The sequence below is a fragment of the Halomonas sp. BN3-1 genome, from assembly GCF_003056325.1.
Lineage (GTDB): Bacteria > Pseudomonadota > Gammaproteobacteria > Pseudomonadales > Halomonadaceae > Halomonas > Halomonas litopenaei.
This window is the reverse complement of sequence record NZ_PYVV01000015.1, coordinates 1-115,343: the sequence shown is the minus strand read 5'-3', so window position 1 is coordinate 115,343 and position 115,343 is coordinate 1. Positions and strand designations below refer to the sequence as shown.

At 63.7% G+C, this 115,343-nt stretch carries 98 protein-coding genes, 1 tRNA gene and 1 pseudogene; 67 read left to right on the top strand and 33 right to left on the bottom strand.

Annotation, left to right across the window (positions count from 1 at the left end):
* Positions 1-453: 453 nt before the first annotated feature.
* Positions 454-1,335: a toll/interleukin-1 receptor domain-containing protein gene (locus tag C9F12_RS18770; RefSeq protein ID WP_162816523.1), complete on the bottom strand. Its 882-nt coding sequence runs from the start codon at positions 1,333-1,335 to the stop codon at positions 454-456.
* Between the two features lie 962 nt (positions 1,336-2,297).
* A tRNA-Arg gene (locus C9F12_RS18765) sits at positions 2,298-2,374 on the bottom strand.
* Positions 2,375-2,555: 181 nt separating this feature from the next.
* Here C9F12_RS18765 and C9F12_RS18760 point away from each other — a divergent pair.
* Complete coding sequence (locus C9F12_RS18760; protein WP_108449832.1) at positions 2,556-3,506, top strand: methyltransferase domain-containing protein; 951 nt, start codon at positions 2,556-2,558, stop codon at positions 3,504-3,506.
* Positions 3,503-4,495, top strand: a complete 993-nt coding sequence (locus C9F12_RS18755) for a methyltransferase (RefSeq protein ID WP_108449831.1) — start codon at positions 3,503-3,505, stop codon at positions 4,493-4,495. Before C9F12_RS18760 ends, C9F12_RS18755 begins: the two co-directional genes overlap by 4 nt.
* A 28-nt stretch (positions 4,496-4,523) precedes the next feature.
* On the opposite strand, the gene greB is transcribed toward C9F12_RS18755, so the two are convergent.
* Complete coding sequence (gene greB, locus C9F12_RS18750) at positions 4,524-5,069, bottom strand: transcription elongation factor GreB (protein ID WP_108449830.1); 546 nt, start codon at positions 5,067-5,069, stop codon at positions 4,524-4,526.
* A 479-nt stretch (positions 5,070-5,548) separates the two neighbouring features.
* Between greB and C9F12_RS22650 the strand changes: the two genes are divergently transcribed.
* Positions 5,549-7,462, top strand: coding sequence for an ATP-binding domain-containing protein (locus C9F12_RS22650; protein ID WP_162816522.1), 1,914 nt, complete (start codon positions 5,549-5,551; stop codon positions 7,460-7,462).
* A gap of 75 nt (positions 7,463-7,537) precedes the next feature.
* Here the strand turns inward: C9F12_RS22650 and C9F12_RS22970 are convergent.
* Positions 7,538-7,675 (bottom strand): annotated as a pseudogene (locus tag C9F12_RS22970) (transcription elongation factor GreB); the annotation flags it as partial.
* A gap of 345 nt (positions 7,676-8,020) precedes the next feature.
* Here C9F12_RS22970 and C9F12_RS18740 point away from each other — a divergent pair.
* The 7 genes from C9F12_RS18740 (at position 8,021) to C9F12_RS18710 (ending at position 13,876) form a co-directional block, all read left to right on the top strand.
* Positions 8,021-8,719 carry a hypothetical protein gene (locus C9F12_RS18740; RefSeq protein WP_240184294.1) on the top strand — a complete coding sequence of 233 codons (699 nt, stop codon included), beginning with the start codon at positions 8,021-8,023 and terminating at the stop codon, positions 8,717-8,719.
* 157 nt (positions 8,720-8,876) lie between these two features.
* On the top strand, positions 8,877-9,503 hold the full coding sequence (locus tag C9F12_RS18735; protein ID WP_108449829.1) for an NUDIX domain-containing protein: 627 nt from the start codon (positions 8,877-8,879) through the stop codon (positions 9,501-9,503).
* 1 nt (position 9,504) lies between these two features.
* The gene (locus C9F12_RS18730; protein WP_045994525.1) at positions 9,505-9,954 is read left to right on the top strand and encodes a DUF1249 domain-containing protein; all 450 of its coding nucleotides are present in this window, start codon (positions 9,505-9,507) and stop codon (positions 9,952-9,954) included.
* 35 nt (positions 9,955-9,989) lie between these two features.
* On the top strand, positions 9,990-10,727 hold the full coding sequence (locus C9F12_RS18725) for a metallophosphoesterase (RefSeq protein WP_108449828.1): 738 nt from the start codon (positions 9,990-9,992) through the stop codon (positions 10,725-10,727).
* Between the two features lie 112 nt (positions 10,728-10,839).
* Positions 10,840-11,796 (top strand): sulfate adenylyltransferase subunit CysD, encoded by a 957-nt coding sequence (gene cysD / locus C9F12_RS18720; protein WP_045994523.1) that lies wholly within the window; start codon positions 10,840-10,842, stop codon positions 11,794-11,796.
* 126 nt (positions 11,797-11,922) lie between these two features.
* A complete protein-coding gene (cysN, locus tag C9F12_RS18715; protein WP_108449827.1) occupies positions 11,923-13,350 on the top strand; it encodes a sulfate adenylyltransferase subunit CysN in 1,428 nt (475 codons plus the stop codon).
* 274 nt (positions 13,351-13,624) lie between these two features.
* A complete protein-coding gene (locus C9F12_RS18710) occupies positions 13,625-13,876 on the top strand; it encodes a Rho-binding antiterminator (protein WP_240184293.1) in 252 nt (83 codons plus the stop codon).
* A gap of 127 nt (positions 13,877-14,003) precedes the next feature.
* Here the strand turns inward: C9F12_RS18710 and cmoB are convergent, their stop codons facing one another.
* Positions 14,004-15,008, bottom strand: a complete 1,005-nt coding sequence (gene cmoB / locus C9F12_RS18705; protein ID WP_108449826.1) for a tRNA 5-methoxyuridine(34)/uridine 5-oxyacetic acid(34) synthase CmoB — start codon at positions 15,006-15,008, stop codon at positions 14,004-14,006.
* The gene (gene cmoA, locus C9F12_RS18700) at positions 15,005-15,742 is read right to left on the bottom strand and encodes a carboxy-S-adenosyl-L-methionine synthase CmoA (protein WP_108449825.1); all 738 of its coding nucleotides are present in this window, start codon (positions 15,740-15,742) and stop codon (positions 15,005-15,007) included. The genes cmoB and cmoA overlap by 4 nt, the downstream gene beginning before the upstream one ends.
* A gap of 127 nt (positions 15,743-15,869) precedes the next feature.
* Between cmoA and pgi the strand changes: the two genes are divergently transcribed.
* The 9 genes from pgi (at position 15,870) to arcC (ending at position 29,134) form a co-directional block, all read left to right on the top strand.
* Positions 15,870-17,537, top strand: coding sequence for a glucose-6-phosphate isomerase (gene pgi / locus C9F12_RS18695; protein ID WP_045994518.1), 1,668 nt, complete (start codon positions 15,870-15,872; stop codon positions 17,535-17,537).
* 97 nt (positions 17,538-17,634) lie between these two features.
* Positions 17,635-18,273 carry a YqiA/YcfP family alpha/beta fold hydrolase gene (locus tag C9F12_RS18690; protein WP_108131440.1) on the top strand — a complete coding sequence of 213 codons (639 nt, stop codon included), beginning with the start codon at positions 17,635-17,637 and terminating at the stop codon, positions 18,271-18,273.
* 55 nt (positions 18,274-18,328) lie between these two features.
* Entirely contained in the window at positions 18,329-20,209 is a 1,881-nt protein-coding gene (gene parE / locus C9F12_RS18685) for a DNA topoisomerase IV subunit B (protein WP_045994516.1), read from the top strand.
* 88 nt (positions 20,210-20,297) lie between these two features.
* Entirely contained in the window at positions 20,298-22,553 is a 2,256-nt protein-coding gene (parC, locus tag C9F12_RS18680; RefSeq protein ID WP_108449824.1) for a DNA topoisomerase IV subunit A, read from the top strand.
* 56 nt (positions 22,554-22,609) lie between these two features.
* On the top strand, positions 22,610-23,833 hold the full coding sequence (gene serB / locus C9F12_RS18675) for a phosphoserine phosphatase SerB (protein ID WP_108449823.1): 1,224 nt from the start codon (positions 22,610-22,612) through the stop codon (positions 23,831-23,833).
* A gap of 411 nt (positions 23,834-24,244) precedes the next feature.
* Positions 24,245-25,672 carry an arginine-ornithine antiporter gene (gene arcD, locus C9F12_RS18670; RefSeq protein ID WP_108449822.1) on the top strand — a complete coding sequence of 476 codons (1,428 nt, stop codon included), beginning with the start codon at positions 24,245-24,247 and terminating at the stop codon, positions 25,670-25,672.
* A gap of 95 nt (positions 25,673-25,767) precedes the next feature.
* Complete coding sequence (arcA, locus tag C9F12_RS18665) at positions 25,768-27,024, top strand: arginine deiminase (RefSeq protein WP_045994512.1); 1,257 nt, start codon at positions 25,768-25,770, stop codon at positions 27,022-27,024.
* 74 nt (positions 27,025-27,098) lie between these two features.
* On the top strand, positions 27,099-28,109 hold the full coding sequence (locus C9F12_RS18660; RefSeq protein WP_108449821.1) for an ornithine carbamoyltransferase: 1,011 nt from the start codon (positions 27,099-27,101) through the stop codon (positions 28,107-28,109).
* 77 nt (positions 28,110-28,186) lie between these two features.
* Positions 28,187-29,134 carry a carbamate kinase gene (gene arcC / locus C9F12_RS18655; protein ID WP_108449820.1) on the top strand — a complete coding sequence of 316 codons (948 nt, stop codon included), beginning with the start codon at positions 28,187-28,189 and terminating at the stop codon, positions 29,132-29,134.
* A gap of 212 nt (positions 29,135-29,346) precedes the next feature.
* Here arcC and C9F12_RS18650 read toward each other — a convergent pair whose 3' ends face one another.
* Complete coding sequence (locus tag C9F12_RS18650; RefSeq protein ID WP_108449819.1) at positions 29,347-30,678, bottom strand: glycerophosphodiester phosphodiesterase family protein; 1,332 nt, start codon at positions 30,676-30,678, stop codon at positions 29,347-29,349.
* 607 nt (positions 30,679-31,285) lie between these two features.
* Between C9F12_RS18650 and leuA the strand changes: the two genes are divergently transcribed.
* The gene (gene leuA / locus C9F12_RS18645; protein ID WP_108131447.1) at positions 31,286-32,992 is read left to right on the top strand and encodes a 2-isopropylmalate synthase; all 1,707 of its coding nucleotides are present in this window, start codon (positions 31,286-31,288) and stop codon (positions 32,990-32,992) included.
* A gap of 315 nt (positions 32,993-33,307) precedes the next feature.
* Here leuA and C9F12_RS18640 read toward each other — a convergent pair whose 3' ends face one another.
* Complete coding sequence (locus tag C9F12_RS18640) at positions 33,308-33,760, bottom strand: antitoxin Xre/MbcA/ParS toxin-binding domain-containing protein (protein WP_108449818.1); 453 nt, start codon at positions 33,758-33,760, stop codon at positions 33,308-33,310.
* Positions 33,761-33,877: 117 nt separating this feature from the next.
* A complete protein-coding gene (gene epmB / locus C9F12_RS18635) occupies positions 33,878-34,915 on the bottom strand; it encodes an EF-P beta-lysylation protein EpmB (protein ID WP_108449817.1) in 1,038 nt (345 codons plus the stop codon).
* Positions 34,916-35,020: 105 nt separating this feature from the next.
* On the opposite strand from epmB, the gene efp reads away from it, so the two are divergent.
* Both efp and epmA read left to right on the top strand, forming a co-directional pair.
* The gene (efp, locus tag C9F12_RS18630) at positions 35,021-35,587 is read left to right on the top strand and encodes an elongation factor P (protein WP_045994506.1); all 567 of its coding nucleotides are present in this window, start codon (positions 35,021-35,023) and stop codon (positions 35,585-35,587) included.
* Between the two features lie 94 nt (positions 35,588-35,681).
* A complete protein-coding gene (gene epmA, locus C9F12_RS18625; RefSeq protein WP_108449816.1) occupies positions 35,682-36,656 on the top strand; it encodes an EF-P lysine aminoacylase EpmA in 975 nt (324 codons plus the stop codon).
* A 136-nt stretch (positions 36,657-36,792) separates the two neighbouring features.
* Here epmA and asd read toward each other — a convergent pair whose 3' ends face one another.
* The 3 genes from asd to rsgA form a co-directional block, all read right to left on the bottom strand.
* Complete coding sequence (asd, locus tag C9F12_RS18620) at positions 36,793-37,692, bottom strand: archaetidylserine decarboxylase (RefSeq protein ID WP_108449815.1); 900 nt, start codon at positions 37,690-37,692, stop codon at positions 36,793-36,795.
* 241 nt (positions 37,693-37,933) lie between these two features.
* Positions 37,934-38,764: a rhodanese-like domain-containing protein gene (locus C9F12_RS18615; protein ID WP_045993089.1), complete on the bottom strand. Its 831-nt coding sequence runs from the start codon at positions 38,762-38,764 to the stop codon at positions 37,934-37,936.
* A gap of 90 nt (positions 38,765-38,854) precedes the next feature.
* A complete protein-coding gene (gene rsgA / locus C9F12_RS18610; protein WP_045993090.1) occupies positions 38,855-39,886 on the bottom strand; it encodes a small ribosomal subunit biogenesis GTPase RsgA in 1,032 nt (343 codons plus the stop codon).
* 92 nt (positions 39,887-39,978) lie between these two features.
* Between rsgA and orn the strand changes: the two genes are divergently transcribed.
* Positions 39,979-40,590 (top strand): oligoribonuclease, encoded by a 612-nt coding sequence (orn, locus tag C9F12_RS18605; protein WP_108131452.1) that lies wholly within the window; start codon positions 39,979-39,981, stop codon positions 40,588-40,590.
* Positions 40,591-40,655: 65 nt separating this feature from the next.
* Here the strand turns inward: orn and queG are convergent, their stop codons facing one another.
* Positions 40,656-41,756, bottom strand: a complete 1,101-nt coding sequence (gene queG / locus C9F12_RS18600; protein ID WP_045993091.1) for a tRNA epoxyqueuosine(34) reductase QueG — start codon at positions 41,754-41,756, stop codon at positions 40,656-40,658.
* Between the two features lie 130 nt (positions 41,757-41,886).
* Here queG and C9F12_RS18595 point away from each other — a divergent pair, with 130 nt between their 5' ends.
* From C9F12_RS18595 to C9F12_RS18545, 11 genes are all read left to right on the top strand, one after another.
* The gene (locus tag C9F12_RS18595) at positions 41,887-43,437 is read left to right on the top strand and encodes an NAD(P)H-hydrate dehydratase (RefSeq protein WP_108449814.1); all 1,551 of its coding nucleotides are present in this window, start codon (positions 41,887-41,889) and stop codon (positions 43,435-43,437) included.
* Positions 43,418-43,924 carry a tRNA (adenosine(37)-N6)-threonylcarbamoyltransferase complex ATPase subunit type 1 TsaE gene (tsaE, locus tag C9F12_RS18590; RefSeq protein ID WP_108449813.1) on the top strand — a complete coding sequence of 169 codons (507 nt, stop codon included), beginning with the start codon at positions 43,418-43,420 and terminating at the stop codon, positions 43,922-43,924. The genes C9F12_RS18595 and tsaE overlap by 20 nt, the downstream gene beginning before the upstream one ends.
* A gap of 20 nt (positions 43,925-43,944) precedes the next feature.
* Positions 43,945-45,381, top strand: a complete 1,437-nt coding sequence (locus C9F12_RS18585; protein ID WP_108131638.1) for an N-acetylmuramoyl-L-alanine amidase — start codon at positions 43,945-43,947, stop codon at positions 45,379-45,381.
* On the top strand, positions 45,378-47,480 hold the full coding sequence (gene mutL, locus C9F12_RS18580) for a DNA mismatch repair endonuclease MutL (RefSeq protein ID WP_108449812.1): 2,103 nt from the start codon (positions 45,378-45,380) through the stop codon (positions 47,478-47,480). The genes C9F12_RS18585 and mutL overlap by 4 nt, the downstream gene beginning before the upstream one ends.
* Complete coding sequence (gene miaA / locus C9F12_RS18575) at positions 47,480-48,457, top strand: tRNA (adenosine(37)-N6)-dimethylallyltransferase MiaA (protein WP_108449860.1); 978 nt, start codon at positions 47,480-47,482, stop codon at positions 48,455-48,457. Before mutL ends, miaA begins: the two co-directional genes overlap by 1 nt.
* A 132-nt stretch (positions 48,458-48,589) precedes the next feature.
* Positions 48,590-48,835 (top strand): RNA chaperone Hfq, encoded by a 246-nt coding sequence (gene hfq, locus C9F12_RS18570; RefSeq protein WP_045993095.1) that lies wholly within the window; start codon positions 48,590-48,592, stop codon positions 48,833-48,835.
* An 18-nt stretch (positions 48,836-48,853) separates the two neighbouring features.
* A complete protein-coding gene (gene hflX / locus C9F12_RS18565; protein ID WP_045993096.1) occupies positions 48,854-50,170 on the top strand; it encodes a ribosome rescue GTPase HflX in 1,317 nt (438 codons plus the stop codon).
* Between the two features lie 253 nt (positions 50,171-50,423).
* On the top strand, positions 50,424-51,668 hold the full coding sequence (hflK, locus tag C9F12_RS18560; RefSeq protein WP_108131457.1) for an FtsH protease activity modulator HflK: 1,245 nt from the start codon (positions 50,424-50,426) through the stop codon (positions 51,666-51,668).
* Complete coding sequence (gene hflC / locus C9F12_RS18555) at positions 51,669-52,571, top strand: protease modulator HflC (protein WP_045993098.1); 903 nt, start codon at positions 51,669-51,671, stop codon at positions 52,569-52,571.
* A gap of 273 nt (positions 52,572-52,844) precedes the next feature.
* Complete coding sequence (locus tag C9F12_RS18550; protein ID WP_045993099.1) at positions 52,845-54,026, top strand: ATP phosphoribosyltransferase regulatory subunit; 1,182 nt, start codon at positions 52,845-52,847, stop codon at positions 54,024-54,026.
* A gap of 110 nt (positions 54,027-54,136) precedes the next feature.
* Positions 54,137-55,432 carry an adenylosuccinate synthase gene (locus C9F12_RS18545; RefSeq protein ID WP_045993100.1) on the top strand — a complete coding sequence of 432 codons (1,296 nt, stop codon included), beginning with the start codon at positions 54,137-54,139 and terminating at the stop codon, positions 55,430-55,432.
* A 108-nt stretch (positions 55,433-55,540) separates the two neighbouring features.
* On the opposite strand, the gene C9F12_RS18540 is transcribed toward C9F12_RS18545, so the two are convergent.
* From C9F12_RS18540 to C9F12_RS18505, 7 genes are all read right to left on the bottom strand, one after another.
* Positions 55,541-55,975 (bottom strand): hypothetical protein, encoded by a 435-nt coding sequence (locus tag C9F12_RS18540; RefSeq protein ID WP_108449811.1) that lies wholly within the window; start codon positions 55,973-55,975, stop codon positions 55,541-55,543.
* Positions 55,976-56,882: 907 nt separating this feature from the next.
* Complete coding sequence (locus tag C9F12_RS18530) at positions 56,883-57,830, bottom strand: tetratricopeptide repeat protein (protein ID WP_162816521.1); 948 nt, start codon at positions 57,828-57,830, stop codon at positions 56,883-56,885.
* 392 nt (positions 57,831-58,222) lie between these two features.
* Positions 58,223-59,056, bottom strand: coding sequence for a tetratricopeptide repeat protein (locus C9F12_RS18525; RefSeq protein WP_162816520.1), 834 nt, complete (start codon positions 59,054-59,056; stop codon positions 58,223-58,225).
* 139 nt (positions 59,057-59,195) lie between these two features.
* Positions 59,196-62,795, bottom strand: coding sequence for a T6SS effector BTH_I2691 family protein (locus C9F12_RS18520; RefSeq protein WP_108449807.1), 3,600 nt, complete (start codon positions 62,793-62,795; stop codon positions 59,196-59,198).
* Entirely contained in the window at positions 62,764-63,693 is a 930-nt protein-coding gene (locus C9F12_RS18515; RefSeq protein ID WP_108449806.1) for a DUF4123 domain-containing protein, read from the bottom strand. The genes C9F12_RS18520 and C9F12_RS18515 overlap by 32 nt, the downstream gene beginning before the upstream one ends.
* Positions 63,693-66,299 carry a type VI secretion system Vgr family protein gene (gene tssI, locus C9F12_RS18510; protein ID WP_108449805.1) on the bottom strand — a complete coding sequence of 869 codons (2,607 nt, stop codon included), beginning with the start codon at positions 66,297-66,299 and terminating at the stop codon, positions 63,693-63,695. The genes C9F12_RS18515 and tssI overlap by 1 nt, the downstream gene beginning before the upstream one ends.
* Positions 66,300-66,758: 459 nt before the next feature.
* Complete coding sequence (locus C9F12_RS18505; protein WP_108449804.1) at positions 66,759-67,481, bottom strand: GntR family transcriptional regulator; 723 nt, start codon at positions 67,479-67,481, stop codon at positions 66,759-66,761.
* Between the two features lie 192 nt (positions 67,482-67,673).
* On the opposite strand from C9F12_RS18505, the gene C9F12_RS18500 reads away from it, so the two are divergent.
* The 7 genes from C9F12_RS18500 to C9F12_RS18470 all read left to right on the top strand — a co-directional run bounded on the left by C9F12_RS18500 (position 67,674) and on the right by C9F12_RS18470 (position 74,375).
* Complete coding sequence (locus tag C9F12_RS18500; protein ID WP_045993107.1) at positions 67,674-67,958, top strand: UxaA family hydrolase; 285 nt, start codon at positions 67,674-67,676, stop codon at positions 67,956-67,958.
* Between the two features lie 2 nt (positions 67,959-67,960).
* Complete coding sequence (locus C9F12_RS18495; RefSeq protein ID WP_108449803.1) at positions 67,961-69,130, top strand: UxaA family hydrolase; 1,170 nt, start codon at positions 67,961-67,963, stop codon at positions 69,128-69,130.
* Positions 69,131-69,301: 171 nt separating this feature from the next.
* Entirely contained in the window at positions 69,302-70,267 is a 966-nt protein-coding gene (locus C9F12_RS18490; protein WP_045993109.1) for a tripartite tricarboxylate transporter substrate binding protein, read from the top strand.
* A 10-nt stretch (positions 70,268-70,277) separates the two neighbouring features.
* The gene (locus C9F12_RS18485; RefSeq protein ID WP_045993110.1) at positions 70,278-71,801 is read left to right on the top strand and encodes a tripartite tricarboxylate transporter permease; all 1,524 of its coding nucleotides are present in this window, start codon (positions 70,278-70,280) and stop codon (positions 71,799-71,801) included.
* Positions 71,798-72,406 (top strand): tripartite tricarboxylate transporter TctB family protein, encoded by a 609-nt coding sequence (locus C9F12_RS18480; protein ID WP_108449802.1) that lies wholly within the window; start codon positions 71,798-71,800, stop codon positions 72,404-72,406. Before C9F12_RS18485 ends, C9F12_RS18480 begins: the two co-directional genes overlap by 4 nt.
* A 35-nt stretch (positions 72,407-72,441) precedes the next feature.
* Entirely contained in the window at positions 72,442-73,377 is a 936-nt protein-coding gene (locus C9F12_RS18475; RefSeq protein ID WP_108449801.1) for a hydroxyacid dehydrogenase, read from the top strand.
* The gene (locus C9F12_RS18470; protein WP_108449800.1) at positions 73,374-74,375 is read left to right on the top strand and encodes an Ldh family oxidoreductase; all 1,002 of its coding nucleotides are present in this window, start codon (positions 73,374-73,376) and stop codon (positions 74,373-74,375) included. Before C9F12_RS18475 ends, C9F12_RS18470 begins: the two co-directional genes overlap by 4 nt.
* A 108-nt stretch (positions 74,376-74,483) precedes the next feature.
* On the opposite strand, the gene C9F12_RS18465 is transcribed toward C9F12_RS18470, so the two are convergent.
* The gene (locus C9F12_RS18465) at positions 74,484-75,512 is read right to left on the bottom strand and encodes a LacI family DNA-binding transcriptional regulator (RefSeq protein ID WP_108449799.1); all 1,029 of its coding nucleotides are present in this window, start codon (positions 75,510-75,512) and stop codon (positions 74,484-74,486) included.
* A 293-nt stretch (positions 75,513-75,805) separates the two neighbouring features.
* Here C9F12_RS18465 and C9F12_RS18460 point away from each other — a divergent pair, with 293 nt between their 5' ends.
* The 12 genes from C9F12_RS18460 to C9F12_RS18405 all read left to right on the top strand — a co-directional run bounded on the left by C9F12_RS18460 (position 75,806) and on the right by C9F12_RS18405 (position 88,460).
* On the top strand, positions 75,806-76,051 hold the full coding sequence (locus C9F12_RS18460) for a hypothetical protein (protein ID WP_108449798.1): 246 nt from the start codon (positions 75,806-75,808) through the stop codon (positions 76,049-76,051).
* A 2-nt stretch (positions 76,052-76,053) separates the two neighbouring features.
* Entirely contained in the window at positions 76,054-77,220 is a 1,167-nt protein-coding gene (locus tag C9F12_RS18455; protein WP_108449797.1) for a TRAP transporter substrate-binding protein, read from the top strand.
* The gene (locus C9F12_RS18450; RefSeq protein WP_083970439.1) at positions 77,192-77,755 is read left to right on the top strand and encodes a TRAP transporter small permease; all 564 of its coding nucleotides are present in this window, start codon (positions 77,192-77,194) and stop codon (positions 77,753-77,755) included. Before C9F12_RS18455 ends, C9F12_RS18450 begins: the two co-directional genes overlap by 29 nt.
* A gap of 20 nt (positions 77,756-77,775) precedes the next feature.
* Complete coding sequence (locus C9F12_RS18445) at positions 77,776-79,077, top strand: TRAP transporter large permease (RefSeq protein WP_231498473.1); 1,302 nt, start codon at positions 77,776-77,778, stop codon at positions 79,075-79,077.
* A 553-nt stretch (positions 79,078-79,630) separates the two neighbouring features.
* Complete coding sequence (gene hisD, locus C9F12_RS18440; protein ID WP_108131471.1) at positions 79,631-80,944, top strand: histidinol dehydrogenase; 1,314 nt, start codon at positions 79,631-79,633, stop codon at positions 80,942-80,944.
* Positions 80,941-81,708, top strand: coding sequence for an SDR family oxidoreductase (locus C9F12_RS18435; RefSeq protein ID WP_108449796.1), 768 nt, complete (start codon positions 80,941-80,943; stop codon positions 81,706-81,708). Before hisD ends, C9F12_RS18435 begins: the two co-directional genes overlap by 4 nt.
* 15 nt (positions 81,709-81,723) lie before the next feature.
* Positions 81,724-82,710 (top strand): alcohol dehydrogenase catalytic domain-containing protein, encoded by a 987-nt coding sequence (locus C9F12_RS18430; protein ID WP_108449795.1) that lies wholly within the window; start codon positions 81,724-81,726, stop codon positions 82,708-82,710.
* 507 nt (positions 82,711-83,217) lie between these two features.
* Positions 83,218-84,789: a Re/Si-specific NAD(P)(+) transhydrogenase subunit alpha gene (locus C9F12_RS18425; RefSeq protein WP_108449794.1), complete on the top strand. Its 1,572-nt coding sequence runs from the start codon at positions 83,218-83,220 to the stop codon at positions 84,787-84,789.
* Positions 84,790-84,805: 16 nt separating this feature from the next.
* On the top strand, positions 84,806-86,248 hold the full coding sequence (locus C9F12_RS18420) for an NAD(P)(+) transhydrogenase (Re/Si-specific) subunit beta (protein ID WP_045991814.1): 1,443 nt from the start codon (positions 84,806-84,808) through the stop codon (positions 86,246-86,248).
* Between the two features lie 245 nt (positions 86,249-86,493).
* Positions 86,494-87,564 (top strand): NAD(P)H-dependent glycerol-3-phosphate dehydrogenase, encoded by a 1,071-nt coding sequence (locus C9F12_RS18415; RefSeq protein WP_045991813.1) that lies wholly within the window; start codon positions 86,494-86,496, stop codon positions 87,562-87,564.
* Entirely contained in the window at positions 87,554-88,042 is a 489-nt protein-coding gene (gene sixA / locus C9F12_RS18410) for a phosphohistidine phosphatase SixA (protein WP_108449793.1), read from the top strand. The genes C9F12_RS18415 and sixA overlap by 11 nt, the downstream gene beginning before the upstream one ends.
* Positions 88,043-88,145: 103 nt before the next feature.
* Entirely contained in the window at positions 88,146-88,460 is a 315-nt protein-coding gene (locus C9F12_RS18405) for an antibiotic biosynthesis monooxygenase (protein ID WP_108449792.1), read from the top strand.
* Between the two features lies 1 nt (position 88,461).
* Here C9F12_RS18405 and C9F12_RS18400 read toward each other — a convergent pair whose 3' ends face one another.
* On the bottom strand, positions 88,462-89,424 hold the full coding sequence (locus C9F12_RS18400; protein WP_108449791.1) for an AEC family transporter: 963 nt from the start codon (positions 89,422-89,424) through the stop codon (positions 88,462-88,464).
* Positions 89,425-89,658: 234 nt separating this feature from the next.
* Here C9F12_RS18400 and kdgD point away from each other — a divergent pair, with 234 nt between their 5' ends.
* The 4 genes from kdgD (at position 89,659) to C9F12_RS18380 (ending at position 93,894) form a co-directional block, all read left to right on the top strand.
* On the top strand, positions 89,659-90,576 hold the full coding sequence (kdgD, locus tag C9F12_RS18395) for a 5-dehydro-4-deoxyglucarate dehydratase (protein ID WP_108449790.1): 918 nt from the start codon (positions 89,659-89,661) through the stop codon (positions 90,574-90,576).
* 436 nt (positions 90,577-91,012) lie between these two features.
* Positions 91,013-91,819, top strand: coding sequence for an alpha/beta hydrolase (locus tag C9F12_RS18390; protein WP_108449789.1), 807 nt, complete (start codon positions 91,013-91,015; stop codon positions 91,817-91,819).
* Positions 91,816-92,688 (top strand): alpha/beta hydrolase, encoded by an 873-nt coding sequence (locus C9F12_RS18385; RefSeq protein WP_108449788.1) that lies wholly within the window; start codon positions 91,816-91,818, stop codon positions 92,686-92,688. The genes C9F12_RS18390 and C9F12_RS18385 overlap by 4 nt, the downstream gene beginning before the upstream one ends.
* 177 nt (positions 92,689-92,865) lie before the next feature.
* A complete protein-coding gene (locus C9F12_RS18380) occupies positions 92,866-93,894 on the top strand; it encodes a patatin-like phospholipase family protein (protein ID WP_045991798.1) in 1,029 nt (342 codons plus the stop codon).
* A 370-nt stretch (positions 93,895-94,264) separates the two neighbouring features.
* Here C9F12_RS18380 and C9F12_RS18375 read toward each other — a convergent pair whose 3' ends face one another.
* A complete protein-coding gene (locus C9F12_RS18375) occupies positions 94,265-94,852 on the bottom strand; it encodes a Smr/MutS family protein (protein WP_045991797.1) in 588 nt (195 codons plus the stop codon).
* 264 nt (positions 94,853-95,116) lie between these two features.
* Between C9F12_RS18375 and prmB the strand changes: the two genes are divergently transcribed.
* The 5 genes from prmB (at position 95,117) to phaC (ending at position 100,598) form a co-directional block, all read left to right on the top strand.
* Positions 95,117-96,088, top strand: coding sequence for a 50S ribosomal protein L3 N(5)-glutamine methyltransferase (prmB, locus tag C9F12_RS18370; RefSeq protein ID WP_231498478.1), 972 nt, complete (start codon positions 95,117-95,119; stop codon positions 96,086-96,088).
* Positions 96,089-96,098: 10 nt separating this feature from the next.
* Positions 96,099-97,184 carry a chorismate synthase gene (aroC, locus tag C9F12_RS18365; RefSeq protein ID WP_108131481.1) on the top strand — a complete coding sequence of 362 codons (1,086 nt, stop codon included), beginning with the start codon at positions 96,099-96,101 and terminating at the stop codon, positions 97,182-97,184.
* A gap of 131 nt (positions 97,185-97,315) precedes the next feature.
* On the top strand, positions 97,316-97,696 hold the full coding sequence (locus tag C9F12_RS18360; RefSeq protein ID WP_045991794.1) for a hypothetical protein: 381 nt from the start codon (positions 97,316-97,318) through the stop codon (positions 97,694-97,696).
* A gap of 284 nt (positions 97,697-97,980) precedes the next feature.
* Complete coding sequence (locus tag C9F12_RS18355) at positions 97,981-98,523, top strand: phasin family protein (RefSeq protein WP_045991793.1); 543 nt, start codon at positions 97,981-97,983, stop codon at positions 98,521-98,523.
* Between the two features lie 236 nt (positions 98,524-98,759).
* Positions 98,760-100,598, top strand: a complete 1,839-nt coding sequence (phaC, locus tag C9F12_RS18350) for a class I poly(R)-hydroxyalkanoic acid synthase (protein WP_045991792.1) — start codon at positions 98,760-98,762, stop codon at positions 100,596-100,598.
* 227 nt (positions 100,599-100,825) lie between these two features.
* Here phaC and lnt read toward each other — a convergent pair whose 3' ends face one another.
* The 5 genes from lnt to miaB form a co-directional block, all read right to left on the bottom strand.
* The gene (lnt, locus tag C9F12_RS18345; RefSeq protein ID WP_108449787.1) at positions 100,826-102,316 is read right to left on the bottom strand and encodes an apolipoprotein N-acyltransferase; all 1,491 of its coding nucleotides are present in this window, start codon (positions 102,314-102,316) and stop codon (positions 100,826-100,828) included.
* Positions 102,317-102,376: 60 nt separating this feature from the next.
* Positions 102,377-103,243: a transporter associated domain-containing protein gene (locus tag C9F12_RS18340; protein ID WP_045991790.1), complete on the bottom strand. Its 867-nt coding sequence runs from the start codon at positions 103,241-103,243 to the stop codon at positions 102,377-102,379.
* A complete protein-coding gene (ybeY, locus tag C9F12_RS18335) occupies positions 103,240-103,746 on the bottom strand; it encodes an rRNA maturation RNase YbeY (protein ID WP_108449786.1) in 507 nt (168 codons plus the stop codon). The genes C9F12_RS18340 and ybeY overlap by 4 nt, the downstream gene beginning before the upstream one ends.
* Positions 103,743-104,834, bottom strand: coding sequence for a PhoH family protein (locus C9F12_RS18330; RefSeq protein WP_045991788.1), 1,092 nt, complete (start codon positions 104,832-104,834; stop codon positions 103,743-103,745). Before C9F12_RS18330 ends, ybeY begins: the two co-directional genes overlap by 4 nt.
* A gap of 141 nt (positions 104,835-104,975) precedes the next feature.
* Positions 104,976-106,319: a tRNA (N6-isopentenyl adenosine(37)-C2)-methylthiotransferase MiaB gene (miaB, locus tag C9F12_RS18325; RefSeq protein WP_045991787.1), complete on the bottom strand. Its 1,344-nt coding sequence runs from the start codon at positions 106,317-106,319 to the stop codon at positions 104,976-104,978.
* A 468-nt stretch (positions 106,320-106,787) separates the two neighbouring features.
* Between miaB and C9F12_RS18320 the strand changes: the two genes are divergently transcribed.
* Positions 106,788-107,414 carry a TIGR04211 family SH3 domain-containing protein gene (locus C9F12_RS18320; RefSeq protein ID WP_108131485.1) on the top strand — a complete coding sequence of 209 codons (627 nt, stop codon included), beginning with the start codon at positions 106,788-106,790 and terminating at the stop codon, positions 107,412-107,414.
* A 20-nt stretch (positions 107,415-107,434) separates the two neighbouring features.
* On the top strand, positions 107,435-108,070 hold the full coding sequence (locus C9F12_RS18315; protein ID WP_108449785.1) for a thiopurine S-methyltransferase: 636 nt from the start codon (positions 107,435-107,437) through the stop codon (positions 108,068-108,070).
* 88 nt (positions 108,071-108,158) lie between these two features.
* Here C9F12_RS18315 and C9F12_RS18310 read toward each other — a convergent pair whose 3' ends face one another.
* From C9F12_RS18310 to cysP, 5 genes are all read right to left on the bottom strand, one after another.
* On the bottom strand, positions 108,159-108,746 hold the full coding sequence (locus tag C9F12_RS18310; protein WP_045991784.1) for a YajG family lipoprotein: 588 nt from the start codon (positions 108,744-108,746) through the stop codon (positions 108,159-108,161).
* Positions 108,747-108,988: 242 nt separating this feature from the next.
* Positions 108,989-110,131, bottom strand: coding sequence for a TOBE-like domain-containing protein (locus C9F12_RS18305; protein ID WP_108449784.1), 1,143 nt, complete (start codon positions 110,129-110,131; stop codon positions 108,989-108,991).
* Complete coding sequence (cysW, locus tag C9F12_RS18300) at positions 110,128-110,955, bottom strand: sulfate ABC transporter permease subunit CysW (protein WP_108449783.1); 828 nt, start codon at positions 110,953-110,955, stop codon at positions 110,128-110,130. The genes C9F12_RS18305 and cysW overlap by 4 nt, the downstream gene beginning before the upstream one ends.
* Positions 110,955-111,818 (bottom strand): sulfate ABC transporter permease subunit CysT, encoded by an 864-nt coding sequence (cysT, locus tag C9F12_RS18295; RefSeq protein WP_108131489.1) that lies wholly within the window; start codon positions 111,816-111,818, stop codon positions 110,955-110,957. Before cysT ends, cysW begins: the two co-directional genes overlap by 1 nt.
* Before the next feature lie 24 nt (positions 111,819-111,842).
* Positions 111,843-112,865 carry a thiosulfate ABC transporter substrate-binding protein CysP gene (cysP, locus tag C9F12_RS18290; protein ID WP_108449782.1) on the bottom strand — a complete coding sequence of 341 codons (1,023 nt, stop codon included), beginning with the start codon at positions 112,863-112,865 and terminating at the stop codon, positions 111,843-111,845.
* A 268-nt stretch (positions 112,866-113,133) separates the two neighbouring features.
* Here cysP and rpe point away from each other — a divergent pair, with 268 nt between their 5' ends.
* The 3 genes from rpe to C9F12_RS18275 are packed head-to-tail and all read left to right on the top strand — an operon-like array spanning position 113,134 to position 115,109.
* Complete coding sequence (rpe, locus tag C9F12_RS18285; protein ID WP_083970258.1) at positions 113,134-113,823, top strand: ribulose-phosphate 3-epimerase; 690 nt, start codon at positions 113,134-113,136, stop codon at positions 113,821-113,823.
* Between the two features lie 38 nt (positions 113,824-113,861).
* Positions 113,862-114,251, top strand: coding sequence for a GIY-YIG nuclease family protein (locus C9F12_RS18280; protein ID WP_311767520.1), 390 nt, complete (start codon positions 113,862-113,864; stop codon positions 114,249-114,251).
* The gene (locus tag C9F12_RS18275; RefSeq protein ID WP_045991780.1) at positions 114,252-115,109 is read left to right on the top strand and encodes a mechanosensitive ion channel domain-containing protein; all 858 of its coding nucleotides are present in this window, start codon (positions 114,252-114,254) and stop codon (positions 115,107-115,109) included.
* The last annotated feature ends 234 nt before the right edge of the window (positions 115,110-115,343 follow it).

The window sequence follows — 115,343 nt, the reverse complement described above, 5'->3', positions numbered from 1 at the left end:
CCTGAACAACTGCCCGGAGTCTGCGCTCGCTAGCGCTTTCCAGAACCTCCTCTAAAACTTCATGAGGAATAAAAATCTCATGGAATTTCCCAGATTCTAGTGCGACAGGACATCCGTCCTCGACTTCGTAGAGATTTTGTGGCACCAGTCCACTGCTCTCGGTATGCGGCGATACTTAAGTCTATGCGCAGGCTTTCTCCAAACGGACTCCCTTCGAAGCGGATATAGAAGTTGAATGTTAGCCAAGTGAACCGTGTGCGGGGAAGGATTTTTGACTGACACGAAGATACCGTGATCGAAATCGTCGCCTTCCCCCGTAACTTCAAATATGAGGTCTACTTTATACCGAGGGATAGCTCGGCGGTCTCAAATCCCAAGTAGCCTCCTATCTAACTGAAATATAACGCCCGCATTATAGGTGCGAGCTTGCGAGCATCCTAATTGATGAGATTTTTAGGTTTCGTCTTCCCATATCTGTATGACATGCTCAGGTAAGAAAACTACTGAGTCTTCAACTTTAAGATGTTCTTGCTCGTCGGAACAGGCTGGTACGTTATTTAGCTCTCCCGTGTAATAAGGCCCTGCTTTCCCAGTTACAATTACCCACATCCTTTCCGCAGAAACATCACCAAACTCTTCATCTTCAGGAACAGAGATTTCAAAAGGAAGCTTTACAACATCGCCTTTTACCAATGACCGACGATCTTGCTCTGGTGGCATGTAGAATGTTTCAGGAGTGCGTTGATGCTGTGCTAGGCCGCTTAATAATTGATAACCATCCAAGTCTAAAGTTGCTAACCTCAACTCCTCAAAATCATTTGTGTCACCTAAGGAAATTGAAACAAAGGCGGGCTTTGCACCAAGATTAGGTGCTTGGTGCAACGGCTCTTTGTAAACTGTCCGGAGTAGTGTTTCTAAATTACCATCAAAGTTTTCGTCATCACGCATATCAATTGCGTAAATACCAAAAAAATGGGGAGGGATTGAACAATTGTCACCAGGCTCGAACTCACCATTTTTTATAATTGGTATGAACTTGCCTCGTTCTATTCCCGCTGCTATTTGCCCACTAATTATTTGTTGTTCATATCCTACCCCACCACTTCGACTTGTGGATTTTTGGCAGTAGTTAGGAGTAAAAATAATAATAACGTAGTCACTACTAGTTGCTTCTTCTTCCATGAATTGCGTAAGACTCTGCCCCGGTGCGACATGCCATTGATCCAAGCGCGCATCAACACCATTTACTATTAATCGCTCCGATAACTCTCTAACCCAAGATTTATGTTCTTCTGAGTCCCAAGAATAAGAAATAAATACCTTCGGATTACTCAAAATTTCTCCTAGAAACTTAACAGGTATTAGACAGCGCGCTCGTTTATTGGATTGAACGATCACGCCCGTTCAATACTCTTATGCCGACACGCTAACCCATTGATTTTTATGTGAACTTTCGTCGACGAGGCTATGTTATACCAATAAACGCGCTTGCTGCCTTTGTCTGCATCACCGCTTTGGGTCGTAAGCCTCCTCCGGACCAGTCAGGCTTTTCTAAGAGCATACTGTTGCGAACTTGGCATAGATTCACCTATCGCGCCACTGACGCTACTCCAACGCGTAGCATCCTCAGTATAAATTCGCATGATCCTTGGTGACCCTCTACCACCGGCAGAGCCCAGTATTGGTGCGTGTTGGCAGCCAGCGCATGAGTGCATTAAAACCGACAGGTTTAGCGCGCAGGCGGGGCGGGGTGTCGACAGGGCGCTCTGGGCAGCGTATTAGGTAGGGCTCAAAACGGATCAACCCCGCCGTATGGCGGGGTTGATGGGTAGGGCGCTTGCCAGAGTTGCCTCCCGCTCCTTCAGGCGTCTCGCTGTCGCCCTGCAGTTCTGGATAGCCTCTCGCGGTATTTAACCGCTTAGCGCGGGGATCTCTACTCAATACTTGTCACTGGTATGAGGTTGCGGTAGTAGCTTCAGGAAGAGAGCACCGATAGCGGCCAACTGTCTCTGCTCAATGTCATGTTTGACCTGTTGAGTTTCCTGCCGGACGAGGTCGCTGAAAGCTCCTCTACGGGCCGTTTGCCGTTGTCGATCTGGTGGCCGGTGTCGATCTTGTGCCAACACCGAGCCGGGCCATAAACAAGGCTTGGGTCATCTTTGAGCAGTAGGATCGATGAGGTGAAAAAAGTACGGTCGAGCCTGGGCAGGAAAGGCTTGCAGCAACATCCAGGAGCAATAATCGGGGAAAAAAGCGCCGGAATGTCAGGGGAGGGGGCATGGATCGCAGAGCTGACATGGCGCCCTCTGCAGGATTCGAACCTGCGACCTGCCGCTTAGGAGGCGGCTGCTCTATCCTGCTGAGCTAAGAGGGCGTTGGGGCGGCATTATAAGCGGCTGACTCGCCAAGATAAACCCGCAGTTGGCAGGGAAGGTGGCTGGGACGGTGGCAGGGAAGGTGGCTGGGCAGGTGATCCGGGCGGGTGTCAGCGCTGGCCTGGCTCGGTAGAATGCGCGCCACGGCTCTTTGTTATCCACACCTGTCTGGCGTTTTCGATGTCTCAACACCCCACGAGTGACGCTGGCGTCACTCCCGCTGCTGGTCCTGTCGCTGCTTCTGATGCTGCCGCTTCTGTTGCTGGTCATGCGTCCGGCGGCGCGCCGCTGTCTGTTCATGGTGATCGCCACTTCGATGGACTGGCGGACAAGTTCTCGGCGTCACTCTACGGGCACCTGCGCGGCGAGCTGCGCCTGTCGTTGCTGGACCGTCTGCTGCCGGAGATGCTCGATCTCGAAGGCCAGCCGGTGCTGGACGTGGGGGCGGGGCTCGGTCAGCAGGCCCAGTGGTTCCTCGAGCGTGGGCATGCGGTGACGCTGGCCGAGCCCGCCGGCGAAATGCTCGACCGGGCCCGGGAGGCGATCGACGCCCAGGGTGTCGAGGCGTCCCGGGTCCGCTATCTGACGTCGCCGCTGCAGGACCTGGCGGGCGACGCTCCTGGGCCCTGGCCGCTGGTGGTGTGCCACGCGGTGCTCGAATGGCTGGGCGACCCCAGGGCGGCCATCGGTCGCCTGGCCGCGCTGATGGCGCCGGGGGCTCAACTGTCGCTGATGGTGTTCAACCGCGACGCATTGCGGCTGTCCAACGTGGTCAAGGGCAATCTGGACAAGGCGCTGGAGGATCGGCTCGAGGGCAAGGGACAGCGCCAGCGGCTGACACCGATCTCGCCGCTGACCCATGATCAGGTGATGGCCTGGACCGAAGAAGCCGGGCTTCGTTGCGAGGGCGTGGCGGGGATCCGGGTGTTCCACGATTACCTGCGCCACCCGCCCCAGAACGACAAGGAACTCGACAAGCTGGTGGCGCTGGAGCACGCCTACTGCCGCCTGGACCCCCACTGGCGGCTGGGCCGCTATCTGCTCTATACCTTCCGCCGTCCGGCCGACCCCGAGGGGCGTCCATCGCCGCGCGACGGCGGCGCTGACACCCGTGAGGAGACCCCGACATGAGTGCCGAAACCCCGGTTTGCCAACTGCTCGAGCGTCAGGACGCCGACTATCGCGGCTGGTGGTGGGTGGCGCCGCCTCGGGATGGCTGGCTCGAGCAGGGCGAAGGGACCCTGATCAGCGCCGATGTGTCGGTGCGCGCCGCCTGGCAGGCCCAGGGGCGCCCGGCGCTGTCGCCGTTCTCGCCCGAGGCGTCGCCGCCGCCGGGGGTGGTGCTGTTCTGGCCCAAGTCCCACGCCCTGGGGGAGTGGTGGCTGTTGTGGCTGTGTCAGGTATTGCCCGAAGGCACGCCGATGCAGCTGGTGGGCGAGCACCAGGGTGGCATCAAGCGGGTACTCAAGGTGCTGGCGGCCCTGGGCATGGGCTGTCGCAAGCTCGACAGCGCCCGGCGCTGCTCGCTGTTCGCGACCCGCTCGGCGCCCCAGCCCCTCGACCCGGAAGCGGTGTGGACGCGTTTCGAGGCCGCCGGCCTGACGCTGGCAAGTCATCCCGGCGTCTTCGGACACGGAAAGTTCGACGAGGGCACGGGGCTGCTGATCGAGCAGCTAGAGACTGCCTTGCCCCGGGGCCAGGTGCTCGACATGGGCTGCGGTGACGGCATTCTGGCGGCCTGGATGGCACAGCAGGGGCGTGATGTCACCGCGGTGGATGTCAGCGCCTTTGCGGTGGAAGCGACCCGGCGCTCGCTGGCGGCCAATGGGCTCAACGGCGAGGCACTGGAAAGCGACGTCTACTCGGCGCTGGCGGGTCGTCGCTTCGACGCCATCGTTTCGAATCCGCCGTTTCACCAGGAGCGCTCCATCGACTACGGCCCGGCGGCCCGTTTGATCCAGGAGGCGCCCCAGCACCTGACGCCGGGCGGGCAATTGATCCTGGTGGCCAACGCCTTCCTGCCCTACGCAGATCCCCTGGAGAAGGCCTTCGGCGGCTTCGAGATCCTGGCCGACAATGGCCGTTTTCGGGTCTACCGTGCCCGCCTCGACAGGGGCTAGGTGCCAGCCGGGCTAGGCGTCTGCCGGGCTAGGTCTTCTGACCCGGCGTGCGGTAGTGGATCTCGGTGATCAGCCAGGTGGTCTCCCCGCCGGGGGCGGCCACCGTCACTTCGTCGTCCAGCGACTTGCCCAGCAGCGCCTTGGCCAGTGGCGCGTCGACGCTGATCCAGCGCTTGCTGGTGTCGGTCTCGTCGTGGCCGACAATACGCACTGACATCTCTTCACCGTCTTCGTCCTCAAGGGTGACGAAGGCGCCGAAGAACACCCGATCGGTGTCCGCCGGCAGGCGGTCCACCACCTGCAACTCATCCAGGCGTTTGGTCAGGTAGCGAATGCGACCGATGACCCGGTTGAGTTCCTTCTTGTTGTAGGTGTAGTCGGCGTTCTCGCTGCGGTCGCCAAGGGCCGCCGCCTCGCCGACCTTGGCCGATAGCTGCGGTCGCTTGACCCGGCTCAGGTGATCGAGAATGCCCCTCAGGCGCTCGGCACCTTCCAGGGTGATCAGGTTGCTCTTGGGTTCCTGACGGGGATCCTTCGCCGGGTCACGCCAGCGAGTCATGTTGCGGCCTTTCATGGCGATCCTCGGTGCGTCGTTGAATCAGACAAGGTCCACGAGGGTGCCGCGACTTGGGTCAGGTCGCAAGCGCTTTGGGTGGTGGGGGAAAGGTCAGGGCAGCGATGCAGTAGGCAGTCGACGAAGAATGCGACTGGCGAATAAATCAAACGTTCGTTACATTTCGGAGAAGATGTCAGATGACACTGCCGCTTCGGCATCACATCGCTACGCTTCATGGCGGGCCTATCATCCTGAAGCGGTGTCCAGATTTCGGACTAGGCGCTAAGCTCTGATCAGATCGACCTGGAGATCCTGATCTTGCTCATTAAATGCTGGTCTCTATGCACTTATTCTAGTCTCAAAGTCTCGTCCCAAGCGAGTCGGATCGACCCCAGTAATGGGGGCGCTTCACTTAACCACACCCAAGGTGCTTGCTATCGTTCGGGTTGCCTGAAAGCTTGGCTCGAGCCTTTGTCTAGCCAATAGAGTGACACAAAATGAAACTAGCAGAAGAGCAGCTAAAAATTATTGAGATGGCGACGGAGATAGTTCCAGAAGAGCAGTTCTCACTGGATGGGGGACGATTAATTAATGCTCCTGGTGTTGCTGGAGCAGGTAAATCGGCTATTATCGTCGAACTGGCACGTCGTGATGCCATTCGTCGAATTTTGTTCCTGTCCCAATCTAGAAACATTTGCGATCGGGCTCGCGCCACACTGCCGGAAAATGTCATGGCCATGACGGTCCAGGAGGCTGCCCACCGGTTTCTTTTCTACCTTTATGAGAGGAAGCTCAGAGCTCGGCCAGTACAAGCTAGTCTTACAGACGAACAGATGCTTTCTGCAGCGGGTGTTGGTACAACACGGCAAGAGATTCGTCGCGCACGTCAGGTTCTCTACCATTTTTATCGTAGCACGAATGGTTACCCGGAGACCGGTAACTTACCGAAGGGAACGCGTGGTAGTGAGCAGTGGGTTCACAATCCATCAGAAAGTGGTCGCGTGCTTAAGGTAGCCAGAGATATCTGGTTTTCGCAATGCGGTAGAGATCCGAGTAGTGCCCCTTTAACCTATGCGGCCGAGGTGAAACTCTGGACGCAGTCTGGTACTGAACAAGTGCGCCTTGATGGTCCCAGCAGGATGAAGACGGTCTCGCCCTTGCATAAGGCAGATTTGGTCATCCTTGAGGAGGCGCAGGATGCCGATGAAGCCCAACTTGGGATGTTGGCGCGTCAGAATATTTCGGTAGTTATGTTCGGTGATGGTTTTCAATCTCTACGAAACGGTAATCGCCTGATCCAAGCACAACGCCATCCTCTTCAGGAGAGGGCTGCGACAGTTCACATGCCGCGCTCTTATCGTTATGGTCCCTCGATAGCCGGAGTGTTAAATGCTTTGACTCATCGTGCTGGGAGTGGAAATCGAGATCGTGTGATTGGGTGCGGACAATCCAACATCTATCCTTTGAGTCAGCGCCTATTGTGGGAAAACACTGGTAAGCACTACGCTTTCATCGCCGTGTCCGTTGCAACGCTTTTCGATGAGGCTCTTGCCGCTGAACGTCGTGGCCGAACGATCGCTTGGGTAGACGGGCTGGAATCCTACCCTGTAGCCCTACTACGGGATCTGGTGATCCTAGCATCACCGCGACTTTCGCTAGCTAGTGACAGGTCGTGCAAGCAACAGGTTGCGTCACCAGTACTTCTAGGGGTCAACGATCTTGATCAAGCTCGTGAGCATTTCAAGCAGCGGTGGGACAGTCTTGGCACGGAGCTGTGTGAGTGGGTCCAGCGGCAGGCTTTCTCAGAACCTCATCTGCTTGACGTAATTGAAGGCTGGCGAGAAAGCGACGAGCGTCGCCAAAGGGCCTTGCTGTCAGCTGGCGAGTTGATTCCAGAGCGAGATATTACCCTTAGCACAGTGACTCGAGCCAAGGGACATGAGTGGCCTCGTGTCGCAGTAGCGGAGGACTGCTTTCCAAGCCCTCTGATCACTGGCAAGTGGATACTAGATAAGAGTCATCGTGTTATGGCTAATCATGCCTACACGGCTCTCTCGCGAGCTAGTCACGCTCTTGCCATTCCAGAGTCATTCCTTGGCTATCTCAGCGCTCATCAGGTGGTGTTGCCAGAGAACAGCTTTGCCGATGGGGAAGAAATTGTGAGGGATGAGAAGGTCCATCCGTACTTTGGAGTGCAACGCTTGGCTCTTCTTGAAATGAAACCATCGCTACGGCGTCAACGTGTAGTTCCGAAGAAACCAAGGCCGCCGTCATTGAGATCTTCTGGCCAGAATCAAGTGCGGGATCAAATAGAGGAGCAGGCTGCTGCGTTGGGTCAGTTTAGCGTAGATGAATTACGAACAATGTTAAGGCCGAGGAGGGGAAAGGGGAAGGCGATCAAGAAAAGCTGACGTCTTCCTGCCCGTAATCCAGTGTAGACTATTCCGCATGAGCATACTTGTTACTGCTGGTTGGCGTTCCCGCTGCGGTCGCTTGACCCGGCTCAGGTGGTCGAGAATACCCCTCAGGCGCTCGGCACCTTCCAGGGTGATCAGGTTGCTCTTGGGTTCCTGACGGGGATCCTTCGCCGGGTCACGCCAGCGAGTCATGTTGCGGCCTTTCATGGCGATCCTCGGTGCGTCGTTGAATCAGACAAGGTCCACGAGGGTGCCGCGACTTGGGTCAGGTCGCAAGCGCTTTGGGTGGTGGGGGAAAGGTCAGGGGAGCGAGGCAGTGAGCGGTCGATGAAGAATGCGACTGGCGAATAAATCAAACGTTCGTTACATTTCGGGGAGGGCGCCAGAACGCGTGTGGCTTTCCGTATCAGGTTACAACGCTGCGGGTCAGTGCTCGGCATCGCTCGGCCTGATCGCTCAGCCCGATCGCTCAGCCTGACTGCGCACTACGGCCGCCCATCATGACCACCCAGCATCAGGGTGCATCACAATAACAGTATCCGGAGCCGCCAAATGTCACGAACCCTGTTTTCCGCCTCGCCTGATGTTCCATCTACCGCGTTGCGTCGACGCCCGCGTCGGCTCTTAGCCACGACGGCGCTGACGCTTGTCACCCTGTCCGCCTGCCTCGCCAGCGGCGTGGCGCTGGCCTGGCAGGGTGAGCTCGACCAGCTCAGGAACCGCTGGGAAAGCGTCACCACCTCAAGCGCCTTGTCGGCCCAGGAGGCCCCGTTGACGGCATTGGCCGCCGAGGCCCACGAGCTGAGCTCGGCCAACCCCAACGTCAGCGAGCTGCTGGTGTGGGAGGGCATCATCGAGGCGTCCCTGGCCAAGGCCAAGGGCGGGCTCGGCGCGCTGGACAACGCCAAGGCCGCGCGGCGGGCGCTGGAGCGGGCCATCGCACTGGACGCCAATGGCCTCGATGGCTCGGCCTACGTGACCCTGGGGGCGCTGTATGACCGTGCGCCGGGCTGGCCGGTGGCCTTCGGTGATGACGACAAGGCCGAGGAAATGTTCAAGCGCGCGCTGACGATTCGCCCCGGCGGTATCGACGTCAACTACTACTACGCCGCCTACCTGGCCGACGAAGGACGCGATGCCGAGGCCCGCCAGCACGCCGAGAAGGCCATCGCCGGTGCGGTTCGCGCCGGACGCGAAGCCTCTGATGAGGCGCTCAAGGCCGAGGCGCGCGCCCTGCTCAACGAGCTCTGATCAGGCGCTCAACGAGCTCTGATCAGGCGCTCGACGAGCTCTGACCCGCGCCGATTTCCCTATCGTTTCCCGCCTTGACAGGAGGCCCCACCTGGACTCGCCTTGTGGGGCCCCTGACCGATCCGGATAATGGGCCGATCTGTCTGCGGAGGTCCCCATGCCGGAAACGAGCAACATCGATGCCCCCTTTACCGCCCAGGACGTCGAACTGGTGTCACGCGATTGCCTGCACCAGGGCTTCTTTCGTCTGGACAAGCTGACCTTCCGTCATCGCAAGTTCGAAGGTGGCTGGAGCGAGGCGGTGGTGCGCGAGGTGCATAGCCGGCACGACGCCGTGGGCGTCATGCTCTATGACCCCGAGCGCGACAGCGTGGTGCTGGTGGAGCAGATCCGTGCCGGCGCAATGGAAGACGCCCACACCCCGTGGAAGCTCGAGTGCGTGGCCGGACTGGTCGATAAGGACGAGTCTGCCGAGGAAGTGGCCCGTCGCGAGGCCCTCGAGGAGGCCGGTTGCGAGGTCGGGGACCTCATCTTGCTGCATAGCTACTATCCTAGTCCGGGTGCCTGCGACGAACGTGTGACGCTTTTCTGCGGTTTCGTCGATACCAGCGGACTGGGTGGGGTGCATGGCCTGGACGAAGAGCACGAGGATATCCGCGTCCATGTGTTGCCATTTCATCGTGCCTGGGAACTTCTCAATCAAGGGAGACTCGATAACGCCATGTGCCTGATCGGCTTTTACTGGCTGGCCGCCGAACGGGCGTCGTTGAGAGCAAGGAGGTAGCGTGACCCAACGCAGCGCCTACGTCACCGATCTGCGCACCCTGCAGAGCGAGTGCACGGCCAACTACATCCGCCTGACGCGCCTGCTGGGCGAGCTGGAAGAGGGCGAAAGTCGCGAGGTCGAACTGCTCAACGGCGAGCGTCGACTCGGTGCCCTGCGCCTGCATGTCGAAGAGCTGGCGCCCTATACCAGCATCATTCGCGTCAGCCAGGAGGGTATCCTCGACGGCGTCATCGACAGCCCGCGCATGCGCGTGCATCTGTATCACGACGTGCGCATGGCCGAGGTCACCGACTTTCAGCGCCGGCGCCACTTCGATGGCCGCTACCGCTATCCCAACGCGCATATGCACCAGCCCGACGAGAAGCTGCAGATCAATCGCTTCCTGGGCGAATGGCTCGATCACGGGCTGGCCCACGGCCACTCGCTGGATCTGCCGCAGTTGCCCTGAGCCGGTTCGCCGTTGCCGCCCGTCGAGAGATCTCCATGCGCCTGATCCAGATTAGCGATTGCCACCTGTACGCCGACCCGATGGCGCGCTCGCGCCGAGGCCTGCCCGCCCATCAGCTGGAGGCGGTGGTCAAGGCGGTGGACGCCGACCGCCCGGACCTGGTGCTGGTCACTGGTGACATCAGCCAGGACGAGTCCGAGGCCGCCTACCGGCTCGCCACCGAGCGATTGAGCCAGCTCGACTGTCCCTGGTTCTGGATTCCCGGCAACCACGATGACGTGGCGTTGATGGGGTCTGAGCGGGACATCCTGCCCGAGGTCGAGGCCGGCCACTGGCGGCTTCTGCAGCTCGACACCCAGCTTGTTGGCGAGGCCACCGGGCAGCTCGGAGAAGAGGCTCTGGCCGCACTTGGAGCGCGTCTGGCCGAGGACGACCGGCCGACCCTGATCGCCATGCACCATCCGCCGCTGGCGGTGGGCAGCGCCTGGATCGACGCCCTGGGCCTGGTAGATGCCGACGGCTTCTGGGAGGTGCTGGACGGCTATCCCCAGGTGAAGATGGTGCTGTGCGGTCATGTGCATCAGGCCTTCCATGGCGTGATGTCCCTGGCCCATGGACGGGTCGACGTCTACGCCTGTCCCTCTACCTCTGATCAGTTCCTGCCCGGCAGCGAGGACTTCGCCGTGGACGAGGCGTCGCGCCCCGGCTACCGGGTGGTGGAGTTGAAACGAGAGGGAGAGTGGCAGACTTGGGTGGAGCGCGTCGATATCTAGGAGCCTTACGCTTGGTTCTAAAAAGATAGTTATTAATTCTTTTACGTTATTACTCGCCCCGCAGTATCCTCGCTGACATCTCCACTTTTCCCGTCATGCGAGGTGTCCGGCCATGACCAGCCTTTCCGCACCAGCCCGTGAGCGCGCCGCCCAGGCGTCGCTCACGCCGAAGCGACTGACCCACCTCAAGCAGCTCGAGGCGGAGTCCATCCATATCATCCGTGAAGTGGCCGCCGAGTTCTCGAACCCGGTGATGCTCTACTCCATCGGCAAGGACTCCTCGGTGATGCTTCACCTGGCGCGCAAGGCCTTCCATCCTGGCCCGCCGCCGTTCCCGCTGATGCACGTGGACACCACCTGGAAGTTCCGCGAGATGATCGCCTTCCGCGACCGCATGGCCAAGGAAGCGGGCATGGAGCTGATCGTCCACACCAACGAGGAAGGGCGTGCCGCCGGCATCAACCCCTTCGACCACGGCTCCAGCGGCTACACCGACGTGATGAAGACCCAGGCCCTCAAGCAGGCGCTGGACCAGTACGGCTTCGACGCCGCCTTCGGTGGCGCCCGCCGCGACGAAGAGGCCAGCCGTGCCAAGGAGCGGGTGTTCTCCTTCCGCGACCGCCACCACCGCTGGGACCCCAAGAACCAGCGTCCGGAACTGTGGAATCTGTACAACGCCCGCATCAACAAGGGCGAGTCGATCCGTGCCTTCCCGCTGTCCAACTGGACCGAGCTGGATATCTGGCAGTACATCTACCTCGAGAACATCGACATCGTGCCGCTTTACTTCTCCGCCCCGCGCCCGGTGGTGGAACGCGACGGCATGCAGATCATGGTCGATGACGAGCGCCTGCCCCTGGCCGAGGGCGAAGAGCCCGAGCAGAAGTGGGTGCGCTTCCGCACCCTGGGCTGCTACCCGCTGACCGGTGCGGTGGAGTCGAAGGCCCAGACCCTGCCGGAGATCATCCAGGAGATGCTGCTGACCCGTACTAGCGAGCGCTCCGGCCGTGCCATCGATCATGACCAGGCCGGTTCCATGGAGAAGAAGAAGCGCGAAGGCTACTTCTGACGCCGGCACCGACCGCACGCAGCCACGCGCCTTGCTCCGGCCGACAGTGATCGGGAGCGAGGACGCAGATGACAGATCAAGGGCCCGGCGTCCAGTACGACGTCGGGTCACCATCAGGGGTACAGCATGTCTCACCAGTCCAGTCTGATTGCTGACAACATCGAGCAGTATCTGCACGAGCACGAAAACAAGGACCTGTTGCGGTTCATCACCTGCGGCAGCGTCGATGACGGCAAGTCGACCCTGATCGGTCGCCTGCTGCACGATTCCAAGATGATCTTCGACGACCAGCTGGCGGCTATTACCCAGGCCTCCAAGACCAAGGGCACCACCGGCGAAGAGGTGGATCTGGCGCTGCTGGTCGACGGTCTGCAGTCGGAGCGCGAGCAGGGCATCACCATCGATGTGGCCTATCGCTTCTTCTCCACCGACAAGCGCAAGTTCATCATCGCCGACACCCCGGGGCACGAGCAGTACACCCGCAACATGGCCACCGGTGCCTCCACCGCCGGCCTCGCGGTGATCCTGATCGACGCCCGTTACGGTGTGCAGACCCAGACCCGTCGTCACAGCTTTATCGCCGACCTGCTGGGCATCCAGCATCTGGTCATCGCGGTCAACAAGATGGACCTGGTCGACTACTCCCAGGCGCGATTCGACGAGATCGTCGCCGACTACCGCGCCTTCGCCGAGCAGCTCGACGCCAGCGACATTCACTTCGTGCCGCTGTCGGCGCTCAAGGGCGACAACGTGGTCGATCGCGGCGAGAGCCTCGACTGGTACCAGGGCCCGGCGCTGCTGGAGCTTCTGGAGACCGTGGAGGTCAGCCGCGACCAGAACCTGAGCGATCTGCGCTTTCCGGTGCAGTACGTCAATCGCCCCAATCTCGACTTCCGCGGCTACGCCGGCACCCTGGAGGCAGGCATCCTGCGCCCCGGCCAGGCGGTCAAGGCGTTGCCATCCAACAAGCTCAGCCGGGTCGAGCGTATCGTCACCTTCGAAGGCGATCTTGACGACGCCTACCCGGGCCAGGCCATCACCGTGACCCTGGAAGACGAGATCGATATCTCGCGTGGCGACTGGCTGGTGGCGGCGGACGCCGATATCACCCTGTCCAATGCCTTCGACGCCGACATCGTGTGGATGCACGACGACGCCCTCGAGCCTGGGCGTCAGTACGATATCCGCATGGCCGGTCGCGCCGTGGCGGGACACGTCGACGCCATCCACTATCAGGTCGACGTCAACAGCCTGGAGCGTCATGGCGCCGAGCGACTCGAGCTCAACGCCATCGCCCGCTGCCGGGTAGCGCTGACCGCTGAGGTGCCCATCGATGACTACGCGCGGGTGCCTGGCACCGGCAGCTTTATCGTCATCGACCGGCTGAGCAACGTCACCGTGGGCGCCGGCATGATTCGCGGTGCGGCCAGTGTCGAAGGCGGCGCTGCCGAGCAGGTCGACTGGGCCGGCTTCGAGCTGGAACTCAACGCCCTGGTGCGCAAGTACTTCCCCCACTGGGAGGCCAAGGACGTGCGCGAGCTGCTCAAGCGCTGACGTCCGCGACCGGCTTCACCATCGTTGGTTCGCTACAACAGCGGCCCCTGCGCTACGGCGCAGGGGCCGCTGTCAGATGAGCACCGAAAGAGAACAGTAATAGCGGCGTCTCAGTGGCCTGGTTGAATCAGAATACTAGTGCTTTCCGATGGATTTAACTCCAACTGCGCAGCTAGATGGTGGCGGGCTGGTGCCTGGGCTAGACCAAAGGCAGGATGCGTCGCGTGTGACGTCATGACGACGTCTTCCATTCCCCCACGGAAGCAGGGAGGGCATGAACATGGTGGCCTGCCATCTCTATGACAATATCGAAATCGCCTGCCTGTACCATTTTCCGGTCAAGCTGTCGCTGCGAGACGGTGACGAGAAGCACGGCGAGGCACTGGATACCGCCTTCAACGAGGATCGCGAGGAGTGTCTGTCGCTGAAGACAGAGCGCGGCGAGCGCATGATAGTGCTCGACGACATTACCCGCATGGAAGTGCTGGTCGACAACCCCCATTTCATGGTGCTGGACTTCGTCTGACGCGAATCCGCCACTGACATAGCCCCTGACACCGCCCCTGACACAGCCCCTGACGACGACGCCCCGCTGACTGGATCAGCGGGGCGTCGCGTCTTATGCGGGCAGGGGGGGCAGGGGGGGCACGGGATCAGGCTGGGCGCGTCGCGATCACTACGGCCCGACGTGGGGCCGGGTGTCCCTCGCGGGTCAGGTGGGGGCGCTCAGGGTCCAGGAAGTCACCCAGCGACTGAAAGGTCATCCAGTCGGTGGAGCGCTGCTCCTCCAGGCTGGTGGCGGCTTCATCCACCACCCGAACGTCGCAAAAGCCGACCTTCTCGAGCCAGCCCACCAGGGCGCGCGACGATGGCAGGAAGTAGACATTGGGCATCGCCGCGTAGCGATCGCCCGGCACCAGCACTCGGGTCTCGTCGCCTTCCACCACCAGCGTCTCGAGCACCAGTTCGCCGCCCCGACGCAGGGCGTCGCGTAGCTGCATCAGGTGGTCGAGGGGGGAAGGGCGGTGGTAGAGCACGCCCATGGAGAACACGCTGTCGAAGAAGCCCAGGCCCTGGGGCACATCGTCGATGCCCACCGGCAGGAAGTGGGTGCGCCCGCCGTCGGCATCGCCGACGAAGTGCTTGACCGCCTGGAACTGCCAGTAGAAGCGCGGTGAGGGATCGATCACCAGCACGAAGTCGGCACCGGCGCCGGCCATGCGCCAGGCGTGATAGCCGTTGCCGCCACCCACGTCGAGCACCCGTCGACCGCGCAGCGGCGACAGGTGCGGCGCCAGCCGCTGCCACTTCCAGTCCGAACGCCACTCGGTATCGATCGCGATGCCTGCCAGCCGGTACGGGCCCTTGCGCCACGGCATCAGCGCGCGCAGCAGGTTCTCGCTCTGGCGACGACGACTGTCATCAAGCTCCAGCTCGACCGTGACCTCGTCGCGATCGAGCTGGACCTGGCGCTTGTCGGGCAGCGCCGGCAGCTTGGCCACCGCCTTCTCCCACGCCGGCAGGTCACCGTGACGCTGGCGGTCGAGGCCACGGGCGAACTGCTCGGGCAGGCGGGCAAGCCAGTCGCCCATGCCGGCGTGGCGGAAGGATTGCTCGAGAAAGGCGCGGTACACATCGCGCTGATGCTCGGGAATCATTTGAAGGCCACCATGGAGGCGAAATTCAGATACTGAAACCAGGTCAGCGAGCGCGCAAAGCCTACCCGCGCCAGGCGCTGGTGGTGCTGCTCCAGGGTGTCGGGTACTAGCACGTTCTCCAGCGCGTTGCGCTTCTGGCTGATCTCCAGGTCGCTGTAGCCATTGGCGCGCTTGAAGTCGTGATAGCGCTCCACCAGCCAGGCATTGTCCTGTTCGTCACAGGCCTTGATCTTCTCCGACAGGATCAACACACCGCCGGGCTCCAACGCCTGGTAGAGCTTCTCGAGTACGCCGTCGCGGTCTTCCGGGGCCAGAAACTGCAGCGTGAAGTTGAGCACGATCATGCCGCTGGGACGGTAGTCGAGCTGGCGGATGTCGCCTTCGATCACCTCGATGGCGTGGTCGGGGCACTCGTGCTCGAGGGTCTGGCGGGCGCGCTCGACCATGGCCGGGGACAGGTCGACCCCGGTCAGGCTGAAGGCGTCCCTGGGTAGCTGGCCGGCCAGCGCCAGGCCCACGGCGCCAAGCGAACAGCCAAGGTCATAGACGTGGGCGCCGTGGCGCAGATGGCGCTCGGCGATCACCCCCAGCATGCCGAGGATCTGGCCGTAGCCGGGGACCGATCGGCGAATCATGTCGGGGAAGCAGGCGACGACCCGCTCGTCGAACGAAAAGCGCGCCACCTTGTCCAGGGGTGTGGAAAAGATGGCGTCACGGTAAGATGCGTCACTCATGGATTGCCAGTGTTGTCGGGCTCGGGGGGAGTGATTGTACGCGCCCCGCGGTCAGGCTGCACGATGAGGCTTGCCGTCGCCGTTCGGCCCAGCTTTGCCCACCAGACAGGGCCCAAGGAGAGGAATCATGCCATCGATCGATCAAACGCCGGCCTGGCAGGCGTTGAAGCAGAAGGCACAGGAAGTCGGCAAGCGCCACCTGTGCGACATGTTTCGCGAGGATGCCGGGCGATTTGCCACCTTCAGCCACGAGGCTGCGGGGCTGAAACTCGACCTGTCCAAGCAGCGCTGGGACCAGCAGACCCTCGAGGATCTGCTGGCGCTGGCCGACGAGGCCGGCGTGCCCGACGCCATCCGTCGCCTGCTGGCCGGTGAGCGGGTCAACGTCAGTGAGGACCGTCCTGCGCTGCATACCGCGCTGCGTCTGCCGCAGGATGCGTCTCTGGTGGTCGAAGGCGAGGATCTGGTGCCGGCGGTGCACGCCACCCTGGACAAGATGGCGACCATGGTCGAGCGCTTCCATTCCGGCCAGTGGCGCGGCGCCACCGGCAAGCCGATCCGCGACGTGGTCAATCTGGGGGTCGGGGGCTCCGACCTGGGGCCGCTGATGGTGACCCACGCCCTGGCCGACTATCGCCCGGCGGATACCCATCCGGTCGAGGTCCACTTCGCCTCGACCATGGACGGCTCCCAGCTGGTCGACTACCTGATGCGCTTCGACCCCGAGACCACGTTGTTTGTGCTGTCGTCGAAGTCCTTCACCACCATCGATACCCTGTCCAACGCCAACACCGCGCGGGACTGGCTGCTGTCCCGGCTGGTCGAGGCGCGCCAGGAGGGCGTGGATCGCGAGCTGGTGCTGCGCCAGCACTTCATCGGTGTCTCGGCAAGCCCGGACAAGATGGCCGAGTGGGGCATCGCCTGCGACCACCAGCTCGAGTTCTGGGAGTGGGTCGGCGGGCGCTACTCGCTGTGGGGTGGCATCGGCCTGCCCATCGCTCTGGTCATCGGCATGGACGGCTTCCGCGACTTCCTGGCCGGCGCCCACGCCATGGACGTGCACTTCCAGAAGGCGCCGCTCGAGGACAATCTGCCGGTGCTGCTGGCGCTGGCCGGTATCTGGAACAACAACTTCCTGGATATCCGTGCCCACTCGATTCTGCCCTACGACGGACGCCTGGAATACTTCGCCGCCTACCTCGAACAGCTCGAGATGGAGTCCAACGGCAAGTCGGTGACCAACGACGGCGATATCGTCGATTACTCCACCTGTCCGGTGCTGTGGGGCCAGCTCGGGCCCAACGCCCAGCACGCCTTCTACCAGTTGCTGCACCAGGGCACCCAGGCGGTGGAGTGCGACTTTATCGCGCCGCTGGCCCGCTACGATGACGTCGAGGATCCGGCCACCCGCGAGCACCTGATGGGCCAGCACCGGCTGACGCTGGCCAACTGCTTCGCCCAGTCCCGCGTACTGATGCTCGGCGACGACGCCATCGCCGATGACGGTCCCAGGCCCGAGCACAAGCGCTATCGTGGCAACCAGCCCTCGACCACCCTGCTGCTGGAGCGGTTGACCCCGCAGACTCTGGGCGCGTTGATCGCCCTCTACGAGCACAAGGTGTTCGTCCAGGCCACCATCTGGGGCATCAATCCCTTCGACCAGTGGGGCGTTGAACTGGGCAAGAAGATCGCCAACGAGACCCGTGACATCATCGAGGGGCGCCAGGGCCTGGAGGCGATGGATGACTCCACCCGCGGGCTGATCGAGGCCACCTGGCAAGCCGCGCGGGACTGATGGCCGTTGGCATGAGTGATGGCAATAGCGATAGCGACAGCGCCCCTGCGGGCGCAGGGGAGGGTTGAAAACTGGCCATTTATACAGGTTTTCCGTTATGCTGAGCCCATCAACAGCGTCGAGTGCTGCCGCAGCGAGCGGCGTGCTCTACCTGCATGGATTCAATAGTGCCGGCGCCTCGCCCAAGGCGCGGCTGATCAAGGCCGCCTGTGCGGAGCTGGGGCTTCCCTGCGAGACCCCGGACCTGTCCTCGCAGGCGGCCGACGCCCTGCGGCTCGCCGAATCGCTGTTACCCCGGCTGGGGCCCAGCCCGATGCTGATGGGCAGCTCCATGGGCGGCTTTCTGGCCACGGTGCTGGCAGAGCGCCATGAGCTGCCGGCGGTACTGGTCAATCCGGCGGTGCGACCGGCCAGGCTAGTCGACACCATGCTCGGCGAGAGCTTCGTCAACGCCTACACCGGTGAGCGCTTCGTGGTCGAGCAGGGCCACCGCGACCAGATCGCCGAGATGACGCCGGAGGTGGTGACACCTGGGCGCTATCTGCTGCTGCTGGTGACCGAGGACGAGACGCTGGACAGCGCCGACGCCTTCGCCGCCTACCGCGGGGCCAAGGCGATCCTGCATCCCGGCGGCGAGCACGGCTTCAATGCCCTGGCCGACTACCTGCCGGCGGTGTTCGCCCACGGTGGTCACGCCCTGGCGCCCGGGCGAGTGGCGCCGGTACCGGCCGAGTGAGCCGTTCAGTCGACGGCGCAAAGACGATCCCAGTCATCCTGATGATGGACCACGCATGACCCAATACAGTGCCAGTTCGATCGAGGTGCTTTCCGGGCTGGAGCCCGTTCGCAAGCGCCCCGGCATGTACACCGACACCTCCCGTCCGAATCACCTGGTCCAGGAGGTCATCGACAACAGCGTCGACGAGGCGCTCGCCGAACACGCCAACGAGATCCGCGTGGTACTGCGGGACGACGGCGGCATCGAGGTGACGGACAACGGTCGTGGCATGCCCATCGACGTTCACCCGGAGCACGGGGTGTCAGGGATCGAGCTGATCATGACCCGGCTGCACGCCGGCGGTAAGTTCTCCTCGTCGAGCTACCGCTTCTCCGGCGGCCTGCACGGGGTCGGGGTGTCGGTGGTCAACGCCCTGTCGCGACGCCTCGAGGTCGAGGTCCTGCGCGACGGCGAGCGCCACGCCATGGCCTTCGAGCACGGCGACAAGGTCGAGGACCTGCACGTCATCGGCACCGCCGCCAAGCGTGCCAAGGGCACCCTGGTGCGCTTCTGGCCGGATACCAGCTACTTCGACAGCCCCAACCTGGCGGTGGGACGGCTCAAGCACCTGCTGCGGGCCAAGGCGGTACTCTGCCCCGGGCTCAAGGTGGAGCTGGTGGAAGCCGACGGCACCGCCACCACCTGGCAGTTCGCGGACGGTCTGCGCGACTATCTGGCCCAGACCACCGACGGCTACGAGGTGCTGCCGAGCTCGCCCTTCGTCGGACACTTCGCCGACGACGAGCAGGGGGTGGACTGGGCGATTCAGTGGTTGCCCGAAGGCGGCGACTCGCTGATGGAAAGCTACGTCAACCTGATCCCCACCGCCCAGGGCGGCACCCACGTCAACGGCCTGCGCTCGGGGCTGCTCGAGGCACTCAAGGAATTCTGCGAGTACCGCAGCCTGCTGCCGCGCGGGGTCAAGCTGACCGCCGAGGACCTGTGGGAGCGGGTCGCCTACGTGCTGTCGGTGAAGATGCTCGATCCGCAGTTCGCCGGCCAGACCAAGGAGCGGCTGTCGTCACGCACCGTGGCGGGCTTCGTCTCCGGCGTCGTCAAGGACGCCTTCTCGCTGTGGCTCAACCACCACGTCGACCAGGCCGAGGCCCTGGCCGAGCTGGTGATCAGCGCCGCCCAGCGGCGCCAGAAGAGCTCGAAGAAGGTGGCGCGCAAGAAGGTCACCTCCGGCCCGGCGCTGCCCGGCAAGCTGGCCGACTGCAGTGGCCAGGACCCGGCCTTGAGCGAGCTGTTTCTGGTCGAGGGTGACAGCGCCGGAGGCAGCGCCAAGCAGGCGCGCAACCGCGAGACCCAGGCGATCCTGCCGCTGCGCGGCAAGATCCTCAACACCTGGGAGGTCGATTCCCACGATATCTACGGCTCCCAGGAGGTCCACGACATCGCCGTGGCCATCGGCGCCGACCCGGCCAGTGCCGACCTGTCCAAGCTGCGCTATCACAAGATCTGTATCCTCGCCGATGCCGACTCCGACGGGCTGCACATCGCCACCCTCCTGTGTGCGCTGTTCGTGCGCCACTTTCCGTCGCTGGTCGACGCCGGCCACGTCTTCGTCGCCATGCCGCCGCTTTACCGCATCGACCTTGGCAAGGAGGTCTACTACGCCTTGGACGAGAGCGAGAAGGCGGCCATCCTGCGCAAGCTGGAAGGCAAGCGCGGCACCCCCAACGTGCAGCGCTTCAAGGGCCTTGGCGAGATGAGCCCGCTGCAGCTGCGCGAGACCACCATGGCGGTGGAGACCCGGCGGCTGGTGCAGCTGACCCGGGAGGAGGGCGACGGCACCATGGAGATGATGGACATGCTGCTGGCCAAGAAGCGCGCCTCGGACCGCAAGAGCTGGCTCGAGGACTACGGCAACCTGGCGGATATCGAAGTGTGACGGGCCGCCATCGCGGTGACTTGCACGCAGTGACGCTCCCGGATTTCACGTCGTCGGTTCAGGCGACCAGGATTGAGAACGAGGGATCATGACTCTGGACATTGAGGTGGCGGAGGGCGACGTCGAGCGACTGTCCCTGCGCGAATACACCGAGAAGGCCTACCTCGACTATTCGATGTACGTCATTCTCGACCGGGCCCTGCCCCATATCGGCGACGGCATGAAGCCGGTGCAGCGGCGCATCATCTACGCCATGCGCGAGCTGGCGTTGAACGCCAACGCCAAGTACAAGAAGTCGGCGCGTACCGTCGGCGACGTGCTCGGCAAGTTTCACCCCCACGGCGACAGCGCCTGCTACGAGGCCATGGTGCTGATGGCCCAGTCGTTCAGCTATCGCTATCCGCTGGTGGACGGCCAGGGCAACTGGGGTAGCCCGGACGATCCCAAGTCCTTCGCCGCCATGCGCTACACCGAAGCGCGGCTGTCGAAGTTCGCCGAGGTACTGCTCAGCGAACTCGGCCAGGGCACCGTGGACTGGGCGCCCAACTTCGATGGCACCATGAACGAGCCGGTGGTGCTGCCGGCACGTCTGCCCCACGTGCTGCTCAATGGCGGCACCGGCATCGCCGTGGGCATGGCCACCGATATTCCGCCCCACAATGTGCGCGAGGTGGTCGAGGCCACCTGCGAGGTGCTGCGCAATCCCGGCGTCACCACCGCCGACCTGATGGCGCACCTGCCTGGCCCTGACTTTCCCACCCGGGCGGAGATCATTACCCCGCGCGCGGACCTTCGAAAGCTCTACGAAAGCGGTCGCGGCAGCGTCAAGATGCGCGCCCGCTACGAGCAGGAAGAGGGCCAGGTGGTGATCACCGCGCTGCCCTACCAGGTCAGCGGGGCCAAGGTGCTGGAGCAGATCGCGGCGCAGATGCAGGCCAAGAAGCTGCCCATGGTGGCCGACCTGCGCGACGAGTCGACCCACGAGGAGCCGACCCGTCTGGTGATCGAGCCACGCTCCAACCGGGTAGACATCGAGTCGCTGATGGCGCACCTGTTCGCTACCACCGACCTCGAGAAGAACGTGCGGGTCAATCTCAACGTGATTGGCCTCGACGGCCGCCCACGGGTGATGCCGCTGCCGGAGCTGCTCGGTGAATGGCTCGACTTCCGCCGCACCACGGTGCGCCGTCGCCTCGAGCACCGGCTGGGCAAGGTCAACGACCGCCTGCACCTGCTTGAAGGCCTGTTGATCGCCTACCTCAATATCGATGAGGTGATCCGCATCATCCGCGAGGAGGATGAGCCCAAGAGCGCGCTGATGGCGGCCTTCGGTCTGACCGACCGGCAGGCCGAGGCGATCCTGGAGCTGCGCCTGCGTCACCTGGCCAAGCTCGAGGAGATGAAGATCCGCACCGAGCAGGACGAGCTCGAGGCGGAGCGCAAGCGTCTTGAAGAGCTGCTTGGCAACGAGGCGGCGATGACCGACCTGATCGAGCAGGAGCTGCGCAAGGCCGCCGAGGAGCACGGCGACGAGCGCCGCTCGCCGATCGTCGAGCGCGAGGAGGCCAGGGCGCTGTCCGAGGTCGAACTGGTGGGCGCCGATCCGGTGACGGTGGTGCTGTCCGAGAAGGGCTGGATTCGCGCGGCCAAGGGCCACGACATCGATCCCTCCGGGCTGTCCTACAAGGCCGGCGACGCTTTCCATCTGGCCGCGCGAGGCAAGACCAACCAGCCGCTGGTGCTGCTCGATGACACCGGCCGGGCCTATACCCTGCCGGCCCACCAGCTGCCCAGTGCCCGCGGCCAGGGCGAGCCGGTCACCGGCAAGGTCAACGTGGTGGCCGGCGCGCACATGGCCGGCGTCATGCTGGCACCGGGGGACTCCCGCTTTCTGCTGGCCTCCGACGGCGGCTACGGCTTTGTTGCCCGGCTTGAGGACCTGACCGGCAAGAACCGTTCCGGCAAGGCGGTGCTGAGCCTGCCCAAGGGCTGCAACGTGCTGCCCCCGGTGGAGCTGCCGGCGGCCGAGGAGTTGACCGTAGCCACGGTCTCCAACGAAGGCCGGCTGCTGCTGTTTCCGTTGGATCAGTTGCCGGAAATGTCCAAGGGCAAGGGCAACAAGATGCTGGATATTCCCGGCGCGCGGGCGGCCCGGCGCGAAGAGTTTGTGCGCGGCCTGGTGGTGCTGGCGCCAGGCGATACCCTGGTGGTGCACGCCGGTAAGCGCAAGCTGTCGCTCAAGAACGGTGAGCTCGACTACTATCGGGGAGATCGCGGACGGCGAGGCAGCAAGCTGCCGCGCGGGCTGCAGAAGGTCGACCGGCTCGAGCGCCTCGAGGCGTAACCCTTACGACGGTACGGCGCCCGCCGGTTGGTGCGGGCGCCCAAGGAAGACACACCATGACACGACGAATCCTGATGCGCGCCACCGGCCCGGCCCGACCCGGCCAGCTGGCCGGCCTGGGACGAATCCTGGCCCGCAGCGGCGCGCGCCTTCTGGACATCAACCAGAGCGTGACCTTCGGTATCGTCTCGCTGGAGGCGCTGGTAGCGCTTGACCACGAGGCCGACCTGGAAGGCGCCCTGTCGGGCGCCGGCGATGAGCTGGGCCTGGACGTCCAGGCGATCCAGATCAGCGCCGAGGAGTACCATCGCTGGAGCGAGACCGCGAGTCAGCCGCGCCTGATCATGACCCTGCTGGCGCCGCGACTGCCCGCCGGCATCCTGGCCGAGGTAGGGGCACTGACCGCCGAGCACGGCTTGACGGTGGAGTTGATCCATCGCCTGTCCGGGCGCGAGCCGCTGGACGGCGAGGCGCCGGCCCAGGGTAGCTGCGTCGAGTGCTGGCTGCGCGGCGAGGACGTGGACCTTGAGTCGCTGCGCGAGAAGGCGCTGGCGCTGGGTGCGACCCACGGGGTCGATATCGCCCTGCAGGAAGACTCCATCTGGCGCACCCACCGTCGCCTGGTGTGCTTCGACATGGACTCGACCTTGATCAAGGCCGAGGTCATCGACGAGCTGGCGCGCCGCCACGGGGTCTACGACGAGGTGGCCGAGGTGACCGAGCGGGCCATGCGCGGTGAGCTCGACTTCCAGCAGAGCTTCCGTGAGCGCATGGCCAAGCTGAAGGGCCTGGACGAGTCGGTGCTGGCCGAGATCGCCGAAGAGCTGCCGCTGATGGACGGGGTGGAACAGTTGATGGCCCAGCTCAAGCGCTTGGGCTACCGCACCGCCATCCTGTCCGGCGGCTTCACCTACTTCGCCCGACATCTGCAACAGCGGCTGGGCTTCGACGAGATCCATGCCAACGAGCTGGTGATCGAGGACGGCAAGGTCACTGGCGAGGTGCGCGAGCCGATCGTCGATGCCGATCGCAAGGCCGCGCTGTTGCACCAGATCGCCCAGCGCGAGGGGATCGCCATGGAACAGACCATCGCCGTGGGCGATGGCGCCAACGATCTCAAGATGCTGGCCGCCGCCGGACTCGGTATCGCCTTTCGGGCCAAGCCGCTGGTGCGTGCCCAGGCCCGTCAGAGCATCTCGACCCTGGGGCTTGACGCCGTGCTCTATCTGATCGGCTATCGCCAGGCGGATCTTTCATGCCAGGCGCCGGGCCACGAATAGTCCAGACGACATCGACATCGCCGCTTGGACGCGATGTTTACTTCTACTGCAAGGGAGCCCAGGGCTCCCTTTTTTTGTCCCCCCCATTCCCGCACGGTGCCAGCGAGCCTGAACGTTGTCGCGAACCTGGCAGCTGGGGCATGACACTGCGAGTGCTCGCGAAGCAAAGTTCCCTCGTTCGGGACGAGCCACTGACCACAAATCCGAGGGAAAGGTCGTTGCAAGCGGCCGAGATCAAACAGTGGTGGTGGAGCGATATAACCTGATCGGGGTCGTTATTATGTACGTCGAAAGGCGTAGTTGACACGAGTCAGCAGAGAGGTGTGTACGGCGGTTTCGGTAGCCTCACGGGGCCAAAAAGAGAGTAGCCTGAATTGGCAAACTTTTGGTCCCCACGAGGAAACCCTTCCCATGGAAAATGACACAGGAAAGCTGAGACTCGGCGCCTTGCTCGCGCTGGTCGTCGGCTCGATGATCGGGGGCGGTATCTTTTCGCTTCCGCAGAACATGGCGGCGAGCGCCGCACCAGGGGCGGTGCTGATCGGCTGGGGAATTACCGCGGTCGGCATGCTGGCACTGGTGTTCGTCTTCCAGACCCTGGCCAATCGCAAGCCGGAACTCGACGCCGGCATCTATGCCTACGCCAAGGCCGGTTTCGGCGACTATCTTGGCTTCTCTTCCGCCTGGGGCTACTGGATCAGTGCCTGGCTCGGTAATGTCAGCTACTTCGTTCTGTTGTTCAGCACCCTGGGCTTCTTCTTCCCCATCTTCGGCGAGGGTAATACGCCGGCGGCCATCGGCTGTGCATCGATCCTGTTGTGGGCCGTTCACTTCCTGGTGGCCAGGGGAATCCAGCAGGCGGCCTTCATCAATCTGGTGACCACCATCGCCAAGATCGTCCCGCTGATCATGTTCATCGTGCTGGCCGCCATCGGGTTTCACCTGGACGTCTTCACCATGGACTTCTGGGGTACCGGCAACGCCGATCTTGGCAGCGTGATGGACCAGGTTCGCAACATGATGCTGGTCACCGTCTGGGTATTTATCGGTATCGAGGGCGCCAGCATCTATTCCGCCAAGGCTCGCGATCGTCGCGATGTCGGGCGCGCCACCGTGATCGGCTTTGTCGGTGTGCTTCTGCTGTTGGTGATGGTCAATGTGCTGTCCATGGGCATCATGAGCCAGCCGGAACTCGCCGAGCTCAAGAACCCGTCCATGGCGCTGGTGCTGAGCCAGGTGGTCGGCCCCTGGGGCGGTCATCTGATCAGCCTGGGCCTGGTGATCTCGCTGCTCGGCGCCTTGCTGTCCTGGACACTTCTGTGCGCCGAGATTCTTCACGCGGCCTCCAGCGACGGCACCATGCCTGAACTGTTGAGCAAGGAAAACGCCAACAAGGTGCCGGTCAACGCCCTGTGGCTTTCCAACGGCCTGATCCAGCTCTTTCTGCTGCTGACGCTGGTCAACGAGTCCACCTACCTGAGCCTTCTTTACCTCGCAAGCTCGATGATCCTGGTGCCTTACCTGTGGTCGGCGGCCTACGCCCTGTTGCTCGCGGTAAAGGGGGAAACCTACGAGAAGGAGCCTGAGGTACGCCGCAAGGATCTGTTTGTCGGCGGCCTGGCTACCCTCTACGCGATCTGGCTGCTGTTTGCCGGCGGTATCGACTATCTGTTGCTGTCGGCGCTGCTTTACGCCCCTGGTGCCGTGTTCTTCTACAAGGCCAAGAGCGAGCGTGATGAAAAGGTCTTTACCCCCATCGAGAAGATTATCTTCGCAGTCACTATCGCCTCGGCGCTGGTGGCCACGCTGGGGCTCTATCAGGGGTGGTTGAGTCTGTAGTTATGTAGTTAGACCTCGATGTTCAACATGTTACAGCGGTCAGGTTCATTGATGATGCGGTAGTGACAGTCCCGCAAAAGGGAAGGAGAAACAGAATGAAAAGTGGATCTTCACGATTGGGTGTCTATTCCGAGGTAGGCAAGCTTCGCAAGGTCATGGTGTGCTCGCCAGGGCTTGCTCATCAGCGACTGACCCCCAGCAACTGTGATGACCTTCTGTTCGATGATGTGCTGTGGACCAACCAGGCCAAGCGTGACCACTTCGACTTCGTGACCAAGATGCGCGAGCGTGACATCGAAGTGCTCGAGATGCACAACCTGCTCACCGAAACCCTCGAAAATCGCGACGCCATGCGCTGGATTCTCGAGCGCAAGGTGACCTCCAACCTGGTCGGCTTCGGCCTTGCCGATGAGGTCCGCGCCTGGCTCAGTGAACTGGAGCCACGGCGTCTGGCCGAGTTCCTGATCGGCGGGGTGTCCTGGGCCGACATCACCGAGAGCCACGGAGGCGAGACCCTCAAGACCTTCCGCGACTATCTGGGCCAGTCCAGCTTCGTGCTGCCACCGCTTCCCAACACCCTGTTCACCCGGGATACCACCTGCTGGATCTACGGCGGGGTGACGCTCAATCCGATGTTCTGGCCGGCCCGCCGCCAGGAGACGCTGCTGACCTCGGCGATCTATCGCTTCAACCCGCGCTTCGCCGGCGCCGACTTCAAGGTGTGGTACGGCAATCCCGACCAGGACCACGGTTCGGCCACCCTGGAGGGCGGCGACGTGATGCCGGTGGGCAATGGCGTGGTGTTGATCGGCATGGGCGAGCGCACCTCGCACCAGGCCATCGGTCAGGTGGCGAGCGCCCTGTTCCGGGCCGGCGAGGCCGAACGGGTGATCGTGGCGGGACTGCCCCGGTCGCGTGCCGCCATGCACCTGGACACCGTCTTCAGCTTCTGCGATCGCGACCTGGTGACGGTCTTCCCTGACGTGGTCAAGGACATCGTTCCCTTCAGTCTGCGCCCCGACGAGAGCAAACCCAGTGGCATCGACGTGCGCCGCGAGAAGGGGAGCTTCATCGAGGTGGTGGCCGAGGCGCTGGGGCTGCCGAAACTGCGAGTGGTGGAGACCGGTGGAGACAGCTTCGAGGCCGAGCGCGAACAGTGGGACGACGGCAACAATGTGGTCGCCCTGGAGCCAGGCGTGGTAGTCGGTTACGACCGCAACACCTACACCAACACCCTGCTGCGCAAGGCCGGGGTCGAGGTGATCACCATCAGCGCCAGTGAACTGGGCCGTGGACGGGGCGGCGGTCACTGCATGACCTGTCCGATTCAGCGAGATCCCGTCGACTTCTGACGACGTCGTTACGCGTTACTTCGCTTTTTCTTACTGTGAAGGCGGCTGCCCAGGTGGCCGTCAAGGAGACCCTCATGTCCTTCAATATCCACAACCGTCACCTGCTGTCGTTGATGCATCACTCCGAGCGCGAGCTGCGCTACCTGCTGGACCTGTCGCGGGACCTCAAGCGGGCCAAGTACAGCGGCTGCGAGGCCCAGCGACTCAAGGGCAAGAACATCGCCCTGATCTTCGAGAAGACCTCCACCCGCACCCGCTGCGCCTTCGAGGTGGCCGCCTATGACCAGGGCGCCAACGTCACCTACATCGATCCCACCTCGTCCCAGATCGGGCACAAGGAGTCCATGCGTGACACCGCCCGGGTACTGGGGCGCATGTACGACGCCATCGAGTACCGCGGCTTCAGCCAGGAGGTGGTCGAGGAGCTGGCGGCGTTCTCCGGGGTGCCGGTCTACAACGGCTTGACCGACGAGTACCACCCGACCCAGATGATCGCCGACGTCCTGACCATGCGCGAGCACGCCGAGAAGCCGTTGCACCAGATCTCCTTCGCCTACCTGGGCGATGCCCGCAACAACATGGGCAACTCGCTTCTGCTGATCGGCGCCAAGCTGGGCATGGACGTGCGGATCGCCGCGCCACGTTCGCTGTGGCCGGACGAGGAGCATCTGGCCAACTGCCGGCGCTTCGCCGAGGACAGCGGCGCGCGCATCTGCCTGACCGAGGACCCCCGCGAGGCGGTCAGGGGCGTCGACTTCATCCACACCGACGTCTGGGTGTCCATGGGCGAGCCGGTGGAGGCCTGGGCCGAGCGCATCGACCAGTTGCTGCCCTACCAGGTCAACAAGGTGCTGATGGAGGCCGCCGGCAACCCCAGGGTCAAGTTCATGCACTGCCTGCCGGCCTTCCACAACTGTGACACCAAGGTGGGGCGCCAGGTCGCCGAGCAGTACCCGATGCTGAAGGACGGCATCGAGGTCACCGAGGAGGTGTTCGAGTCGCCGGCCTGCATCGCCTTCGAACAGGCAGAGAACCGCATGCATACGATCAAGGCGGTGATGGTCTCGACCCTTGGCGATGTGTAAGTCACGCACCAACGGATCGGCAAGATAGCCTGGCGGCCCCTGGGCCGCCAGCAACCCCGAACGGGAAGGACACTGTTATGCGTATCACGATTGCCCTTGGTGGCAACGCCCTGTTGCGGCGTGGCGAGGTCATGAACGGCGAGGCCCAGCGCGCCAACATTCGTATCGCCTGCGAGCAGATCGCGCGCATCGCATCAGGCAACGAGCTGGTGATTGCCCACGGCAATGGGCCCCAGGTGGGCCTTTTGGCCCTGCAAGGGGCGGCCTACGATGAGGACAACGTCTTTCCTCTGGATGTGCTGGGTGCCGAGACCGAAGGCATGATCGGCTACATGATCGAGCAGGAACTCGGCAACCTGTTGCCGCCGGAGGTGCCCTTTGCGTCGCTGTTGACCCAGGTCGAGGTGGACGCCGATGACCCGGCCTTCCAGCAGCCGAGCAAGCCCATCGGCCCCATCTATCAGCGCGACGAGGCCTGCCGGCTGGCGGAGCTCAAGGGCTGGACCATGGCGCGAGACGGCGATCACTACCGCCGGGTGGTGCCGAGCCCTAGACCCAAACGGATCTTCGAGATTCGCCCGCTGCGCTGGCTTCTGGAGAAGGGCACCGTGGTGATCTGCGCCGGCGGTGGCGGCATCCCCACGGTCTACGGGGAGGATGGCAAGCTCGAGGGCATCGAGGCGGTCATCGACAAGGACCTGTGCTCATCGCTGTTGTCACAGCAACTCGCCAGCGATCTTTTGATCATCGCCACCGACGTGGACGGGGTCTATCTGGACTGGGGCACCCCGCATAGCCGTCGGGTGGCAATGGCCGATCCCGATAGCCTGGAAGCCCAGGGTTTTGCCGCAGGATCCATGGGGCCCAAGGTGCAGGCGGCCTGTGAGTTTGCTCGTTCAAGCGGCAAGACGGCAGTTATCGGTGCGCTGGCCGATATAGAGGCTATCGTCGCCGGCCACGCCGGCACTCGGGTGAGTGTCAGGGCCACCGGCATAAGCTTCGCCCAGGAGACGACGACTCCTTGAAGGAGGAGCGGGACATGCCTGGTTGCCTGCCCTCGTCTGGAGGCGGCTGGCTACCGCCGATGGGGGAGCGCTCTCCAGGTTGACGATCGTTAGGATGGAGCCCTCGGAATGGCGTTAGGGGCGCCAACGCCACGGAAGGCGTTCTGGCCGGGTGGTTATCCACCCGGCCGTTTTTATGCGTTCCGACTAGATTCGCTGGTGGTCATTGCCGCTTATTTTGCCAGCTCGTCGGCCATGCAGTTGGCGTAGAAGGTGACCGCCGCCGGCCAGTCAGAGAACACCGCCTTGACCCCGATATCGCGGGCCATCACGTCAAGCGCCACCATCTTGTCGCCATCGTTGTCGACGACATTGTCGATGGTCTGGTGGTACCAGGCACCGTCACGGGTCAGCGGCGCCGAGCGCTCGAAGGACCAGGCGATCAGCTCCAGTCCTGCCTCCTTGGCCTTCTCGGCGTAGACCGATGGCACGATGGGCCGGTCTTCGCTGTCCCCCTCGGCCAGCAGCATCCACATCGGCGGGGCCAGAATCTTCACTCCCATATCGGCCAGCTCCTGCATCGACGGCTCCCAGCTTGCGGGATCGGTCACGTCGAAGCCTTCCACGTCATAGCGATCGTCCAGATACACCGCCTGGTCGGCGAACTCGGTGTTGTCGACCCAGTAACGCACGTCATCGAGCAGAAACGACTGGGGAAAGACGTCTTCCGGGGGCACGCCGGCCTCGACGTACTCGTCGATCAGCTTCTGGGCATAGTCCTGCTGGCTCATGCCGTCGAAGGGCATCTCGACGCTCGGTGTCTTCAGCTCCGGGGTCATCTTGACGCCCAGGTCCTGAAACAGCGCGATGCTTTCGGCGTGACTCATCAGGGTACCGCGATCGGCATAGAGCTCGGTGCGCCAGCGTGGGTTGCCGGCCAGGTATGCCTCCAGGGTGTCGGCGCTGGTGTCGACGCCGTCCATGCGGCCTTCCAGGGTCTTGAACTCGGCCAGGGTGATGTCGCTGGTGCAGCACTGGACGTCGGCGGCGTTGGTCAACTTGCCATCGGCATCGAAGGTCGGTGGCACGCTGCACTGCTCGGCAAGCTCGGTCTCGAGGATATTGGTGGTGCCGTGCAGGTCGCACTGGGAGTGGCGGCAGACCAGTTCCTTGTCTTCGGTAAAGGCCACGTCGCACTCGAGCACGCCAGCGCCCATGCGCGCGGCGGCCAGGTAGGATTCCCGGGTGTGCTCGGGGAACATCAGGGGGGCGCCGCGGTGGCCGATGGAAAAGTCGCTCCGGGTGGGCTGCTCAAGGTTGGCCGCGCACTGCTCAAGGGTCGCCTTGAGCTCGGCGGACTGGGCATTGTCCTCGTCCATGTCGTCGATCAGGAAGTAGGGGCGGGGGCCCAGACTGACCGGCAGAGAGGAAGAAGCGCTGGCGTTGGAGGCGTTGTCCTCGGCCATGGCGGGCGCGGCAGCGGCCCCGCAGAGCGCGATGGCAGTGATCGCGCATGACAGTAACGCGGCGAGGGGCGCGGGGCGGCGGTGGTGATGGGCATCCATGGAGCGTCTCCTTTGTGTCAGCCATGCTGAATTATCAGCACGAGTCTGGTGGTGTTGTCAGAGATTACGGTGGTTCCGGGGCGCCGGAATCGCTCTATTACCCTAGTCCGGCTCGAGGACATTCACATGACAGCGAGCGCTCTTGGCGCCCGCGCTGGCGCGCCGCAGTTGACAACGTCGCTGAAGACTGATTTTCTAGAGCGCATGAACATGACATCTCGCCACCTCGACCTACGACTACTACTACGCGTTTGAATGCGCGTGGCGACGCCCTTTGTGCTTGCGTCGCTGGCAGGATCGCCACCAGTCAGGTTGAGTCGAGGTTGCAAGATGTCCGTCAGTACCCAGTGCCCCACCATGAACCCGTCCCGTCACGCCACCTGTGGTGTCCGCTCTCGTCGTTGTGACGATGTACGGATGGCTGGTGCGCGAATTGTCGTGGTCGCTATCGTCTCGGTCCTGGAACGACTTATGACGCCCCGCTCGCCTCTGGCGAGCGGGGCGTCGCCGTTTTCACCTGGCCTTTGCTCACAAGGCGCTGGCCGGGCCGCCCAACAGGCCTTCCAATAACGCTTCGCTCGACACACCCTATTCCGGAGAAAACGCCATGATGCTCAAGGACCCTTCGACCAAGTACCGCCCCTTCGTGGCCGTGGACCTGCCTGATCGGCAGTGGCCCAGCCAGCGCATCGAGACCCCGCCCCAGTGGTGCAGCGTCGATCTGCGCGACGGTAACCAGGCGCTGATCGATCCAATGGACCAGGAGCGCAAGCAGCGCTTCTTCGATCTGCTGGTCAAGATTGGCTTCAAGCAGATCGAGGTGGGCTTCCCCTCCGCCTCCCAGACCGACTTCGACTTCGTGCGCAGCCTGATCGAGGAAGACAAGGTCCCGGACGATGTCACCATCCAGGTACTGACCCAGGCCCGCCCGCACCTGATCGAGCGCACCTTTGAGTCGCTCAAGGGCGCCAAGAACGCCATCGTTCACGTCTACAACGCCACCGATCCGGTGTTCCGTCGCGTGGTATTCAATGTCGACAAGCCCCAGTGCATCCAGATCGCGGTCGATGCCACCACCCAGATCCGTGACCTGATGAAGGCGGCCCCCGAGACCAACTGGACCTTCCAGTATTCTCCGGAGCTGTTCACCACCACCGAGATGGACTTTGCGGTGGAGATCGTCAATGCCGTGCGCGAGACCTTCGGTGCCAGCGCCGACAACAAGATGATCGTCAACCTGCCGGCCACGGTGGAGTGCGCCACCCCCAACAACTACGCCGACCAGATCGAGTGGTTCTGCCGCAACGTCGAGCACCGCGATCACCTGATCGTCAGCGTTCACCCCCACAATGACCGTGGTACCGGTGTGGCCGCCGCCGAACTGACAGTGATGGCCGGCGCCGACCGGGTCGAGGGCACCCTGTTCGGCAACGGCGAGCGCACCGGCAACGTCGACATCGTCACCCTGGCGATGAACCTCTACACCCAGGGCGTCCATCCGGGCCTCGACTTTTCCAACATCACCCCGATCATGCGCGAGGTCGAGCACTGCAACCAGCTGCCGGTCCACCCGCGTCATCCCTACGTCGGCGATCTGGTGTTCACCGCCTTTTCCGGCTCTCACCAGGACGCCATCAAGAAGGGCATGGCGCTGCGCAAGGAAGACCCGGACAGCGTCTGGGCGGTGCCTTACCTGCCCATCGACCCGCTCGACGTGGGCCGCAGCTACGAGGCGGTGATCCGCGTCAACAGCCAGTCCGGCAAGGGCGGCGTCAGCTACCTGCTGGAGCAGGAGCACGGCATCGAACTGCCGCGCCGGCTGTCCATGGAGTTCAGCTTGGTGGTGCAGGAGGTGGCCGATCGGGTCGGCAAGGAGATCACCTCGGCGATGATCTACCAGACCTTCGTCGACGAGTACCTGGCCAAGACCGAGCCCTACAGCCTGGTCAGCCACCGTCTGTCGTCCGAGCCGGACAGCCCGACGGTGACGCTGGAAGCCTGCATCGCCAAGGACGGTGAGCGCCACACCATCAGCGGCGAAGGCAACGGCCCGCTGGCGGCCTTCGTCAAGGCGCTGCGCAGCGAAGGCCACGATATCGAGATCATCGACTACCACGAGCACTCCCGCGGTCAGGGCGCCGACGCCGAGGCGATCGCCTACGTCGAGGTCCGGGTCAAGGGCGAGGCGGTGTTCGGCGTCGGTACCGACGAGAGCATCACCAGCGCCTCGATCAAGGGTGTGATGAGCGCGATCAACCGCTGCCTGTCCACCGAAGAGGTGGCGCCCAACGTCACCGCCGACAGCGTGGCCTGATCCGCGCCGCTGGCAACTGGCGTAAACGCACCGCCCCCGGGGGAGACCCCGGGGGCGGTTTTTTTGCAGCATGCTTGGTGTGGTCCAGGGAGGGGCGTTCTGCGGAGTGGGTCACCAGCAGTCGTTACTAAAGACGTTTATCGGGAGCGAAGGGCATCTCTCGGGCTTTATCGACCATCGCCTTGAAGCTGACATGCGCCGGGTTGATCAGGTAGTTCGTTTCCCTCGGCACGATGACGCTTGGCACCGCGAGATTCGTCACCGACGTTGTGGATTAACTGCTTTCGCAAGGCGAGTGTCTGTCATGAGCGATACTCACACGCAGACGCCGTGCTCGAGCCGTCCAATCAGGTTCAGCACGGCAGCTGTACCAGCCGATGTCACCACCATATCTACCGGCCGCGTGTTTCCAAGACCAGGGGCAGGGGTAAGCAGCCACTGGTTAGTCTGCTGCGTGTCACCCTCGAACAGATCAATGGCGCAGTGGTATACCTCGGCAACACGATAAAGCCGGTCGCCCTCGTCCACGGTGAAGCGGCCAGTCGTCGCTCGACGCCTCAGTGTGGTGGGGGAGATGGCGACAAAGCGTCTCAGGTCCTGCTTTCCTAACCCCGTGAAGGAGGCGAGCATGGAGTACACCTCGTAGGCGACACCATTTCTTAACGCTTCGTGCAGTTGCGGGCCTCGCCGGGGAAGCCCAATGGCGTGCCAGAGGTCACTTTTGTGGTCGGCCTGCTTCGGTCGGAAAACCTTGATGGCAGACTTCATGTTTCACCTTTCCTTGTGGCATCGGTCGATATCACAAAAGAGGACGAGAGGCTGTTGCAGCTTCCCTCGCCCCACGACGGGCCTGATAACCAGCGTACTTTGACGATTGCGTCACAGCTACAACGGCGTCTTGCTGGCTTCGCCGGGGACCTCGCGGACCAGGGTCGGCATCAGGAAGCCGGGCAGGCGGGTGCGCAACTCGTCGACCAGGGCGTTGGCGCGGGCGTCGGCCACGTCGAAGTGGGCTGCCCCGGACACCGGGTCGAAGGCGTGCAGGTAGTAGGGCAGTACGCCAGCCTCGAATAGCCGCTCCGAGAGCGCTTCCAGCGCATCTACCGAGTCGTTCACTCCCTTGAGGATCACGCTCTGGTTGAGCAGGGTCACGCCGGCCTGCTTGAGCCGCGCGCAGGCGCCGGCCACGGCCTCGTCGATCTCGTTGGCGTGGTTGATATGCAGCACCATGACCTTCTGCAGGCGGCTGCCGGTGAGCCACTCGAGCAGGGGGCCGTCGACGCGATCGGGGATCACCACCGGCAGCCGGGTATGCAGGCGTAGTCGCTTGAGATGGGGGATGGCGTCGAGCCGCTCGACCAGCCAGGCCAGCTGGCGATCGCTGGCGGCCAGCGGATCGCCACCGGACAGGATCGCCTCGCGCAGGGTGGCGTCCTCGCGCAGGTAGTCCAGGGTGTCGTCCCACTGGCTGCGTGAGGGCGCGTTTTCCTGGTAGGGGAAGTGGCGACGGAAGCAGTAGCGGCAATTGATCGCGCAGGCGGGGCTGGTGATCAGCAGTACCCGCCCGGCGTACTTGTGGATCAGGCCGCGACGGGCGGTGTGCTGGGCCTCCTGCAGCGGATCGGTGACGTAGCCCTCGGGGTTTGTCTGCTCGGCATCCAGGGGCAGCACCTGGCGCAGCAAGGGGTCGTCCGGGTCTGCGTGGCGCATGCGCGCGGCAAAGGCCTCGGGCACACGCACCTCGAACAGGGAGTGGCCGGCCTCGGCGCCGGGGATCAGGGTGGCGTCGAGCCCCAGGCGTCGGCACAGCTCGCGCGGGTCACGAATGGCGCCGGCCAGCTGGCGCTGCCAGCCGCCGGGGGCGGGAAGTCCCGGCTCATCCGGGGCAGAGCAATGCAAAAGCGTCGAGCTTCGGGTTATCATGCGGGCCATCCATCGATGCGTGCGAGGGGCTTGTCCTCGCAAAATGTCAGTTGAGTGCCGCTCTGAGCCGATGGCCGGGCCGGGCACCGAAAGGAACGAGATCTCATGGCGAACTATTCTACCAACGAATTCAAGGGCGGTCTGAAGGTGATGCTCGACGGTGACCCCTGTGCCATCGTCGAGAACGAATTCGTCAAGCCCGGCAAGGGCCAGGCCTTCAACCGCGTGAAGCTGCGCAACCTGATGACCGGCCGCGTGTGGGAGCGTACCTTCAAGTCCGGCGAGTCGCTGGAAGGCGCCGACGTCATGGATCTGGACATGGAGTACCTCTACACCGACGGTGACATGTGGTACTTCATGAAGACCGACGGTTCCTTCGAGCAGTACGCCGTCGAGAAGAAAGCCCTGGGCGACAGCGACAAGTGGCTCAAGGAGCAGGTGGTGTACACCGTGACCCTGTGGAACGACAACGCCATCTCGGTCTCCCCGCCCAACTTCATCGAGCTGGAAGTGGTCGAGACCGACCCGGGCCTCAAGGGCGACACCGCCCAGGGCGGCTCCAAGCCGGCGACCCTGTCCTCCGGCGCGGTGGTGCGCGTTCCCCTGTTCATCAACCAGGGCGAAGTGCTCAAGATCGACACCCGTAGCGGTGATTACGTCTCCCGCGCCTGAGGCGAGGGCGATATCCCCGGATCGGCAGATCGAGATACAGACAAAGGCCACGCGATCGCGTGGCCTTTGTCGTTTGGGCAAGTGCAAGGAACGAATGATGACAGACTGGCAACCCACGGTCTCGCTGGACACCCTGCGCCGCCGCGCCGTGCTGATGCAGCGGGTGCGCGGTTTCTTTGTCGAGCGCGGCGTGCTCGAGGTGGAGACCCCCTGTCTCGGTCACGGCGGCAGCACCGACGTGCACCTGGCGTCGCTGTCTTGCCAAGCCGTCACCCCGGCGGGCAGCGAGACCCTGTGGTTGCAGACGTCGCCGGAATTTCACATGAAGCGCCTGCTGGCGGCCGGCAGTGGGCCGATCTTCCAGATCGCCCGCAGCTTTCGTGACGGCGAGGTGGGACGCCGCCACAATATCGAGTTCAGCATGCTGGAGTGGTATCGCCCGGGGTGGAGTCTCGACGCGCTGATCGAGGAAACCCAGGCGCTGATCCGCGAGGTGCTGCCGTTCGATCCTGGCCCGACGCGAAAGCGTCGCTATCGTGAGCTGTTTGGCGAGGTGCTGGATATCGATCCTTTTGAGGTGGACATCGCATCGCTTCGCCGTCTTGCCGGTGAACGCGGCGGCCTCGACATGGCCGAGGCGCCGCGCGATGAGTGTCTCGACCTGCTGATGAGCCTCGTCATCGAGCCCGAGCTAGGCCGCGACGGCATCGACGTGGTACTGGATTACCCGGCCAGCCAGGCGGCGTTGGCCAGGCGTCACCAGGACCCCCGCGACGGCGCCTGGGTGGCCTCGCGCTTCGAGGTGTATCTCGATGGGCTAGAGCTTGCCAACGGCTATGACGAGCTGACCGATGTGGACGAACAGCGCGCACGCTTCGCCGACGACAATCGCGCCAGGCGTGAGGAAGGCCTTGCCGAGGTCGACGTCGACGAGCGCCTGCTGGCGGCGCTGGGCGCCGGCATGCCCGAGGGCAGCGGGGTCGCCCTGGGGCTCGACCGGCTGATCCAGCTGGCGCTGGGCAAGTCGCGTCTTGAAGAAGTGATCGCCTTTCCCACCCCGCGCTGTTGAGGGGGGGCTGGGCACCTCGTGGGGTGGTGATCCAGACAGCGTCCGGATCATGCAATCATCCGGGACCTGACAGCTACGCCAAGAAGGGCGGCCATAGCCGCCTCTGTCAAAGGTGTTACCAATACGCCTTGGCGCTTCAGTCCGCGCTGGTGGTCGCTTCGCCGTCTGCCGTCGCCGCTGTTGCGCTAGTTCCCGGCTCGCCGCCCAGGCGTTGGCCCATGCTCACCGCGACGGGGCTGCCGGCCTTGCCGCTCAAGGCATCGAAGTCGACCTTTTCGGCGAAGGCCATGACCACGGTGGAGCCGAGCTTGAAGCGGCCCATCTCGGCGCCCTTGGCGAGGTGAATCGGGCGATCGAAGCGGACACGCTCGACCCGGCCGGACTGCGGTGTCACCTGGCCGGCCCACACCGTTTCAATGGCGGCGACGATCATCGCGCCCACCAGCACCAGCACCATGGGGCCGTGTTCGGTCTCGAAGTGGCACACTAGCCGCTCGTTGCGGGCGAACAGGCCCGGGACGTGGCGGGTGGTGGCGTCGTTGACCGAGAACAGGCGCCCGGGCACGTAGACCATCTCGGTCAGGGTGCCGGCAAGCGGCATGTGCACCCGGTGGTAGTCCTTGGGCGACAGGTAGACGGTGGCGAAGCTGCCGCTCTGGTAGCGGGTGGCCGCCCTGGGGTCGCCACCGAGCAGCTCGGTCATGCTGAAGCGATGGCCCTTGGCCTGGACCAGGCGACCATGGTCGATGGCGCCCCATTGGGACAGGGTGCCGTCGGCAGGGCACAACAGGCCGTCTTCCAGCGGGCGGGCGCCGGCCGCCAGCGCCCGGGTGAAGAAGGCGTTGAAGCTCGGGTAGACCCTGGGGTCCGATTCCACCGCCTGGCTCATGTCGACCTTGAAGCGCTTGATGAAGGCGCGGATCAACAGGTTCTTGAGCCAGCCGATACGACAGTCGGCAAGCAGGCCGACCAGGCGCGACAGCAGGTGGTGGGGGATGGGGTACTGGATCAGGGAAAACAGCTTGGCGAGGGTCACGAAGGGACGATCTCCGGGTGGTCAATGACGCGCACGCGGCCTCACGGCCGCGCCGCTGGTGCAATCAAGTGCCCTAGGCTCAGTCCGAAAAGTCGACGAGCGAAGGTTAGACAAGGCAAAAATCGGTGAGAAAGCGCAGTTTACGTGGTGTAAATGAGCATTTTGATCCGATTTTTAACGCCGCATTACCGAGCGCAGACACTTTTCAGACAAGCCCTAGATGGGCAGAGGAACAAGGGCGTCAGTGTTCGATGGGGGTATCGTCGCGATTGCCCCACTCCTTCCACGAGCCCGGGTAGGCACGCATGCGTTCGAACCCCAGTGCCTTGCCTACCAGCCAGGTGAAGCCGCTGCGATGATGGGTCTGGCAGTGAGTGACCACTTCCATATCCGGGGTGATACCCATGGCGCCCAGTTCGGTGATCAGCTCGGCGTAGTCGCGCAGGCGAAGTGAGCGTTCACGGTCCATGGCGTCGGTCCACTCCATGTTGACCGCTCCGGGCAGGTGGCCGAGGTGCCGGTTCTGGCCCTTGTTGCCATCGAACTCGTCGACGGAGCGGGCATCCCAGATGGCGAAGTTGTCGCTGCCCAGGCGCTCTTCAAGCTCGAGTCGGTCGATCGCGACCTCGGGATTGAGGACCTCGGCCTGGTAGTCCGAGGGCTTCGGCGCATGGTCTTCGGTGGACTGGGGCAGACCCTCGTCACGCCAGGCGTGAATGCCGCCATTCAGGTAGGAATAGCGCTTGTGGCCAATCAGCTCCAGGGTCCACAGCAGGCGCCCGGCCCAGCCGCCGCCCTCATCATCGTAGGCGACCACGTGGGTGTCCCGGGTCAGGCCCAGCGACGAGAACAGTTGTGACAGGGCCTCTTCATCGGGGACGTCGTTGGGGACGTCGCCGGAACCTTTCAGCAGACGACGATGGTCGAGAAAGATCGCGCCGGGCACATGGCCCTCGGCGTAGCTTTCCGCCTTCAGCGGCACGTCGATCACCAGGATGTCCTCGTGATCCAGCACGCCGGCGAGTTCCTCGGGCTCGGCGATCAAGGGCAACAGATTGTCTTCTGAGCTCATGGTTCTCTCCTGGCGGATCCACACGGATGAAAGGGGCGGGCGCTGTGTCTGGCGCCTGGCACTTCGCGAGGGGACGCTACTGGCGTTTCCCTATTGGCTATCCAGACTATCGACGATACGACGATAACTGGCAAAGCGTTCGGGGTGAATCGCCCCCTCGTCGATGGCGTCGCGAATGGCGCAGCCCGGCTCCTGCCGGTGGCGGCAGTCGCGGAAGCGACACAGGCCGAGGTAAGGGGCGAATTCGATAAAGCCCTCGGTGACCTCGCGCTCTGTCAGGTGAGTGAGGCCGAACTCGCGGATGCCGGGGGAGTCGATCAGCTCGCCCGAGGCCAGGCTCTCGTCCGGTGCGGGCAGGTGGTAGAGCTGGGCGGTGGTGGTGGTGTGGCGACCCTTGCGCGAGTCCTCCGACAGCGCGCCGATGCGCAACTGTTCGTCGGGCAGCAGACGGTCGATCAGTGAGGACTTGCCGACCCCGGACTGGCCGACGAATACCGAGGTGCGGTCGGCGAGCTGGGCGTAGAGGGCGTCGAGTCCGCCGTCGACCTCGGTGGAGGTGGCCACCACCTGGTAGCCGATGCCGCGGTAGCGATCGAGCAGCCCGCGCAGTTCGCCGCCCTCGTCGGGCAGCAGGTCGGTCTTGTTGAGCACCAGCACCGGGGTGATGCCGGTGGCCTCGGCCGCCACCAGGTAGCGATCGATCAGGCCGGCGTGGGGCTCGGGTTCCACCGCGAAGACGATCAGGATCTGGTCGATATTGGCCGCCACGGGCTTGAGTAGCCCACGCATATCCGGGCGTTCGAGCACATTGTCGCGCTCGCCTCGGGCCACCACCACGCCGCTGCCGTCCTCGCCGGCCCGCCAGATGACGCGGTCTCCGGTGACCAGGCCCTCGAGGTTGGCGCGCAGATGGCAGCGGGTGGGCGTCTCGCCGGCACGGCTGGCGACGTCCAGGGTCCGTCCGAAGTGAGCGATCACTCGGCCGTCGCGCTCGGCGCCGTATTCGCCGGCGGCAAGCTTCTCGTCGTCCTGGCCGGCCTTTCTGGCGGCGCGCTCGGCGCGTTCGGCCTGGATCTTCTCGATGCGCCAGCGCTGCTGGCGGCTCAACTTGCGTTTGCTCATGAGCACCCGATGGTCGGTACAATGGTCGGCATTGTACCTACACGCACGGCCCCTGTCCCGACAAGGGCCACCGCCTGATCAAGGAAGCGACGATGTCCGATGCCAGCGCCAGCCCCGACGATACCCTCAACCCGCGTCCTGACGATGCCAAGACCGGCCCGCGAAACGACGCCCTGATCTGGATCGACCTGGAGATGACCGGGCTCGACCCGGAGCGTGAACGCATCATCGAGGTGGCCACCCTGGTCACCGACGGCGAGCTCAATGTCATCGCCGAGGGGCCGGTGATCGCGGTTCACCAGAGCGACGCACTGTTGTCCGGCATGGATGAGTGGAATACCCGTACCCACGGCAATTCCGGGCTGGTCGAGCGGGTGCGCAAGAGCCAGATCGATACCCGCGAGGCCGAGCGCAGGACGCTCGAGTTTCTCTCAGCCCATGTGGCCCCGGGAACGTCGCCGATGTGCGGCAACTCGATCCACCAGGACCGGCGCTTTCTGGAGCGCGAAATGCCCGAGCTGTGGGCATTTTTCCACTACCGCAATCTCGACGTCTCGACCTTGAAGGAGCTGGCCAAGCGCTGGAACCCCCAGGCGCTGGAGGGCTTTTCCAAGCGCAACGTGCACCTGGCCATGGACGACATCAAGGAATCCATCGCCGAACTCGCGCACTATCGCAAGACGTTCCTCAAGGCTGGGGAATAGTCAGCAGTTGACGCCGGGTTCGAGGCGAGGGGCGCGTTCAGCTCGAGGCGTTCGGCTCGACACGCTCAAGCAGAGGTGATCAGCTCGGCGCGCCGCTGGCGCTGGCGGGCGAGCGCCCAGCGTACGTGCTCGCGCACCAGCTCGGAGGGATAGGCCAGGCGGGTGAGCAGGGCGCGTTCGATGGCGGCGCTCCAGGGGGCGTTACCGAGCCCCACCGCCAGGTTGCGCAGCCAGCGTTCGTAGCCGATACGACGAATCGGGCTGCCGGCGGTGCGCTCGAGAAACTCCTCCTCGCTCCAGCCGAACAGGGTCAGCAGCTCCACCCGGTCGAGATCGTGGCGCGGCGCGAAGTCAGGTTCGCTGCTTGCCCGTGTGAAGCGGGTGAAGGGGCACACCAACTGGCAATCGTCACAGCCGAACACCCGATTGCCCATGGCCTCGCGATAGCGCTCGGGAATGGCGCCGAACAGCTCGATGGTCAGGTAGGAAATGCAGGCGCGGGCGTCGACCACCTTGTCCTCGACGATGGCGCCGGTAGGGCAGGCGGTGCGGCAGGCGCTGCAGCTGCCACAGTGTTCCTGCTCGAATGGCTCGTCCACCGGCAGCGGCAGGTCGGTGTAAAGCTCACCGAGAAAGAACATCGAGCCGGCTCTGGGATTGAGCAGCATGGCGTTCTTGCCGAACCAGCCGATACCGGCCTTGCGCGCCAGGCCGCGCTCCATCACCGGGGCCGAGTCGACGAAGGCGCGGTAGCCGAAGTCCCCGACTTCCGCCTCGATGGTCTTTGCCAGGCGCTGTAGCCGCTTGCGCATCAGCTTGTGGTAGTCACGCCCGGTGGCATAGCGTGACACATAGGCGCGGCTGGGCTGTCCCAGCACCTTGGTGGTCTCCACCTCCGGCGGCAGATAGTCCAGGCGCACACTGATGACCCTGATGGTGCCGGGTTCGAGCTCGGCCGGACGGGTGCGTTTGGTGCCGTGCTTGGCCATGAAGCCCATCTCGCCGTGGAAACCTGCCTCCAGCCAGCGCTCGAGATGGGCCTCGTCGTCGCTCAAGTCGACGTCGGTGATGCCGACCTGCTGGAAGCCGAGCTCCCGCCCCCAGGTGCGGATGCGCGCCGCCAGGTCGTTGAAGTCGACGTCGGTGGACGGGGACGATGCAGACATAAATGAGGACATACCCGGCAAATGGCAAGACAGCCCGGCTCTGCGCTTGGCGCGAGAGGAGAAGGGCTTAGACTTCATAGGGAAGGAAGTGACCGCCATGGTAGACCATCACGATCGAAGGGAGAACCGCATGGACATCTTGGACGGCGGCGCGATTGAGCCAGGACAGACTCCGTTGTACACCGCCGAGCAGGTACGCGAGCTGGACCGACGGGCCATCGCCGGCGAGAGCGACGGCTTCGCCCTGATGCACCGGGCCTCCGGCGTCGCCTGGCGCTGGCTGAAGGCGCGCTGGCCGGCGACCAAGTCGCTGACGGTGTTCTGCGGTGGCGGCAACAACGGCGGCGACGGCCATGTGCTGGCAGCGCTGGCCGCGACCGAAGGGCGCCAGGTGCAGCGCATTTCCCTGACCCCGCGTGAACGCCTGAAGGGTGACGCCTTGCGCGCGGCCGAGATGGCCGACGACGCCGGGGTCGGCTTTATCGAATGGCGAGAAGGATTGAGCGTGGAAGGGGACGTGGTGGTCGATGCCATGCTCGGTACCGGCTTTGCCGGCGACCTGCGTCCGACCTACGCCGCGGCCATCGCCGCCATCAATGAAAGCCGGTGTCCGGTGCTGGCGGTGGATATTCCCTCGGGCATCACCGCCGACGGCGGTGCCGAGCCCAGCATGGCGGTCAGGGCGGTGATGACGGTGACCTTCATCGCCGACAAGCTGGGACTGCACACCGGGCGTGGCGCCGCCCTGGCCGGCGAGGTGGTGGTGGAATCACTGGGGGTGGACGCCCTGGCCCATGACGATATCGCGCCCACCGCCTGGCGCCTGCAGTCGAGCCTGGTGAACCTGGCGTTGCCTCCGCGTGAGCGCGACATGCACAAGGGCGCCGCCGGATTCGCCGGCATCTTCGGTGGCGCACCCGGGTTCGGCGGGGCGGCGCTGCTGGCGGCAGAGGCCTGCGCCAGGGTGGGCGCTGGCCGAGTGCTGCTGGCCACCGCGCCGGAACACGTCGGCGCCAGTCTGGTGCGCTGCCCCGAGGTCATGGCGCGTGGGGTGACCCATGCCAGCGAACTCGATGAGCTGCTCGATCGCCTGAGTGTGCTCGCCGTGGGGCCAGGGCTTGGTCAGGGGAGCTGGGGGCAGTCGGTATTGCAGACCGCGCTGAAGCGCTCGATTCCGCTGGTGCTGGACGCCGACGCCCTCAATCTACTGGTCAGCCGCTTTGCCGATCAGCGGCGTGACGACTGGATCCTGACCCCCCACCCGGGAGAAGCGGCACGCCTGCTCGAGACCAGCGTGGCCGAGGTCGAGGCGGACCGCCCGGGTGCCGCGCGCGCCCTGCAGCAACGCTGGGGCGGGGTGATCGTGCTCAAGGGGGCCGGCACCCTGATCGCCGGTCCCGAGGGCCTGGCGCTGTGTCCTTTCGGCAACCCGGGCATGGCCAGCGGCGGCATGGGCGATACCCTGACCGGTGTGCTGGCGGGCCTGATGGCCCAGGGCCAGGCCCCGGGCTGGTCACTGGAACGCACCGCGCGGCTGGGCGTGCTGGTACACGCCCTGGCCGGTGACATGGCGGCGAGAGAGGGCGGTGAGCGTGGTCTGTTGGCCAGCGATCTGGCATCCTGTGCACGAAAATTAGTCAATCCGACGATGGGCGAGGAAGATGCAGCTGCGACTCGATGATGAAGACCGCCAGGTCGCACTGGGGGAGTGCCTGGGACGGGCCTTGCAAGGACGAGGACGCGTCCACCTGTCGGGGGAGCTTGGGGCCGGCAAGACCACCCTGGCTCGCGGTGTGTTGCGCGCCTACGGCCATCAAGGTGCGGTGAAGAGTCCTACCTATACCCTGGTGGAGCCCTACGAGCTTTCGCTGGACGGGGAGCCGGTCACGCTGCACCACTTTGACCTCTACCGCCTGGGCGATCCCGAGGAGCTTGAGTTCATCGGTGGGCGCGATCTGCTCGCCGAGGGGCATCTGTGCCTGGTGGAGTGGGCCGAGCGCGGCGAGGGCTGGCTGACGCCGCCGGATCTCGAGGTGGCGCTACGCCACGCCGAGACAGAAGGGCGCGAGGCGCGCATCAGCGCCGCCACGACCCTGGGTGAAGCGCTGCTGACACGCCTGGAAGACGAAGTCTCCCGCGATCAACGACTGGCGGGAGGCAAGGCATGAGGCGTCGCCTTCCGGCCCGTATGGGTGCTGGTCTATTGACGTTGGTGGCCACACTGGGCCTTACGCTTTCGAGCCTTGCCCAGGCCGCCAGCGTGGACAACATGCGCCTGTGGGCCGCGCCGGATCACTCGCGGCTGGTGTTCGACCTGTCGGCGCCGGCCACCGCCAACGTGTTCGAGCTCGACAACCCGCGCCGGCTGGTCATCGATCTCAGCGGCACCAGTCTGGCCGCCGATCCTGCCAGCATGGACCTGTCCAACAGCGCCATCAGCTCGGTGCGCACAGGCGTGCGCGATGGCGGCGATCTGCGCGTGGTGCTCGAGCTCAGCCGCGCCATCGAGCCGCGTCACTTCTCGTTGGCGCCCAACAACCAGTACGGCGATCGTCTGGTGGTGGATCTGGAGTACCCCGGCGAGAGCGCGGTGGAAGACCCCATCGATCCGATCGAGTCGATGATCCGTGAGCAGGAGATCGCCGCCGAGCGGGCCAAGACCGTGGCGGTGGCCGAGGGCCGTGACCCGGTGGAGGCAGCACCGGTGATCGACACCGCTCAGCCCCATCCCAAGCGCGACATCATCATCGCCGTGGACGCCGGGCACGGTGGCGAGGACCCCGGGGCGCTGGGCCCGAGCGGTACCCGCGAGAAGGACGTGGTGCTGCAGATGGCCGATCGCCTGGCGCGCATGATCAACGACTCCCCCGGCTTCAAGGCGGTGCTGATCCGCGACGGCGACTACTACGTCGGGCTGCGTCAGCGCACCCTGATCGCCCGCGAGCAGAAGGCCGATTTCTTCGTCTCCATTCACGCCGACGCCTTCAACAGTCCGCGTCCCCACGGCAGCTCGGTGTTCGCGCTGTCCCAGAGCGGAGCCACCTCGGAGACCGCCAAGTGGCTGGCGGCCAGCGAGAACCGCTCGGATCTGATCGGCGGGGTCGACGGCAACCTGTCGCTCGATGACAAGGACCAGGTGCTCAGGGGCGTGCTGCTGGACCTGACCATGACCGCGACCCTCAATGACTCCCTGACCATCGGCGATGAGGTGCTCAGTCGCATCGGGCGCATCAATGATCTGCATAAACCCAGGGTCGAGCAGGCCGGCTTCGTGGTGCTGAAGTCCCCGGACATTCCTTCCCTGCTGGTGGAGACGGGCTTTATCTCCAACCCCGAGGAAGAGCGACGACTCAAGGACGGCGGCTACCAGCAGCGGATGATGAGCGCCGTGTTCGGCGGCATCCGCTCGCACTTCGAGCGCAACCCGCCACCGGCAAGCCTGCTGGCCTGGCAGCGCGATCAGGGGCGGTCCACCGCTACCAACGAGTATCGCATCCAGCCAGGCGACACCCTGTCCGCCATCGCCTCGCGTCACGGCGTGGCGCTCAGCGCGCTCAAGCAGGTCAACGAGCTGTCCGGGGACGTCATTCGCGTCGGCCAGGTGTTGAGGATTCCCAGTTCATGAGTGATATCCCGTGTCAGAGCGAGCCTGGCGTCCAGGTGTCACAGCGCCGCTCGATCAAGATTCTCGACCCCCGGCTGGCCAACCAGATCGCCGCCGGCGAGGTGGTGGAGCGCCCGGCCTCGGTGGTCAAGGAGCTGATCGAGAACGCCATCGACGCCGGCAGCACCCGCATCGAGGTGGACATCGAGTCCGGCGGTGCCCGGCTGATCCGGATCCGTGACGATGGCTCCGGCATCGGCGAGGAGGACCTGCCGCTGGCGCTGTCACGACACGCCACCAGCAAGATCCTGTCGCTGGAGGAGCTCGAGGGCGTCGCCAGCCTCGGCTTTCGCGGCGAGGCGCTGGCCTCGATCAGCTCGGTGTCGCGACTGGAACTGACCTCCAACGTCGAGCAGGACCCTCAGGGCGGCTGGCGGGTGGTGGCCGAAGGGCGGCGCATGGAGCCCCGCGTCACGCCGGCACCCCATCCGCGTGGTACCTCGGTGGCGGTGCGTGATCTGTTTTTCAACACCCCGGCACGGCGCAAGTTCCTGCGTACCGAAAAGACCGAGTTCAACCATGTCGAGGAGGCCTTTCGGCGCCAGGCGCTGTCGCGCTTCGACATCGGCTGGACCCTTCGCCACAACCAGAAGACCATCCACCAGTTGCCGGTGGCACGGGATGACCACGCGGTGGAGCGACGTCTCGCTTCGCTGCTGGGAAAGAACTTCCTGGACAATGCCCTGACCCTGGACATCGCCACCGGCAGCCTGCGCCTGTGGGGCTGGGTGGGGCTACCGACCCACTCTCGCGCCCAGGCCGACCAGCAGTACTTCTTCGTCAATGGCAGGGTGGTGCGCGACCGGCTGGTGGCCCACGCCATCCGCCAGGCCTATCGCGATGTGCTGTTCAATGGTCGCCACCCGGTATTCGTGCTCTATCTGGACGTGGACCCCACGGTGGTGGACGTCAATGTCCACCCGACCAAGCACGAGGTGCGCTTTCGCGACGGGCGCATGGTCCACGACTTCCTGTTCTCGAGCCTGCACCGGGCGCTGGGCGAGGCCCGCGCCGGGCACCAGGACGGCCAGCATCCGGGTCAGCAAGCGAGCACCGATACCGATGGCCTCGACGTCGACCCCGAGACCGGCGAGATCCGCGAGCCGGCCCCCCAGGGCGGGAATCCCGGGCGACACCCGTCCCGGCAACAGCCCTCCTGGCAGCAGCAGCCCATGGCGCTGCACCCGCGCCGCGACGAGGGCGAGGGCGGTGTCACCCCGGACCGGGTGCGCGCATTCATGGATGGCTACCGCAAGCTGCACCCGGACCACGAAGACAGCCTGCTGACGCCGCAGCCAGGAGGCCCAGGCGCCGGCGGTCTGGCCGCCGGCACGGCCCAGGCCGAGCGCCATAGCCCCACGCCGAGAACCTGGCCCGGCGCCGGTGGCGAGGCTAGCGAGTCCCCTGCCGGGGTCGGCGGCGCATCGCTCACCTCATCGACGCCTGAGGTGATGCCGGAAGACGACGCCACCCAGGCGCCGCCGCTGGGCTACGCCATCGCCCAGTTGCACGGCATCTACATTCTGGCCCAGAGCGCCCAGGGGCTGGTGCTGGTGGACATGCACGCGGCCCACGAACGGATCGTCTACGAGCGCATGAAGACCCAGGTCCACGGTGGCGCGCTGGATGCCCAGCCGCTGCTGGTACCGGTGTCGCTGGCGGTCAGTGCCGCCGAGGTCGAGACCGCCGAGCGCGAGCGCGAAGCCTTCACCCGGCTTGGTGTCGAACTCGATACCGCCGGTCCAGAGACCCTGCTGGTGCGCCAGGTGCCGGCGCTGCTGGCCGATGCCGACGTGGAACCGCTGGTGCGCGAGATGCTCTCGGACCTGGAGCGCTACGGCCGCTCCGATCGCATCGAGGCCCATATCAACGAGCTGCTGTCGACCATGGCCTGCCACGGCAGCGTACGCGCCAATCGCCAGTTGACCATTGCCGAGATGAACGCGCTGCTGCGTGACATGGAGCGCACTGAGCGCAGCGGCCAGTGCAACCACGGCCGCCCCACCTGGACCCAGATGAGCCTCAAGGATCTGGACCGGCTGTTTCTGCGAGGGCAATGATGGCGCCGACAGACGCTCCGGCCGCGGCCACGCCGCCCGCGCAGGACGACCGACCGCTGGCGCTGCTGCTGATGGGCCCCACGGCGGCGGGCAAGACCGATCTTGCCATCGAGATCCGCGAGCGCCTGGGTGGCGAGATCATCAGCGTCGATTCGGCGATGATCTATCGCGGCATGGACATCGGTTCGGCCAAGCCATCGGCCGAGGAACTCGCTCGGGCGCCCCATCGACTGATCGATATCCGTGATCCGGCCCAGGCCTACTCGGCGGCGGAGTTTCGCGACGATGCCCTGGCCGAGATGCACGATATCGCCGCCAGTGGCCGGCTGCCGCTGCTGGTCGGTGGCACCATGATGTACTACAAGCGCCTGGTCGAGGGGGTCGCCAACTTGCCCTCGGCGGACAGCGCCGTGCGTGAACGCCTGTCCCGCCAGGCCGAGCAGGACGGCCTCGAGGCGCTGCATCGGCGCCTGGGCGAGGTCGATCCCGAGTCGGCCGCGCGCATTCACCCCAATGATCCTCAGCGCCTGATGCGGGCGCTGGAAGTGTTCGAGCTGTCCGGGCGGCCGATGAGCGAGCTGTGGAATGAGCAGCGTCGTGAAACCTTTCCCTTTCGTCTGCTGTCCATAGGGCTCGCTCCCGCCGAGCGCTCCGTGCTGCACGAGAGAATCGCCAGGCGCTTCAACGCCATGCTGGACGGCGGGTTTCTCGATGAAGTGGCGGCGCTCAAGGCGCGTGGCGATTTGACGCTGTCGCTGCCATCGATGAAGAGCGTGGGCTATCGTCAGGCATGGCAGTACCTGGATGGCGAGTTTGATCGTGAGACGTTCATTCATCGTGGTGTGGTGGCGACGCGTCAGCTGGCCAAGCGGCAGCTGACCTGGATGCGTAGCTGGCCTGCGCTCACCTGGGTGGACCCGTTGGCGGCCGACCCCGCCGAGCGCCTCGTGAAACTCGTGCGCGAAGCGGGGACTTAGCGTAAGATAACGAGTTCGTGCGACCACTTGCAGGGTCCCGCCGAACAACCGAATACCTGTCGCCCGCCGTCTTGAAGACCTCGGCGGGCGGCACCATAACCTAAAACCCTAAGACACTTCAGGGAGAGCAACATGTCCAAAGGGCAGTCCCTTCAAGACCCGTACCTGAACATTCTGCGCAAGGAGCGCATTCCGGTATCGATTTTCCTGGTCAACGGCATCAAGCTGCAGGGCCAGATCGAATCCTTTGACCAATTTGTCATCCTGCTGCGCAACACCGTCAGCCAGATGGTCTACAAGCACGCCATCTCCACGGTGGTGCCGTCACGCAATGTGCGTCTGCCGGCCCAGGATCCAGCTGCGCAGCCGGAGAGCTGATATTTCGTGAGGTATTGATTGTTTTTTGAACGTCCCGACGCCGGTGAAACGGCGGTACTCGTCCATATCGACTTTCAGGACGAGAAGGAGCGCGAAGATCCCGGTGAGTTCCACGAGCTGGTGAGGTCGGCGGGTGCCGAACCCGCAACCCTCGTGACCGGCTCGCGGCAACGACCCGACCCCAGGAGTTTCGTGGGGTCGGGCAAGCTCGAGGAAATCGGCGAGGCCCTGGCGGTACACAAGGCCGAGCTGGTGATCTTCAACCACGCGCTCAGTCCTTCCCAGGAACGCAACGTCGAGCAGACGCTGAAGTGTCGTGTGCTCGATCGTACGGGCCTGATTCTGGATATCTTCGCCCAGCGGGCGCGGACTCACGAGGGCAAGCTGCAGGTGGAGCTGGCCCAGCTCGAGTACATGTCCACGCGGCTGGTGCGAGGCTGGACCCACCTGGAACGCCAGAAGGGCGGTATCGGCCTGCGCGGTCCGGGTGAAACCCAGCTCGAGACCGACCGCCGCCTGCTGCGTGCGCGCATCAAGTCGATCCACAAGCGCCTGGACAAGGTGCGTAGCCAGCGCAGTCAGAATCGCCGCGCCCGCTCGCGTGCCGAGATCCCCAGCGTCTCGCTGGTGGGCTACACCAACGCCGGCAAGTCAACGCTTTTCAACAGCTTGACGGCGTCTGAGGTCTATGCGGCGGACCAGCTCTTCGCTACTCTCGACCCTACGCTGCGGCGTCTTGAGGTCGAGGACGTGGGGCCGGTGGTGCTGGCGGACACGGTGGGCTTTATCCGCCACCTGCCGCACAAGCTGGTGGAGGCGTTCCGTGCCACCCTGCAGGAGGCCGCCGAGGCCAGCCTGCTGGTGCATGTGATCGACTCAGCGGATCCTGATCGTGAGCTCAACGTCACCCAGGTGGAGGCGGTGCTCGACGAGATCGGCGCGCTGGACGTGCCGACGCTCAAGGTGATGAACAAGATCGACCTGTTCGACAGTTCGCCACGCATCGAGCGCGACGAGCACGGGGTACCGCAGACGGTGTGGCTGTCGGCGCAGAAGGGGCTGGGATTGGACCTGCTGACCCAGGCCCTGACCGAGCGGCTGGCGGAAGACATCATCGACTTCTCGCTGACCCTGACGCCGGAGCAGGGCAAGCTGCGCGCGGCGCTGCATGAGCTGAATGCCGTGCGCGACGAGTCCTTCGACGAGGACGGCCAGACGCAGCTGGATGTGCGTCTGCCGCGTCGTGACTTCAATCAGTTGATGGCACGCCTTGGCGAGCGTGCCGCCGATTACCTTCCCGTCGCGCTGCAGGAACGCGACGTCTGGGAAGCCTGAACCGACCCGCCTGACGGGTCGGCAAGAGCGTCGCCCGGATGGCGACGCCACAAGGAAAGCACTGAAGAAATGTCGCGAGCGACGACAGTTCGGTCTCCGCCGGAGCGGAAAGGTCGGAGTTGACACAGGGTTAAATGAGAACCTTGAGCACCGCCGGCGGCCGAGATGCCGAGCGCAACAATGTATGCAGTGTTTTCCAAGGATCGCAATCGATGCGCCTCGTCTAGGCGGGGGCACAGAGTGGAGACGACGTATGGCCTGGAATGAGCCTGGTGGCGGCAACGGCAACCAGCACGACCCCTGGAGTGGCGGGGGGCGCCGTGGCGGTAATGGGGGCGGTGGCAACCGCGGTGGCGACAATCAGGGTCCCCCCGACCTCGATGAGGCCCTGAAGAAGTTTCAGGACAAGCTCAACGGCATGCTCGGCGGCCGCGGCGGCAAGCGCGGCGGTGGCAAAGGTGGCGGCAAGGGCGGCGGCAATCGCCCGCGCAATACCTTCGCCTTGCCGGGCCTGTTGATCATCATCGGTCTCGCCGTATGGGCGGCCAGCGGCTTCTATCTGGTCGACCAGTCGGAGCGTGGCGTCGTGCTGCGCTTCGGCAAGTTCCAGGAAGTCGTCACCCCGGGCCTGCAGTGGAATCCGCCGCTGATCGACGACGTGCGCATGGTCAACGTTACCCGCGTGCGTTCGGTCAGCCAGACCCAGTCGATGCTGACCCAGGACGAGAACATCGTCTCGGTCGAGATCTCGGCCCAGTACCAGGTGGCAGCGCCGCGTGACTACGTGCTCAACGTGCGTGATCCCGAGCTGTCGCTGGAAAACGCCCTCGACTCGGCGCTGCGTCACGTGGTCGGTGGCACCGACATGATCGACATCCTGACCTCGGGTCGTGAGATTCTCGGCAGTGCCGTGACCAGCCGTCTGCAGACTTACCTGGACAACTACGGTACCGGTATCCGCCTGGTGACCCTGAACGTCGAGTCCACCTCGCCGCCCGATGCGGTGCAGGACGCCTTCGATGACGTCATCCGTGCCCGCGAGGATCGTCAGCGCACGATCAACCAGGCCATGGCCTATGCCAACGCCATCATCCCGGCGGCTCAGGGTCAGGCGCAGCGTATCGTCGAGCAGGGCCAGGGTTACCGCGAATCAGTGGTCGCCGAGGCGCGTGGTCAGGCCAACCGCTTCACCGCACTGCTGACCCAGTATCGCAATGCCCCCGAGGTGATGCGCGAGCGTCTCTACCTCGACGCCATCTCCGAGGTGCTCGGCCAGACCAACAAGGTACTGGTGGACGTCGATCAGGATGGCCCCTTGATGGTGCTGCCGATGGACCGTATCGGCCGTGGTCTGGGCACGTCCACCGCTGCCGACGCCGAGAATCAGCTCGATCCGCAGGTGCTGGAGCGCATCCGTGCCGAGTCCGCCAACGCGGCCTCCAATTCAAGCTCGAACCGCAACGGTCGTGACACCGGTATTCAGCGGGAGGGTCGCTAAATGATCAATAATCGATCCCTGCTCATCGTCGGCGGCCTGGCCGCCGCCGCCTGGCTGGCCAGCAACAGCCTCTACGTGGTCGACGAGACCGAGCGTGCGGTCAAGCTGCGCTTCGGTGAGATCATCGAGGAAAATATCCAGCCGGGCCTGCACGTCAAGGTGCCGATCACCCAGACCATTCGCAAGTTCGACACCCGGGTGCTGACACTGGATACCGACGCCAGCCGCTACCTGACCCAGGAGCAGAAGGCGGTGATCGTGGACTCCTACGTCAAGTGGCAGGTGGTCAACCCCACTCGCTACTACGAGGCCACGGCCGGTGACGAACTGATGGCGGTGCGCCTGATCCAGCCGCGGGTCGACGAGAGCCTGCGTAACGAGTTCGGCCAGTTGAACCTGCAGCAGATCATCTCCGAGAAGCGTGACGAGCTGATGTCCGGCCCCACCGAGGAGCTCGACAAGCTGATGCGCGAAGAGATCGGGGTGGCCATCCTCGACGTGCGGGTCAAGCGTATCGACCTGCCCGAGGACGTGTCCTCGGCGGTGTACGATCGCATGCGCTCCGAGCGTGAGCGTGAGGCCCGCGAGTGGCGTGCCCAGGGCCAGGAGGAGTCCGAGCGGATTCGCGCTAACGCCGATCGCCGCCGTCAGGTACTGCTGGCCCAGGCCAACGAGCGTGCCGAGACCCTGCGTGGTGAGGGTGACGCCGAGGCCGCCGGTATCTACTCCGACGCCTACGAGGGCGATACCGAGTTCTATCGCTTCTGGCGTAGCCTCAACGCCTATCGCGACTCCTTCGGTGCCGGCGAGGGCAACATGATGGTGCTGGATCCCTCCAGCGACTTCTTCCGTTACCTCAAGAGCGCCGATCCCCAGGGAGCTGGCAGCCAGCCCCAGGGCTAGCGGTGGCCCCTGGCCGCCGACCGCAAGGGCGAATGCCGCCCTTGCGGGGTTCAACTGGCGGCCAAACGTGATAGAATCGGTAAACCGGGCGTGGCCCGGTTTTTTTGTGGCCGTCATTCCCGACATCGTTCCGTCCGACGCATTCGCCAGCACGCCAGAAGTTCCGAGACCGCTCCGAGATGAGTTCCCGGATTTCACCAGTGCGCGAGGTTTTGCGTGCGCGCGGACCAGGCCCACCGTCTAAGCAAGATATCGACCAAGCAGGATATCGACATGACCATCGCTGACCGCTGGCTCCTGCCCGACGGCATGGACGAGGTGCTGCCACCTCAGGCCAGTCGTATGGAGGAGCTGCGCCGGGCGCTGCTCGACCTCTTCCATCTCTGGGGTTACGACCAGGTGATGCCGCCCCCGGTGGAGTTTCTCGACTCCCTGCTGACCGGCACCGGCACCGATCTCGACCTTCAGACCTTCAAGCTCACCGACCAGCTCACCGGGCGCATGATGGGGGTGACCGCCGACGTCACGCCGCAGGTGGCGCGCATCGATGCCCACTCGCTCAAGCGCGAAGGGCCGGTGCGTCTGTGCTACTGCACCAATGTGCTGCGAGCCAAGGCCGACAAGCATCAGGGCGGGCGCAGCCCGGTCCAGGTCGGTGTCGAGCTGTTCGGCAGCGCCAGCCTGGCGGCGGATCTCGAGATCCTGCGCCTGGCGCTGGAGAGCCTCTCGGCCTCCGGCGCCGGCGAGGTGCACCTGGCGCTTGGCCACGTCGGCATCTACCGCAACCTGGTCGAGGTCGCCGAGCTCGACGCCGAGGCCGAATACGCCATCTCCGCGGCGCTGGCGCTGAAGTCGCCGGGGCAGCTCGAGGCAGAGGTGTCCAGGGCGGTAAGCGATCCCGCTCTGGCGGCCATGTTCCGCACCCTGGGCGAGCTGCACGGCGGCCCCGAGGTGCTCGACCAGGCCCGCGAAGCCTTCGCCGAGGCGCCCCAGGCGGTCAACGACGCCCTCGACAAGCTGTGCGAGCTGTATCAGGGCGTGCATCGCGAACACCCCGAGGTGGCCTGCTACTTTGACCTGGCCGAGCTGCGCGGCTATCAGTACCACACTGGCATGATGTTCGCCGCCTACGTGCCGGGGTACGGTCAAGCCCTGGCCAAGGGCGGGCGCTACGACGACACCGGCCGTGCCTTCGGTCGCGCCAGGCCAGCTACCGGCTTCTCGATGGATCTGAAGCTGTTGGCGACGCTGGCCTCCAGCGAGGCCGCCAGCGACAGCGTCTGGGCGCCGGCGGAAGGTGACGCCGAGGGCCTCGACGAAGCGGTTCAGGCCTTGAGGCGTCAGGGGCGCCGGGTGATCCAGGGGCTGCCCGGCCAGCGCGCTGCGGGACACGGCTGCAGCGAGCAGCTGGTGGCCCGAGACCAGCGCTGGGTGCTCGAACCGCTGGCGACATGATCCTGCCGGCAGTGCCTGGCACTGTCTGGCAAGCAATACCGGGGCGCCGGGGCGTGGCGCTTTAATCGACTGTGGCGCCAAGGCGCAACCAAGAAGAGACGAGAACTGCAATGGGCAAGAACGTAGTCGTACTGGGTACCCAATGGGGCGATGAGGGCAAGGGCAAGGTCGTCGACCTGCTGACCGAGTCCGCCTCCGCCGTGGTGCGTTTTCAGGGCGGTCACAATGCCGGCCACACCCTGGTCATCGACGGTGAAAAGACCGTCCTGCACCTGATTCCGTCCGGCGTGCTGCGCGAGGACAAGACCTGCGTCATCGGCAACGGCGTGGTGCTGTCGCCGGAGGCACTGATCAAGGAAATCCGCGAGCTCGAGAGCAAGGGCGTACCGGTGCGCCAGCGCCTGCGTCTGTCGCCGGCCTGTCCGCTGATCCTCGACTACCACGTGCGCCTGGATCAGGCTCGCGAGAAGGCTCGTGGCATCGCCAAGATCGGCACCACCGGTCGCGGCATCGGTCCGGCCTACGAAGACAAGGTCGCCCGCCGCGGCCTGCGTCTGGGCGACATGCTCCATCGTGAGCGCTTCGCCTCCAAGCTGGGCGAGGTGCTGGACTACCACAACTTCGTGCTGACCAAGTACCACGGCGAAGAGCCGGTGGACTTCCAGGCGACCCTGGAAAGCGCCATGGAGATGGCCGAAGAGCTGCGTCCGATGGTCACCGACACCGTGAGCCTGGTCCACGACCTGCGCAAGGGTGGCGAGAACATCCTGTTCGAAGGCGCCCAGGGCTCGCTGCTGGACATCGACCACGGTACCTACCCCTACGTCACCAGCTCCAACACCACCGCCGGCGGCACCGCTACCGGTTCAGGCGTCGGCCCGCTGTATCTGGACTACGTGCTGGGTATCACCAAGGCCTACACCACCCGTGTCGGCTCTGGTCCGTTCCCCACCGAGCTGTTCGACGAGCACGGCCGTCACCTGGCAGAGAAGGGCCACGAGTTCGGTGCCACCACCGGTCGCGCCCGTCGTTGTGGCTGGTTCGATGCCGTGGCGCTGCGTCACGCGGTGCAGATCAACTCGGTATCCGGCATCTGCCTGACTAAGCTCGACGTACTGGACGGCCTCGAGAACATCCGTGTCTGCGTGGGCTATCGCAGCAAGGACGGCGAAGTGCTCGACAACCCGGTGGACTCCGAAGGCTACGAGGCCATCGAGCCGGTCTACCAGGACCTGCCGGGCTGGAGCGAGTCGACTCTGGGCGTCAAGCGCGTCGAGGACCTGCCCAACGCCGCCCGCGCCTACATCAGCTTCCTCGAGGAGCAGGTCGGCACCTCCATCGACATCATCTCCACCGGCCCGGACCGCAATGAGACCATCGTCCTGCGCAATCCCTTCGGTGACTGATCGTCAGGTCGCCTGACCCAAGCGACGAGCGCAACAGAAAAGGCCGGCAGTGATGCCGGCCTTTTGCGCTCTATCGACAACCCTCACCGATTCCCTTTGCTGTTGAATTCATGGCGACACTCCATCGAGAGCCTCGTGTGATTTTCTGTATACGCGCCCTAAAGCAAGCAGAATGACGCCAAGCAAAGCGACGCCGATCATTATCGAGAAGCCGGAGAGATAGTCGCTGAAATAATCGAAAGCGCTTGTGTCCATAACGTTTGAAAGCTCTTCCGATCGCTTGAACGATATCAATAGAAAAGTAATCAAGACATTGACTGCCTGCCCTGATAGTAGCGTGATGCCTGACAATGTCATCCAGTTTGACCCAGGGTATACCACCAGGCCAAGTAACAGGAATCCTGCCAGAGGTATGCAATATTCCCCCATTACTTCAAACTTTACATTCCCGGTTTCTGGGACATCGAAGAAGGCCAGCAGGCCCACTGTATATACGAAAAAGGCGCAGATCGTCAGAAAGATAATACCAAATAATCTTCTCATGATGATACCGTCATGAGACGAGAGAATTAAAATAGATATTGGCTTTCTGACGATATAGGAAAAAGGTGGATATTATAAAAAACAACAACAATAAATTTGTTATTGATTTGTCGAAGTTAATGAAAAACAAAAACAGAAGAGTGAAGCCGTGCCAAAATATAAAGATATTTCTCCCTCTTTTTAGACGAGCGAATATCATCATTGCTGTATATAGTAGCATAGTAGCATTAACGGTTAGTAATAATGACTGCATTTGCCTAGGCAGCCCAATCATGTGCATTTTTATGGTAAAGTCGATGCTTTCATAGCCTCTCATCATTAATACAAATTGTACTGTGGAAAGTATCATCAAGGCGCAGCAGATGATTGATATGGAAATAGGACGTTTAGGCATTACACACTCCTTTGTGTAGTTTACTTCCTGTGATCAGTTACGGCTGGTTTATCAAAGCTCCTTTTTGCCTGAGTGAATTTCACATATGTAAGGTAGACAGCATACGTCTACACCAAGTGTCGAAGCGTCCCCAAAAACTGGATGTGTGGTAGTACTGGGGTAGGGAAACGAACATATAAAACGAAGACATAGCATTCTTGCTACTTGTAGCTACCATCCGGCTGGTGCTCCAGGCCACTCTGTTCTTCTTCGATGGAGTCGTAGGGCAGTACCTGGCCTTGCTCATCGCGAACGCCATATCGGCAGCGGGTCACCCAGCAGGAGACAGCTCGCGCAGCGTATACGGTGAGGGTTGAGGGCAAGCCGCTTTCTTGGAACGGTGAACAAAGCACCGCGTTCGATGATCTCCGCGCCAACGAAGACGGTGGTTGTTCTTACGGTGACATAGAGAGTTGCCCCCGAAGAACCGCCGGTTGGCGGTACCGGTGGAAGGTCTCTGAAGTGTCGTCAGTGTCACTTAAAACTGCCGTCGGGTTGATACTCAAGTCCATAGTAACTTGGTACGAAAACTCCGTGTTCCTCTTGCCACTCGCGTGAAAGGCGAATGGCTTCCTGAACCTGCTCAGGAGTCATTATTGCCTCAAGGCGGCGTTTGTCTGGCGCTCCAGCAGGATCCTGGAGGTCGTAGTACTTATATGCTTGAACCAGATCTACCTCGGTGCCGATGCCATGTTCGTAGTAGTTGGCAAGGCCTCGGTGGCTCAGAAATCCATTAAAAGGCATATCTTCCGCGCGTTTTAGCCACTCAAAGGCTGTTTGTTCATCTTTAGGGACACCAGTTCCTTCTCGGTAGATGCCGGCAAGCTGGGTGGCGGACTCGGCATCACCCTGTTCGGCGGCTTCGGTAAACCAGATTTTCGCCTGCTGGATATCTTCATCCACCAGGTCCCGAGGATCGGCGCCACGGTAGGCATGGCCAAGATCTTTCTGGGAAAGAATATAGCCTTTCTCCGCCGATGCTTGGAGATAGGCCAGGGCAAGTGGTTTGTTGACTTGTGTGCCAATTCCCTTGTAGTAGACGGTGAAGAGAGAGTAACCGGCATCTATAACGCCAAGCCTCCATGCCTCTTGAAGTAACTTCGTGCCTTCGCTCGTATCAGGCTGCCGCTCGAATCCTATGATCTGACCAAAGTAAACAAGACCCAATAGGAAGGTGGCTTCGCCATCTCCGTTGCTGGCTCTCTCTTTCATTTGATCTTCGGTTATGTTGCTGAAGTGGTCCCAGTATGATTTGTTTTGGGGTGTGTTTAAAGTAAAGTATGGCGTTCCTTCCATTTTGACAATGGTTGTGGTCTGAGATTTTATAAAGCTTAAAGTGGAGGCATTATCACAGCCCGAAATGCTGGCTATTGTCAGAAGAGATAAAACAAAAGTTGCTAGGCGCAGTTGAATGTGTGGCACGGTTATATTCTCATCGTGAATGCCCCGGAATTGGCGCCGACTGGACTATCTAAGTTTAGGTGTGGTGCTCAACAACCCTTTTCACCCTTACGCCCTTGAACACCAGCTCCAGGCCATTCTGTTCTTCTTCCATGGAGTCGTAGGGCAGTACCTGGCCTTGCTCATCGCGAACGCCATATCGGCAGCGGGTCACCCAGCAGGAGACAGCTCGCGCAGCGTATACGGTGAGGGTTGAGGGCAAGCCGCATTTTTTGGAACGGTGAACAAAGGACGGCGTTCGATGATCTCCGCGCCAACGAAGACGGTGGTGGTTTTTAGGGTGGCATAGAGAACTGCCCCGAAGAACCGCCGGTTGGCGGTACCGGTGGAAGGTCACTGTAGTGTTGTCAGTGTTACTTAAAACTGCCGTCGGGTTGATACTCAAGTCCATAGTAACTTGGTACGAAAACGCCGTGTTCCTCCTGCCACTCGCGTGAAAGGCGAATGGCTTCCTGAATCTGCTCGGGTGTCATCATTTCCTCGAGGCGGCGTTTGTCTGGCGCTCCAGCAGGATCTTCAAGGTCGTAGTATTTGTAGGCCTGTACCAGATCTACTTCGGTGCCGATGCCCTGTTCGTAACACATGGCAAGGCCGCTATGGCTCATTCGGCCCTCAAACGGCATGTTTTCTGCTCGCTTTAGCCATTCAAAAGCGACTTTGTCGTCCTTAGGTACTCCTAATCCCTTATAGTAAATTTGTGCTAACTGAGTGGCAGACTCGGCATCGCCCTGTTCCGCGGCTTTGGTAAACCAGTATCGTGCCTTCTCGATATCCAACTCGACGATGCCTCGTGGTTGAGGACCTTGGCTATTTCCCCTGTAAGCATAAGCAAGGTTTTTTTGCGAACGTATATAGCCTTTTTCTGCCGATGCTTCGAGATAGGCCAATGCAAGGGGGTGATTGACGCGGACGCCATGTCCGTAGAAGTAAACTTTGAATAAGATATGGCCCGCATCCACCACGCCAAGCTGCCATGCTTCCTGAAGCAGTGTTAACCCGTATGCTTTGTCCACGGGTTCTTCAATCCCTGTGACCATGTCTAAATATATCAATCCAAGGATAAGTTTGGCCTCTCCGTCGTTTTTTTTGCTATCTTCTGCTAGTTGCGTCATGTCGATATTTTCAAGCCTTTCCGACAGTGCATATCGACTGGGCGCATTGGAAATGAAATATGGAGTGTTTTCCATGGTTGCGATCGCTGTAGGATTTAGTCCATTCGGTAGATGGTCCCTACCGTTGTCGCATCCAGATAATATTAAAGAAATTAATATATATATCGCTATAATTGTCGAGTTATTTTTGGTTCTCTCTGAAATCATCATCATTTTATACCATTATCTTGAATGTGCCGTTATTCTCTTCAGTTGGCGTCTTAGAATCTGTGAAGCTGACGAATAGTGATAGTAATCTTGGTGGTTGATTACTTTGGATATGTTGTTCGTAACTTAATAGGTATGAGTTTTTGATTTTTTTGATATCGACTGTTTTTGAGATTCTTGGGTCATTATTACTTTCGTAGATTCTATTGGATAAAATGCCTTGATTTTCGGTTTTGATGTAACTATCTTGAAATATTGGTTCTCTGTCGAGCCCTTCCCCTAGCTCCAGTTTTAATCCGATCTCCATCTCATCCAAATCCGGCACGGTGACCAGAATGCTAAGTGTGCGTGGTAGCTGACGGGAGCGCTCCCTGACGATATCCCATTGCCCTTGAGTCGGTACCACCCCATAGCTTTCGTAGTCATCTGGCTCTTGCAGCAACATTTCCACCGTCACGCCCTTGAACACCAGTTCCAGGCCATTCTGTTCCTCTTCCATGGAGTCGTAGGGCAGTACCTGGCCTAGCTCATCGCGAACGCCATATCGGCAGCGGGTCACCCAGCAGGAGACGGCGAAGGCGACCAGGATGTTGAGTCCAGGCCCAAGGATGAGTTTCAAAACGGAGGTAACCACCCCGTTGGCAACACCCGCGAAAAGAGCGACAGGTGCGCTAATGGGCCCGACAGCGACAGCTACGACAATGACCAAGGCGACGACACCGTTGGCAACATCGATATTGCCGGCGGTCCTGTGTTTATTCTGAATACTCTCCGGCAGGCCCAACAAGGCCGCCCGATGGGCGTTGGCACGTTTGTCAAGACCATCCGCGATACTGAGTACCCCTATGATGGCGTCGCCTGGCAGCCTGAGGATCTGCAGGCGCCGGACGAGCGATGCCAGGGCGCCGTCGGTACTGGCCAAAAGAGTGGCAGCGAATTGCAAGGTGTCGACGGAGGCAATGATGAGTTTTGTCAAGGCAAGCGTTACCTGGATGCCGTCTGCGTCGCCTGAGGAAAATTCGCTGTTGAGGATGCTGAAGTTGTTGTAGTAGATCAGCAGCAGTTGAACCCTCGTGGACGTATTCCTGAGGCCTGCGACGGCGGAGTGGTTGGTGCCGCCGATGCCCTGGGCAATGTAGCTGCCTAGATCGCGCGCATTTTGCCGATCGTTCCAGTTGCTTTTTGCAATATCGTCTTCGCCGAAGTCATCGGTAGTGGTGTTGTAGCGATCCAGGAAGTCCGGGGCGGTTGTATCGATGGGGATGACCACGGTGATTTGATGGTCATTCTCGATATGGGTGACGGAGAAGTTGCCTCCCACGCCGTCGTCCTCGTGGAACTGCAGAGCACCGGAGGCGTCGGGGTTGGCCTTGCCTTTGGGATAGAGTTGGCGCGTCAGCGTATCCAGCCAGTCGTGGAAGTCCTTGCGGCGGACGGAAACGCTCGCCAGCACTGGCAGGTGGAGGTATTGGGCAGGGTCATTGGCGTCCTGTGACGCCTGGATCTGCTGCACGTCGTAGCTGCCGGTAATGATCAACTGCTGATAGCGGTTGAAACTTTCCAGCGCCTTGACGGATGGGAGGTCTGCCGCGTCGATCGCGTTGTTGTTGCTGTTGATATTTGTTGTACCACCATCGTTGCCGGCGTCCGCGTCAGCGGTAGAATTTGGGTCCGGTGGCGTGTCGGGAATGACCTTGGAGGCGTCCTGTAGCGCCTGGGCGTAGAGACTGTTGCCCATGGTGGCGATGAGGCCGGCCATGATGGTGTCGTAGCGAAACTCGCGCTCGCCATGCAGCAGCTCACGATACTGCTCCCGCCATCTGAGCAAGACCCTGGGCGGTACGTAGGCTTTGGCCGGTAGCGCCTGGCGAACGGTAAGGGCGTCGTCGATCAAGCGACGCTGGTTGGAGAACATGGCCTTCATCAGCAATGAATCAGTTGAGTCGATGGCGCTGGCTAGCCTGTCCCACAACCATTTGCTGGCATCACTCAGAATGCCGCCCAGCAGTGCGTTGGAGAGTACTCCGCTCAGTCCCAGCCCGGGTGCATAGACATCGTCGGAGTAGCGTACTGTGACGCGATCAAGGTGTGCCTCGACCCACAGGGAGTAGTCCTCATCGAAGGCCCGTACCAGCTGATTGATCCGCTCCACCAGCGCTTTGTACTTTGCCTTGAAGTCTTCAAGCTCGGGGTTAATGCGTTTCCCTGTCTCGGGATCTACGGGAGCGTCCGGCAAGGTATAGTAGTCCGCTAGCTCCTTGTTGTAGGCGGAGATAAGTTGCTCGGGTTCCTGGGTCAGCAGTTCGATGCTCCTCCTTTCTGCATCGATCTGACGCTGCAGGTCGCGCCTTTCAATACGTAGTGTTTCGATCCGCTGTCTATCTAGCCAGTTGGGATCGCCGTCGGAGCGTATCGCTTCGATCTGCCGATCTATCTGATTTATCCGTTGCTGCTTGAAGTCGATTGTCGGTTGGCTGGCCTCTTCAATCCGCTGGTTCAGGGGGGCCTGGGCAATCTGCCGCTGTATTCGGTAATTTTCCTCGAAGATCTCGATGGCCTTGTAGCACAGCAGGTTGCGCCGATTCAGGTATCCCTGGGGGTCATACTGTTGAAGAAACTCCTCGAGCAGCTCCAATGGTCGTTGGCGGTAGGCGTTGAGTTCGTTGATCAGGCCGACTTCATCATGCACCGCCAGTACCAGACTCTTGTCCTTTAGTTGCTGCGAGGCGGCGCGAAGACGCTGTCCGATGGCTTGGCGCAGTTCCTCGCGGGTGAATAGTTGGCGATTGTTCTGATCGGGCCAGAAGAAGGCCTCCATGCCGGCGGCATTGTCGCTGTACTCGGCGACCAGCGAGAGCTCCTCGGCGCTGAAGGCGAAGGGCTGCTGGGTCTTGTTGTCGCGCCAGGCGGCGACGTCGAAGCGCTGCATGGCTACGTCGCGCAGGCGCCGACCGTCACTGTGGGAGGCGGTGCGCAGGTGGTTGAGAAAGGTGATGGGAAGCGCGTGCTCGCTGTACAGGTAGTAGATGTTGGTGGCGGTGTCGACGCTGTCCAGGGCGATGGTCGAAGCGCTGACCGTCTTGAAGCGCCGTTCCTCGTCGTTCAGCCCGCAGGCAAATTCGGGTTGTTCCGGGGAGGGGGGCGCCTCACTGACAGCAAACTGATAGAACATGCCGTCGGTCGTGACGACATAGGCATACCAATTGTGGTTGACGCGATCTCCCGTCGTCTCGCCGTCGCTGGTATTGCGAGTGTTCTCGTCGTCGAGCAGATAGAAGTAGCCGGGTCTGAGCTGGCGCAGGATATATTTGCTGACCTGGCTATCGGTGGTGTCGCCCAGATAGCTGCGTACGGGTTCTCCCAGCGCGCGTGGTGACGTCCCCTGGTCGGTCACGGCCTGGTTGAGCCGGATATCGGTGAACTCCGTTACCCTGTCCGCCGGTAATTCGGTGAAGCCGGAGGTCATCGAGGTGCGTTCACAGACGGTCAAGCGCACCGGCAGGATGGGGAGACCCACTCTCTCGCACAGAGGGCACTGTCCTGATTGCACGCCGGGTAGATCGATGCAGGCGTCATCAATCCGCTTGAGCAGGTCTGGATTGACCATGAGCCGTATTCCTCGTCCAGGTTGAGATCTCGTTCCACTCGGCAACCGGCAGGGCGGCGGTCAGATCGCCGTAGCGCTGGCTCGGACCGATGCTTTCCAACAGGCGCTGCATGAAGGGGTGTCGATGAAAGTCATCCCCCACGTGGAGACCATGCAGGACAAACCTTTGCTGGTCGGCAGGCGTGTGGAGTCCATGCCGTTCAGCAGTCCGCATCAGCGCGTTGATACGCTCTGGTGATGCCTCCGCTGCACTGTCAGGCTCAAGCGAGCGCCACTTGTCGATCAGGTGGTTGATGGTGCCGCTGCGTTTGAGCGAGGCCCATTGTTCCGGTGACAAGGTAAAGGGCGCTGGAGGCGGCTCCCGGGGAATCTCCATTTCACGCAGGACCTGCTGGTGGTCGAAATAGAACCAGCCGGTGAAGGGGTGCAATAGCAGGGTTTTCTGACCGGGTTCCAGCAGAAAGGCGAGCAGCTCCATCACCCTTGGATCGAAAAAACGCAGAAGGCATGTCTTGCCTTCGGGACTGGTCACCGTCAGTTGGCGTTCGATCCACCGACTCAGGGAGATCGACAGGACCGACGAGGTGACCAAGGCGCAAAACCCGCTTGGCTCCGTACGCTTGCTTGGCAGGCTGCTACGTTGCTGCGCTACCAGCTCGGGGATGTCGATGTCCCGCACCTCCAGCGGTTTGAGGTAGAGCCGCCGCCATGGAGGTAGGTCGATAAAGGGGTTGGCGATGATGCGAAACTGCCTGGTCGCCAGTTCCAGTTCGTCGCAGGAAAGTTGCCAGCGCTCGTCCTGGGAAGGATCGATCAGTGCGTAGAGCCTGGAGGTGCTGGCCTGCAGACGAAGGCGCTGGAGTGTGTTGTCAGTTGAGCTTGCCGGTTCGCTCGACATCAGTTGCCCTCCACGATGCCGCCGCCGTCCTTGCTGGCCTGGCCGTTGCTGCGCGGGCAGATTTTCGGCGCGAAGTCCGGCAGGTAGGGAAGCGCGGGATCCAGCGATGAAGGCCCGGCCAAGCTGTGCGTGGTGGCCTTGAGGCTGACAAGACCCGGGCCGTGGATCTGGATATCGCCGTCCTTGATGCGCAGGACGCCTCCGCCGCTGATGAACTCAATGCCCTGGGCGGCCTCGATACGCACCTTGCCCTCGGTGGAGGTGATGGAGAGGGTCTTTTCCGCGCTCAGCGCCATCTGGTCGCTCTGGGCCTGCACCTCTACCTTGCCTCGGGCGGCGAACAGCTTGATGCCGGCTCGCTGCACGAACAGCGACAGGCGCTCGCGGATAGTGGCCACCAGGCTGCGTCGGCTGGCCAGGTTGATGTCTTCGCCACAACTGGCGCTGAACGATTCGTGCTGGGCGAGGTGTGTCGATGCGGGGGTACTCAAGACGATGCCGGCCGGTGAGGCAAGATGCAGCCAGGGTTGCTGGAGCCCGGATGCCTGTCCGGTGCCTGCCTGGCTGCCGGCCTCGGCGGTGGACTGCTCGTCGCTGTCGGCGGCACAACTGTTTGGCTCGCCGTAGATCTGCCGGGTGTCCTCGGCGGCCTGCTTGAGGTCGAGGCGAGTCTCCAGCACATCGGCACCGTGTTCCATGGCGCTCTTGCTCAGGCGATCGGACAGGTGCCAGGCGCTGGACAGTTCCTGATGGATGGGCCCTGTCGCAAGCTGGTCGCCTGCAGCCCCCAGCTGCCCCCAACTGGTCAGCAACAGCCCCTGATTCGAGCGGATTGCGCCATAGGCATCGCTACGCAGTTCGAAGCCGGTGCCACGAAAGTCCCCGCGCGTGTTGCCGTGCTGATGTATCAGGTAGCCCAGATTGAGCTGGCTCTTGGCGTGTTCCGAGTTGAGGCGGATACGCTCCTGGTCGGTGGCGTCGTCAAACACCAGTTCGTTGTAGTTGCTGCCTCGGTAGGTCTTTGACTTGATGCCCGAAAGCAGGCCGTTGGAATGCCACTCGGGTTGTGCATCACCGTTGTAGACCCGGCCGGTTATGAGGGGACGATCCGGATCGCCCTCGAGGAAGTCGACGATGACCTCCTGGCCGATGCGTGGCACGAACACGGACCCCCAGCTGGCGCAGGCATTGGCTTCGGACACCCGTAACCAGCAACTCGAGCGATCGTCGTGCTGTCCGTTGCGATCCCAATGGAACTGCACCTTGACGCGGTTGAGGCGGTCGGTATGGATCTCTTCGCCTTCGGGGCCGACGACGATGGCAGTGTGGGGGCCGCCGACAACGGGGCGTGGATGATCCAGTGTGGATCGAAAGGGCACGACGGTGCGCTGCACCTCGAAGTCAACCAGGTAGTGGCCGGTGCCGGCACGCTGGTAGTCGTCTTGGTGAGGGCTCTCGTCCTGCAGACCGTGGGCGCTTCTGGCCTGATCCAGGGCTTGCTGCAGGCTGCCCGGCAGGGTGCTGAGGTGGGCGGATACCGGCAGGGCGTTCTCGGCCTGGATATTGAGGTCGAGCACGACGAATTCACGCTCGCTGGCATCGCCGTGCAGGTGACGTTCGTGTTGTTCCAGCGAGAAGATATGGCCAGCCTGCAACTGTCGTGTGCCACCGGCGCCTCGGAAACGCTTGGCCAGGGATTCCACTGCCTGCAGGCGGTTGTCCACCAGGGTACGGCCGCGATCGAAGGTATCGTAGTAGTACGCCCCGGGATAGTCGTAGAACTCCTGGGGACTGAGATTTCCCTGGTCGGGCAGGGTATCCAGTGCGTATTGGCGGGGCCGTGATGGTTGCCGGTAGTCGCAGGTGCCGATGGTCATGCGGGTCGGTTGCTGGCGACGGATACCTCCCCACTGAGTGATGCTGTCCTGGTGCTCCGTGGCGGCTTGACGGTGATAGCGAATCGCCCTGGGGGAGACCGCCGGACAGACGGTGAGGTCGTCGGTGATCACCATGCGATGCCCTGGATAGCGGTCCTGATCGGCGCTGTGTTCGAAGAAGTAGTAGAGGCCTTCCTGCTGCATCAGCCGGCTGATGAAGTGGAAGTCACTTTCGCGGTACTGAACGCAATAGCTGCGGGCCGCATACGGGCGCTGGCTGCGGATGAGCCAGCGTCCGTTGGCCATGTCGTAAGCCGAGAATACCGTTTCCAGAATATCCAGCACGTTCATGTCCTGGAAAATGCGGCTGTCCTGACCGAGTTGCAGGAGCGACAGCCAGGGCACTATCCCGAGCTGGTAATAGAAGACTCCACCATCCTCTCCCAGTAGCGCTGCCGTATCGACGAAGCCTGATCGTCGTTGATAGCTGCCGTCTGCCTGGCGAATGTCGAGTTCGGCCGGCATTGCCAGCAGGTGTTTGAGCTCAACATCTCCGCGTTGGCAAATGCAGTCGAGGGTGTAGCGGAAGGGGTGGGACATTCGCTCATTGCCCACCAGTCGATGGGGAATCAGTGGATGCTTGCCGACGCTGAGTTTCAGCAGTCGTTCGTCCTGCGTGAGTTCCGTATCGAACAGTGATCCCAGCCAGCGGCCCGAGCCATTCTCCATTGCTTTGCGCTCCCTGTGCGTGTCCATGCCCACGCTTCCGCCAGAACGTGTCCGGGAACGCTCTTCAGGTGTTTCGAACTTCGGGTCGGACTTGTACGGGGCGAGCGACGGCGAACCGTTATCTAATGGTTATGGCTACATTAGGCATCATCGGTTGTCTGGGGGAATCGGTGATATGGATGGATGAATGGAAGTGGTGGATTTGTAAGAAGATCAGTACAAACTAACTGGGAGTGACGAAGTGGCTCGCGCGGTATCTCTGGCGGGGACGTGGCGGCTCAAGGCGGGGCGCTGCGCTGGCGCAGATGAGGAGAGCCGCTGACGAGAGAGGCTCCCCCGTGGCCAGGATATCGTCCACGGGGGAGAGAATGATCGACCCTTCAAGGCCAGTAGTGGCTGCCCACATCGGGCACGCTGCCTGGCCATCGACAATCGAGCAAGCCTGGCTGGGTCGGGGCGCTACAACTCGTTGAAGTAACAGTGATGCCGGGTCTCGCAACGGGACACTCGGTACTCCAGCGCCTGCTCCTGAATATCTCTTGCCACCCGCCGTATCTCGAGGATCGGACTGCCTTCGGCGATTTCCAGGTGGTGGGCTTCGTCCTTGCCCGCCGCCACCGCGAACAGGCGTTCCTCGGCGTGGCTGACGTTGCAGCCGAAACGCTGCTGATACAGCTGATAGAGGGTGTTTGGCAGGGTCTCCGGCAGGCTTTCCAGCGTCGGAAAGCGTGTCGCCGCGACCACCACGTCCTCGAGCAGGGCGGGGCGTTCGTCGAGCTCCCTGACGCGGCGAATATGGATGACGTCGTCTGCGTCCTCCAATCCCAGCACCTCCATTTCCTCTTCGTTGGCCGGACGCCTTTCGCGCACCAGGATGCGCGACGTCGGTAGCGAGCGGGTGCCATCGAGTCGGGTCAGGTGGAAGAAGCGAAACAGCGAGCTGTCCTGATCGTGGGTGGCGACCACGGTGCCCTTTCCCTGGTAGCGGATCACCACGTTGTCGCTAGCCAGGGAGTCCAGCGCCTTTCTCAGGGTGCCGACACTGACCTGATACTCCTTGGCCAACGCCGACTCGCTGGGGATAAAGGTGCCGGGTGCCCACTCTCCCGAGACGATGCGCTGAAGCAGCACCTCCTTGATCTGCTGGTAGAGCGGTCGGTAGCTGAGGCTTGGCTGATCCATGCGGGTTCCTTCTTTGCGTTGGGCGAGGCCCGTTTCTTCGTCGCCAGTATAGCTCGAGGGAAATCTAGTTGATACTTGACTAACCTATATCCTATGTCCTATACATGAGTTGTGAGGGCAGCAAGCGACACCTGCCCAGGGCCAACCGGCGATATCACAACGTCAACAACATTCGTTCAGGAGAGGGGCAGCATGAGCATCGATTTCGTAGTGCACGATGCCGACGACAGTGTCGGGGTCGTGGTGGTCGAAGGCGTCGAGGCGGGGCAGACCCTGACAGGCTGGGTCATGCATCAGGACCAGACGGTCACCTTCGAGGTGAGCGACGCCATTCCCATCGGTCACAAGCTGGCCATTCGTGACCTCGATGAGGGCGACACCGTGATGAAGTACGGCGTCGATATCGGTCGCGTCGTCCAGCCGATCAAGCAGGGCGAGCACCTGCACGTACACAACGTCAAGACAAAGAGGTGGTAAGCATGGAAATCAAGGGTCGCAAGTTCCAGGGGTATCGGCGTGAAAACGGCCGTGTAGGGGTCCGTAATCACGTGATCGTGCTGCCGGTGGACGACATTTCCAATGCTGCCGCCGAAGCGGTTGCCAACAACATCAAGGGCGCACTGGCGCTGCCGCATCCCTACGGCCGCCTGCAGTTCGGCGCCGATCTGGACCTGCACTTCCGCACGCTGATCGGGACCGGCTGCAATCCCAACGTGGCGGCGGTGGTGGTGATCGGTATCGAGCCAGGCTGGACCAACAAGGTGGTGGACGGCATCAAGGCCACCGGCAAGCCGGTCGAAGGCTTCTGGATCGAACAGAATGGTGATCACAACACCATCTGTGCCGCCTCCAAGAAGGCCAAGGAATTCGTCCAGTACGCCAGCGAGATCCAGCGCGAGGAGTGCGACGTCAGCGAACTGTGGGTGTCCACCAAGTGCGGCGAGTCGGACACCACCTCCGGCTGCGGCGCCAACCCTACCGTGGGCGACGCCTTCGACAAGCTGTACGACGCCGGCTGCACCCTGGTATTCGGCGAGACCTCAGAGCTGACCGGCGGGGAACACCTGGTGGCCGAGCGCTGCGCCACCCCCGAGGTGCGTGAACAGTTCCAGGCGATGTTCGATCGCTACAGCGACATGATCGACCGCCACAAGACTAGCGACCTGTCCGAGTCCCAGCCGACCAAGGGCAACATCGAAGGTGGCCTGACCACCATCGAGGAGAAGGCGCTGGGCAACATCCAGAAGATCGGCCGTCGCTGCAAGGTGGATGGCGTACTGGACAAGGCCGAAACGCCGGACAAGCCGGGCCTGTGGTTCATGGACTCGTCTTCCGCCGCCGCCGAGATGGTGACCCTGTGCGCCGCCGCCGGCTACGTGGTGCACTTCTTCCCGACGGGGCAGGGCAACGTCATCGGCAACCCGATCCTGCCGGTGGTGAAGATCTGCGCCAACCCGCGCACCGTGCGCACCATGAGCGAGCACATCGACGTCGATGTGTCCTCGATCCTCAAGCGCGAGATCAACATGGACGAGGCCGGTGATCAGCTGCTGGAAATGATGCTGCGCACCGCCAATGGCCGCAATACCGCCGCCGAGGCGCTGGGGCATCGGGAGTTTGTGCTGACCCGTCTGTACGAAAGCGCCTAAGCCAACGCCCGAGGCGGCGATCTGGCAAAAAAACCGGCTCCTCCCGCCGTTCGTCGGGAGGGGCAGGCCGTTGTAGTAAAGAAGGTTGTGCAAGAACGGCGAGCAATGAAAGCGAGTTGCTCGTAGCGAAGATCCTGACCACCCCATAACGACAACATCAGGAGTAACGTCATGCGCCTTTCCCACACCCTGACCCTGACCGCGATGCTGGCGGCGTCAACCCTCGTGGCCCCGCTGGCCCTCGCCGACGCCGAGGACTTTCCCGCCAAGGACGTGCAGTACGTGATCCCCTTCGGTCCGGGCGGCGAGTCCGACATCAGTGCCCGACTGCAGCAGAAGTACTTCGAGGAGATCACCGGCCAGCAGCTGATCATCCAGTACATGCCCGGTGGCGGCGGCGCGGTGGGCTGGTCCCAGCTCAACGACATGACCGCCGACGGCCATACCATCATGGGCTCCAATCTGCCCCATATCGTGCTCAAGCCGATGGGCAAGGACGCCGGTTTTGCCACCGAGGACGTCAACAACTTCTACTTCTTCCACTACTCGCCGGACGCCATCCTGGTCCGCGAGGACAGCCCCTACCAGACCCTGGAAGATCTGGTCGAGGCGGCGCGCCAGGCGCCCGGTGTGGTGACCTTCTCCGGTAGCGGCACCTACAGTGCCAATGACGTGGCCAATACGCGCTTCCAGCAGTTGGCCGACGTCACCACCACCTACATCCCTTTCAAGGGCACCGGCGCGGCGGTCACCGCTCTGCTGGGTGGCCAGGTCCAGGCCGAGTGGGGCTATACCACCGTGGCCGCCAACCATCAGGACAAGGTGCGCATGCTGGCGGTGGCCGCCGAGGAGCGCCATCCGCTGTTCCCCGACGTACCGACCTTCCAGGAACTCGGCTATGACATGGTTGGCGGCGCCTATCGTGGCATGGCGGTGCCCAGCGAGACGCCGGCAGACGTTCAGGCGCGGTTGTCCGAGATCTTCGATCAGATCAACCAGAATCCCCAGTTCCGCCAGGAGATGGAGGATCTGGGCTTCGTTTTGATGGACGTCGGCAATGACGATGTTGCCGATTTCCTGGCCGAACAGAGCCAGCAGTATGAGACCAGCGCGCGAGAACTCGGCCTGATCGACTGAGGTCAACGCCATGGATCTTATCGTTCACGCGCTCGGCGCTCTGTCGCCGCTCAATCTTGCGCTGGCCCTGCTCGGGGTGACGGCGGGCATCGTCATCGGTGCCCTGCCGGGGCTTTCCGCCACCATGGCAGTGGCGGTGCTGGTCCCGGTGACCTTCGGCATGGCGCCAGAGTCGGCCCTGATCATGCTCGGCGCCATCTATACCGGGGCCATCTACGGCGGCTCCTACTCGGCGATACTGGTCAATACGCCAGGTACGCCCTCGGCCATCGCCACCACCTTCGACGGCTATCCCATGGCCCGCCGGGGTGACGGTGATCTGGCCGTCACCCTGTCGACCATCGCCTCGGTGGTCGGTGGGCTGGTCGGGGTGCTGGCGCTGCTGCTGCTGGCGCCGCTGCTGGCCCAGGTCGCGCTCAGCTTCGGGCCGGTGGAGTACTTCTGGCTGGCGATCTTCGGGCTGACGCTGATCTCGGCGCTGTCCGAGGATTCGACCCTCAAAGGGTTCATGGGGGCGGGCTTCGGCCTGTTGCTGTCCACCGTGGGCGTCGCGGTGATCGGCGGCGATATCCGCTACACCTACGGCTCGCCGGTGCTGCTTGGTGGCATCGAGACGGTCTCGGCGCTGATCGGCCTGTACTGCATTCCGGTGCTGATCGATCTGGTGGCAACACCCGCCGCCCACCTCAAGGTGGATGGCGTGTCGCGCGGGGTGCGCTTTCGCGAGGGCATGGCGATCGCCATCAAGGGCAAGCTGAACCTGCTGCGCTCGGCGACCATCGGCACCGGTGTCGCCATCCTGCCCGGGGCGGGCGGCTCGATTGCAAGCCTGGTGTCCTATTCGGAGGCACGCCGGGTGGCCGACGAGCCGGCGAGCTTCGGCAAGGGCAATCCTCAGGGGGTGCTGGCGACCGAGGCCGCCAACAATGCCACCGTGGGCGGCGGCTTCATTCCGACCTTGGTGCTGGGCATCCCCGGCACGCCGCCGGATGCGGTGATCCTCGGGGCCTTGCTGGTGCAGGGCTTTCGTACCGGGCCGGAGCTCTTCACCACCAACGCCGGCATCACCTACACCTTCGTCGCCGGGCTGTTTCTGGCCACCTGCCTGCTGTTGCCGCTGGGTCTGTTGATCGGGCGCTACGCCTTCAAGTCGATCATCTCCATTCCCAAGGCGCTGCTGGTACCGACCATCGCCTTCATGACGGTGATCGGCACCTACGCCATCCGCAACAGCGCCAGCGACGTGGTGATCATGCTGTGCCTGGGGGTGCTGGGCTGGGTGCTCAATCGTTACGGCTTTCGGCCCTCGCCCATCGTGCTGGGGCTGATCCTCGGACCCATTGCCGAGCAGGGCTTCGTCCAGGGCTTCCTGATGGGGCGGGCCAGCGGATCGCTGTTCGCTACCTTCTTCGGTGGGCCGATCAGCCTGACGATCATTGCGTTGTCGTTGCTGAGCGTCTTCTACCCGATGGTCAAGGCACGGCGTGAGGCAAGACGTCAGGACAAGACGATCAATGGGGAGGCGTCGCCATGAGCGCTGTTCACAACAGAAGCACTGGTCACGACACGAGCACTGGCCACAACACCAGCGCTGCCGGCAAGAAGAAGCACGCCATCCAGGCCTCCTGCTCCCGCACAAGCGAGTATCTGCTGCCGACGCTATTCGTCGCTGGCGCCGCTCTATGCCTGTGGGAGACCCGTGAGATGAGTCAGCTCGGGGCGGTATTTCCTGCGGTGATCTCGCTGGTGGTGATCGTCGCGGGACTGCTGCGCCTGGGGCAGCTTGGGCTGCGCGGGGTGGTGGCCAACCATGAGCGGGGCTCTGATTCGAGTTCTGATCCAAGTTCTGATTCAAGCTCTGATGCGAGCTCGGACTCGGGCTCCGGCTCGACCCCGCGGCGTCTGGCGTTGGTCGGAATCATGCTGGCCTGGGCCCTGGCGCTGCCCTGGCTCGGCTTCCTGCTGACCGGCCTTGCAAGCTTCGTCGGGCTGATGGTGGTGGCGCAGTATCGTCGCTGGAGTCCTCGTCGCCTGGCCGGACACCTGGCAACCGGCGCCGTGCTGGTGGCCTTCTTCTACGCCCTGTTCGCGCTGGTACTCAATGTTCCGCTGCCGGCGGGGCGCTGGTTCACGCTGTGAGGCCGCTTCGACGGCAACATCGAGGGAGTAAAACGATGGCCAGGATAGTGATTTCGGAATTCATGGACGAGCAGGCGGTGGCCTGGCTCGGTGAGCACCACGAAGTGCTGTGTGACACCCGTCTGGTCGAGGATCGAGGACGCCTTCTGGACGCGGTGGCGGACGCCGATGCGCTGATCGTGCGCAACCGGACCCAGGTCGATAGCGAACTGCTGACACGGGCGCCGCGCCTCAAGGTGGTGGGGCGTCTTGGTGTCGGACTCGACAATATCGACCTCGGGGCCTGCGCCGAGCGCGACGTCGAGGTCAAGCCGGCCCAGGGGGGCAACGCCGGCTCGGTGGCCGAGTACGTGATCGCGGGGGCGCTGATGCTGCGCCGAGGTGCCTACGCCTCGACCCCGGCCATGCTGGCAGGGGAGTGGCCCCGCCAGGCGCTGATGGGGCGTGAGGTCAGCGGCGCGAGGTTGGGTCTGGTGGGCTTTGGTGCCATCGCCCAGGTCACCGCCGGGCTCGCCCGGGCCCTCGGTATGGAGGTGCTGGCGTTTGATCCCCACCTGCCGGCCGAGTCTGCGGCCTGGGGCCAGACCCAGCGCTGCGAGACGCTGGAAGCGCTGCTGTCCGCGGCCGACGTGGTCAGTCTCCACGTGCCGCTCAATGACCAGACCCGACACCTGTTGGACGCCGATCGCCTGGCCGTCATGAAGCCCGGCGCAGTGGTCATCAACGCCGCCCGCGGTGGGGTAGTAGACGAGCCGGCACTGGCCGAGGCGCTCACCAGTGGACGCCTGGCGGGGGCCATGCTCGATGTGTTCGAGCAGGAGCCACTTGGTGCAGGCTCGGTGCTCGAAGGGGTGCCCCATCTGGTACTGACCCCGCATATCGCCGGGGTGACCGAGGAGTCCAACGCGCGTATCAGCCAGATGACCGCCGAGAACGTGGTTGCGGTACTGACACCGGAGGGGGTGGCATGAGCCAGACGACAACACTTGCCCGCGAACAGGCGCGGGAACTCGCCATGGAGGCGATGCGTGCCAGAGGCTTCCCCGAGCGCGAGGCCGCCATCACGGTGGAGGCGCTGCTCGACGCCGAGCGTGACGGTCTGCCGTCCCATGGGCTCTCGCGCCTACCGTTCTATCTGGACCAGGCCGCCAGCGGCAAGGTCAACGCCGGCGCCATACCCAGGGCCGAAGCCGATGGCGCGGTGGTGCGGGTCGACGCCGACCATGGATTGGCCTTTCCGGCCATCGCCAGCGGGCTGGACGCCGGCTTCGAGGTGGCGCGGCAGCAGGGGCTATGCGCGATTTCCATCGGACGCTCTCACCACTTTGGGGTGGCCGGTGCACCGGTGGAGCGAGCGGCTCGGGAGGGCTTCATGGCGCTGGCATTCAGCAATGCGCCGTCGGCCATGGCGCCCTGGGGTGGTCACAAGCCGCTCTACGGCACCAACCCCATCGCCTTCGCCTGTCCGCGACCCGAGGGCGAACCCATGCTGCTGGACCTGTCGCTGTCCAAGGTGGCCAGGGGCAAGGTGATGCTGGCGCGCAAGGCCGGCAAGCCGATCCCCGAGGGCTGGGCGGTGGGGCCGGATGGGGCGCCTACCACCGATCCAGAGACCGCCATCCAGGGCAGCATGGTGCCGGCAGGAGACGCCAAGGGGGCGGCGCTGGCGATGATGGTGGAGCTGTTGTGCGCGGGGCTTTCCGGTAGTCGCTTCGGTTTCGAGGCGGGGTCTTTCTTCGAGGCGCAGGGAGAGCCACCCGGCGTCGGTCATTTGATGCTGCTGTTCGACGTCGATCGCTTCGCACCCGATGTGCTCGCGCGCTGTGAAGTGCTGTTCGCCGCGATGCTCGAGCAGCCGGGCGTACGCCTGCCCGGCGACCGGCGCCACCAGCTGCGACGCCAGAGCCATGATCGGTTGACGCTGCCGACGGCGGTGGTGGATGACCTGACGGCCATTGCGGCTTCCTAGACGTGCGGCTTCCTGGATAGCGTTCGCGGATACAGTTCGCGGATAGCGTGTTAGAACGACTTTCCCGAATAGCTTTGCTGAACGGCTTTATCAGCCAGCTCAGCCACCCTACTGGCCGCGTCCGGCAAGTGGCGGCGCCGTCGATCCCCTTAGCTGGACGCTGGCATCCAGGTGCAGGTCGCTGGGCCGCTCGCGATGGCGAATCCACGTCATCAGGGCGTCGGCGGCATGCACTCCGATGTCACTGGCGGGCACCGAGACGGTGGTCAGCGATGGCGACATGTAGGCCGCCTGGGGCAGGTCGTCGAAGCCGGTGATCGACAGTTCCCGAGGCAGGTCGAGCCCGCGTCGCTTGGCCTCGAGCAGGGCGCCGAAGGCCAGGGTGTCATTGCCGCAAAGCAGCGCCGTGGGCGGGGAGGGCATCTCCAGCAGTCTGGCGCAGGCGTCGGCACCCTCGGCGACACCATACTCCACCACCTCGACGTCCGGCGCCGGGCAACCGGCAGCGGCAATCGCATCGCTGAACCCGTCGAAGCGGGCCCGGGCACGGTCATTGTGTTCATAGGGTGCGGTGACGATGGCGAGGTGGCGGTGGCCCAGGTCGATCAGGTGGCTCGCCAGCTGTCTGGCGGCGCCGCGATTGTCGAAGCCGATACAGGGGGCTTCGGCCTTGTCATGGGTCTGCCAGCTGGTGAGAAAGGGCAGTTGACGCTGGTGCAGCAGACGGTAGGCGTCGGCAAGGTGTTCATGGCCGATCAACACGACGCCGTCCACGCCATGCTGGACCAGCGTCCGCAGCGCCTGCAGTTCGTCCTCGAGGTCGTAGCGGTAGGTGGCCAGCAGCAGACGACAGTCATGCTCCTTGAGGCGCCGCTCCAGGCTGTTGGCCATGGTGCCGAAGATCGGGTTGTCGAGGGTCGGTACCAGCAGACCGATGGCGCCGATGCGGCGTGAGGCCAGTGCACGGGCCGAACCATCCGGCACGTAGCCGAGGCGGCCGACGGCGGCCTCCACTTTCTTTCGCAGGCGGTCGCTGACGTGGGGTGCGCCGTTGAGCACCCGCGAGACAGACGCCGTCGAGACCCCGGCCTCCCGGGCCACATCTTCCAGCAACGCTCTGGTGGGACGATCGTTCATCTGGCCTCTCCTGGGTGGCGCCACCGGTGTGACCCGATCGGCGCCACGGTTGCGGCTAAAGTCGAAGGTCCTTTACAGGATTCTGGCTGGACAAGTCCTATAGAGGAATCTACCTTGAATGGTGCGCCATGTAAGCGCTTACAATTATAGCAGCAGACAGCGTTGATCGTAGTTCACTGCTGCATTTTTGCCTCGTTAGCCTGACCACGGCTTCGAGCGGAGCCGGTCCAGGCTCAGCAAGATCGACAACGACGCGTACCACCAAATACAACGAGAGTCGGGAGTCGCCACCCATGTCCAGGTCGTCTTCGTCCTCAGCCAAGTTGATGTTATGGCTGTCGATATGTCTGTTCGCCGCCTTTTTCATCAACGTCGCCATCCAGCGCTATGTACCGGGAATGTGGGCGCTGGAAGCCGCCTACGAGGCGGTGCTGTTGACGCTCGCTACCGCCTTCTTCGTCTCTGCCTGCCTCAAGTTCGAGGGCAAGGCGCCGTCTGGCGCCGAGCCGGGCACGCCAACCACACAACAAGGACAATGACCATGCGAGATTTCATCACCAATGACAGTGGTGCTCCCAGTCAGCCGGAAAGACGGCTGTTCATGGGCACCGTGGCGAAGTTCGGTTTTACCGCGGCGGTGGTCGGTGCGGTCGGCGGTGCGTTGTTCTCGGAAAGCGCCATGGCGGCCACCGCCAAGGAAGAGTCCGAGCGAGAGAACGCGGCCGAGTCCACCATCGTGCTCGCCACCGGCTATACCCTGGGCGCCTCGCGGGCCTATCCGATCATGCAGCTCAACTTCAAGGAGAACCTGCAGAACTTCTCCGGCGGCCGGCTCTACGTGAAGCTGGCGCCCGGTGGCCAGCTCGCCACCGGCGGGGCGCTGATCTCGATGGTCCAGAACGGCTCCATCGCCATCGCCCAGCATTCGCTGTCCAACCTGTCGTCCTTCGCCCCGGAAGCCGACCTGGTGAACATTCCCTACTGGTGTGGCGAGAACCAGCGTCTGATCAATCTGGTGACCTCGGACGCCTGGCGCGACACCGTTCACCACAAGGTCGAGGAGCGCGGCTTCAAGGTGCTGTCCTATATCTGCATCGACCCGAGGACCGTCGCCGTGCGCGATGGGCTGCTCGATGGCCCGGTGCGGGTCCCCGATGACATCTCCGGCATCAAGTTCCGGGTGCCGTCCTCGCAGATCCTGCAGCAGGTCTATCGACTGGCCGGTGCCAACCCGACGCCGGTGGCCTGGGGCGAGACCTCGTCGGCGATCAAGCAGGGCGTGGCCGATGCCCTCGACCCCAGCGTCCAGGCCCTGCTGGTGTTCGGCTTCACCGACGTGCTGTCGAGCATCTCCACCATCCAGTCGGTGCCGGATGCCCAGGTCTACACCTGCAACAAGGCCTGGTTCGACAGCCTGGATGGCGAGCTTCAGGACGCCGTCATGCAGGCGTCCGATGTCACCTTCCGCGAAAACCTCGCCAAGGTCCCGGCGGCGCGAGCCTACGCCCATGACCAGATGCGCCTGGCCGGCGTCGAGGTCTACTCCCTGAGCGACGAGGAAAAGGCCCAGTGGGTCGAGCGTTGTGGCCATCAGCTGCCCGCCTGGGATGAGACCAAGCGTGAGCTGGCGGGGTCGCTGGAGGCATTCGACAAACTGCTGGCCGCCACGGAGGTGCAAAATGGCTATTTCGTCGACAGCAACGCCTAAGGACACGCGCTGGCGCGCCCTGCGCCTGCGCTGTGACGACGTCGATCGCCGCACCGAGCGCTGGCTGCTGCTGACCTTCTACGCGCTGATCATCCTGACGGTGGCGGTGGAGGTGATTCGTCGCTTCGCCCTCAACTACTCCTCGGTGTGGGGCGAGGAGCTGGCGCGCTATGCCTTTATCTACCTGGCCTGGCTCGCCGCCGCCGCGGCGGTCAGGGACCGCGCCCATATCCGCATCGATGTGCTGATCAACCTGGGCGGGCCTCGCATGAAGCGCCTGGGCTGGTGGATCTCGGATATCGCCACCCTGGTGCTGGCGGTGTGGGCGCTGTACCTGTCGATCGCACCGGTGCTGACATCGATCAACTTCGGTTCGGTCACCGCGGGACTGCGGGTTTCCCAGGCGTTCTTTCTGGCCGCCATCCCGGTGGGCTTTCTGCTGATCGCCTGGCGGGTGGTACAGAGCATGCTGGCGGATATCCGGCGCATGCAACGTGGTGATCCGGTCTTCGATGGCCAGAAGCTCTTCGACTGAGGGGGACCGTCATGGAATTCATGGAACTTCAACAGGCCGCGGCCTCCCTGGACTGGACCTTCTATGCGCCGCTGGCGGCGCTGATCGTGATGATCCTGGTCGGGGTGCCGGTGTGGGTCGCCATCGGTCTCGGCACCCTGGGCATGCTGACCTTTACCGAGACCTTGCCGCTGTCGGTGTTCGGCGAGTCGCTGTTCGAAGGCATCAACGCCTTTGCGCTGATCGCGGTGCCGCTGTTTATCCTGACCGGTGATGCCCTGGTGCGCTCGGGGCTTTCCGGCAAGTTGCTGGATGTGGCCGAGGCCAGCGTCGGCGGGCTCAAGACCGGCCTTGGCAGCTCGACGACGCTGGGCTGCGGCTTCTTTGCCTGCATCTCCGGTTCGGACGCGGCGGGTGCCGCGGCGGTGGGGCGCATGACCATTCCCCGGCTGGTGGAGCGCGGCTATCCGTTGCCGGCGGCCTGTGCGCTGGTGGCCTCCGGTGCCTGCACCGGCATCCTGATCCCGCCATCGATCGCCTATATCGTGATGGGCCTGGTGCTGGGCATGTCCGCCTCGACGCTGTTTCTGGCGGCGGCGATCCCCGGGGTGATGGTGATGATCTCGGTCATGGCCACCAATATGGTGCTCAATCGCATCTACGGCTTCGAAGGCGATCGCGAGCGTTTCTCCTGGCGACGCTGGATCGACACCGTATGGGACGCCCGCTGGGCGCTGTTCGTACCGGTGGTGATCCTGGGCGGCATCTACACCGGCATCTTCACTCCTACCGAGGCGGCATCGGTGGCCGTGGTGGTGGTGGTCATCATCGGCCTGCGCCAGGGTCGCCTGACGCTGGGTGACATTCCGCGCATGCTGGAGAGCTCGGCGCGGGTGTGCGGCGTCATCGTGCCGATCATCGCGGTGTCCCTGCCGCTGGCGCAGAGCCTGGCCAGCCTCGATATCCCCCAGACCCTGGTCAGCGGAATCAGCGGTGTCACCGACGCCCCCTGGCTGATGATCCTGATGATGATCGGCATTCTGGTGCTGGCTGGCTGCGTGATGGAAACCACCCCCAACATCGTCATCCTGGCGCCGCTGCTGCTGCCACTGGCGCTGGAGGCGGGGATGAACGAGTTCCACTTCGCGATCCTGATGGTCACCACCCTGGGCCTGGGCTTCATCACGCCACCGCTGGGACTCAACCTGTTCGTGGTGTCCGGCTTGACCCGCTGTTCGGTGCTGTCGATCGCTCGCTACGCGCTGCCGTTCGTGCTGGGGATGCTGATCGTGGTGTTGATGATCGCTTATTTGCCTTGGTTGTCGACCTGGGCGATAGGGTAGGGCTCGTCTGAAAAGTGCCTGCGCTCGGTAATACGGCGTTAAAAATCGGATCAAAATGCTCATTTACACCCCGTAAACTGCGCTTTCTCACCGATTTTTGCCTTGTCTAACCTTCGCTCGTCGACTTTTCGGACTGAGCCCAGGGAGAGGTTGGGGGAGAGCTGTCTTCCCCCTTTTTTCAACGGATTTGTAAGCGCTTACAAAAGTGTAGGCGTAAAGATACGAAGCGAGGGCAAGGGCGACGCTAGGCGACTGGCTGGCCCACGCCTCGCCAGAGCAACACTCACCAAAACAACGACGCCGTCGGCGCATCACGGCCGAGTCGACGGCACACCCTAGGGCTTGTCTGAAAAGTGCCTGCGCTCGGTAATACGGCGTTAAAAATCGGATCAAAATGCTCATTTACACCCCGTAAACTGCGCTTTCTCACCGATTTTTGCCTTGTCTAACCTTCGCTCGTCGACTTTTCGGACAGCGCCTAGGCACTGCGCATGCTCAAGACTCAAGCATGTGTGGCGACCGATACCGGCCGATGACCTCAAGGAGACTCAACATGGCGATTCACTACTACAAGCAAGCCGACAAGAATGCCTCCAGCAACGACACCCAGACCCATGAAGTCGTCTCGCGCATGCTCGCCGAGATCGAGGCCGGGGGAGAGGCCAAGGCGCGGGAGTACTGTCGCGAACTCGACGGCTGGGAAGGCGACGTCATCGTCAGCCGTGACCAGATCGAGGCGGCCAGGGAGAAGGTCCCCGAGCAGCTCAAGCAGGATATCCACTTCGCCTATGAGCGCGTCAGCCGGTTTGCCGCTGCCCAGCGCGACAGCATCCAGGGCTTCGAGACCGAGCTGTCTCCGGGCCTGTTCGCCGGGCAGAAGCTGATCCCGATGGAGACCGCCGGTTGCTACGTGCCCGGTGGCCGCTACGCGCATATTGCCTCGGCGATCATGAGTGTGGCGACCGCCAAGGTGGCCGGGGTCAAGAACGTGGTGGCCTGTTCGGTGCCGCGGGACGAGAACGGCATCCACCCAGCCATCCTGTATGCCATGGATCTCGCCGGTGCCGACGTCATCCTGCAGATGGGCGGGGTTCAGGGCATCGCCTCCATGGCCTTTGGACTGTTCACCGGCAAGCCCGCCGACATTCTGGTCGGCCCGGGCAACCGCTTCGTCGCCGAGTCCAAGCGTCAGTTGTTCGGACGCTGCGGCATCGACATGTTCGCCGGGCCCACCGAGATCGGCATCATCGCCGATCACAGCGCCGATCCCGATATCGTGGTCGAGGACCTGGTTGGCCAGGCCGAGCACGGCCCGGATTCGCCGGCCTGGCTGTTCACCACCTCGCGCGAATTGGCCGAAGCGGTGGATCAGCGCATCCAGGCGCGTATCGATGACCTGCCGGAAACCCAGCGCAAGGCCGCCGACGCTGCCTGGCGCGACTACGGCGAGATCATCGTCTGCGATACCCGGGAGGAAGCCGTCGAGGTCAGCGATCGTTATGCCTCCGAACATCTGGAACTGCAGGTGGAGGATCTGGACTGGTGGATGGAGCGCCTCAACAGCTACGGCTCGCTGTTCGTCGGCGAGGAAGCCTCGGTGGCGTTCGGCGACAAGTGTTCGGGCACCAATCATATCCTCCCGACCAAGGGGGCGGCGCGTTACACCGGCGGGCTGTGCGCCCAGAAGTTCCTCAAGATCGTGACCTACCAGCGCCAGAGCCGCGAGGCCACCCGCACCGTAGCCGCCACCGCCGCCAGGCTGTCGCGCTGCGAGGGCATGGAAGGCCATGCCCGTACCGGCGATATCCGTCTGGCCAAGTACTATCCGGATGAGCGCTTTGTGCTGGCGGTGGAAGAGGACGTATGACCATGCGTCCCGATTTCGACCTCGACGGACGGGTGGCGCTGGTCACCGGGGGCAGTAGCGGGCTGGGTCTTGCCATCGGCGAGGCACTGGCGGCGAGCGGCGCCCGGGTGGTGCTGGCCGCCAGGCGTCAGGACGCGCTGGATGCGGGAGTGGAGCGGATTCGGAGCATGAGCGGCCAGGCGGCCGCCCTCAGCGCCGACCTGGCCGACGCCAGGGGCCTCGAAGAGGTGGCACGTCGCGCCACCGAGGCGTTTGGCGATCCCCTGATTGTGGTCAACGCCGCCGGGGTGAACCTGCGCCAGCCGGCAGAAGAGGTCGATCTGGCCTCGTGGGAGCTGACCCTGCAACTCCACCTGGGCACGCCGTTCTTTCTGTCACGGGCGCTGGTGCCGGGGATGCGCGCGGCGGGCTACGGTCGCATCATCAACCTGGCCTCGCTGCAGTCCAGTCGTGCCTTTCCCGACAGCGCCCCCTACGGGGCCGGCAAGGGTGGCATCGCCCAGCTGACCCGCGCCATGGCCGAGGCCTGGTCGCGCCACGGTATCAACGCCAATGCGCTGGCGCCGGGATTCTTTCCTACCGAGCTGACCTCACCGGTGTTCGACGATGCGGCCAGGTCCGAGGCGCTGGCGCGCCAGACCGCCATCGGCCGTAACGGAAGGCTTGAGGATATCGCGGGACCGGCGGTATTCCTGGCGTCCCCGGCCTCGGCCTACGTCACCGGCCAGATCCTTCACGTCGATGGCGGCTTTACCGCCAAGTGATTCAGGAGACTCACCATGCAAGCCTTGTTCTACGTCGGTCGCGAGCAGATGGAGATGCGTGGCACCGAACCCGAGCCGCTCAAGCCGGGGGAGTCGCGGGTGCAGGTGGAGGCCACCGGCATCTGCGGTTCCGACCTGCATGCCTACCATGGCCATGATCCCCGGCGGGTGCCGCCGATGATCCTGGGCCACGAGGTCGCGGGACGGGTGGTCGAGGGCGCCTGGAAGGGCAAGCGGGTCACCATGAACCCGCTGATCGTCTGCGGCCACTGCGAGTACTGCCAGGCCGGGCGCCAGAATCTATGCGAGAACCGCAGCATGATCGGCATGAATCGCCCCGGCAGCTTCGCCGAGACGGTCAACATCGCCGATCACAGCCTGATCGAGCTGCCACAGACGCTCAGCGCCGAGGTCGCCGCCATGACCGAGCCGGTGGCGACTGCAGTGCATGGTATTCACCGCCTGGAGCGGGTGCTCGATCGCCCGCTGGCGGAGTCCCGGGTGCTGGTGATCGGTGCCGGTGCCATCGGCCTGATGACCGCCTTGATCCTGCGCCAGCGCGGGGTGCGCTCGCTGCGTATCGCCGATCTCAACCCGCTGCGCCGGGAGGCGGCGCTCAGGGTCGGGCTCGAGGCCTTCGACCCGCGCGAAGCGCCGCCCCGGGCCGACTCGGTGGAAGCGGTGTTCGACTGTGTGGGAGCTGGCCCCACGCGCAAGATGGCGGTGGCCTCGGCTCGTCCTGGTGGCGCGATCATGCACCTTGGTCTGCAGGACAACGATGGGGTTACCGATACCCGCGCCATTACCTTGAAGGAGCTGAGTTTTCTTGGTGCCTACACCTACAGCTTCGGTGATCTTCGCGCTGCCGTCGCACTGCTCGACGCCGGTGCGCTGGGGGAGCTGTCCTGGGTCGAGAAGCGGCCTCTGGCCGAGGGGCCGGCCGCCTTCGAGGAGCTGGCAAGCGGGCGCAGCGCTGCCGCCAAGGTCATTCTGTATCCGTAAGGGCCGCGTTGGCACCGAGCAGTGCTCTGAACAGGCGATGTCGAGTGGACGCGCTGTGCGTCGCCTGTTGTTTCAGCAGCGCTTTCACCAGCGCTATCCGTCATCCTTTCAGCTATCTTTTCGTCCATCCTGTCGGCAATGCGGCGCAGATGGTCGGCGTTTTTTCTGAGCGAATATGTTGCTGGGTGAGCGCTTGTTCAGGCTCGAAAGGGAGGTTGTTGGCAGTCACAAATCCGCGTTGTTTCTCGTCAGAGGTTGCCATCAGGGTGTGATCACGCCGCCAGGCCGGTCACGCCGGGCCTGGGAGGCTCGGAAGGGCATAAGGTTACACCCCGCTTCGTGTCGGTTCTCTTAATGGATTCAGGTGGTTGCTTTCACATTGCAGTGCACAAATTACTGGCGATCCCCTCTTGTGCAGACTAGCCACAAGAGGTAACACTGGTAGGAATGACAACAAGAAACCATAACAAGCAATCGTAATAACGTTGGCCACATGGGAGATCCATCGTGAAGATAGGAGCACCAAGGGAACGGCATAAGGGCGAGGCGCGTGTCGCGCTGACGCCCGAGAGCGCCGGACACATTCAGAAGCTGGGTCACGAGTGCCTGATCGAGACGGGCGCAGGTGAGCTTGCCGGCTTTACCGACGCCGCCTATGAAGAGGCCGGTGTCACTATCGTCGACAGCATGGAGGCGGTATTCGAGCAGGCCGACGTGGTCGTCAAGGTGCGCGAGCCACAGAAGGAAGAGTCCGACCTGCTGCGCCAGGGCCAGACCCTGATCAGCTTCTTCTGGCCGGCCCAGAACGAGGAGATGCTCGAGACCTGCAAGGACAAGGGTGCCAGCGTCGTCGCCATGGACATGGTGCCGCGGATTTCCCGCGCCCAGAAGATGGATGCGCTGTCCTCCACCGCCAACATCGCCGGCTATCGCGCGGTGATCGAGGCAGGCAACCAGTTCGGGCGCTTCTTCACCGGTCAGGTCACCGCCGCGGGCAAGGTGCCGCCGGCCAAGGTGCTGATCATCGGTGCCGGCGTCGCCGGTCTTGCCGCCATCGGCACCGCCACCAGCCTCGGTGCGGTGGTGCGTGCCTTCGACGTGCGCCCCGAGGTTTCCGAGCAGATCGAGTCCATGGGCGCCGAATTCCTGTTCCTCGATTTCGAGGACTCCCAGGACGGCTCCGAAAGCGGTGGCTATGCGGCGCCCTCCAGCCCCGAGTTCCGCGAAAAGCAGCTCGAGCTGTTCCGTCAGCAGGCCCCCGAGGTGGATATCGTCATCACCACCGCCCTGATCCCCGGACGCCCGGCTCCCAAGCTGTGGCTCGAGGACATGGTCAAGGCGATGAAGCCGGGCTCTGTGGTGGTCGACCTGGCCGCCGAGAAGGGCGGCAACTGCGACCTGACCAAGCCTGATGAGCGCGTGGTCACCGACAACGGCGTCATCGTGGTTGGCTATACCGACTTCCCGTCGCGCATGGCCACCCAGTCGTCGCTGCTGTACTCGACCAATATCCGTCACATGCTGACCGATCTGACGCCGGAGAAGGACGGCAAGATCGTTCACGACATGGAAGACGACGTGATCCGTGGCGCTACCGTCACCCACCAGGGTGAGGTCACCTTTCCGCCGCCTCCGCCCAAGGTCAAGGCCATCGCCGCGGCCAAGCCGAAGCCCAAGGAGAAGGAGCCGACACCGGAGGAGCGCAAGGCTGCCGAACACGCTGCCTTCGTGAAGCAGACCAAGAGCCAGGTCACCATGCTGGCGGTCGGCGGCATCGTCATGGGGCTGCTCGGTCTGGTGGCCCCTGCATCCTTCATGCAGCACCTTATCGTCTTCGCGCTGGCCTGCTTCGTCGGTTTTCAGGTCATCTGGAACGTCAGTCACTCTCTGCACACGCCGCTGATGGCGGTGACCAATGCGATTTCCGGGATCATCATCCTCGGTGCCGTGCTCCAGGTGGGCTCGGGCAGCTGGTTGGTCGCCTTGCTGGCGGGCATCTCGGTGCTGATCGCTTCCATCAACGTCGTGGGTGGCTTCCTGGTGACACGCCGGATGCTGGCCATGTTCCAGAAGTCCTGAACCGCGGAGAGACGAAATGCTAGGACAACAATTCGTAACCGCCGCGGCGATCGCGGCGAGTGTGCTGTTCATCCTCTCGCTGGGGGGACTGAGCAATCAGGAAAAGGCCAAGCGCGCGGTGTGGTACGGCATCGTCGGTATGGGCCTGGCGGTGTTCTCCGTCATGCTCGGCCCGAACATCGGCAACTACTGGCTGATGATCCCCTTGATGATCGTCGGTGCCGTGGTCGGCACCATGGTGGCGAAGCGGGTCGAGATGACCCAGATGCCGCAGCTGGTGGCGGCGCTGCACTCCTTCGTCGGTCTGGCGGCGGTGTTCGTCGGCTGGAACGCCGAGATGGAACGTGCCCGGGTGCTGGCGCTGAAGGCGGCCGGTGAGTCCCTCGACGGCCTGTCGGCGTTCGCCGCTACTCTGGCCTACAAGACACCTGCCGAGCTGACCTTCCTGCAGGTCGAGGTGGTGCTGGGCGTGTTCATCGGTGCGGTGACCTTCACCGGCTCGGTGATCGCCTTCGGCAAGCTGGCCGGCAAGATCGACGGCAAGCCGAAGAAGTACCCCGGCGGTCATGCCCTGAACGCCGGTGCGGCGATTCTCTCGCTGGTGCTGGCCATCGCCTACCTCAACGGTGCCGGCTTCTGGACCCTGTTGCTGATCGCGCTGCTCGCCTTCTTCATCGGCTGGCACCTGATCCTCGGCATCGGCGGCGCCGACATGCCGGTGGTGGTGTCGATGCTAAACAGCTACTCGGGCTGGGCCGCGGCCGCTATCGGCTTCACCCTGTCCAATGACCTGCTGATCGTTACCGGTGCGCTGGTGGGCTCCTCCGGTGCCATCCTGTCGTACATCATGTGCAAGGCGATGAACCGCAACTTCGTCAGCGTCATCCTCGGTGGCTTCGGCGGTACCCAGGGGCCGGCCCAGGAGATCGAGGGCGAGCAGGTGTCGATCGACGCCGGTGGCGTCAGCAGCGCCCTCAACGACGCCGACAGCGTGATTATCGTGCCGGGTTATGGCATGGCGGTGGCCCAGGCCCAGAACGCGGTCAGCGAACTGGTGCGCAAGCTGCGCTCCGCCGGCAAGGAGGTGCGCTTCGGCATCCACCCGGTGGCGGGTCGTCTACCGGGCCACATGAACGTGCTGCTGGCCGAGGCCAAGGTACCCTACGATATCGTGCTGGAGATGGATGAGATCAATGATGACTTCGCTTCCACCGACGTGGTCATCATCATCGGCTCCAACGACATCGTGAACCCGGCCGCCCAGGAAGACCCCAACAGCCCCATCGCCGGCATGCCGGTGCTCAAGGTGTGGGAGTCCAAGCAGGTGTTCGTGTGCAAGCGTGGTCAGGGAACCGGCTACTCGGGCATTGAGAACCCGCTGTTCTTCAAGGAGAACACCCGGATGTTCTACGGCGATGCTCGGGCCAGTATCGATTCGCTGATTCCGCTGATCGACTGAACTGAGCCGCGTGTAGTTCAGGGCTCCTCTTTAGAGGGGCCCGAAGACGCCCCTCCTTGTAGGGGCCCGAAGACGCCCCTCTTCACAGGGGCCCGAAGACGCCCCTCTTTTAGGGCGCAAATAAACGCCCCTTTCGAGGGGCGTTGCTCGTTGTGGCACCAGGTCAGTCAAAGTGGCGACGAGATCCCTCGTCGTGACGTCAGATTCGGTACAATCCACCAAGACTCATCGACTGCGGAGCAAGCATGACCGACATGGACACCAGGGTGGCGGTGCTGGGGGGCGGGAGCTTCGGCACCGCTCTGGCCAGCATCGCCGCCGATAACGGCTTCCACGTGCGCCAATGGCTCAGGGACGGCGCGCTGGTGGAAAGCATCAATCGTGATCATCGCAATCCGCGCTACTTGCCCGACTACGCCATCAACCCCAGGGTCGAGGCGTCCACCGAACTCGAGTGGGTGCTCGAGGAGGCCATCCTGGTGCTGGTGGCGATTCCCTCCAAGGCCTTCGCCGAGGTGGTGCGCCAGGCACGTCCCTGGCTCAAGCCCGAGCAGATTCTGGTCAGCACCACCAAGGGTATCCAGGAGGATGGCTTCAAGCTGATGAGCCAGATCCTCGAGGACGAGACGGGGTTTGCCCACGTGGGCGTGCTGTCCGGGCCCAACCTGGCCTCCGAGGTGGCCCAGAAGCAGCTCACCGCCACGGTGATCGCCAGCCACGACGCCGAGACGCGATCGCGGGTGCAGGCGGCGCTGGGCTGTGACTATTTCCGCGTCTACGCCAGCAATGACCGCTACGGGGTCGAGCTTGGCGGTGCGCTCAAGAACATCTACGCCATCGCCGCCGGCATGGCAGCGGCGCTGGGCATGGGCGAGAATACCCGCAGCATGCTGATGACCCGTGCGCTGGCCGAGATGAGCCGCTTCGCCGTATCCCAGGGCGCCAATCCGATGACCTTCCTGGGGCTGGCCGGCGTCGGCGACCTGATCGTGACCTGCTCGTCGGAACTGTCGCGCAACTATCGCGTCGGCTTCGCGATGGGCAAGGGTCAGAGCCTGGACGAGGCGGTGGCGTCTCTCGGCCAGGTGGCCGAAGGGGTCAATACCGTCAAGCTGGTGCGCGACAAGGCCGATGCCGAAGGCGTCTACATGCCGTTGGCGGAAGGGCTCTATCAGGTGTTGTTTCGCGGCGTGCCGGCCCGTGACATGGCCAAGCTGCTGATGCGCGGCGAGCAGAGCAGCGACGTCGAGTTCGTACTCCCCCGCGAGGACGTCAAGCAGGACCGGCGACAGACGGAGGCCAAGAATGGCGGATAGACTCTGGATCATGCGTCACGGCGAGGCCACTCCAGGCTTTCCCGACGAGGCGCGCAGGCTGACCACCCGCGGCGAGGAGGAAGCTCGCGCCATGGGCCGCTGGCTGGCGAGTCGTGACGACATCGACTGGGGCCGGCTCAAGGTGCTGGCCAGTCCCTACGTGCGTGCTCAGCAGACCGCCGCCCTGGTGCTGGAAGCACTGCCGGACGAGGTGAGTCTCGATACCCTGGACATCATCACCCCCGACGATTCCCCCGAGGCCGTGGTGGACTGGCTGACGCTGGAAAGTGACGAGGGTCCGCTGCTGCTGGTCAGCCATATGCCGCTGGTCGCGGCCCTGACCGGGCTGCTGGCGGAGGGCAGGGCAGGGGCCGGGGTGGGCTTTGTCACCGCGGCTATCGCCGAACTGGAAGCCGACGTCAGAGCCGCTGGTTGTGCGCGGCTGGTGGGCATGACCACGCCATCGTCACTTCGCTGACCCTGACCGCAGTGGTTGGCGTGGTGCGAGCGACGTGTCTGACATATTTCGCACTCGATAGAACGGGCCCGTCACTGGCGGGCTTTCACCTGAAGGGACGCCCATGAGCTTTTTCGTCAACAACCGCATCTTCGTCAATCCGGGCTTCGAGGACGAGTTCGAAGAGCGCTTTCGCCGTCGCGCCGGAGAGATCGACAAGCAGCCGGGCTTTGTCGCCATGCGTGTGCTGAGGCCGCTGGGCAACCAGGCGCCCTACGTGGTGGAGACCCAGTGGGAGAGCCAGTCGGCGTTTCGTGCCTGGGTCGGCAGCGACGACTTCAAGCGTGCCCACGCCAACCCGCTGCCGGCAGAGGCCACCCGCGAGGGCGGCGGTATCGAGCAGTTCGAGGTGGTCGAGGGGACTGAAGCCAAGGGCTGAACTAGATGAGCCCGTTGAGCCGCAGGGCGAAGACCCCCACCGTCACGCTGATGCTGGCCACCAGGGTGGTGAGGGCGATGATATTGGCCGTCAGAATTTCATCGCCGCCCATGGCCTTGGCCATCACAAAGGCCGCCGCCGCGGTGGGGCTTGCGAAGAACAGAAACAGCACGCCCAGCTCGGCACCACGAAAGCCAAGCCCCAGCGCCGCCAGGGTGGCCACCAGCGGGATCACCACCATCTTGGCGAGGCTTGCGCTGACGGCGGTGCGATAGCTGGTCTTGAGCGCCCGGGTGGAGATGGTGGCGCCGATGCAGATCAGCGCCAGCGGCAGGGTCAAGGAGGCAAAGTAGTCACCGGTGGTCTCGATCCACTCGGGCAGACTGACCTGCAGCGCCGCCAGGGGGGTGGCGACCACCACCGCCAGGATCAGCGGATTGGTCAGGATATGGCGGAAGATGCTGTTCCAGTCGATGGCCTTGCGCCGGCCGTCCTCGTCCAGTTGGTATGCCGCCAGCACCACCACCGACAGCACGTTGTAGCAGAGAATTACCACCCCCAGCAGCAGACTCCCCAGCGATAGCCCTACCTCGCCGTACATGCCGTGGGCGAGTGCCAGGCCGACCACTCCGCAGTTGCCGCGAAAGGCGCCCTGTACATAGACCCCGCGCTGGTGACGCTTGACCCGAAGCGCAGCGTAGCCCCAGGCGAGCACGAAGCTTGCAATGGTGGCCAGTGCGAAGAAGGCCAGCATCCAGGGGTTCAGGGTGCGTTCCAGATCGGCGCGGATCAGGCTGAGAAAGAGCATGGCCGGCAGGGTGGCGCGAAACACCAGTCGCGACGCCGTATTGACGAAGGCCTGGTCGATCCAGCCGAGTCGCTTGAGCGCAAGGCCGATAAACACCATGGCAAACACCGGCAGGCTGATGTTGAGCGTCGACAGGAAGACATCGATCAATGACATGGGCGCGTCCTTGGGCCTCCAGGGAGAGGGTGTCGGATGGCCCCGGGGGCCCGCTTCGAGTCTCTCGTCGGCATTGCGGCGGGTGAAACAGGAGTGTGAACTTTGGTCTAAAGTTACCACAGGGGCTATTGTCAGTCAGCGTCCCGACGTCTAGCTTATGCTTTGTATGATGTATGACATGGCGGGAATCGAAACCCTCATGTCCGTTCACGACGAAGACAGGAGGACGTTTCGGTGAAATTTTCCCATGCCCAGGTCAAGCAGGCGATCAGCGATGGACTGCTGTCGTTTCCGGTCACGGACTTCGACGCCGAAGGACGTTTCGACGCCGAGAGCTATCGCGCGCGTCTCGAGTGGTTCATCAGCCACAAGATTTCGGCGGTGTTCGTCGCCGGTGGCACCGGCGAGTTCTTCAGCCTGTCGCTGGAGGAATTCCGTGCGATCGTCCGTCTGGCCGTGGAAGTCGTCGATGGTAAGCTGCCGGTGATCGCCAGCGCCGGTCTGAGCGTGGCCACCGGTTCCGAGTTCGCCCGCATCGCCGAGGAAGAGGGCGCCGACGGTATCCTGCTGATGCCGCCTTACCTGACAGAGTGTCCCCAGGACGGCCTGGTGGAATACGCCAGCCGGATCTGCCAGTCCACCAGCGTCAGCGTGATCTACTACAACCGTGGCAACGGCGTGCTCAACGCTCAGTCCGCCAAGCGGCTGGCCGACGCCAACCCCAACCTGGTGGGGCTAAAGGACGGCAAGGGCGACATGCAGGCGCTCAACCGCGTGATCAAGACCGTCGGCGACCGACTGGCCTACGTCGGGGGCGTGCCCACCGCCGAGATCATCGCCGAGGCTTACCTGGCGGTGGGCGTAAACACCTACTCCAGCGCGGTGTTCAACTTCGTGCCGGACATGGCGGTGACCTTCTACAAGGCCCTGCGTGCCGGTGACAGCGACACCGTGCGCAAGATCTCCCGCGAGTTCTTCCTGCCCTTTGTCGCCCTGCGCGACCACAAGGCAGGCTACGCCGTCAGCCTGATCAAGGCCGGCACCGACCTGATTGGCCGTCCGTCCGGCGCGGTGCGTGCCCCACTGGAAATGCCAAGCGATGATGAGCGCAAGCAGCTCGAGCAGTTGATCGAGCGCGCCCGTTCCTTCTGATTCCTGACGTTCGATGCTGGCGCTGCCGCGTCGACAGTCCCTGAAGCTAACCCTTCGCCAGGGAGGGACGCCAGGACGTCGGGGGAGGGCACGAGAGGTGGCGCGGCAGGGCTTGGCTCATAACGCACGCCATCATCACTTTTCAGCGAGACAGGGTCGGCAAGTCAGCGGCAGTGAGACGGGGTCAGGGAGAGATATCAGCGCGCCAGCCAGAGTCCGATGACCACCGCCACGGCCACGGTGGTGAAGAACAGACGGTTGCGCAGGCGGGTATCGCGGGCGGGTTTACGGGACACGCGTTGCTCCTTGGTAGCGGGGAGTCAGGGGGAATTCCGGGGAATCTAGGCTTTGGTTCACTTGGCGGCCTAGGGTAATGCCGTTAGCCTGCCAAGGCTACAGCGGCGGGTCGCCGCCTCTCATCGGATGAGACAGAATCATGCCAGATACCCCAACCTTGCTGTTCGCCCACGCCAATGGCTTTCCCGGCGGCAGCTACAGAAGCCTGCTGGCACCACTCGCAGAGCGCTTCGACGTCCAGCCGCTCGATCGCCTGGGCCACCATCCCGATTTTCCCGTGGGCCACAACTGGTTGGCATTGCGTGATGAATACCTCGAGAGCACCCGTCACCTGGCCGGACCCTTTATCGGTGTCGGCCACTCCATGGGCGGGGTGATCACCGCCATGGCGGCGCGCCTGGAGCCGGAGCGGTTCCAGGCGGTGGTGATGCTCGACCCGCCGCTGATGCTGGGCATCGACGCCTTGGCCATGCGCGTCAGCAAGTGGCTCGGCATGGTGGATCGAGTGACGCCGGCAGGCAAGAGCAAGGGGCGCCGTACCCGTTGGGAAAGCCGTGATGCGATGCGCGCTCAACTTCGGCGCAAGGGCCTGTTTCGCAGCTTCACCGAAGAGGCACTGGACGACTACATCGACGCCGGCACCACGACCCTGGAGGACGGCGCGGTGGTGTTGAGCTATGACCCGGATATCGAGGTCGAGATCTTCCGTCATCTGCCCCACCATCTGGATCGTCTGCCCACGGAGGTACGAGTACCTCTGGGTGTGCTGGCAGGGGAGACGTCTGACTTGCTGACCGAGGCACGTTGCCGACGTCTCAGCCGGCGCGGTATCGCCCTGGACAGGGTGCCCGGCAGTCATATGTTTCCGATGGAGCAGCCCGAGGCAACGCGACGCGCCTTGCTGGCCATAATCGACCGTCTGCTGGGCGAAGGGACAACGCAATGAAGCCAGCGGGAGAAGCGCTTCGCCTGGCACAGGGGCGCCTGGCCGCACTGGCCTGGGGACGCACGGAGGCGCCGGTGTGGCTGGCGCTGCACGGCTGGCTCGACAACGCCGCAAGCTTTGCGCGTTTAGCGCCGGTACTGGCCGAACGGCTCGATATACGCCTGGTGGCCATCGACATGGCCGGCCATGGCCACTCCGAGCGGCTGCCCGGTGACTACGACTACGCCATCTGGGACTACTGCCACGACCTGCTCGATGCACTGGATGATCTCGGACTGGATAGTGCCCCGGTGCTGGCTCACTCCCTCGGCGCCGGGGTGGCCTGCCTGGTCGCCGCGGCCTGGCCCGAACGCATCGAGCGCCTGGTGCTGATCGACGGTCTGGGGGCCTTGACCACCCCACCTGAAGATACCGCTGGCCAGTTGGGGCGTTCGTTGCGGGCCCAGCGTCGCCGTCGCTCGCGGATTCCTCATTATGCCGATCTGGATACCGCGGTGGCGGCGCGGGTCGCCGGTGGCGCCACCCCGGTGGATGCCGAGACGGTGCGCGACATCGTGGCCAGGAACCTGACCCCCTGCGACGAGGGCGGCCTGCGGCTGCGCACCGACCCGCGCCTGCTGCGCCCCTCCCCCGTGCGGCTGACCGATGACCAGGTCGCCAATCTGCTCGAGGCTATTGCCTGCGAGGTACTGCTGGTCGAAGGGCGTGACGGTATTCTCGGGGAACGTCCACGAGGGGTGGCCTCGCGAGCACGCGTTCACCGCCTGACCCGTCGCGTGCTGGAGGGCGGACACCATCTTCATGCCTCGCCGCAGCACGCCCCCGCGGTGGCCGATGCCATCGTCGAGGCGTTGTCCGCAACACCTTGATCGAAAAGACGATCTTGGCAGCCGGTCGGTGGATGAGTCTTGGCCGCTGCGCCGTGACAGGCCGCGTAAGCTTTTCCACGGTGGGTTAGTCTAAGCTTATAGACAGGCCTGCGAGTGCGAGGCATGCGCTGTTCAAGCGCTGCCCGCGCGGCCAATCCGCAGCAGGAGGGCATTGCCATGACCGTCTATCGCCACGATTGTCCCCCGGGATCGAGCGGCAAGCGCATTGCGCTGACATTGGGTAGTGGTGGTGCCCGAGGCTATGCCCACATCGGTGTGCTGCAGGAACTGGTCGCCCGCGACTATGAAGTGGTGGCGATCTCGGGGTGCTCCATGGGCGCCCTGGTCGGGGGCATCTTTGCTGCGGGGAAGCTCGAGCCCTACCGTCAGTGGGTCGAGGAGCTGGGCTCCTTCGGTGTACTTCGTCTGCTCGACATGTCGTTCACCTCCATGGGTGCCATGCAGGGCAGGAAGGTGATGAGCAAGATCGAGTCGTTTATCGGTGACGTCGCCATCGAGGACCTGCCCATTCCCTTCACCGCGGTGGCGACCGACCTGATGCGCCAGCGAGAAGTGTGGTTTCAGCGGGGGTCCCTGCTCAAGGCTATCCGTGCCTCCATCGCCATTCCCGGGGTATTCACGCCGGTCGAGGATGGGCCTCGGCTGCTGGTCGATGGCGGTCTGCTCAATCCGCTGCCGATCATCTCCAACGTCTCGGTCCACGCGGACCTGGTGATGGCGGTCAACGTCACCGCCAACAGCCCCAACCTTGTCTCTCTCGAGGAGTTGCTGCCGGTGGAGTGCCCGAGCTGCGATGAGGCCCGGGGCGGTAAAGGTACCAACGGAGAACGCCGCAGGGGCGATCGACGCGGTGCGCTGATGGCGCGGCGTTTTCAGGAAAGCGCCGAATCGGAGGCCGAAGCCGACCGTGCCGAGCGCGGTAATGCCGCGCTGGGGCGTAAGGACTGGGGGCGGCTGGCCACCATCCTGACCTCCTTCGACATCACCCAGGCCGCGTTGGCGCGCTACAAGGAGGCGGGCTATCCGCCGGACATCCTGGTGGAGATACCCAAGACCGTCTGCGGCTCCTTCGAATTCCACCGTGCCAGGGATCTGATCCGTCTGGGGCGTCACCTGACCTGCCAGGCGCTGGATCGCATCGAGACCTGCGGTATCGTCGAGCAGACTGAAAAGCCAGCAGGCTGACTCAGGGCGTCTGTCCGCGCCGTCTCTACAATACCTCGGTGGCTCAATACACCTTGTGATCGGGCTTCAGGGGGTCTGTCCGCGCCGTCTCAGCAACACGTAAACCGCACCGGTGCCGCCTTCGGCATCGGTGGCAGGGGTTGAGAAAGCGAAGGCCAGTACGCTTGGCCATTCTCCTGAATTTCTAGAGAGCCAGCCGTTGCCGCGGGGGACTCAAGGCGTCTGTCCGCGCCGTCTCAGCAACACGTAAACCGCACCGGTGCCGCCTTCGGCGTCGGTGGCAGGGGTTGAGAAAGCGAAGGCCAGCACGCTTGGCCATTCTCCTGAACTTATGGAAAGCCACACATTGACGGTCGTTCGTGACAGGGCCTCAGGGCGTTTGTCCGCGCCGTCTCAACAGCACGTAAACCGCACCGGTGCCACCTTCGGCGTCGGTGGCCGAACAGAAGGCCAGTACGCTTGGCCATTCTCTCAACCACGCATTGACGTGACTCTTGATCACCGGATAGTCGGCGGTGGCGCCCCAGGCCTTGCCGTGGACCACGATCACGCAGCGATGACCACTGGCCACCGAGTCACGCAGAAAGCTCTCGAGTTCCGAGCGAGCCTCCTCGAGGCTGTAGCCGTGCAAGTCCAGACCACCTTCCCAGCCGATCATCCCACGCTTCAACTGGCTACGGGTGCGATAGGGCAGGTCGGGAAGGGCAAAGTCCAGATACTCCGATGGGCGTACCGGCTCGACTCGTCCATCCGAGGTGCGCCCGGTGGCCACGTCATCACCCGCGCTGACGGCGGCAGCGCGGCGCGCGGCGGCGGCCTGATCTCGCTGGGCACGGGTGGTCGGACGCGGCTTGCCGGTGTCGGCGCGGTTGTGGCGGATACGACGGACACCTGCCTGCTCCAGGGCCTGGCGAAATGCGCTGATCTCGTCGTCGGGCGGTGGCTGGCGCTGGCTCATGGGGTCCTCGGGTCCGGTAAAAGGGAGGCCCAGTATACCGTGGTGGCCGTGGCAGTGAACCGCCGGCACGGATACAATGCCTTGCGAGTCAGATAGCCATCTATATCGCTATCTCGATCTCTATCTATATCGCTATCCAGGATCTTGCATCTGCCTTCGCCCCTGGAACGGAAGGGACCTTCGCGTGAAGGTCGTCGAAGGCGGTGATGGTCCATGCGATCCTGGCGCACGCCTCTTCTTGAACCCGATCGACAGGATGCCCTCTTGGCCGACTCTTCCTCCTCTCCGTCCACTTCCAGGTCTTCGACGCTGGCGCTCCCCGACGCTGAATTGGCCGACGGCCTTTTCACCCTGCGCGACTGTCTGCGTTGGGCAACCAGCGAGTTTCACCTGGCGGGGCTGACCTATAGCCACGGCACAGACAGCGCCTGGGACGAGGCGGTGGCCCTGGTGCTTGGCGCCTTGCATCTGCCCTGGAACGTGGACCCCGGCGTGCTGGATGCGCGGCTGCTGCCGATGGAACGCGAGCGCATCGTCGGCCTGGTGCGCGCCAGGATCAGCGACAGGCGGCCCTTGCCCTACCTGCTCGGCGAGGCCTTCTTCGCCGGGCTTGTGTTCAGTGTGGACGAGCGGGTGTTGATTCCGCGCTCGCCGATTGCCGAGTTGATCGAGTCGGGCTTTCAGGCCTGGTTCCCCGAGGAGCCGCCTCGGCGCATCCTCGACCTGTGCACCGGCTCGGGCTGTATCGGCATCGCCTGCGCCGAGTATCTGCCTACCGTCGAGGTGGACCTGTCCGATATCAGCCAGGACGCCCTGGCGGTGGCCCGTGAGAACATCAATCGCCACGACGTAGGCCGGCGCGTGCGCGCGGTGCACAGCGACGTCTTCGATGGCCTGGAAGGGCAGCGTTACGACTTGATCGTGTCCAACCCGCCCTACGTCGATATCCGCGACCTGACCACCATGCCGGAGGAGTTCCGTCATGAGCCGGCGCTGGCGCTGGGGGCGGGCAGCGATGGCCTTGATATCGTCAGACGTATCCTGCGCGAGGCAAGAGCGCACCTCAGCGACCACGGCGTGCTGATCGTCGAGGTCGGCAACTCCGATCATCATCTGGAAGCGGCCTTCCCCGAGGTTCCCTTCCTGTGGCTCGAATTCGAGCGCGGCGGCCAGGGCGTGTTCGCCCTCACCGCCGAAGAACTCGACGCCCATGCGGCGTCCTTTGCACAACAATAGAGGAGCGCCCATGTCCGGCAATACCTTCGGCAAGCTGTTTACCGTCACCACCTTCGGCGAGAGTCACGGGCTTGCGCTCGGCGCCATCGTCGATGGCTGCCCGCCTGGCATCGAGCTCAGCGAGGCCGATCTGCAGGCCGACCTGGATCGTCGCCGTCCAGGCACGTCGCGCCATACCACCCAGCGTCGTGAGCCTGATCAGGTGAAGATCCTGTCGGGCGTGTTCGAGGGGCGCACCACCGGTACCTCGATTGGCCTGTTGATCGAGAACACCGACCAGCGCTCCAAGGACTATTCGAAGATCAAGGACCAGTTCCGGCCGGCCCACGCCGACTACACCTATCACCACAAGTACGGCGAGCGCGACTATCGCGGTGGCGGACGTTCCAGTGCCCGCGAGACCGCCATGCGGGTGGCCGCCGGGGCCATCGCCAAGAAGTACCTGGCGAGCCAGGGCATCGTGGTGCGTGGCTACATGAGTCAGCTGGGCGAGCTGGCCATCGAGTTTCGTGACTGGGAAGCGGTCAACGACAACCCCTTCTTCTGTCCCGACCCCGAACGGGTGCCGGAACTCGAGGCCTACATGGACCAGCTTCGCCGTGACCAGGACTCGGTGGGGGCGAAGATCACCGTCACCGCCGAAGGGCTGCCGCCCGGGCTTGGCGAGCCGGTGTTCGACCGCCTCGATGCCGAACTGGCCCACGGCCTGATGAGCATCAACGCGGTCAAGGGCGTCGAGATCGGTGACGGCTTTGCCAGCGTGGCCCAGCGTGGCAGCCAGCACCGTGACGAGATGACCCCGGAGGGTTTTCTGTCGAATCATGCCGGTGGCGTACTGGGAGGCATCTCCAGCGGCCAGACGCTGATCGCTCACCTGGCGCTCAAGCCGACCTCCAGCATCACCATTCCTGGGCGCTCCATCGACGTGGATGGCAACCCGGTGGAGGTGGTGACCAAGGGACGCCACGATCCCTGCGTGGGGATTCGTGCCACGCCCATCGCCGAAGCGATGATGGCGCTGACCCTGATGGACCACCTGCTGCGTCATCGCGCACAGAACAGTGATGTGCGAGTCAGCACACCACGGCTACGCTGAATCGCAGAGCATGACAGGACTGCTACACTCAAGTAACGGTGGCAGGGAAGGTGCAGGATGCAGGCATCTTTGCGCCCGATAGTGCGGGCTACCGGCGCCACACACCGCCATACAAGGATCACGAGGCCAGCATGAAGATCAACGTCGAATTCGATCTGACCCCGGAAGAGTTACGCCAGGCATTGGGGCTTCCCAATATCGAGGCCTTCCAGCAGGACCTGCTCGATCGCATTCATCGGCAGATGGAGTCCGGTGTCGAAGGCTACGATCCGATGAGCCTGATGCAGCCGTTCCTGCAACAGCCGGCGCTGCAGCAGGGACTGTCCCAGGGGCTTGCCAGTTTCGGCAACTATCAGAAGATGATGATGGATATGCTGACCCAGGCCGCCCAGAGCGCCAAGGGGTCTTCTGCCAAGGATGACAAGGCCGAGGAGGCGTCAAGCTCCACGGCGCCGCGGTCCAGTGGGGCGGCCAAGGCCAGCTCGCGCAGCGCCAAGGGCGGCAAGAGCTAGCCAGGTGCTCGTCAAGTGCCTGCCAGGGGCCCGCAGGAAAGCGGCCTCGGGTATGACGGGGAGGGCAGATTCGCCGATGGCGAGGGTGCGGGGCGTCTTGATGCACAATCGCGCAGGAGGCGACGCCTGTCATGGCGTTGTCACCGAGGGTGTGCCAGACTGAGTTTGTTGCGCTGCAACAACGCTGTCCTCAGCATGCTTCCTGGACGGAGGCGCCCTGCGGACAGTGGCAGCGGATTGCCGAGTGGACAGACACCATCGACACGATTCCAGGAGGTTCGGTCATGCAAGACAAGATGTTCGACAACTTCAACGAGCAGACTCGTCAGTTCTTCGAGCCGATGCGCAAACTCAACTCCCTGATGCTGGACAACATGCAGAAGATGTCCCAGTACCAGATGGAGTCGATGAAGCGCTATAGCCAGATGGGTACCGAGCGCATGCGTGAAGCCACCGCGATCAACGACGCCGAGGGGCTGCGCGACTTCTCTACCCGTCAGGCCGAGATGCTCAACGAACTGTCGGCGCAGATGCTCGAAGATGCCCGCGCCATGAGCGAAATGAGCCTCGAGTTCAAGAGCGAACTGGAGTCGCTGTTTGCCGAGTCCGGCCAGCAGCTTGCCGATCAGGCGACCCAGGCCCGCGACCAGGCGACCGAGGCGGTCGAGAAGGCCACCCAGCAGGTCACCGAGGCAGCCGAAAAGGCCACCCAGCAGGCCAGCCAGGCGACTTCACAGGCGGCCTCCCAGGCCTCGTCTCAGACCAGCAGCGCCAGCAAGTCGACCGGCGGAACCGCCAAGGCGACCTCCAGCCGCAAGCGCACCTGAGGCAAGCGCACCTGAGGCAAGCGCACCTGAGACAAGAGTACTGTTGGACGTGCCAACGAGTGAGCGGCCGCAGGCGAGTGCAGGCATTGGCGTGAAGCGCCTGCCGCACGACGGTATAGACGGCGGCGGCCGACTCGCCCCCCAACAACGATGACGAAACGAGGGTGGATAGCTGCGACGCCGCGAGGCCGACGGTGGTCCACCCTTTTTTGCAGGGCAGGCCAGAGGAGAACGCAATGGCGGCAGGTGATCAGGCGGCGGACAACCCGGAGGAATGGGGCAACCAGCTATCGGTGCTGGGCGCCGAGTACCAGGCGTTGATGGAAGATTTCCTTTCGCGCATGGTGCCCAATGACGCAGCGGATTCGGTGATGGAGGACATTCGCAACAGCTTCCAGGCCGGTGCCGAATCGCTGATGCGCAATCCCACCCTGCTATGGGAGACCCAGGCCAAGCTGATGCAGGATCAGATGGCGCTGTGGCAACAGGCCATGGCAGCGGCCAGCGGCGGTGCCTTCGAGCCCTTGGTGACGCCGTCCCGCGGCGATCGCCGCTTCAAGGACGAGGCCTGGACCAGCGATCCTGGCTACAACGCCATCATGCAGCAGTATCTGCTGTTCTCGAACACCGTCGAGACTCTGGTGGACAAGCTCGATGATCTGAGCCCCGGCGAGAAGCGTAATCTGTCCTTCTACGCGCGTCAGATGGTCAACGCCATGTCGCCGACCAACTTCGTCTCCACCAATCCCGAAGTCATGCGCAAGACCCTCGAGACCCGGGGCCAGAACCTGGTCGACGGTCTGTCGCGTCTGCGCGAGGACCTGGCCAACTCGGCCGAGGGTCTTAACGTCACCATGACCGATCGCAGCGCCTTCGAGGTCGGTGAAAACATCGCGGTGTCACAAGGCGCGGTGGTGATGGAAAACGAGCTGATCCAGCTGATCCAGTACGCGCCCACCACCGAGAAGGTGTTCAAGACGCCGCTATTGATCGTGCCACCCTGGATCAACAAGTTTTACGTGCTCGACCTGCGCCCGGAAAACTCGCTGGTGAAGTGGCTGGTGGACCAGGGCCACACCGTGTTCCTGATCTCCTGGCGCAACCCCGGACCGGAGCAGCGCGATCTGACCTGGGCGGACTACATGCAGCTTGGTCCGATCGCGGCACTGGACGGTATCGAGCAGGCCACCGGCGAGAAGTCGGCCAACTTCCTGTCCTACTGCATCGGCGGCACCCTGACGGCCTCGACCATGGCCTACCTGACCAGCACCCGGCGCGGGCGCAAGGCCAAGTCGGTGACCTACATGGCGACCCTGCAGGACTTCCGTGACCCCGGCGAGATCGGCGTCTTCCTGAGCGAACCGGTGCTCCAGGGCATCGAAGCCAAGCTCGAGCAGGACGGTTACCTGGATGGCCGCGTCATGGCCTACTCGTTCAACCTGCTGCGGGAGAACGACCTGTTCTGGTCGTTCTACGTCAACAACTACCTGAAGGGCGAGGATCCTGCGGCCTTCGACCTGCTGTACTGGAATACCGACGGCACCAACCTGCCGGCGGGCACCCACGGCTGGTACCTGCGTCACCTGTATCAGGAGAACCAGCTGGTCGAGCCAGGCGGTGTCGAGCTCGACGGCGTCAAGATCGACCTGCGCAAGGTGTCGACGCCGAGCTACTTCATCGCCACCAAGGAAGACCATATCGCCAAGTGGAACAGCAGCTACTACGGCGCGCTGTTGCCCAAGGGCCCGGTGACCTTCGTGCTGGGGGGCTCCGGCCATATCGCCGGTGTGGTCAATCCACCGCACAAGAACAAGTACGGCTACTGGACCAACGACGAGCTACCCGACAACCACGAAGAGTGGCTGGCCGGGGCCAAGGCCAATGAAGGTTCCTGGTGGCCCCACTGGCAGGAGTGGATGGTCAAGGGTGGCTACGTGGACGCCGACAAGATGGTCGATGCCCGCGAGCCTGGTGGCGGTGAGCTGCCGCTGCTGGAGCCCGCGCCGGGGCGTTTCGTCAAGACCAGCATCCCTGAAGTGCTGGGCGAGGCGGAGGACGACGAGGCCGCCGAGTAACGTTCGTCAGCGTGACAGGCAGGAGGGTATCCGAGGAACGCATCTGGCCTTTGATACCCGCCTGACGCTCGTACACTAATCCGCACTGTTGCAACATGGTGGCAACACGGTTGCAACACAACAACGCCGCGAGGGCTCAGGCCCTCGCGGCGTTGTCGTTTGTGGTGAATGTCGTTCGCGGCCAGAGCGGCGTCGACGGTCGTTGGCTTGCGTCGGCTTGCGTTGGCTTAGTCCCGTCGGCGCCACAGTGCGCCCGCCAGCAGCATCAGCCCGGCGACGAGCCAGGTGGGCCAGCTACCGGTGCGGGTGAAGGGCGTCAGCCCCTGCATCGGCTGCACCTGACCGTCCAGGCGTGCCGTCTCGAACTGGGGCAGCTGGTCGAGCAGGCGGCCCTGATCGTCGATGATGGCGGTGATGCCATTGCTGGTGGCACGCATCACGTAGCGGCCGTTTTCCAGGGCGCGCAGCCGGGCCATTTCCAGGTGCTGGTGGGGGCCGATCGAATCGCCAAACCAGCTGTCGTTGGAGACGGTGAGCAGCAGTTCCGAATCACGGGCACGCTCGGCCACCAGGTCGGCGTAGATGATCTCGTAGCAGATGGCGTTGCCGAGGGTGTGACCGGCGGCGGTCATCGGCGGCTGCGTATCCGGTCCCGGCGTCATGGCAGGCATCGGCAGGTCGAAGAAGGCGATGGCACCCCTGAGCAGGCTTTCCAGCGGCAGGTACTCGCCGAAGGGCACCAGGTGGGCCTTGCGATAGGCGCCACTGGCGTTGCCGTAGGCGCTCACGGCGTTGAAGAAGCGCCCGTCAGCGTCGCGCTGGAGGATACCGGTCAGCAGCGCCGTCTCGGGGGCCAGCGCCGCCTGGGCGCGGGCCATGATCGGCTCGGCCTGGTCCTCGAACATCGGCAGGGCGGCCTCGGGCCAGATGACGATGTCCGGCTCCACCGGGACGGTCGCCTCCAGGTCACCGGTCATGCCCAGATAGGTATTGACCGCCTGACGCTGGCCTTCTGGCAGCCACTTGATCTCCTGGGGCAGGTTGCCCTGCAACAGGGCCACGTTCAGCGGATCACCGGTGGGCGAGGTCCACTGGTTCGGCAGCAGCCAGGGCAGGCCCCACAGGGCCACCAGCGGCAGGGCGGCCAGCGGTCGTGGCCGCGCCAGCTCCGTCAGCAGCACACCGCTGGCCGCCACCACCAGCGACAGCAGGTAGACGCCGCCCAGGGGCGCCAGCGCCGACAGCGGTGAGTCGACCTGGGTGCTGCCGAGCAGCAGCCAGGGAAAGCCGGTGAACAGCCAGGTCCTGATCCACTCCATCAGTACCCAGAAGCCGACGAAGCCGAGCCCGCCCGCCAGCGCGGTGGGGCGGGCCGGCATCAGGCGACGGAACAGCCCCATCGGCAAGGCGACGAACAGCGCCATGCTGGCCACGAACAGGGCGGTCAGGAAGAACGCCAGCGGTGCGCTGGTGTAGCCATAGTCGTGGATCGATACGTAGACCCAGGAGGCGCCGCTTCCGAACAGTCCGAGGCCGTAACACCAGCCGCGCAGCAGCGCCTGGCGTGCGCCCCGACGATAGAGACCGGCGTAGACCAGGGCGGCGGCCAGCGGGGCCAGCCACCACCAGGAAAAGGGGGCGGCGGCGAGGGTCGTCAGCCCTCCGGCAATCAGGGCGGCAAGGTAGCCGGCCCTGCCGCCGAGCACTCGCTCGAGCATGGGGTCCATCCTTGGTGTGGGCGAGAAAGGCAAGGCGTCCCCGGACGGGGACGCACGGGTTCAGTCGTCGGTACGGCTTTCGGGTTCGACCTCGAGCAGCCGGATACGCCGATTGTCGGCGTTGAGCACGGTGAAGCGCCAGCCCCCGATCAGAGTATGTTCGCCGCGCGCCGGCAGGTGGCCGAAACGCTGCATCACCAGTCCTCCCAGGGTATCGAACTCGTCGTCGGAGAAGCGCGTACCGAAGCGCTCGTTGAAGTCCTCGATGGGGGTCAGGGCTCGCACCGCGTAGCGGTCATCGCCCAGCTGGCGGATGTCCTCTTCCTCGTCGGTATCGTGCTCGTCTTCGATGTCGCCGACGATCTCCTCGAGGATGTCCTCGATGGTGACGATCCCGGCGGTGCCGCCGTACTCGTCCACCACCACCGCCATATGGCTGTGGGTGTCGCGGAACTCCTTCAACAGGCTGTTGAGGCGCTTGGACTCGGGCACGAACATGGCAGGGCGCAGGACTTCTTCGAGCTGGAAGGGGCGGTCGTCGCTGGACCCCTGCAGCAGCGGCAGCAGGTCCTTCACCAGCAGGATGCCCTTGACCTCGTCGAGGTTCTCGCCGATCACCGGGTAGCGCGAGTGACCGGTCTCGAGAATGATCGGCAGGTAGTCTTCCAGCGGCTGATCGAGCTCCAGGGCGGTGACCTGGGAGCGCGGAATCAGCACCTCCCTGACCTGCTGGTCGCTGATGTTCAGGGCGCCTTCGATGATGGTCATGGCATCCTGCTCAAGCTTCAGGCGGCTGCCCGCCTGGCGCAGGAATTCGCGCAACTCTTCTCGCGAGCTGGGTTCGTCACTGTCGCTGGACAGGGCACTGAAGAGTTTGTCGAACCAGGATTTGTTGGGGGCCTGGCTACTCGATCGGTCTTCGCTCATGCGTCGGCTCTCTCGTCCTCGCTACCGGGATCCGGAGATGGGGCCGGCGGGGCGTAAGGGTCGTCAATGCCCAGGCCGGCAAGGATACTGCGCTCGAGGCCTTCCATGAGGTCGGCCTCCTCATCCTCGATATGGTCATGGCCCAGCAAATGCAAGGTGCCGTGCACGACCATATGAGCGTAGTGATCGATCAGCGACTTGTCCTGCTCGCGTGCTTCGCGCACGACCACCGGATGGCAGATCACCAGATCGCCAAGCAGCGGAAGCTCGAGGCCTGGCGGGGCCTCGAAGGGGAATGACAGGACATTGGTCGGGGCATCCTTGCCACGGTAGTCACGGTTGAGGGTCTGGCTCTCGTCGGCGTCGACCAGGCGAATCGTGAGTTCCGACTCCGCCCGTTCGGGGTAGTGGGCCAGCACGGCGTCGACCCAGCGCTCGAGGTCATCGGCCTCTGGCAGGTCGCTGGCCTCGCTGGCCACCTGACGGTCCACGCAGGCGCTCATCGGTGGGCGTCTCCGTCACCGTTCATGGACTGTAGACGCTCGGCACGCTCCAGCCGGCGCTCTTCGGCACGCGCCTCGCGGCGGGCGCGCTCCTCGGCTTCCTGGTTGGCCTCGAACAGGTCGTAGGCCTCGATGATACGCTGCACCAGCGGGTGGCGAACCACGTCCTTGGCGGCGAAGTGGGTCACCCCGATACCGGCGGTGTCCTTGAGCACATCGAGTACCTGGATCAGGCCGGAGCTCTGGCCCTTGGGCAGGTCGACCTGGGTCACGTCGCCGGTGATCACCGCGGTGGAGCCGAAGCCGATGCGGGTCAGGAACATCTTCATCTGCTCGCGAGTGGTGTTCTGGCTCTCGTCGAGAATGATGAAGGCATTGTTCAGGGTGCGCCCGCGCATATAGGCCAGCGGCGCGATCTCGATCACCTGGCGCTCGATCAGCTTGGCGACTTGCTCGAAGCCGATCATCTCGTACAGGGCGTCATACAGTGGGCGCAGGTAGGGATCGATCTTCTGGGCAAGGTCACCGGGCAGGAAGCCGAGCTTCTCGCCGGCTTCCACCGCCGGGCGCACCAGCAGGATGCGTCGCACCTGCTGCTGGTTGAGCGCTTCCACCGCAGCCGCCACCGCCAGGTAGGTCTTGCCGGTGCCGGCGGGGCCGATGCCGAAGTTGATGTCGTGGTTGCGGATGCTGGTGACGTAGCCCTGCTGATTGAGGCCGCGCGGCTTGATCAGGGTGCGCGGGGTACGAATCAGCACCTCGCCCTCGCCGGCGTCTTCTTCGGCGTCCTCGTCGAGGGCCTCGATGCCGGCTTCCTGCAGGAACAGGTGCACGGTGTCCGGGGTCAGCTCGGTGGCCTCGGCCTCACGATAGAGGTGTTCCACCAGGTTTGCGGCCGCCTTGACGCGAGCGCCGGGGCCGGCCAGCTGGAACATGTTGCCGCGGTTGCGCAGGGTGACGCCGAGCCGGCTTTCGATCAGCTTCAGATGCTCGTCGCGCTGGCCACACAGGTTGGCAAGACGGCGGGGCTCGTTGGGTTCGAGGTTGAGCGTGATGATGCGGTTGGCCTGGGTCGATGGCTGGCTCAAGGCGTGAAGAATCCGTGTTTGGGTGGCTTTGAAGGTTCAGCTTACTGCCCCGGCGTGGGCCAGGGCAATGCTCCGGGTCCTGTGCATTGGCGATCGTCATGGTGAAACGGCCAAGCCGCCCGTCCCGGAGCAGGGCGAGCCTCAGTAGCGCTCGCCGGAAGCCAGTTCGCCACGCAGCGAGTTGGGCAGGGCCTCGGTGATCTCGACGTCGACGAAGTAGCCGATCAGCTCGGTGGGGTTGGCCGCGCGGAAGTTGACCACCCGGTTGTTCTCGGTGCGTCCGGACAACTGGCCCGGGTCGCGGGGCGAGAAGCCGCTGACCAGCACACGCTGGGTAGTGCCCACCATGCGCCGACTGATCTGCATCGCCTGCTGGTTGATGCGCTCCTGCAGGATCGCCAGACGCTGCTTCTTGATCTCTTCCGGGGTCTCGTCGTCAAGCGCCGCCGCCGGGGTGCCCGGGCGAGCGGAGTAGACGAAACTGAAGGATACGTCGAAGCCGATGCGATGGATCAGGTCCATGGTCGCCTCGAAGTCCTCCTCGGTCTCGCCCGGGAAGCCGATGATGAAGTCCGAGGAGAAGCTGATGTCCGGGCGCAGGGCGCGGATGCGCTCCATCTTGTCGACGTACTCTTCGACCGTGTGACCGCGCTTCATCGCCGCCAGGATGCGGTCGGAACCGGCCTGCACCGGCAGGTGAAGGTGGCTGACCAGCTCCGGAATCTCGGCGTAGGCCTCGATCAGGCTGTCGCTGAACTCCACCGGGTGCGAGGTGGTGAAGCGGATACGGTCGATGCCGTCGACCGCCGCCACGCAGGCGATCAGTTCGGCCAGATCGATTTCGTCGCCGTCGTCGTTGAGCCCGCGGTAGGCGTTGACGTTCTGGCCCAGCAGGTTGATCTCGCGAACGCCCTGGTCGGCCAGGTGGAAGACCTCGTCCATGACCGCCTCGAACGGCCGCGAGACTTCCTCGCCACGGGTGTAGGGCACCACGCAGAAGGTGCAGTACTTGGAGCAGCCTTCCATCACCGAGACGAAGGCGCTGGCGCCGTCGGAGCTGGGCTTGGGCAGGTGATCGAACTTCTCGATCTCGGGGAAGGTGACGTCCACCACCGAGATCTGGTTGTCACGGCTGGCGTCGAGCATGCTCGGCACCCGGTGCAGGGTCTGGGGACCGAACACCATGTCGACGTGGGGGGCGCGCTTGCGAATGGCCTCGCCTTCCTGGCTGGCCACGCAGCCACCGACGCCGATCACCAGATCGGGGTTGGACTGCTTGAGCTTCTTCCAGCGACCGAGCTGGTGGAAAACCTTCTCCTGGGCCTTTTCCCGAATCGAACAGGTGTTGAGCAGGATCACGTCCGCGTCCTGTTCGTTGTCGGTCAGTTCCATCTGATGGGAGTCGCCGAGCAGATCCGCCATGCGGGCAGAGTCGTACTCGTTCATCTGGCAGCCGTGGGTCTTGATGAAGAGTTTCTTCGTCATAGCAATATGTCGGGCTCCCGGCCCGATGGGCACCAGGGGTGCCTGGTCACGTGAGTGGTGGTGAATGGGCGCGAGACTGGCGGTCGAACGACCGTGGCGCATGGTGGCGCATTATACGCACCCGGCCCGGGTGGGGCCAGTTTGCCGACGTACCGGCCAGGGACCAGGGCAGGGCGCGCGGAGATCCCGGTGGATCTTGGTCCACCGGCCGGGGTATCCCGGTGAGCCAATGTGATAGTCTTGCGGGCGGATGGGAACGCGGGCTGGCTATTTTATGACCATTTTGTGCCAACCCCAGGTGTCTCGCCCGCAGGACAGCGATGTCCAGCGGTTTTCCCGACACTTGTCCACAGGAGCTGTGGAACGTTTGTCACCCTCCTTGGTCTCATCGCACGTTGCGGCTTGGCAGGAAGCCGGCGCAGCGTCACTCGAGTCGCAACCGAGCCCAGATTAGCCAGGAAAGACGGCATGAAAACGCAATTTCTCAAGACAGTGACCCTGGGCCTCGCCCTGACCGGCGCCGCCCTGCCGGCGATGGCTCAGGACGACGGCACCTCACGGTGGGTGTCGGACGAACTCACCACCTATGTGCGCAGTGGCCCCACCGACGGCTACCGCATCGTCGGCACCTTGACCGCCGGCCAGCCGGTGACCCTGCTGGACACCTCCGGCGACTATTCCCAGGTCCGAAGCGACAGCGGAGACGTGGTCTGGGTCCCCAGCAGCGAACTGCAACAGACCCCCAGCGCCAGCGACCAGCTGCCCAAGCTCGAGGCAAGGGTGGAAGAACTCACCGAGGAGCTCGACGGCATCAACGAAAGCTGGGAAGAGCGCACTCGGACCATGACCGAGACCCTCGAGGTGCGCGAGAGCCGCATCGCCGAACTGGAAGCACGCAATCATGAGCTGGAGAGCGCCTTCAGCGATATCAGCGAGACCAACAAGGACCTCGAGGCTCGCCTGGAGACCCGCAAGGAAGACCTGCTGATGCGCTACTTCATGTACGGCGGGGGCGTCGCCGGGGCGGGCCTGATCGTCGGCCTGATCGTGCCGCACCTGCCGCGGCGTCGGCGCAAGCGCGACCGCTGGTTCTAGCACCCGGGACAGAGAATTCGATGCACGAACACTGGTTGAAACGCTGGGAAGAGGGGCGCATCGGCTTTCATCGCGATAGCGTTCATCCTGCACTGATCCGCCACTGGCCGATGCTGGGGGTGGTTCCCGGGACCAAGGTGCTGGTGCCACTGTGCGGCAAGAGCCTGGACATGCGCTGGCTGGCCGAGCATCAACATCCGGTGCTCGGCATCGAGCTGTCGGAGCGCGCGCTCGAACAGTTTGTGGAAGATGGCCGAGGGGAGGTGTCGCGCTACCAGCAGGACGGTTTCGCGATTCTGCGTCAGGGCAGTATCGAGCTATGGTGCGGTGACTTCTTTCACTTCCATATCGCCCAGGCCTCGGAGATCGGCGCCTTCTATGATCGCGCCGCCCTGATCGCCTTGCCCGAGGCCACCCGCCAGCGCTACGCCTTTCACCTGGCCCAGCTGATACCGCCTGGCGCGCGGGGGCTGCTGGTCAGTCTGAGTCGGAGCGGCGACGACGGTCCGCCGTTCCATGTGGACGGCGCCGAAGTGAGGCGGTTGTTCGACCCCAACTTCATCGTCACCCACCTGGAAGACGGCGAGCCCGAAGCCAATGGCTTTCGTGAGTCGGTCTGGGCGCTGGTACGGCGTGGTCCCACCACCGACGAGTGATTGAGTGCATCAAACCAAAGCGCGCCACCCACAAGGGGCGGCGCGCTGTCGTGTGCCTGCCTGGCCCGCCCCGCGGGGCGGGCGAGCGTCAACGGGCCAGCAATTGGCCCAGCTCCGGGTCGGCGAAGGCCCGGTTCAGACCGTCGGTGAGCAGGTCGGTGACCATGCGCTGATTGGTTGCCTTGTCCGGCTTCACCGCATAACTCTGCACGCGGCGCGAGGTGTAGGTGCCGGTGTAGGTCTGGCCGTCATTGCTGGCTTCGGCCTCGATGACGCTTTCCAGTCTGGCCTCGTCCACCAGCGGCTGACTCTGGCCGCGTTCATAGCTCAGCTTCTTCAGCGTCAGCGTCAGGCTGGGGCGGCCCGGAGCCGGTTCGGCGGTGGGGCTGAAGCCCATCTCGCGCACCGCCCGCTCCACCTCGGCCTGAAGCCTCGGCACGATCTCGTGGGGGCTGACGCTGATGGTGGCGGTGGAGCTTGCGCTGCCGCTGCGGGTACCGAGCACGTCCGAGGGGCGGTCATCGGCGGCGATGACGGTGACCGCCTGGCCAGAGCCGGAGGCCGGCACGGCCACGCTGCGCTTGGGGTCGGGCTGCAGATGGTGGGGGCTCGAGCAGGCGCTGAGCGCGAGCAGCGCGGTCACACCAGCGGCGCCCAGCAGAAGGCGACGAAGCATAGGGGGAACTCCTTGTCGTGTTATCGGTAGAAATCGCACCGTAGTGCGCACTCGTCGGGCGAGGCTTTGCCTGGACGGGCGATAGTACGTCTATCAGAGGGGGGCGTGCAGCAAAAGTTCCTGGGCTGATCGAAGCGGACAAGGCCCGCCAGGTGGGCGTCTGCGCCGCACTCGCGGTGCTTGGACAGGGCGCCACCCTTGGCGGCGCTTAGACGGTGGCGCCGGATTCTCGGCGCTTAGGCTTAGACAGTTGCGCCGGATTCTCGGCGCTTGGCACCACTCTTGGCGGATCTATCACCCGACACGTCCGGTTGCTGGCTATCGGGCCGACTGTCTGGATAGTGGTGCCAGCGGCGGGGCAGGGCGTAGACCCGGGAGCCACGGCCAAGTGCCAGGCGTTCGGCGTCGCCATGGCTCAGGGTCGCCATCCAGGGCTCGTCCATCCAGTCGGCGTTCAGCTCGATGCGCACTTCGGCGCCCACCGGGACCACCGCGGTGACCACCGCGGGCAGGTGAGCGTCGGCACTGGGGGCGGCGGCCACCTGTACCTCGTGGGGGCGCAGCAGGATCTCCTGAGGGCCGTCGTCCAGGTCCAGTGTCAGGCGCGCCTCACCGCAGGTCAGCACGCCGCCGCGAACCTCGCCTTCCAGATGATTGACGTCGCCGAGGAATTCGAACACGAAGCGATTGCGCGGTTGACGGTACAGCGTCTCCGGGGTGTCGATCTGCTCGATACGGCCGTTGCTCATCACCACCACACGGTCAGACAGCTCCAGCGCTTCCTCCTGGTCGTGGGTCACGAACACGCTGGTGAAGCCCAGCTCGTCGTGCAGGTGCCTGAGCCAGCGGCGCAGCTCCTGGCGGACCTTGGCATCGAGCGCCCCGAAGGGTTCATCGAGCAGCAGCACCTCTGGCTTGAGCGCCAGGGCGCGTGCCAGCGAGACACGCTGCTGCTGCCCGCCGGAGAGCTGCGCCGGGAAGCGTTCGGCCAGGTGAGACAGCTGCACCATCTCCAGCAGTTGCATGACCCGGGAGCGGATCTCACCGCTGGACGGACGCTTGCGGCGGGGCAGCACGGTCAGGCCGAAGGCGACATTGTCGAACACGCTCATATGGCGGAACAGCGCGTAGTGCTGGAACACGAAGCCGATACGCCGGTCACGTACGTGGACATGGGTCACGTCGCGTTCGCCGAACAGAATGCGGCAGTCGGGGTGGTCGTCCGGTGTCTCGAGCCCGGCGATGATCCGCAACAGGGTGGTCTTGCCGGAACCGGACGGGCCCAGCAGGCCGATCAGCTCGCCGCTGTTGATGTCCAGGTCGATGGGAGACAGCGCCTGGGAGCGTCCGAAGTGCTTCTGGATATGGTCGAGACGAATGCTCATGTCAGGGCCTCCCGGCGCGTGGCGCGCCATTCGAGCGTGGCCTTGGCGGCCAGGGTAAGCAGGGCGATCAGTGCCAGCAGGGCGGCGCTGGCGAAGGCGCCGACGGTGTTGTAGTCCTGATACAGAAGCTCCACGTGCAGCGGCAGGGTGTTGGTCTCGCCGCGGATGGCCCCAGAGACCACCGAGACCGCGCCGAATTCACCCACCGCCCGGGCGTTGGTCAGTATCACGCCGTAGAGCAGGGCCCAGCGGATATTGGGCAGGGTCACCCGGCGAAACAGCGTAAAGCCGCGTGCGCCGAGGGTTACCGCCGCTTCTTCCTCGCGGGAGCCCTGGGCCTGCATCAGCGGGATCAGCTCCCTGGCGACGAAGGGGCAGGTGACGAAGATGGTCACCATCAGGATGCCGGGCCAGGCGAACATCAACTGGATGTCGTGGGCATCCAGCCAGCCGCCGATCCAGCCGTTGCGGCCGTAGAGCAGCAGGTAAACCAGGCCCGCCACCACCGGCGAGATGGCGAAGGGGATGTCGATCAGTGTCTGCAGCAGGCGCCGTCCGGGGAAGGCGAAGCGGGTCACCAGCCAGGCCAGCATCACCCCGAAGACCAGGTTGACCGGGATCGTCAGCAGGGTGATGAACAGGGTCAGGCCGATCGCCGCCAGGGTGAAGTGATCCGTGACATTGGCGATGAAGGGCCCGACACCCTCGGCCAGGGCCTGGGCGAAGATGGCCAGCAGCGGTAGCAGCAGAAACAGTGCCGAGAGCGTTACCGCCAGCGCGATCAGGCTGCGCCTGAGCCAGGGGGCGTCACCGATTCGTTGCATCAGCCGCGTCCTCCGTGCAGTCGGCGGATAAAGCGTCCCTGCCACAGGTTGATCGCCAGCAGCAGCGCCAGCGAGGTCGCCAGCACCACCGACGCGATGGCCGAGGCCCCCACGTAGTCGTACTCCTGCAGCTTGACGAAGATCATCAGCGAGGTGATCTCGGTCTCGTAGGGCATGTTACCGGCGATGAAGATCACCGCACCGAATTCGCCCAGGGAGCGCACGAAGGCGAGCCCGGTGCCGGTGACCAGGGCCGGCCACAGGTGGGGCAGGATGACCCGACGAAAGGCCACGCCGTCGCGGGCGCCCAGACTCATGGCGGCTTCGTCGATTTCCGCGGGCAGGTCCTCGAGCACCGGCTGCACCGTGCGCACGACGAAGGGGATGCTGGTGAAGGCCATGGCCAGGGCGATGCCGACCCAGGTGTAGGACACCTGCCAGCCCAGCGGCTCCAGCAACTGTCCCATCCAGCCCTTGGACGAGTAGAGCGTTGCCAGGGTGATGCCGGCGACCGCCGTGGGCAGCGCGAAGGGCAGGTCCATCAGGGCATCGAGCAGGCGCTTGCCGGGGAAGTCATAGCGCACCAGCACCCAGGCCATCAACAGCCCGAACACGGCGTTGACCAGCGCCGCCACCAGGGCGCCACCGATGGTGGTGACGTAGCTTGCCACCACGCGGGGTTCACTGATGATGAACCAGTACTCGGACAGCGACAGCCCCTTGAGCTGGCCGACCAGGCCGGTCAGCGGCAGCAGCAGTACCAGCGAGACGAAGGTGAGGCTGATGCCCAGAGACAGGCCGAAGCCCGGCAGCACGCGGCGCCGGGCGGATCGGGCAAAGGGCAGGGAGATGGCCTTGTGCATGGGATAGGTCGCTTGCCTTGACGATCAGCGACGCTGCAGCTGGTCCAGCTCGCCGCCGCTCTTGAAGTGGGTGTCCATGGCGCTGTTCCAGCCACCGAACACGTCCTGAACCTCGAACAGCTCGGTCTCGGGGAAGCTATCGGCGAACTCTTCCTTCACCGCTTCGTTGTGGACGCGGTAGTTGAAGCCTGCCAGCTGGCGCTGGGCCTCCTCGGTGTAGAGATAGTCGAGGTAGGCACGGGCGAGCTCGAGGTTGCCGTTGCGCTCAGCGTTTTCCTCGACCACCGCCACCGGGAACTCGGCGAGGATGCTGACCGGCGGCACGATGACGTCGTATTCGTCGCTGCCGTACTCGTCACGGATATTGTTGACCTCGGACTCGAAGCTGATCAGCACGTCGCCGATGCCACGTTCGATGAAGCTGGTGGTGGCGCCGCGGCCGCCGGTGTCAAACACCTTCACATTGCCGAGGAAGTCGCTCATGAACTCGCGCACCTGGTCCTCGTCGCCGTCGAAGTTGCGCTCGGCGGCACCCCAGGCGGCCAGGTAGGTATAGCGGCCGTTACCGGACGTCTTGGGGTTGGGGAACACCAGTTCGACGCCCTCGGCGGCCAGGTCTTCCCAGCTCTCGATGCCCTGGGGGTTGCCCTTGCGCACCAGGAAGGCGGTGGTGGAGTAGTAGGGCGAGGCATTGTTGGGCAACTGGCTCTGCCAGTCTTCCGCGACCAGGCCGGCATCGGCCAGTACCTGGACGTCGGTGACCTGGTTGTAGGTCACCACGTCGGCCTTCAGGCCCTGCAGGATGGCGCGGGCCTGGGCGGAAGAGCCGCCGTGGGACTGCTTGATGGTCAGCTCACCGTCATTCTCTGCCTGCCAGTGCTGCTGAAACGCCGGGTTGATGGCGGCGAACAGCTCGCGGGCGATGTCATAGGACGAGTTGAGCAGCTCCTTGTCCTCGGCCATTACCGGCGAGGCCATGGCACCGCCGAGGCCGGCGGCCAGGGACAGGGACAGGGCGGTACGGCGCAGGATCGGGGGCAGCTTCATGTCGGGGTTCCTTGACGTCGGGGGTGGGCCGGGGAAATCGGCGGATCGCAACGAAGGCTAAGGCTAATTTTAAGGAATTACAATCCTGTTTGTTAAAACTGTTTGGAATATAAGATGTCGCAACGCGCATACTATAGACGACTGCAACCGGACGAATCGGCAGAAGACGTGGAGGAAGATCGCTGATGCGGGCGGGACCAACTGCTAGAATGCCGCTTTTCGTCGAGCCCTTGTGGCCTCCACCATGACTCTCTCCTCGGATGACTCCATGAACGACTTCCTGATCGCGCCTTCGATCCTGTCCGCTGACTTCGCCCGCCTGGGAGAAGAGGTCGACAACGTGCTGGCATCGGGTGCCGATATCGTCCACTTCGACGTGATGGACAATCACTACGTGCCCAACCTGACCATCGGGCCGATGGTCTGTGAGGCGCTGCGCAAGCATGGCGTCACCGCGCCCATCGACGCCCACCTGATGGTCAAGCCGGTGGATCGACTGATCGGTGACTTCATCGATGCCGGTGCCAGCTACATCACCTTCCACCCCGAGGCCTCCGAACATATCGATCGCTCGCTGCAGCTGATTCGTGACGGCGGCTGCAAGGCCGGGCTGGTGTTCAACCCGGCGACGCCACTGTCCTACCTGGACTACGTGATGGACAAGGTCGACATGGTGCTGCTGATGAGCGTCAATCCGGGCTTCGGCGGTCAGTCGTTCATCCCGGCGACGCTCGACAAGCTGCGCCAGGCGCGTGCGCGCATCGACGCCAGCGGACGGGACATTCGTCTGCAGGTGGATGGTGGCGTGAAGGTAGACAATATCGCCGAGATCGCGCGCGCCGGGGCGGACACCTTCGTCGCGGGCTCCGCGGTGTTCGGCGCGCGTCGCGACGAGGACCCCCACGGCTACGACAGCATCATCGCCGACTTTCGCTCGCGCCTGGCCTCTACGCGGTGATTGGCGATTCGGACTATGCTGGCTCAGGCAAGCCGGGCTTGGATGAGTCGGTCTCAGATGAGCCTGTCTCAGGCGAGCCAGTACCCGAGCTGCCGGCGGCGGCAACGACGACGTGGTACCTGTATATCGTCGAGACGGCGGCCGGGGCGCTTTATACCGGCATTACCACCGATGTTGCCAGGCGTGTCGAGCAACACCGCAGCGGCAAGGGCGCCAAGGCGCTGCGTGGCAAGGGCCCGCTGACGCTTCGCCATCAGGAGCCGGTCGGCACGCGAGGTGACGCCAGCCGGCTGGAAATCGCCGTCAAGCGCATGTCGGTGCGTCGCAAGCGCCAGTGGCTGGCGGCGCGCATCAGCACTGACGAAGCGAGGGCGGTGGTCGAGCAGGATCGTACTTCGATAACGAAAACGACATACAAGGAGAGGTAGATGGAGTTCCTGCAAAAGCTGGACGTGGAGGCCCTGATCGAGTTTGCCTCGACCACCGGGCTGCAGTTTCTGATCAATCTGGTCGCCGCGGCGGCGATCTTCATCATCGGGCGCTGGGTGGCCAAGGCGGTACACCGGGTGGTGGTCAAGGGCATGCAGCGTGCCGACGTCGAACCCCTGCTGGTCAAGTTCCTCGGCAACATCCTGTATGCCTTGCTGCTGACCTTCGTGATCCTGGCCGCCATCAGCCGGATCGGTATCCAGACCGCCTCGTTGATCGCGGTGATCGGTGCCGCCGGTCTGGCGGTGGGTCTGGCCCTGCAGGGGTCGCTGGCCAACTTCGCCGCCGGGGTCATGGTCATCATCTTCCGCCCCTACCGGATCGGCGACTACGTGGAGGCCGGTGGGGTCAGCGGCACCGTCGAGGATGTGCAGATCATCAGCACCGAGCTGAGCACACCGGACAATCGCAAGATCATCGTGCCCAACGGCCAGATGATGAGCGGTGCCGTGGTCAACTATTCTGCCCACGCCACTCGTCGGGTCGATCTGACGGTGGGGGTCGGCTATGACGACGACATCGATACCGTGCGACGGGTGCTGGAGAGCGTGGTCGCCGACGACCCTCGCGTGCTCAGCGAACCGGCGCCGAATATCCGCATGAATGCCATGGGCGACTCCTCCATCACCTGGATCGTGCGGCCCTGGGTGCAGGCATCCGACTACTGGGACGTCTACTGGGAGATGACCGAGGAGATCAAGCGTCGCTTCGATCGCGAAGGCATCAGCATTCCCTTTCCCCAGCGTGACGTGCACCTCTATCACCACGCCAAGGACGAGCCCCAGGCCAACGCCTGAGCAGGATGTGGTGCTGTCGATGACGACAAGCAAGAGAGGCTGCCCTGGGGCAGCCTCTCTTGCTGTAAACGTGCGTGCGATGTCTGCCAGGGGAGTGCGGGCAGGGACTAGATACCATCTCCCCTAACCGGCCACAAACATCCCATCAGGCGGTTTGTGGCCGATATTCGGTTTGTGTCTTGAGGACACCATAGGCGATGTGGATCAGCTTCCGCATCGCCGCACCCAGGGCCG

Coding starts and splice junctions, on each gene's coding strand:
- C9F12_RS18320 (WP_108131485.1), top strand. CDS start 106,788: ATGAAAACGCAATTTCTCAAGACAGTGACCCTGGGCCTCGCCCTGACC.
- C9F12_RS18315 (WP_108449785.1), top strand. CDS start 107,435: ATGCACGAACACTGGTTGAAACGCTGGGAAGAGGGGCGCATCGGCTTT.
- C9F12_RS18640 (WP_108449818.1), bottom strand. CDS start 33,760: ATGAAGTCTGCCATCAAGGTTTTCCGACCGAAGCAGGCCGACCACAAA.
- arcC (WP_108449820.1), top strand. CDS start 28,187: ATGCGTATCACGATTGCCCTTGGTGGCAACGCCCTGTTGCGGCGTGGC.
- serB (WP_108449823.1), top strand. CDS start 22,610: ATGACACGACGAATCCTGATGCGCGCCACCGGCCCGGCCCGACCCGGC.
- arcA (WP_045994512.1), top strand. CDS start 25,768: ATGAAAAGTGGATCTTCACGATTGGGTGTCTATTCCGAGGTAGGCAAG.
- rsgA (WP_045993090.1), bottom strand. CDS start 39,886: ATGAGCAAACGCAAGTTGAGCCGCCAGCAGCGCTGGCGCATCGAGAAG.
- C9F12_RS18450 (WP_083970439.1), top strand. CDS start 77,192: ATGGCTATTTCGTCGACAGCAACGCCTAAGGACACGCGCTGGCGCGCC.
- C9F12_RS18540 (WP_108449811.1), bottom strand. CDS start 55,975: ATGAGAAGATTATTTGGTATTATCTTTCTGACGATCTGCGCCTTTTTC.
- epmA (WP_108449816.1), top strand. CDS start 35,682: ATGATGACAGACTGGCAACCCACGGTCTCGCTGGACACCCTGCGCCGC.
- C9F12_RS18525 (WP_162816520.1), bottom strand. CDS start 59,056: ATGGAAAACACTCCATATTTCATTTCCAATGCGCCCAGTCGATATGCA.
- cysT (WP_108131489.1), bottom strand. CDS start 111,818: ATGCACAAGGCCATCTCCCTGCCCTTTGCCCGATCCGCCCGGCGCCGC.
- hisD (WP_108131471.1), top strand. CDS start 79,631: ATGGCGATTCACTACTACAAGCAAGCCGACAAGAATGCCTCCAGCAAC.
- cmoA (WP_108449825.1), bottom strand. CDS start 15,742: ATGAGTGACGCATCTTACCGTGACGCCATCTTTTCCACACCCCTGGAC.
- C9F12_RS18475 (WP_108449801.1), top strand. CDS start 72,442: ATGGCCAGGATAGTGATTTCGGAATTCATGGACGAGCAGGCGGTGGCC.
- cysD (WP_045994523.1), top strand. CDS start 10,840: ATGACCAGCCTTTCCGCACCAGCCCGTGAGCGCGCCGCCCAGGCGTCG.
- C9F12_RS18615 (WP_045993089.1), bottom strand. CDS start 38,764: ATGAGCTCAGAAGACAATCTGTTGCCCTTGATCGCCGAGCCCGAGGAA.
- C9F12_RS18430 (WP_108449795.1), top strand. CDS start 81,724: ATGCAAGCCTTGTTCTACGTCGGTCGCGAGCAGATGGAGATGCGTGGC.
- phaC (WP_045991792.1), top strand. CDS start 98,760: ATGGCGGCAGGTGATCAGGCGGCGGACAACCCGGAGGAATGGGGCAAC.
- C9F12_RS18390 (WP_108449789.1), top strand. CDS start 91,013: ATGCCAGATACCCCAACCTTGCTGTTCGCCCACGCCAATGGCTTTCCC.
- C9F12_RS18550 (WP_045993099.1), top strand. CDS start 52,845: ATGACCATCGCTGACCGCTGGCTCCTGCCCGACGGCATGGACGAGGTG.
- C9F12_RS18380 (WP_045991798.1), top strand. CDS start 92,866: ATGACCGTCTATCGCCACGATTGTCCCCCGGGATCGAGCGGCAAGCGC.
- epmB (WP_108449817.1), bottom strand. CDS start 34,915: ATGATAACCCGAAGCTCGACGCTTTTGCATTGCTCTGCCCCGGATGAG.
- rpe (WP_083970258.1), top strand. CDS start 113,134: ATGAACGACTTCCTGATCGCGCCTTCGATCCTGTCCGCTGACTTCGCC.
- C9F12_RS18470 (WP_108449800.1), top strand. CDS start 73,374: ATGAGCCAGACGACAACACTTGCCCGCGAACAGGCGCGGGAACTCGCC.
- C9F12_RS18275 (WP_045991780.1), top strand. CDS start 114,252: ATGGAGTTCCTGCAAAAGCTGGACGTGGAGGCCCTGATCGAGTTTGCC.
- C9F12_RS18360 (WP_045991794.1), top strand. CDS start 97,316: ATGAAGATCAACGTCGAATTCGATCTGACCCCGGAAGAGTTACGCCAG.
- C9F12_RS18460 (WP_108449798.1), top strand. CDS start 75,806: ATGTCCAGGTCGTCTTCGTCCTCAGCCAAGTTGATGTTATGGCTGTCG.
- C9F12_RS18755 (WP_108449831.1), top strand. CDS start 3,503: ATGAGTGCCGAAACCCCGGTTTGCCAACTGCTCGAGCGTCAGGACGCC.
- lnt (WP_108449787.1), bottom strand. CDS start 102,316: ATGCTCGAGCGAGTGCTCGGCGGCAGGGCCGGCTACCTTGCCGCCCTG.
- C9F12_RS18400 (WP_108449791.1), bottom strand. CDS start 89,424: ATGTCATTGATCGATGTCTTCCTGTCGACGCTCAACATCAGCCTGCCG.
- C9F12_RS18690 (WP_108131440.1), top strand. CDS start 17,635: ATGCTGAGCCCATCAACAGCGTCGAGTGCTGCCGCAGCGAGCGGCGTG.
- hflC (WP_045993098.1), top strand. CDS start 51,669: ATGATCAATAATCGATCCCTGCTCATCGTCGGCGGCCTGGCCGCCGCC.
- C9F12_RS18735 (WP_108449829.1), top strand. CDS start 8,877: ATGCCGGAAACGAGCAACATCGATGCCCCCTTTACCGCCCAGGACGTC.
- C9F12_RS18405 (WP_108449792.1), top strand. CDS start 88,146: ATGAGCTTTTTCGTCAACAACCGCATCTTCGTCAATCCGGGCTTCGAG.
- aroC (WP_108131481.1), top strand. CDS start 96,099: ATGTCCGGCAATACCTTCGGCAAGCTGTTTACCGTCACCACCTTCGGC.
- C9F12_RS18650 (WP_108449819.1), bottom strand. CDS start 30,678: ATGGATGCCCATCACCACCGCCGCCCCGCGCCCCTCGCCGCGTTACTG.
- C9F12_RS18490 (WP_045993109.1), top strand. CDS start 69,302: ATGCGCCTTTCCCACACCCTGACCCTGACCGCGATGCTGGCGGCGTCA.
- hflK (WP_108131457.1), top strand. CDS start 50,424: ATGGCCTGGAATGAGCCTGGTGGCGGCAACGGCAACCAGCACGACCCC.
- C9F12_RS18660 (WP_108449821.1), top strand. CDS start 27,099: ATGTCCTTCAATATCCACAACCGTCACCTGCTGTCGTTGATGCATCAC.
- parC (WP_108449824.1), top strand. CDS start 20,298: ATGACTCTGGACATTGAGGTGGCGGAGGGCGACGTCGAGCGACTGTCC.
- C9F12_RS18445 (WP_231498473.1), top strand. CDS start 77,776: ATGGAACTTCAACAGGCCGCGGCCTCCCTGGACTGGACCTTCTATGCG.
- orn (WP_108131452.1), top strand. CDS start 39,979: ATGTCCGATGCCAGCGCCAGCCCCGACGATACCCTCAACCCGCGTCCT.
- C9F12_RS18710 (WP_240184293.1), top strand. CDS start 13,625: ATGAACATGGTGGCCTGCCATCTCTATGACAATATCGAAATCGCCTGC.
- greB (WP_108449830.1), bottom strand. CDS start 5,069: ATGAAAGGCCGCAACATGACTCGCTGGCGTGACCCGGCGAAGGATCCC.
- C9F12_RS18495 (WP_108449803.1), top strand. CDS start 67,961: ATGGAAATCAAGGGTCGCAAGTTCCAGGGGTATCGGCGTGAAAACGGC.
- C9F12_RS18340 (WP_045991790.1), bottom strand. CDS start 103,243: ATGAGCGAAGACCGATCGAGTAGCCAGGCCCCCAACAAATCCTGGTTC.
- miaA (WP_108449860.1), top strand. CDS start 47,480: ATGGCGCCGACAGACGCTCCGGCCGCGGCCACGCCGCCCGCGCAGGAC.
- leuA (WP_108131447.1), top strand. CDS start 31,286: ATGATGCTCAAGGACCCTTCGACCAAGTACCGCCCCTTCGTGGCCGTG.
- C9F12_RS18500 (WP_045993107.1), top strand. CDS start 67,674: ATGAGCATCGATTTCGTAGTGCACGATGCCGACGACAGTGTCGGGGTC.
- arcD (WP_108449822.1), top strand. CDS start 24,245: ATGGAAAATGACACAGGAAAGCTGAGACTCGGCGCCTTGCTCGCGCTG.
- C9F12_RS18355 (WP_045991793.1), top strand. CDS start 97,981: ATGCAAGACAAGATGTTCGACAACTTCAACGAGCAGACTCGTCAGTTC.
- C9F12_RS18435 (WP_108449796.1), top strand. CDS start 80,941: ATGACCATGCGTCCCGATTTCGACCTCGACGGACGGGTGGCGCTGGTC.
- C9F12_RS18310 (WP_045991784.1), bottom strand. CDS start 108,746: ATGCTTCGTCGCCTTCTGCTGGGCGCCGCTGGTGTGACCGCGCTGCTC.
- cysP (WP_108449782.1), bottom strand. CDS start 112,865: ATGAAGCTGCCCCCGATCCTGCGCCGTACCGCCCTGTCCCTGTCCCTG.
- C9F12_RS18725 (WP_108449828.1), top strand. CDS start 9,990: ATGCGCCTGATCCAGATTAGCGATTGCCACCTGTACGCCGACCCGATG.
- mutL (WP_108449812.1), top strand. CDS start 45,378: ATGAGTGATATCCCGTGTCAGAGCGAGCCTGGCGTCCAGGTGTCACAG.
- C9F12_RS18520 (WP_108449807.1), bottom strand. CDS start 62,795: ATGGTCAATCCAGACCTGCTCAAGCGGATTGATGACGCCTGCATCGAT.
- hfq (WP_045993095.1), top strand. CDS start 48,590: ATGTCCAAAGGGCAGTCCCTTCAAGACCCGTACCTGAACATTCTGCGC.
- tssI (WP_108449805.1), bottom strand. CDS start 66,299: ATGGAGAATGGCTCGGGCCGCTGGCTGGGATCACTGTTCGATACGGAA.
- efp (WP_045994506.1), top strand. CDS start 35,021: ATGGCGAACTATTCTACCAACGAATTCAAGGGCGGTCTGAAGGTGATG.
- C9F12_RS18545 (WP_045993100.1), top strand. CDS start 54,137: ATGGGCAAGAACGTAGTCGTACTGGGTACCCAATGGGGCGATGAGGGC.
- cmoB (WP_108449826.1), bottom strand. CDS start 15,008: ATGATTCCCGAGCATCAGCGCGATGTGTACCGCGCCTTTCTCGAGCAA.
- cysW (WP_108449783.1), bottom strand. CDS start 110,955: ATGCAACGAATCGGTGACGCCCCCTGGCTCAGGCGCAGCCTGATCGCG.
- C9F12_RS18485 (WP_045993110.1), top strand. CDS start 70,278: ATGGATCTTATCGTTCACGCGCTCGGCGCTCTGTCGCCGCTCAATCTT.
- C9F12_RS18375 (WP_045991797.1), bottom strand. CDS start 94,852: ATGAGCCAGCGCCAGCCACCGCCCGACGACGAGATCAGCGCATTTCGC.
- C9F12_RS18595 (WP_108449814.1), top strand. CDS start 41,887: ATGGACATCTTGGACGGCGGCGCGATTGAGCCAGGACAGACTCCGTTG.
- C9F12_RS18585 (WP_108131638.1), top strand. CDS start 43,945: ATGGGTGCTGGTCTATTGACGTTGGTGGCCACACTGGGCCTTACGCTT.
- miaB (WP_045991787.1), bottom strand. CDS start 106,319: ATGACGAAGAAACTCTTCATCAAGACCCACGGCTGCCAGATGAACGAG.
- parE (WP_045994516.1), top strand. CDS start 18,329: ATGACCCAATACAGTGCCAGTTCGATCGAGGTGCTTTCCGGGCTGGAG.
- C9F12_RS18505 (WP_108449804.1), bottom strand. CDS start 67,481: ATGGATCAGCCAAGCCTCAGCTACCGACCGCTCTACCAGCAGATCAAG.
- C9F12_RS18305 (WP_108449784.1), bottom strand. CDS start 110,131: ATGAGCATTCGTCTCGACCATATCCAGAAGCACTTCGGACGCTCCCAG.
- C9F12_RS18760 (WP_108449832.1), top strand. CDS start 2,556: ATGTCTCAACACCCCACGAGTGACGCTGGCGTCACTCCCGCTGCTGGT.
- C9F12_RS18465 (WP_108449799.1), bottom strand. CDS start 75,512: ATGAACGATCGTCCCACCAGAGCGTTGCTGGAAGATGTGGCCCGGGAG.
- C9F12_RS18480 (WP_108449802.1), top strand. CDS start 71,798: ATGAGCGCTGTTCACAACAGAAGCACTGGTCACGACACGAGCACTGGC.
- C9F12_RS18455 (WP_108449797.1), top strand. CDS start 76,054: ATGCGAGATTTCATCACCAATGACAGTGGTGCTCCCAGTCAGCCGGAA.
- C9F12_RS18415 (WP_045991813.1), top strand. CDS start 86,494: ATGACCGACATGGACACCAGGGTGGCGGTGCTGGGGGGCGGGAGCTTC.
- queG (WP_045993091.1), bottom strand. CDS start 41,756: ATGTCTGCATCGTCCCCGTCCACCGACGTCGACTTCAACGACCTGGCG.
- tsaE (WP_108449813.1), top strand. CDS start 43,418: ATGCAGCTGCGACTCGATGATGAAGACCGCCAGGTCGCACTGGGGGAG.
- C9F12_RS18740 (WP_240184294.1), top strand. CDS start 8,021: ATGTCACGAACCCTGTTTTCCGCCTCGCCTGATGTTCCATCTACCGCG.
- sixA (WP_108449793.1), top strand. CDS start 87,554: ATGGCGGATAGACTCTGGATCATGCGTCACGGCGAGGCCACTCCAGGC.
- C9F12_RS18515 (WP_108449806.1), bottom strand. CDS start 63,693: ATGTCGAGCGAACCGGCAAGCTCAACTGACAACACACTCCAGCGCCTT.
- ybeY (WP_108449786.1), bottom strand. CDS start 103,746: ATGAGCGCCTGCGTGGACCGTCAGGTGGCCAGCGAGGCCAGCGACCTG.
- cysN (WP_108449827.1), top strand. CDS start 11,923: ATGTCTCACCAGTCCAGTCTGATTGCTGACAACATCGAGCAGTATCTG.
- C9F12_RS18420 (WP_045991814.1), top strand. CDS start 84,806: ATGCTAGGACAACAATTCGTAACCGCCGCGGCGATCGCGGCGAGTGTG.
- C9F12_RS18385 (WP_108449788.1), top strand. CDS start 91,816: ATGAAGCCAGCGGGAGAAGCGCTTCGCCTGGCACAGGGGCGCCTGGCC.
- pgi (WP_045994518.1), top strand. CDS start 15,870: ATGCCATCGATCGATCAAACGCCGGCCTGGCAGGCGTTGAAGCAGAAG.
- C9F12_RS22650 (WP_162816522.1), top strand. CDS start 5,549: ATGAAACTAGCAGAAGAGCAGCTAAAAATTATTGAGATGGCGACGGAG.